This window comes from Streptococcus varani, assembly GCF_001375655.1.
Classification (GTDB): domain Bacteria; phylum Bacillota; class Bacilli; order Lactobacillales; family Streptococcaceae; genus Streptococcus; species Streptococcus varani.
This window is the reverse complement of sequence record NZ_CTEN01000004.1, coordinates 346,029-435,358: the sequence shown is the minus strand read 5'-3', so window position 1 is coordinate 435,358 and position 89,330 is coordinate 346,029. Positions and strand designations below refer to the sequence as shown.

Annotated in this window: 88 protein-coding genes and 8 pseudogenes (1 of these 96 only partly in view); 79 read left to right on the top strand and 17 right to left on the bottom strand. The window is 40.4% G+C overall.

The window, feature by feature from the left end; all coding sequences use genetic code 11:
- Positions 1-188 precede the first annotated feature (188 nt).
- The 26 genes from BN1356_RS10825 (at position 189) to BN1356_RS10705 (ending at position 19,970) form a co-directional block, all read left to right on the top strand.
- Positions 189-605, top strand: a complete 417-nt coding sequence (locus BN1356_RS10825; RefSeq protein WP_093651391.1) for a DUF1492 domain-containing protein — start codon at positions 189-191, stop codon at positions 603-605.
- A gap of 131 nt (positions 606-736) precedes the next feature.
- Positions 737-1,075 carry an HNH endonuclease gene (locus tag BN1356_RS10820; RefSeq protein WP_093651390.1) on the top strand — a complete coding sequence of 113 codons (339 nt, stop codon included), beginning with the start codon at positions 737-739 and terminating at the stop codon, positions 1,073-1,075.
- A 143-nt stretch (positions 1,076-1,218) separates the two neighbouring features.
- On the top strand, positions 1,219-1,581 hold the full coding sequence (locus BN1356_RS10815; protein WP_093651389.1) for a hypothetical protein: 363 nt from the start codon (positions 1,219-1,221) through the stop codon (positions 1,579-1,581).
- Positions 1,578-3,017: a hypothetical protein gene (locus BN1356_RS10810; protein ID WP_093651388.1), complete on the top strand. Its 1,440-nt coding sequence runs from the start codon at positions 1,578-1,580 to the stop codon at positions 3,015-3,017. The genes BN1356_RS10815 and BN1356_RS10810 overlap by 4 nt, the downstream gene beginning before the upstream one ends.
- Position 3,018: 1 nt before the next feature.
- A complete protein-coding gene (locus BN1356_RS10805; protein WP_093651387.1) occupies positions 3,019-4,254 on the top strand; it encodes a polymorphic toxin type 50 domain-containing protein in 1,236 nt (411 codons plus the stop codon).
- Positions 4,244-4,432: a hypothetical protein gene (locus BN1356_RS10800; RefSeq protein ID WP_093651386.1), complete on the top strand. Its 189-nt coding sequence runs from the start codon at positions 4,244-4,246 to the stop codon at positions 4,430-4,432. The genes BN1356_RS10805 and BN1356_RS10800 overlap by 11 nt, the downstream gene beginning before the upstream one ends.
- Complete coding sequence (locus tag BN1356_RS10795; protein ID WP_093651385.1) at positions 4,432-4,776, top strand: YjcQ family protein; 345 nt, start codon at positions 4,432-4,434, stop codon at positions 4,774-4,776. Before BN1356_RS10800 ends, BN1356_RS10795 begins: the two co-directional genes overlap by 1 nt.
- A 186-nt stretch (positions 4,777-4,962) precedes the next feature.
- A complete protein-coding gene (locus BN1356_RS10790; protein ID WP_093651384.1) occupies positions 4,963-6,378 on the top strand; it encodes a DEAD/DEAH box helicase family protein in 1,416 nt (471 codons plus the stop codon).
- A 78-nt stretch (positions 6,379-6,456) separates the two neighbouring features.
- The gene (locus tag BN1356_RS10785; RefSeq protein ID WP_093651383.1) at positions 6,457-6,921 is read left to right on the top strand and encodes a capsid assembly scaffolding protein Gp46 family protein; all 465 of its coding nucleotides are present in this window, start codon (positions 6,457-6,459) and stop codon (positions 6,919-6,921) included.
- A 5-nt stretch (positions 6,922-6,926) separates the two neighbouring features.
- Complete coding sequence (locus BN1356_RS10780) at positions 6,927-7,826, top strand: phage major capsid protein (RefSeq protein WP_093651382.1); 900 nt, start codon at positions 6,927-6,929, stop codon at positions 7,824-7,826.
- A gap of 1 nt (position 7,827) precedes the next feature.
- The gene (locus BN1356_RS12995) at positions 7,828-7,956 is read left to right on the top strand and encodes a hypothetical protein (protein ID WP_281175843.1); all 129 of its coding nucleotides are present in this window, start codon (positions 7,828-7,830) and stop codon (positions 7,954-7,956) included.
- 20 nt (positions 7,957-7,976) lie between these two features.
- Positions 7,977-8,396: a phage Gp19/Gp15/Gp42 family protein gene (locus BN1356_RS10775; protein WP_093651381.1), complete on the top strand. Its 420-nt coding sequence runs from the start codon at positions 7,977-7,979 to the stop codon at positions 8,394-8,396.
- A complete protein-coding gene (locus BN1356_RS10770) occupies positions 8,359-8,697 on the top strand; it encodes a hypothetical protein (protein ID WP_093651380.1) in 339 nt (112 codons plus the stop codon). Before BN1356_RS10775 ends, BN1356_RS10770 begins: the two co-directional genes overlap by 38 nt.
- Positions 8,690-8,926 (top strand): hypothetical protein, encoded by a 237-nt coding sequence (locus BN1356_RS10765; protein ID WP_093651379.1) that lies wholly within the window; start codon positions 8,690-8,692, stop codon positions 8,924-8,926. Before BN1356_RS10770 ends, BN1356_RS10765 begins: the two co-directional genes overlap by 8 nt.
- Positions 8,927-9,262: a hypothetical protein gene (locus tag BN1356_RS10760; protein WP_093651378.1), complete on the top strand. Its 336-nt coding sequence runs from the start codon at positions 8,927-8,929 to the stop codon at positions 9,260-9,262.
- Positions 9,263-9,273: 11 nt separating this feature from the next.
- Positions 9,274-9,852, top strand: coding sequence for a phage tail tube protein (locus BN1356_RS10755; RefSeq protein ID WP_093651377.1), 579 nt, complete (start codon positions 9,274-9,276; stop codon positions 9,850-9,852).
- A complete protein-coding gene (locus tag BN1356_RS10750; protein WP_093651376.1) occupies positions 9,852-10,115 on the top strand; it encodes a hypothetical protein in 264 nt (87 codons plus the stop codon). The genes BN1356_RS10755 and BN1356_RS10750 overlap by 1 nt, the downstream gene beginning before the upstream one ends.
- A gap of 14 nt (positions 10,116-10,129) precedes the next feature.
- A complete protein-coding gene (locus BN1356_RS10745; RefSeq protein WP_093651375.1) occupies positions 10,130-10,501 on the top strand; it encodes a DUF5361 domain-containing protein in 372 nt (123 codons plus the stop codon).
- The gene (locus BN1356_RS10740; protein ID WP_093651374.1) at positions 10,501-12,861 is read left to right on the top strand and encodes a phage tail protein; all 2,361 of its coding nucleotides are present in this window, start codon (positions 10,501-10,503) and stop codon (positions 12,859-12,861) included. Before BN1356_RS10745 ends, BN1356_RS10740 begins: the two co-directional genes overlap by 1 nt.
- Positions 12,858-13,553, top strand: coding sequence for a hypothetical protein (locus BN1356_RS10735; RefSeq protein WP_093651373.1), 696 nt, complete (start codon positions 12,858-12,860; stop codon positions 13,551-13,553). Before BN1356_RS10740 ends, BN1356_RS10735 begins: the two co-directional genes overlap by 4 nt.
- Positions 13,550-17,185 (top strand): phage tail spike protein, encoded by a 3,636-nt coding sequence (locus tag BN1356_RS13135; protein ID WP_093651372.1) that lies wholly within the window; start codon positions 13,550-13,552, stop codon positions 17,183-17,185. Before BN1356_RS10735 ends, BN1356_RS13135 begins: the two co-directional genes overlap by 4 nt.
- Positions 17,186-17,194: 9 nt before the next feature.
- Positions 17,195-17,620 (top strand): DUF1617 family protein, encoded by a 426-nt coding sequence (locus BN1356_RS10725; RefSeq protein ID WP_093651371.1) that lies wholly within the window; start codon positions 17,195-17,197, stop codon positions 17,618-17,620.
- Positions 17,617-17,862 (top strand): hypothetical protein, encoded by a 246-nt coding sequence (locus BN1356_RS10720; protein WP_093651370.1) that lies wholly within the window; start codon positions 17,617-17,619, stop codon positions 17,860-17,862. The genes BN1356_RS10725 and BN1356_RS10720 overlap by 4 nt, the downstream gene beginning before the upstream one ends.
- A gap of 8 nt (positions 17,863-17,870) precedes the next feature.
- The gene (locus tag BN1356_RS10715; protein WP_093651369.1) at positions 17,871-18,173 is read left to right on the top strand and encodes a hypothetical protein; all 303 of its coding nucleotides are present in this window, start codon (positions 17,871-17,873) and stop codon (positions 18,171-18,173) included.
- A 3-nt stretch (positions 18,174-18,176) separates the two neighbouring features.
- Complete coding sequence (locus BN1356_RS10710) at positions 18,177-18,428, top strand: phage holin (RefSeq protein WP_093651368.1); 252 nt, start codon at positions 18,177-18,179, stop codon at positions 18,426-18,428.
- 129 nt (positions 18,429-18,557) lie between these two features.
- Complete coding sequence (locus BN1356_RS10705) at positions 18,558-19,970, top strand: peptidoglycan amidohydrolase family protein (protein ID WP_093651367.1); 1,413 nt, start codon at positions 18,558-18,560, stop codon at positions 19,968-19,970.
- A gap of 70 nt (positions 19,971-20,040) precedes the next feature.
- Here the strand turns inward: BN1356_RS10705 and BN1356_RS10700 are convergent, their stop codons facing one another.
- On the bottom strand, positions 20,041-20,232 hold the full coding sequence (locus tag BN1356_RS10700) for a helix-turn-helix domain-containing protein (RefSeq protein WP_093651366.1): 192 nt from the start codon (positions 20,230-20,232) through the stop codon (positions 20,041-20,043).
- Positions 20,233-21,052: 820 nt separating this feature from the next.
- Here BN1356_RS10700 and BN1356_RS10690 point away from each other — a divergent pair.
- From BN1356_RS10690 to yhbY, 3 genes are all read left to right on the top strand, one after another.
- Positions 21,053-21,580, top strand: a complete 528-nt coding sequence (locus BN1356_RS10690) for a YqeG family HAD IIIA-type phosphatase (RefSeq protein WP_093651365.1) — start codon at positions 21,053-21,055, stop codon at positions 21,578-21,580.
- Positions 21,580-22,686 carry a ribosome biogenesis GTPase YqeH gene (yqeH, locus tag BN1356_RS10685; protein WP_093651364.1) on the top strand — a complete coding sequence of 369 codons (1,107 nt, stop codon included), beginning with the start codon at positions 21,580-21,582 and terminating at the stop codon, positions 22,684-22,686. Before BN1356_RS10690 ends, yqeH begins: the two co-directional genes overlap by 1 nt.
- A gap of 435 nt (positions 22,687-23,121) precedes the next feature.
- On the top strand, positions 23,122-23,430 hold the full coding sequence (gene yhbY, locus BN1356_RS10680; protein WP_093651363.1) for a ribosome assembly RNA-binding protein YhbY: 309 nt from the start codon (positions 23,122-23,124) through the stop codon (positions 23,428-23,430).
- Between the two features lie 35 nt (positions 23,431-23,465).
- Here yhbY and BN1356_RS10675 read toward each other — a convergent pair whose 3' ends face one another.
- From BN1356_RS10675 to BN1356_RS10665, 3 genes are read right to left on the bottom strand one after another with little or no spacing between them, the layout of a single operon-like run.
- Positions 23,466-24,878: a DUF4153 domain-containing protein gene (locus BN1356_RS10675; RefSeq protein ID WP_093651362.1), complete on the bottom strand. Its 1,413-nt coding sequence runs from the start codon at positions 24,876-24,878 to the stop codon at positions 23,466-23,468.
- 1 nt (position 24,879) lies between these two features.
- Positions 24,880-25,098 (bottom strand): helix-turn-helix domain-containing protein, encoded by a 219-nt coding sequence (locus tag BN1356_RS10670; RefSeq protein WP_093651361.1) that lies wholly within the window; start codon positions 25,096-25,098, stop codon positions 24,880-24,882.
- A gap of 10 nt (positions 25,099-25,108) precedes the next feature.
- Entirely contained in the window at positions 25,109-25,585 is a 477-nt protein-coding gene (locus BN1356_RS10665) for a DUF2975 domain-containing protein (protein WP_093651360.1), read from the bottom strand.
- Positions 25,586-25,834: 249 nt separating this feature from the next.
- On the opposite strand from BN1356_RS10665, the pseudogene BN1356_RS10660 reads away from it, so the two are divergent.
- The 14 genes and pseudogenes from BN1356_RS10660 to BN1356_RS10595 all read left to right on the top strand — a co-directional run bounded on the left by BN1356_RS10660 (position 25,835) and on the right by BN1356_RS10595 (position 39,665).
- Positions 25,835-26,959: pseudogene (locus BN1356_RS10660) on the top strand (ISAs1 family transposase).
- A 168-nt stretch (positions 26,960-27,127) separates the two neighbouring features.
- Positions 27,128-27,760: a nicotinate-nucleotide adenylyltransferase gene (locus BN1356_RS10655; protein WP_093651359.1), complete on the top strand. Its 633-nt coding sequence runs from the start codon at positions 27,128-27,130 to the stop codon at positions 27,758-27,760.
- Entirely contained in the window at positions 27,757-28,347 is a 591-nt protein-coding gene (yqeK, locus tag BN1356_RS10650; RefSeq protein WP_093651358.1) for a bis(5'-nucleosyl)-tetraphosphatase (symmetrical) YqeK, read from the top strand. The genes BN1356_RS10655 and yqeK overlap by 4 nt, the downstream gene beginning before the upstream one ends.
- Positions 28,348-28,408: 61 nt before the next feature.
- Positions 28,409-28,762 (top strand): ribosome silencing factor, encoded by a 354-nt coding sequence (gene rsfS, locus BN1356_RS10645; RefSeq protein ID WP_093651357.1) that lies wholly within the window; start codon positions 28,409-28,411, stop codon positions 28,760-28,762.
- Positions 28,763-28,805: 43 nt separating this feature from the next.
- Entirely contained in the window at positions 28,806-29,546 is a 741-nt protein-coding gene (locus tag BN1356_RS10640; RefSeq protein ID WP_176694268.1) for a class I SAM-dependent DNA methyltransferase, read from the top strand.
- Between the two features lie 31 nt (positions 29,547-29,577).
- A complete protein-coding gene (locus BN1356_RS10635; protein WP_093651356.1) occupies positions 29,578-29,817 on the top strand; it encodes a hypothetical protein in 240 nt (79 codons plus the stop codon).
- 168 nt (positions 29,818-29,985) lie between these two features.
- Positions 29,986-32,736: a DNA methyltransferase gene (locus BN1356_RS10630; protein ID WP_093651355.1), complete on the top strand. Its 2,751-nt coding sequence runs from the start codon at positions 29,986-29,988 to the stop codon at positions 32,734-32,736.
- Complete coding sequence (locus tag BN1356_RS10625) at positions 32,733-33,458, top strand: hypothetical protein (protein WP_093651354.1); 726 nt, start codon at positions 32,733-32,735, stop codon at positions 33,456-33,458. The genes BN1356_RS10630 and BN1356_RS10625 overlap by 4 nt, the downstream gene beginning before the upstream one ends.
- Positions 33,451-35,370 carry a DEAD/DEAH box helicase gene (locus tag BN1356_RS10620; RefSeq protein ID WP_093651353.1) on the top strand — a complete coding sequence of 640 codons (1,920 nt, stop codon included), beginning with the start codon at positions 33,451-33,453 and terminating at the stop codon, positions 35,368-35,370. Before BN1356_RS10625 ends, BN1356_RS10620 begins: the two co-directional genes overlap by 8 nt.
- Positions 35,367-35,657 (top strand): hypothetical protein, encoded by a 291-nt coding sequence (locus tag BN1356_RS10615; RefSeq protein WP_093651352.1) that lies wholly within the window; start codon positions 35,367-35,369, stop codon positions 35,655-35,657. The genes BN1356_RS10620 and BN1356_RS10615 overlap by 4 nt, the downstream gene beginning before the upstream one ends.
- A complete protein-coding gene (locus tag BN1356_RS10610; RefSeq protein WP_093651351.1) occupies positions 35,650-36,513 on the top strand; it encodes a GIY-YIG nuclease family protein in 864 nt (287 codons plus the stop codon). The genes BN1356_RS10615 and BN1356_RS10610 overlap by 8 nt, the downstream gene beginning before the upstream one ends.
- Before the next feature lie 324 nt (positions 36,514-36,837).
- Entirely contained in the window at positions 36,838-37,929 is a 1,092-nt protein-coding gene (locus tag BN1356_RS10605; RefSeq protein ID WP_093651409.1) for a nucleotidyltransferase, read from the top strand.
- 342 nt (positions 37,930-38,271) lie between these two features.
- Positions 38,272-38,826 (top strand): hypothetical protein, encoded by a 555-nt coding sequence (locus BN1356_RS10600; RefSeq protein ID WP_093651350.1) that lies wholly within the window; start codon positions 38,272-38,274, stop codon positions 38,824-38,826.
- 122 nt (positions 38,827-38,948) lie between these two features.
- Complete coding sequence (locus BN1356_RS10595) at positions 38,949-39,665, top strand: MerR family transcriptional regulator (RefSeq protein WP_093651349.1); 717 nt, start codon at positions 38,949-38,951, stop codon at positions 39,663-39,665.
- 168 nt (positions 39,666-39,833) lie between these two features.
- Here BN1356_RS10595 and trpB read toward each other — a convergent pair.
- The 4 genes and pseudogenes from trpB to BN1356_RS10575 form a co-directional block, all read right to left on the bottom strand.
- A pseudogene (gene trpB, locus BN1356_RS10590) lies at positions 39,834-41,009 on the bottom strand (tryptophan synthase subunit beta); the annotation flags it as partial.
- A gap of 79 nt (positions 41,010-41,088) precedes the next feature.
- Positions 41,089-41,475, bottom strand: a pseudogene (locus tag BN1356_RS10585) (transposase); the annotation flags it as partial.
- A 65-nt stretch (positions 41,476-41,540) separates the two neighbouring features.
- A pseudogene (locus BN1356_RS10580) lies at positions 41,541-41,876 on the bottom strand (transposase); the annotation flags it as partial.
- 19 nt (positions 41,877-41,895) lie between these two features.
- Complete coding sequence (locus BN1356_RS10575; protein WP_093649747.1) at positions 41,896-42,657, bottom strand: IS110 family RNA-guided transposase; 762 nt, start codon at positions 42,655-42,657, stop codon at positions 41,896-41,898.
- 981 nt (positions 42,658-43,638) lie between these two features.
- Between BN1356_RS10575 and BN1356_RS10570 the strand changes: the two genes are divergently transcribed.
- Both BN1356_RS10570 and BN1356_RS10565 read left to right on the top strand, forming a co-directional pair.
- A complete protein-coding gene (locus BN1356_RS10570; RefSeq protein ID WP_093651346.1) occupies positions 43,639-45,729 on the top strand; it encodes an AAA family ATPase in 2,091 nt (696 codons plus the stop codon).
- Between the two features lie 100 nt (positions 45,730-45,829).
- Complete coding sequence (locus BN1356_RS10565; protein WP_093651345.1) at positions 45,830-46,240, top strand: peptide deformylase; 411 nt, start codon at positions 45,830-45,832, stop codon at positions 46,238-46,240.
- A gap of 352 nt (positions 46,241-46,592) precedes the next feature.
- On the opposite strand, the gene BN1356_RS10560 is transcribed toward BN1356_RS10565, so the two are convergent.
- A complete protein-coding gene (locus tag BN1356_RS10560; RefSeq protein ID WP_093651344.1) occupies positions 46,593-48,140 on the bottom strand; it encodes an LPXTG cell wall anchor domain-containing protein in 1,548 nt (515 codons plus the stop codon).
- A 139-nt stretch (positions 48,141-48,279) separates the two neighbouring features.
- Positions 48,280-48,933, bottom strand: coding sequence for a CPBP family intramembrane glutamic endopeptidase (locus BN1356_RS10555; protein ID WP_093651343.1), 654 nt, complete (start codon positions 48,931-48,933; stop codon positions 48,280-48,282).
- Positions 48,934-49,377: 444 nt separating this feature from the next.
- On the opposite strand from BN1356_RS10555, the pseudogene BN1356_RS10550 reads away from it, so the two are divergent.
- From BN1356_RS10550 to BN1356_RS10425, 26 genes and pseudogenes are all read left to right on the top strand, one after another.
- Positions 49,378-50,297, top strand: a pseudogene (locus tag BN1356_RS10550) (reverse transcriptase domain-containing protein); the annotation flags it as partial.
- Positions 50,298-50,454: 157 nt separating this feature from the next.
- Positions 50,455-51,374: pseudogene (locus tag BN1356_RS10545) on the top strand (reverse transcriptase domain-containing protein); the annotation flags it as partial.
- A 208-nt stretch (positions 51,375-51,582) separates the two neighbouring features.
- Entirely contained in the window at positions 51,583-52,299 is a 717-nt protein-coding gene (locus tag BN1356_RS10540) for a YebC/PmpR family DNA-binding transcriptional regulator (protein WP_093651342.1), read from the top strand.
- A gap of 293 nt (positions 52,300-52,592) precedes the next feature.
- Entirely contained in the window at positions 52,593-53,075 is a 483-nt protein-coding gene (locus BN1356_RS10535) for a GNAT family N-acetyltransferase (protein ID WP_093651341.1), read from the top strand.
- 315 nt (positions 53,076-53,390) lie between these two features.
- Complete coding sequence (locus tag BN1356_RS10530; protein ID WP_093651340.1) at positions 53,391-54,950, top strand: ABC transporter substrate-binding protein; 1,560 nt, start codon at positions 53,391-53,393, stop codon at positions 54,948-54,950.
- 117 nt (positions 54,951-55,067) lie between these two features.
- Positions 55,068-56,027, top strand: a complete 960-nt coding sequence (locus tag BN1356_RS10525) for an ABC transporter permease (protein ID WP_093651339.1) — start codon at positions 55,068-55,070, stop codon at positions 56,025-56,027.
- Positions 56,027-56,857, top strand: a complete 831-nt coding sequence (locus BN1356_RS10520) for an ABC transporter permease (protein WP_093651338.1) — start codon at positions 56,027-56,029, stop codon at positions 56,855-56,857. The genes BN1356_RS10525 and BN1356_RS10520 overlap by 1 nt, the downstream gene beginning before the upstream one ends.
- Positions 56,857-57,711: an ABC transporter ATP-binding protein gene (locus tag BN1356_RS10515; RefSeq protein ID WP_093651337.1), complete on the top strand. Its 855-nt coding sequence runs from the start codon at positions 56,857-56,859 to the stop codon at positions 57,709-57,711. The genes BN1356_RS10520 and BN1356_RS10515 overlap by 1 nt, the downstream gene beginning before the upstream one ends.
- A 3-nt stretch (positions 57,712-57,714) precedes the next feature.
- A complete protein-coding gene (locus tag BN1356_RS10510; RefSeq protein WP_093651336.1) occupies positions 57,715-58,593 on the top strand; it encodes an ATP-binding cassette domain-containing protein in 879 nt (292 codons plus the stop codon).
- Between the two features lie 282 nt (positions 58,594-58,875).
- On the top strand, positions 58,876-59,565 hold the full coding sequence (locus BN1356_RS10505; RefSeq protein ID WP_093651335.1) for a gamma-glutamyl-gamma-aminobutyrate hydrolase family protein: 690 nt from the start codon (positions 58,876-58,878) through the stop codon (positions 59,563-59,565).
- Positions 59,566-59,763: 198 nt separating this feature from the next.
- Positions 59,764-60,639: a MetQ/NlpA family ABC transporter substrate-binding protein gene (locus BN1356_RS10500; RefSeq protein WP_093651334.1), complete on the top strand. Its 876-nt coding sequence runs from the start codon at positions 59,764-59,766 to the stop codon at positions 60,637-60,639.
- An 84-nt stretch (positions 60,640-60,723) separates the two neighbouring features.
- Positions 60,724-62,082: a M20/M25/M40 family metallo-hydrolase gene (locus BN1356_RS10495; protein ID WP_093651333.1), complete on the top strand. Its 1,359-nt coding sequence runs from the start codon at positions 60,724-60,726 to the stop codon at positions 62,080-62,082.
- Positions 62,075-63,139: a methionine ABC transporter ATP-binding protein gene (locus BN1356_RS10490; protein WP_093651332.1), complete on the top strand. Its 1,065-nt coding sequence runs from the start codon at positions 62,075-62,077 to the stop codon at positions 63,137-63,139. The genes BN1356_RS10495 and BN1356_RS10490 overlap by 8 nt, the downstream gene beginning before the upstream one ends.
- Positions 63,140-63,832 (top strand): methionine ABC transporter permease, encoded by a 693-nt coding sequence (locus tag BN1356_RS10485; protein WP_093651331.1) that lies wholly within the window; start codon positions 63,140-63,142, stop codon positions 63,830-63,832. It abuts the gene before it with no gap.
- A gap of 106 nt (positions 63,833-63,938) precedes the next feature.
- A complete protein-coding gene (locus BN1356_RS10480; RefSeq protein WP_093651330.1) occupies positions 63,939-64,775 on the top strand; it encodes an aldo/keto reductase in 837 nt (278 codons plus the stop codon).
- A gap of 368 nt (positions 64,776-65,143) precedes the next feature.
- On the top strand, positions 65,144-65,533 hold the full coding sequence (locus BN1356_RS10475) for a DUF1398 domain-containing protein (protein WP_093651329.1): 390 nt from the start codon (positions 65,144-65,146) through the stop codon (positions 65,531-65,533).
- Positions 65,534-65,570: 37 nt separating this feature from the next.
- On the top strand, positions 65,571-66,491 hold the full coding sequence (gene glyQ / locus BN1356_RS10470) for a glycine--tRNA ligase subunit alpha (RefSeq protein ID WP_093651328.1): 921 nt from the start codon (positions 65,571-65,573) through the stop codon (positions 66,489-66,491).
- A gap of 39 nt (positions 66,492-66,530) precedes the next feature.
- Positions 66,531-66,842 (top strand): hypothetical protein, encoded by a 312-nt coding sequence (locus tag BN1356_RS10465; protein WP_141651840.1) that lies wholly within the window; start codon positions 66,531-66,533, stop codon positions 66,840-66,842.
- A gap of 3 nt (positions 66,843-66,845) precedes the next feature.
- Positions 66,846-68,885 (top strand): glycine--tRNA ligase subunit beta, encoded by a 2,040-nt coding sequence (gene glyS / locus BN1356_RS10460; RefSeq protein ID WP_093651326.1) that lies wholly within the window; start codon positions 66,846-66,848, stop codon positions 68,883-68,885.
- Positions 68,886-69,068: 183 nt separating this feature from the next.
- Entirely contained in the window at positions 69,069-69,326 is a 258-nt protein-coding gene (locus BN1356_RS10455; RefSeq protein WP_093651408.1) for a DUF896 family protein, read from the top strand.
- Positions 69,327-69,532: 206 nt separating this feature from the next.
- On the top strand, positions 69,533-71,458 hold the full coding sequence (locus BN1356_RS10450) for a BglG family transcription antiterminator (RefSeq protein WP_093651325.1): 1,926 nt from the start codon (positions 69,533-69,535) through the stop codon (positions 71,456-71,458).
- Positions 71,436-71,921 (top strand): PTS sugar transporter subunit IIA, encoded by a 486-nt coding sequence (locus tag BN1356_RS10445; RefSeq protein ID WP_245620338.1) that lies wholly within the window; start codon positions 71,436-71,438, stop codon positions 71,919-71,921. The genes BN1356_RS10450 and BN1356_RS10445 overlap by 23 nt, the downstream gene beginning before the upstream one ends.
- An 11-nt stretch (positions 71,922-71,932) precedes the next feature.
- On the top strand, positions 71,933-72,247 hold the full coding sequence (locus tag BN1356_RS10440; RefSeq protein WP_093651323.1) for a PTS fructose transporter subunit IIB: 315 nt from the start codon (positions 71,933-71,935) through the stop codon (positions 72,245-72,247).
- A 38-nt stretch (positions 72,248-72,285) separates the two neighbouring features.
- Positions 72,286-73,335, top strand: a complete 1,050-nt coding sequence (locus BN1356_RS10435; RefSeq protein ID WP_093651322.1) for a PTS fructose transporter subunit IIC — start codon at positions 72,286-72,288, stop codon at positions 73,333-73,335.
- Positions 73,336-73,465: 130 nt separating this feature from the next.
- Positions 73,466-74,229: pseudogene (locus BN1356_RS10430) on the top strand (IS30 family transposase).
- Between the two features lie 41 nt (positions 74,230-74,270).
- Complete coding sequence (locus BN1356_RS10425; RefSeq protein ID WP_093651321.1) at positions 74,271-75,545, top strand: class II D-tagatose-bisphosphate aldolase non-catalytic subunit; 1,275 nt, start codon at positions 74,271-74,273, stop codon at positions 75,543-75,545.
- A 525-nt stretch (positions 75,546-76,070) separates the two neighbouring features.
- Here the strand turns inward: BN1356_RS10425 and BN1356_RS10420 are convergent.
- Together BN1356_RS10420 and BN1356_RS10415 are read right to left on the bottom strand one after the other, a co-directional pair.
- Positions 76,071-76,307: pseudogene (locus tag BN1356_RS10420) on the bottom strand (transposase); the annotation flags it as partial.
- A gap of 264 nt (positions 76,308-76,571) precedes the next feature.
- The gene (locus tag BN1356_RS10415; RefSeq protein ID WP_093651320.1) at positions 76,572-77,219 is read right to left on the bottom strand and encodes a metal-dependent transcriptional regulator; all 648 of its coding nucleotides are present in this window, start codon (positions 77,217-77,219) and stop codon (positions 76,572-76,574) included.
- A 129-nt stretch (positions 77,220-77,348) separates the two neighbouring features.
- Here BN1356_RS10415 and BN1356_RS10410 point away from each other — a divergent pair, with 129 nt between their 5' ends.
- From BN1356_RS10410 to BN1356_RS10400, 3 genes are read left to right on the top strand one after another with little or no spacing between them, the layout of a single operon-like run.
- Positions 77,349-78,275, top strand: coding sequence for a metal ABC transporter substrate-binding protein (locus BN1356_RS10410; RefSeq protein WP_093651319.1), 927 nt, complete (start codon positions 77,349-77,351; stop codon positions 78,273-78,275).
- A gap of 19 nt (positions 78,276-78,294) precedes the next feature.
- Complete coding sequence (locus BN1356_RS10405) at positions 78,295-79,023, top strand: metal ABC transporter ATP-binding protein (RefSeq protein ID WP_093651318.1); 729 nt, start codon at positions 78,295-78,297, stop codon at positions 79,021-79,023.
- A 2-nt stretch (positions 79,024-79,025) separates the two neighbouring features.
- Positions 79,026-79,868: a metal ABC transporter permease gene (locus tag BN1356_RS10400; protein WP_093651317.1), complete on the top strand. Its 843-nt coding sequence runs from the start codon at positions 79,026-79,028 to the stop codon at positions 79,866-79,868.
- A 19-nt stretch (positions 79,869-79,887) separates the two neighbouring features.
- Here the strand turns inward: BN1356_RS10400 and BN1356_RS10395 are convergent, their stop codons facing one another.
- The 5 genes from BN1356_RS10395 to BN1356_RS10375 form a co-directional block, all read right to left on the bottom strand.
- Positions 79,888-80,559 (bottom strand): potassium channel family protein, encoded by a 672-nt coding sequence (locus BN1356_RS10395; RefSeq protein ID WP_093651316.1) that lies wholly within the window; start codon positions 80,557-80,559, stop codon positions 79,888-79,890.
- 64 nt (positions 80,560-80,623) lie between these two features.
- Entirely contained in the window at positions 80,624-81,973 is a 1,350-nt protein-coding gene (locus tag BN1356_RS10390; protein WP_093651315.1) for a TrkH family potassium uptake protein, read from the bottom strand.
- Positions 81,974-82,227: 254 nt separating this feature from the next.
- Positions 82,228-82,725, bottom strand: a complete 498-nt coding sequence (locus tag BN1356_RS10385) for a DUF3278 domain-containing protein (RefSeq protein ID WP_093651314.1) — start codon at positions 82,723-82,725, stop codon at positions 82,228-82,230.
- Entirely contained in the window at positions 82,718-83,254 is a 537-nt protein-coding gene (locus BN1356_RS10380) for a DUF3278 domain-containing protein (protein ID WP_093651313.1), read from the bottom strand. Before BN1356_RS10380 ends, BN1356_RS10385 begins: the two co-directional genes overlap by 8 nt.
- Entirely contained in the window at positions 83,244-83,456 is a 213-nt protein-coding gene (locus tag BN1356_RS10375) for a helix-turn-helix transcriptional regulator (protein WP_093651312.1), read from the bottom strand. The genes BN1356_RS10380 and BN1356_RS10375 overlap by 11 nt, the downstream gene beginning before the upstream one ends.
- 154 nt (positions 83,457-83,610) lie before the next feature.
- On the opposite strand from BN1356_RS10375, the gene rsmH reads away from it, so the two are divergent.
- From rsmH to BN1356_RS10350, 5 genes are all read left to right on the top strand, one after another.
- Positions 83,611-84,564 carry a 16S rRNA (cytosine(1402)-N(4))-methyltransferase RsmH gene (gene rsmH, locus BN1356_RS10370; RefSeq protein ID WP_093651311.1) on the top strand — a complete coding sequence of 318 codons (954 nt, stop codon included), beginning with the start codon at positions 83,611-83,613 and terminating at the stop codon, positions 84,562-84,564.
- Between the two features lie 39 nt (positions 84,565-84,603).
- Entirely contained in the window at positions 84,604-84,927 is a 324-nt protein-coding gene (gene ftsL / locus BN1356_RS10365) for a cell division protein FtsL (protein ID WP_093651310.1), read from the top strand.
- Position 84,928: 1 nt separating this feature from the next.
- Positions 84,929-87,187, top strand: a complete 2,259-nt coding sequence (gene pbp2x / locus BN1356_RS10360) for a penicillin-binding protein PBP2X (RefSeq protein WP_093651309.1) — start codon at positions 84,929-84,931, stop codon at positions 87,185-87,187.
- Between the two features lies 1 nt (position 87,188).
- Complete coding sequence (gene mraY, locus BN1356_RS10355; RefSeq protein WP_093651308.1) at positions 87,189-88,187, top strand: phospho-N-acetylmuramoyl-pentapeptide-transferase; 999 nt, start codon at positions 87,189-87,191, stop codon at positions 88,185-88,187.
- Positions 88,188-88,296: 109 nt separating this feature from the next.
- Positions 88,297-89,330, top strand: the 5' portion of a protein-coding gene (locus BN1356_RS10350) for a DEAD/DEAH box helicase (protein WP_093651307.1). 310 nt of this gene lie beyond the right edge of the window; only the first 1,034 of its 1,344 coding nucleotides appear in the window; it begins with the start codon at positions 88,297-88,299; its stop codon lies off the right edge, out of view.

The window sequence follows — 89,330 nt, the reverse complement described above, 5'->3', positions numbered from 1 at the left end:
ACAACACGTTTACTTCTAAAGATACCTGGACCATTCTTCTCTTATGAGGAAAAGACAATCAGAGTGTCTATGGCATTTGATGAAGTAGTAAGTATTCTGAACCGCTACTAAACAAAAAAGCCAAGGCACTCTCTGCCTCAGCTAATAGTTATATCGCAATTACTATTATACCACAAAGGAGACAGAGAGTGAACAAGGCTAAAAAGCTCTTGAATGAGTTACAAAATCTTGATATGGACATTCAAAGCCGTATAGATGAAATCAATGAGCTTGAGGCAGGTTTGCTCTCAAGCCCCAAATGGAAGACTGACAAGGTCCAGGGCGGTCAAGCTAGACAAGTTGATGATGTCTATACTCAGTTGATTGTCATGAAAGAAGCGATAGAGCAAGATACCAATGAAGTTATTAACAGGAAACTTGAACTTGGTAGATTGATTAACAAGCTGAAAAATCCGAGAAGCAGGTCTGTTCTTAGAATGACATACATTACCAAGATGTACGTTGATGAAATTTGTGATAAGCTAGTTATCAGCAAAAGCTCTTATTACAACATGCGTAAGGCAGCTATTGAGGAGCTAAGTTTGGTTTTAGAGCATTTGGAATAATTTGGAACGCTCTAAAAAACGTTGTGTAATCTTGGTGTGCACTGTAATCATATTCTGCTAGAATGGTAGTATCAAGAAATAAGGGTAAGGCACCTATCAAGTGTCTTGCCTTTTTATGTACGAGGTATTAGATGGCAGAGCTAAGAGCAGATAAATCAGGACCACATCGTGTAGCATTTGAAAAGAATAAGCGCAGATTATTAAAGACCGACCAACTGTGCGGTATCTGTGGCAAGCCAGTTGATAAGTCGTTGAAGTATCCGCATCCACTAAGCGCAGCAATAGATCATATAGTTCCTATTTCAAAAGGTGGACATCCATCATCGATGGACAATCTTCAGCTGACACATTGGCAATGCAACCGTCAGAAGTCTGACAAGCTTTACTCAGGTCCCAAGCAAGAACCGAAGACGATTGGCAATAGAAATCTTCCACAAACTCGAGACTGGTCATCTTACGCATTTAAATAACAATGTTGACTATTTATATTAAAAAGAGTTAAACGAGCTGAGAAGAGCTAACAGGGGGCATATAGCCCCACCCATCTCACTGGCCGAGCTTCACGCCGTCACTGTACATTTTTCCACACGTTAGCATTTAGAAATGAGTAACAATGAATAAACTATGTATAATTTGTAAAAAATCATTTAAAGCAGTATCTAATAGATCTGTCTATTGTAGCGATAAATGCCGAAAAGACAGTAAAAGAGAGAAGCAACGTGTCTTGATGAAGCAAAAGCGTAAAGAGGAGCGTGAGGAAAAAGTGAAAGTTCCAAATGCTAACAAAAAACCTCAAAATAGGCCAAAGAAAATCAAAAATTTAGTGCAGCACTACAAAAAGATGAAAAAGGATATTTTGGCTAATGAAAAAGAATTTGGTTTTGTCGGCAGATATATCATAGAAGGTGTAGAAGTGCACGAAGAAAACTTTGAACAGCTAGTAACGGAAAAAATAAAGGAGCGTAAAGAAGAATGAATTATATGGGAATCGGCTATCTGAGTAGGAAACTCAGTATGTACAAGCTAGGTGTCGAGAAGCGCTATAGATATTACTCGATGGACGATAAAGACAACGTTAGAAGTATCGTTACTCCAGACTCAGTTAAACAGATGTACCGGTCGGTACTAGAATGGACCGCTAAAGGTGTTGACTCGTTAGCTGACAGGATTATCTTTAGAGAGTTTGCGGATGATGATTTCAATGCAACCGAAATTTTTCAAGCTAATAATCCTGATATATTTTTTGATACGGCAATTCAATCAGCGTTAATCGCATCGTGTTGCTTTATCTATATCATGCCAGGTACTGATGACAGCCTACCTAAAATGCAAGTCATCGAAGCGAGCAAAGCTACTGGTATATTAGACCCAACAACTTTTTTATTAACCGAGGGTTATGCGGTTTTGGAAACAGACCAAAATAACAATCCTACTTTAGAGGCTTACTTTACCAGAGATGCCATTTGGTATTATCCCAAAAGTGGTGAACCGTATTTTATTGATAATCCAACAGGGCAACCTCTTTTAGTACCTATCATACATAGACCAGATGCAGTTAGACCATTTGGTCGTAGTCGCATAACTAAAGCTGGCATGTATCATCAGAAAGCTGCTAAAAGAACATTGGAACGTGCGGAAGTCACAGCTGAGTTCTACAGCTTTCCTCAAAAGTATGTTTTGGGATTAGACCCGGAAGCTGATTCGCTGGAAACGTGGAAAGCAACAGTTTCTACTATGCTAGCTATTGCCAAAGACGAGGACAATGATAGACCAACTGTAGGCCAATTCACAACAGCGAGTATGGCTCCATTCATGGATCATTTGAAAATGTACGCCTCACTATTTGCTGGCGGTTCAGGCTTAACATTAGATGACCTTGGATTTCCAAGTGATAATCCATCATCAGTAGAAGCAATCAAAGCAGCTCATGAAAATTTACGTTCAGCAGGTCGAAAAGCGCAACGGTCATTTGCATCAGGTCTTCTGAACGTGGCATATGTTGCAGTCTGTCTTCGTGATGGATTTCCATATAGCCGAAATCTATTTATGAATACTAAAATTAAGTGGGAACCATTATTCGAAGCTGATGCTGCTATGATGTCTCTTGTTGGAGACGGAGCTATCAAACTAAATCAAGCAATTCCTGGCTTTATCGATAAAGAAGTTGTCTACGATTGGACTGGCATTAAAGGTGGGGGAAGTGACGCTCAAACTGTTGTTGAAACTAATCAGGAAAATGATAAGCAAGCCAATAGAATCATCTCAACATATGAAGTTACTTCTTTGCTTGAAAAATATCAAAAAGGAGTTGTTTCAAAAGAAAATGGAGTAAAGTTACTTGTTTCAATGGGTTATAGCAGAACAGAAGCATCACAGATGCTTGAAACCACAGAAATTAAAGTAGAGGAATGATATGAATGATGACATCTTACCAAGCTTACTAAAAGAGGTCGAGGATAAGTTTGAGGCTAGCTATGGTAAAAGCGATATTATTAACTCTGCATTTTCTGAACTGAAAAATAAAAAAGCAACATATGCTACTGCAAATGAATTCGCAATTGAGGTCGGAAACATCTTAGCAGAAGCCCTTGGTTCATCTGTGACGGGCGATAAATTGCCAGACGGTAAAATGTATTACAATATCGGTCAACGTTTGCTGAATGATGTGCTAGGTAGGAATCACGAGCTTGTTAGCAACTATGCTGGACAGGTGCAATTGGAATTAAACAAACAAGCAAATGTTGGACTAAAAGTTCAGATACCGGATATCAATCAAGATAGGATTGATGGATTTGTCAATAGGCTATCATCTGAAGAAGATTTTGACAAGGTTGCCTGGCTTTTGAAAGAACCGATTGTTAATTTTACTCAGTCAATCGTTGATGATAGCATTAGAGTCAATGCTGATTTTCACGCTAAGGCTGGAATGACACCAACCATTGAGCGTATATCAACGGGTAAGTGTTGTGATTGGTGCAATCGCCTCGCTGGTAAGTATATTTACCACGAAGAGCCACCAAATTTTTATCGTAGGCACCAGCACTGTCAATGTATTATTGACTATCACCCTAAAAATGGCAAGCGTCAGAATTCATGGTCTAAAAAATGGTCAAAAGAAACTACTGATGTGTTGGAAAAGCGCAAACAGATGAATATTGACATCAGGGATAACAATCGCAAGTCTGACATCAAAGAATATAAGGAAATAGTATCTGTTTTGGGTACAAAGGCTCCTGTTTCACTAGCTAAATTCCAAGACTTGAAGTATAATGATGGTGAAAGATATGATCAGTTAAAGGATAAAACTCATATTCAGAAGATGTTCGATTCAGGAAAATGGCTAGACAGGATTAATCCTGAAAAGCAGGCCCGTCATATTCAATCGACTACTGGGGATGGTAAAAGTTATTTCTTTGATGAAGTTGAGCCGGAGGGACTCTATAATAAATATAAACAGACTTCTAAATTTAGACGTAACAGGGGGAAAAATGAGGGAAATTACGAACTTATTGACTTGTCTAGTGATGATAAGTTAGGAAGGGATGTTTATACAGGTAAATATATCAACGGTTTTACTATTCATTACAGTAAAACTGGCGCGCATTTAATCCCAACATATCACAGGAAGGAGAATGGTGATGGAACTTAAAAAGTATCATATGGAAGATGTTGCACTGGTAGATGTTGACAACGATACATTCGTGGGAACCGCCTATTTTTGTGATAAAGATGACTATGAAACAGAGGAAGATAGCTTAGAAATGTTTATTGATGGCGAAATTACTGTTTTTTATCAGTCAGAAATCCAGTCTATCGAGGCGATTTGATGGCTAAAGATGATTATCATGTGATTGTGTATCAGATTTTAGCCTACCTCTATAACTGTTTGAAGAAGGGACTTGATGTTGATACTAAGCATTTGCAACCTCAAGGGAAATTATTTAATATCAATTCGATTTACTGGAGGTTTATCTTATTTAACCTGATGAATGATGGCTATATCGACGGTATTACGCTGACGAAGGTTTGGGGTGAGAAATACCCTCAGGTTGATGACTTGGAGAATATCGGCATTACGCCAGCAGGAATCCAATTTTTGACAGATAATAGTTTTATGGAAAAAGCCAAGGAACTATTGAAAGATACCAAGTCGATTATTCCATTCATCTAAGCATTCGAGAAATCGAGTGCTTTTCTTATGCTTAAAAAGAACGGAGTGCAGTCCAAAATCTTGACAGCAGGAAAGACTACTTGAAATTACTCAAAAATACTTAAAACCGTGTCGAATCCGAGGCGGTTTTCTTTATGCCCTATCGTATGGCTATAAACTAGGTGATGACGATTGAAAGGAAACAGTATGGTTACTAAGATTAAAACAAAACTTGGCAATCAGCGACCTACTCAATCGGTAAATTTACATTATTCTATTTCTTTAGCTCAAGAAGCGATTGATTATTACCAAAAAACTGGACTCAAGTGCTATCCATGGCAGATCTATTTAATCATGCCAATCATGGCTGTAGATGATGACCGTGTTTGGGTGCATCAAAAGTATGGCTATGCTATCCCTCGTCGGAATGGTAAAACCGAAATAATCTATATGCTAGAATTATGGGCCTTACACAACGGACTTAAAATCTTGCATACTGCTCATAGAGTTAGTACCTCGCATTCGTCATTTGAAAAACTAAAAAAATATCTTGAAATGTCTGGTTATGTTGATGGCGAAGATTTTACATCGAACAGAACCAAAGGTCAAGAAAGGATTGAGTTTAAATCAAGTGGAGCAGTTATCCAATGGAGAACAAGAACATCATCTGGTGGTCTTGGAGAGGGATTTGACCTACTTGTCATCGACGAAGCGCAGGAATATACCGCAGAGCAAGAATCAGCTCTTAAATATACGGTAACTGACAGTGATAACCCTATGACAATAATGTGTGGAACTCCTCCGACAATGGTATCAACTGGTACTGTATTCGAGGCATACCGCAAAAACGTCTTGGCTGGAAAAATTAAGTATTCTGGTTGGGCAGAGTGGTCTGTTAATGAAATGTTACCGGTCCATGATGTGGCAGCTTGGTATCTAACTAATCCATCGATGGGATTTCACTTAAACGAGCGGAAAATCGAAGCTGAGCTTGGTGAAGATGAAATTGACCATAACATTCAGCGTCTCGGTTATTGGCCAACATTCAACCAGAAATCAGTTATCTCGGAAAAAGAATGGCTTAAGCTCAAAATTGAGCAAATGCCAGAATTTGCGAGTAAACTTTTTGTTGGAATTAAGTTTGGTCAAGATGGTAACAATGTTTCTATGTCTATTTCGGCAAGAACCACGGAAAAAAAGATATTTACTGAGGCCATTGACTGCATATCAGTCAGAAACGGCACACAGTGGATTATTAATTTTTTGAAGTCAGCCGATATAGCAAAAGTAGTGGTCGATGGCGCAAGCGGTCAAGAATTGCTTGCGCAGGAAATGAGGGAGAATAAGCTAAAAGCTCCAATCTTGCCGAAAGTGTCTGAAATCATCACTGCTAACATGATGTGGGAACAAGGGATTATGCAAGAGACAATTTGTCATAGTGACCAACCCTCACTAACCGCAGTTGTAACTAACTGTGATAAGCGACAGATTGGCTCTAACGGTGGATTTGGTTATAAATCACTTTATGATGACAGAGATATTAGTTTAATGGATAGTGCCTTGCTTGCGCACTGGATTTGTTCAACGACAAAACCGAAGAGAAAGCAAAGAATCAGTTATTAAAATTGCATCTCAAAATTGAGGTGTTTTTTTGATGAAAAATTACCGAACTGCCGGGAAAGCAGGAGAAAGGACGTTAATATGTCAGATTTTAAAGCAATCACTACACAAGAGGAATTGGAATCAATTGTTAAAGCTCGTGTTGCTCGAGAGCGTGAGAAATTTAGCGATTATGACCAATTAAAAACTAAAGTAGCTGATTTTGAAGCAAAAGAAGCAAATTATCAATCAACTATTGAATCACTTAAAACCGAGAAAACGGAATTAAGCGGTCAGATTGATACTTTAAATGGCGAACTTAAGCAAACAAAGGTGCAGTCATTACGTCAACGCATGGCCACAGAATATGGCCTGCCACTTGATTTAGCAGACCGGTTACAAGGTGAAGATGAGGACTCTTTGAAAGCAGATGCAGAGAGCTTATCAGCAGTTATTAAACCACCACAACCTACGCCACCTGCTAAATCAAATGAACCAACTATTTCTGACTCAAAAGAAGTAGCACTAAAAGAAGTTGTTAGAAATTTAACCAATAAAGGAGATTAATACATATGGCTAACACATTAAAACAAGGAACATTATTCCCAGCAACACTTATCCCTGAACTTATTTCTAAAGTAAAAGGTCACTCTGTACTTGCTAAATTATCTGATCAAACCCCAATTCCGTTTAACGGAACAGAGCAATTTATCTTTAACCTAGACGGAAACGCTCAAATTGTTGGTGAAGGCGAACAAAAACAAGCTGGAGGTGCTACTTTAACTTCTAAAGTCATTAAACCTCTTAAATTTGTGTATCAAGCTCGCATTACCAATGAGTTTATGTATGCCTCTGATGAAAAGAAAATCAACTATCTTCAAACATTCGCCGATGGATTTGCCAAAAAAATTGCAGAAGCTTTTGATATCGCTGCCATTCACGGCCTCGAACCAAAAGCATTAACAGATGCATCATTTCGTGGGACTAACTCATTTGACGGAGTGATTGACGGCAATATAGTTACTTACGAGGAAGCAACGATTGATAATAACATTGAAGCCGCTGTTCAGGCTATCCGTGCGAAAGGTGGAGATGTAACAGGCCTCGCTCTCTCGCCAACCGCAGGAGGTGCTTTAGGTAAGCTTAAAGATGCGAATCGATCACACATTTTTCCGGAATTTCGTTTTGGACAAAATCCGGATTCATTTTATGGTATGAAATCAGATATCAATAAGACGTTACTGACTTCTGGTGGAACTGCGGAAAAAGACCATGTGATTGTCGGTGATTTTCAAAACATGTTTAAATGGGGTTACGCCGAAAACATTCCTATGGAAGTAATTGAGTATGGCGATCCAGATGGTGCAGGGAGAGATCTTAAAGCTTATAACGAAGTTTGTCTTCGTGCGGAAGCTTTTATTGGCTGGGGAATTTTGGACAAGGATGCGTTTGCTCGCGTCAAGGAGGCTTGATATGTCAATCTATAAGGATTCTAAAACAGGTGCTATCTTAGTAACAGATAGCGAGCTTGGTGGAGACTGGGAAGTTGTTGAGCCTGAAAAAAAGAAAAAAACGATAAAGAAGAAAGATGAGGTTGAGTAGCCTCTGGAAAGAGGGTTGTAATGGACAATTTTGCAACCACAGTCGATATTATTCTTCTTTGGAGGAAATTATCGACTGATGAACTAAAACGTGCAGAGGCACTCTTAGGAGTTGTCTCTGATACGTTACGTGTTGAAGCTAGCAAAGTTGGCAAGGATTTAGATGCTATGATAGTGTCTAATCCTGCGTTTGCTACTGTGGCTAAATCTGTGACAGTTGATATTGTCGCTAGAACATTGATGACCTCGACTCAAGGGGAGCCAATGACACAAGAGAGTCAATCAGCGCTTGGCTATACATGGTCAGGCTCTTATTTGGTCCCTGGCGGTGGATTATTTATCAAAGACAACGAGCTGAAACGACTCGGACTTAAAAAACAACGATATGGAGGGATTGAATTGTATGGGGAAGTTAAAGGGAATAACAATTACTTTGATTGATAAGGTAGTTGAAGGGAAAGACCCTTTTGGGAATCCTATCAAAGTAGATTTTGATATTGAAGTTGAAAACGTCCTTGTAGCTCCCGCAACAAGTGATGACATAACGAATCAGCTAAGCCTAACTGGCAAAAAAGCTGTTTACACCTTAGGCATACCTAAAGGCGATACTCATGACTGGAGAGATAAAGAAGTTCGCTTCTTTGGCCAAAAATTTAAAACATTTGGTTTACCACTTGAAGGGATTGAAGAGCTTATTCCGCTCGAATGGAATAAGAAAGTGATGGTAGAGCGATATGAGTAATTTTAAATTTGAGTTAAATGAGTCAGCTGTTGCTGAATTGATGAAATCATCTGAAATGCAAGAAGTCTTGACTGGTGAAGCAAGTAAAATCAAAGATAGGTGCGGAGATGGATACGAACAGGACATCTACGTCGGTAAGAATCGGGCCAATGCTATGGTTAGCGCCAAAACTCATAAAGCTAAAAAAGACAACTTAGAAAATAATACTCTGTTAAAGGCGGTGAGATGATTGATTGAAGTAATTATCAAAAAACATCTAGACGAGCACTTGGATGTCCCGTCTTTTTTTGAGCATCAGGCAAAGGAGCCTGAACGGTTCGTTATTTTAGAAAAGACTAGTGGAACTAAACGGAATCATTTATTAAGCGCCACTTTTGCTTTTCAAAGTTATGCTGAATCGTTGTACGAGGCTGCTTTGCTAAATGAAAAAGTAAAGCAGGTAGTCGAGCAACTGGATGGATTGCCACAAGTTTCAGGTGTACATCTTAATGCAGACTATAACTTTACAGATATAGCTACTAAGCGCTATCGCTATCAGGCTGTATTTGATATTAATTATTATTAAAGGAGATAGTCATGGGAAAAAATGACAATAAACATGTAACCTCTGCAAAACCTAAAGCCGGTGGAGCGATTTACTCGGCACCACTTGGTACAACTTTGCCAACAGATGCCGCCACTGGACTTGATGCCAAGTTTAAAAATTTAGGTTACGTATCTGAAGATGGCGTTACAAATGAAGATACGCGGTCATCAAAAAATATTAAAGCTTGGGGTGGGGATATTGTTGGGGCTGTTCAGACGGAAAAGGAAGATAAGTTTACTTATAAGCTGATTGAATCACTAAATGTAGAGGTTCTCAAAGAAGTTTATGGGGCTAAAAACGTAACGGGAGATCTTGACACTGGTATCCATATTAAATCTAACTCAATCGAGTTAGAAGCGCATGCTATCGTGATTGACATGATTATGGGCGGTGGAATTCTAAAACGTATTGTGCTGCCAAATGCAAAGGTAAATGAAGTATCTGAAATTAAGTATGTAGATGGTGAGGTTGTCGGTTATGAAACTAAGTTAAAATGTTTTCCGGACGAAAACGGAGATACTCATCATGAGTATCTCGTGAAACCAAAAGTTACAAGAGAGGAAGATTAATGGAAATTTTAAAAGGAAAAACAAAATCAGGATTTGAATACGAAATCCCTAAAAAACGTTTGCAGAATTTTGAGCTTGTTGAAGCTATCGCTGAAGAAGAGACGGATCCAACGGCTGTTGTTAAAGTTGTTCATTTGCTGCTAGATGATAAAGTTGCTGCTTTAAAAGAACACGTCCGAGACAAGGATGGCATTGTTGCCGTTGAAGCTATTGGAAACGAACTTAAAGATATTTTCGAAAGCCAAAAAGATTTAAAAAACTAGCATTCCTCGCTCAGATGATAGCAAAAGATGATGATGCGTTAACTTGTGATTTAACTGAAACCTATGGCATATATGATTACAGACAGCTACCTGCTTATCAGGTTGCTGTTTTCGCTGTCGGTTTGAGGTCTAATTCTCGGATAAAATTGTCTTTATCTGGAGAAAGAGAGTCAATAGATACGATTTTGCTAGCTGGTATTTACGATAATACTAATTTGCTATTTTGGTCAAAAACCAAGGATGGTCAAGATGGAGCAAACAAACCAAAATCAATAGTTGAAGCTATATCTGGATCTAAATCACAAAAATCTAATGATGTCATCTCGTTTGTATCTGGCGAGGATTTTGAAAATGCACGCAAACAATTACTAGGGGGTGATAGCTAATGGCAAGTACTGAAATTGGTAAAGCGTATGTGCAGATTGTGCCATCTGCCCGTGGAATAAGACACTCAATCTCAAAGCAACTCGATCCCGAAGCAAGGTCGGCTGGTTTGAGCGCAGGCTCGCTCATTGGTGGTAATCTCGTTAAAATGATTAGCGGTGTGGTTGCAGCGGCTGGAATCGGAAAGATGATTTCATCATCCTTGTCAGCTGGTGCCGACCTGCAACAATCCTTTGGCGGAATTGATACCCTCTACAAAGGTGCGGAACAGTCTGTAAAGGAATTTGCCAAAGAAGCCTATAAAGCTGGGATATCTGCAAATACTTATGCTGAACAAGCGGTGTCTATGGGGGCCTCACTAAAACAATCCCTTGGAGGTGATGCTGTTGCGGCTGCCAAGGCTGCTAACATGGCAATCATGGATATGGCCGACAACTCGGCTAAGATGGGTACTGATATCACATCAATCCAAATGGCTTACCAGGGATTTGCTAAGCAAAACTATACAATGCTTGATAACCTAAAACTTGGGTACGGCGGCACAAAAGAAGAGATGAAGCGTCTTTTATCAGACGCTGAAAAGTTACCTGCCGCTATGGGTAAGAAGTTTGATTTGAGTAATTATGCTGATGTTGTTGAGGCTATCCATTTGGTACAGGATAATATGGGTATAGCTGGGGTAGCTGCTGAAGAAGCAAGAACTACCTATTCTGGTTCCTTAGCTGCCATGAAGTCCTCGTTTACAAATGTACTAGCAGGTTTATCACTAGGAGATGATATAAGACCAGCTTTACAGGGATTAGCCCAGACAACTTCTAACTTTTTGTTTGGCAACTTTATTCCAATGGTGGCAAATATCTTCAAAGGATTGCCATCAGCGATTGCTACTTTTATTGGAGCAGCAGCTCCTATTATTACCAGTCAATTCCAAGAACTGATGAGTAGCCTCGGTATTAGCATTGATTTAAGCCCTATTGTTGCTAAATTTGCGCGGATTGGCCAAAATTTACAACCTATTTTTGATGGTTTAAAAACAGGTTTTGGACAGTTGCCATCATTTTTTACTAGTATTGGTAGTGCAGTTGCACCAGTAATAGATACTATTATCAGCGGATTAGCTAGATTAGATTTCAGTGGTTTTGAGTCTCTTATCTCAGCAATCTTACCAGCATTACAAGCTGGTTTTTCTAATTTCGCATCAATAGTCGGACCAGCAATTTCGGGAGTTGTCGACTCGTTTGTGGGTATGTGGAATGCGGCGCAGCCATTAATCTCAATACTAAGTGACGCCTTGATGCCAGTATTTCAAATTTTAGGTTCTTTCTTGGGCGGAGTTGTAAAAGGCGCTCTCACGGGCGTTAGCTTTGCATTTGATGCGATTAAAACAGCTATAGAATGGTTGACTCCTATTATTGATTTATTAGTGCAAGGACTTAATTTTATCCAACCCGTTCTCAGTGTCATTGCAGAGTGGATAGGTGTCGCCATCGGAATGTTCGGCAATCTAGGAACAGCTGGACAGGGTTTGAGCGCTTTTATCAAGAGTGCTTGGACTAACATTCAGACTGCAATTTCAACTGCTGGAACAATCATATCTACGGTTATTGACTACATAAAATTAGCATTCAGTGGTGCCGGTTCTGCAGTCGGCGTCCTAAAAAACATTTTCTCATTAGCCTGGATGGCAATAGGGGATGCTATTAATGTAGCTAAAAGTGTCATAAGTTCTGTTATTAACGCTATAAAATCAGCTTTCAGTAGCTTTAGCAGTCTGGTCTCTAGTGTTGGTTCAGCAGTAAACGGAGTCATTGGTTCAATTTCAAGTACAATTAGAGGATTGGCTAACATTGATATTTCAGGCGCTGGAGCAGCAATTATGGACGGTTTCTTAAATGGTTTGAAATCAGCTTGGGGAGCTGTAACAGATTTTGTTGGTGGTATCGCCAGTTGGATTGCAGAACATAAGGGTCCTATCTCATACGATAGGATTTTGCTAAAACCTGCTGGTAAAGCAATTATGTCTGGATTTAACACTAGCCTAATGTCCGGTTTCAAAGAAGTTAAATCGAACGTATCTAGTATGGCTGATGATCTTGCAGGTACTATGACAGGTAAAGGTTTATCTCTTGGAATTGACGTTGCACCTAATGTTACAGCTAATGATTTATTATCAAGCAACGGTAGTGCAAAAGCTGCCACTAGTTCAACCACAAATGAGTTATCACAATTCTTTATTAAGGTACTTGCATTATTACAAGATATTCTTGATAAAGATACAGATGTCTATCTTGACAAAGAAAAAGTAAGTGCTATTTTATACGAGGAATTCGCCAAAGTTATGGCTAGAGAGGAGACAGTGTGATACCTAAAGTTATTATTGATGGCTTCGATACCTCGATAATTCCTAATTGTGTTTTGACTGATTTTGATGAGGGGGATATTTTATCCCTACGATTCTCAGAAAATGAAGTTTATCGGATGAATGGAATAAACAGGGTATTAGAATCATATAATGAGTCGAAATTTACTCTAGTGTGGCATTTAATTAGTTTTGATGATGCAGTGAACCTAGCTAATCGTTTAGACGGTCTTGGGAAAACTATTGAATTCTGGCATATTCCGAATTCTTTTTATTATTACGATTGCCTATCAGTCAAAATCAATGCAGTAACCATTAATTCGTGGAAGGTGATACTCAAATTTGCTTTACATCCATTCAGATATGCCAAAGGTATTTCCGATATAACAATTGTAGGTAACGGTAGCATTAACAACAAAGGGAATGTTTTTAGCGAACCTAAAATTGTCGTTGAGGGCACTGGTAAGTCTACACTTACCATCGGAAAACAAGTCATGGAATTAAATTTATCTGGCAAAGCTGTAATCGAATGTAAGCATGGACATCAATGTATTTACGATGCCGGTGGACGTGTCAAAAACTCAATCAGAACAAGAGGAAGTTTTTTTGAGATACAACCCGGTACGCAAGGTATTGCTTTAGGCAGGGGTATTACTAAAGTAATCATTAGTCCGAAGTGGAGGTACAAGATTTGATCTCAATCAAAGATAATAATATACCTCTTGTGGCAGCCTTCGATGACGAGATCAGCCAAGAAGCAAACAGTGATTACAAATTAAGTTTTAAATACCCTGCTAAGCACGAGTATCGCTCTTTGATAAAAAAGGGATTAATTTTGGAAGCTGATGACCTACACGGAACTCAACTTTTTAGAATTTTTGAAATCACTAAACGTCATGGTTATATTAATGTTTATGCTAATCAAGTTGCCGACGACTTAAACGGTTATGCGATTAACTCTATCAGTGTTGACAGGGCGCTAGGCATGACTGTAATGAGCGAGCTTTCGAGTAGTATTAAACGAGAACATCCATTTAGCTTTTTTAGTGATATAGATGAGCGACATACCTTTAATCAATCAGATGTGTCTGCCATGGAAGCACTCAGCAACGGTAAACACTCAATAATGGGCCAGTGGGGCGGCGAGCTTGTACGTGATAAGTATCAGGTTAACCTGTTAAAAAAATCAGGCAAAGACACCGAAACTTTATTTATGTACAAGAAAAACCTCAAATCTTATGAAGAAACAGACACCATAAAAGGGCTTGTCTCTATCTTGCATTTGGTTGCTGAAGTTGAAGAAGATACCCCTAGCCATGATGAATCGCCGAACAGGAAGACAATTAGGGTAACTGTCGAGAGTAGGATAAAAGATATTCACCCTGTGATTATTGAAAAAAACCTCAAAGTGAGTGATCAAGACGTTAAAACAGAAGAGGACTTGCTAGAATACGGCAAGAAATATTTTGAAAAAACTCTTTGTGATATACCCGGTAATAGCTTGAAAATTGATGTTACTGGTAATTACGAGGGGAGTGTCAAATTATTTGATACAGCTATCGTCTTCCATGAAGATTATGAGCGGGATTTGCGAATGCAAATTACAGGATATAAATTTGGTCCGATAGCTAATAAGCTAAAAACAATCAGTTTTGGAGAAGTTAAAACCAATTTAGTAAAACAAATCAGCAATCAAATTGATAGTAAAGTGGCCGAAGCAGCTACTCGACATGATGCAGCCTTTGAAACTAAGCTACAAAAGCAAATGGATAATGCTAATCGTATTTTTGAAGCAAAAGAAAGAAAAATCCAGCAAGAAATTGAAGATGGCATTGAAGTAGCTAAAGCCAAAGTAGAAGTCGTCAAATCAGAACTGACCAGTCGCTTGGATAATCAGCTATTACCAGTCGCCAGTGAAGCTAAAGGGCTAGCTTTGAAAGCACAGGCTGCTTTAGTTCAATCACAGGCAGAACTTCAAGGACTTACAAGAGAACTAACCGATCATAGGCGATCAGTTTTAGCCCAAATCGCTCAAGCTAAAGCACAAGCTCTTAGCCAAGGTCAAAAACAAGCTGCCTTAATCACAAAAGTTGAAAATGATGTGTCAGGTCTAACCATAACCCTTCAAAATCTCAAGGTAGGTGGACGTAATCTTATAGCTGGAACTGATGAGACAACAATTCATCAGTCCAGTAACGAATTCTTACGAACCCCATATGACCTAGCACCTATTTTTGATAAGCAAGGACTTATGGAGTATACCTTGAGTTTTGATTTCAAAAGTCCTAAAGCAGGCAGCGTACATGTCTATATGCAAAACGGTTCAGGAGCTAAATATGCTTTTAAAAAACATCACACTATTGATGCGACGACAGACTGGCAACGGTATCATCTGACAGTGGACCCAAAGCTTGTGCGAGAAGATTTAGCTGAAAGTTATCTTGCTTTCTATGGAACTTACGGTACTGGAGTTATTCCTCATGTCCGAAAGGTCAAGCTTGAAACAGGGACTATCCCTACGGATTACTCTCGAGCAGAGGATGATTATAGAACTGACCTAGCCACTTTTAAGCAGACTGTTCATCAAGAGCTAGCTACTTTTAACCGGCTAACAGAGACTGTCAAGGGTAGGATTGATCAGGTTGAAAGCCAGAGTGAACAAACTGCTGCGGGCTTTAAAACCTCACTGAAAGCCCTTGAGACATACACTGCTTTAGAACCAACTAGAGCCAGTCGTTATTTTGAAGCCAGCAAAACGGAAACGGCAAGGCAGCTCACAGCCCTAAGGACAGAAGTTAGTGGATCTTATGTGGCTAAGTCGACCTATGAGGAGAATGCAAGGGGCGTCACAAGACGCTTTGAAAGTCTCTCGTCGGGTGGTCAGAATTATGCCTTAGCGACGGAAAAAGATGTCTATGTGACGGTCTCGTCCGATGGTCTTTTTGACCTTTATGACTTTGGTGCCACTTTGGCCGTGAAAGGTGTTTCGGTTGGCGATACAGTGGCCCTTGCCTTTAATTATTTCACCACTAATAAAACAGCCTTTGGCTCTTATGAGATTGAACTACACGGTCACAGTGGTAAGATTCAAAGGCTTGGCGAGGTAGAGCGAACGGTCTTAGACCGTGGGACTCATCAGGTCAGCTTTGTCGCAACCTATGCAAATTACTTAGGCACATCTCTTAAGATACGCTTTACAGGTAGTCAGCTAACCTTTCGTGTGACTAAGCTGCGACTGACAAAAGGCTCTATCGCAGCCGATTGGAGTCCAGCTCCAGATGATATAAAGGCCTACTCGGACCAAAAGCTGACACAATTTCGTTCGCAGTTTGAACAGACTTCTAATGAGATAAAAGCAAATGTAGAAAGTCTAAGTAACCAGACGCTCAAAAAAGCCGATGTGAGCATCACTTCTGATGGTATTGTCCTCAAGGCTGGTAAGAGCACTGGTGATATGGCAAGAGCTATTGGCTCCTCCTTTGCAGTAACCCCTGATGCTATAAGGATCTTTAGTAATCTGATAAAGGTTAGCGGGAACATGTTGGTTGATGGCTCTATCACAAGTCGAAAGTTAGTGACTGGTGCTGTAGAGACTGGTCATATTAAGGCGGGGGCTATTACAGGATTCCTCTTATCCGCAGAAGCTGTGAGCGCTAAGCACGTTAAGGTTGATCAAGCCCTCTTTACTAAGCTCTTTGCCAATGAAGCTTATGTGAGACAGCTCTTTGCCAAAACAGCCTTTATCACACAGGTTCAAGCTGTGGACATCTCAGCGAATCGGGTTAAAGGCGGTCTGTTAGCCGCTATTAATGGGGCTACAAAATTCAATCTCAATACAGGAGCCTTGGATTTCTACACGGACAGCCCAGCACTTCGTAGGGTCTTATCAGGCTATCCAACACAATTTATCCGGTTTACAACAGGTACTTCCAATGGTAAGAAGACCGGGGTCACCATTATCGGTTCTAATCGTAATGGAACGGAATCCTCTAATGATGGTGGCTTTGTAGGTGTTCGTTGTTGGAATGGTAATAACATAGACCAGATTGATATCGTTGGTGATGTCGTACGTTTAGCTTCATCTGCCTTTGACAACTCTGATGGTTGGTCTGTAAAGACTTTACCGGGGAAACTAGAGATCGATGCTCATCGCTCTAGTGATCGCCCTAGTTCAAAACTGAACATTGGCGACGTTAACTTGTTCCGAACTGCCACGAACTACACTAGCTTAAAGGACATTCTTCAACAGTTCAATATTAATTTCAAACATTTAGCCAACATCACCGGTCGTGGTGATGTTATTTCGACTTGGGAGACTATCAAATAGGAGAATACCATGGAATTACACTTACAAAATAAAGATTTAAAAGCGCTTATCAATGTCCTTGAGACTATCACGGTAAGGAACATGCCAGCCAACCGAGGTAGAGCCAAGTTGCTTATGCATGCGACTAAAAAGTTCGAGGAGTATGGGCAAGATGAGCTTGATATTATTAAGAAGTTCGCAGAGACAGACGCAGATGGGGAACTCCTTGTCAATGCATCAGGACACTTTGTTCCCAAAACCGATGCGGATATGACACTTGTTAACACTTTAGTAACAGAGTTATCCGCAGAACCAGTTGTGTTTAGTGCTGGGGAGTATGAGAAGCGCTATGAGGATTTCTTGACTTATTTATCCAGCTGCGAAGATAACTTTGACGCAGAAGCTGTGATGGTGATTGATACCATCCTAGACCAATTTGAAGGAGCCAGTAAATGACATTAGTAGTTAAAAAAACGACACGCTTAGTTGGGGAATTAACCGTTGATGGCACTGTTGTAAAGACCATCACTGTTGAGTTAGATGACAAAGCTATGCCTACCGTAACGGAATGGACCAATGATGAAGCGCTCTATGCGGCTCACCGCAAAGAGATGCGCAAACAGAAAAAAGAATTTGATGATAAGCGTTTTGCCCTTGAGGATGCCATCCTAGCAGAGCTAGAAGAAAGCGAAGATTGAGGTAGACTATGACGGTTGAACAAGCTGAAAGAATAGCTCAATCTCAATTTGTGTGGGCTATTCTCTTTATCTTGCTTTTTATGATTGTGGTTGGATACCTAGTGCGAACGTCTGATAAGCGTGAGAAAAAGCTAATGGATTTCCAGGATCAATCAAAAGCAGAATCCAACAAACGTGAAGAGTGGCTAAAGGGACACTTAGATAAAAATACAGAACAGTTACAGGACATTTCTCAGACCATTGGTGTGGTCCAAAAGGAGATGTCTTATATGAGCGACCGCATTGGTCGTCTAGAAAAACAGGAGACTTAAAACATGATTAATTGGACAGTAAGAGTTAAAAACAAAGCTTTTTGGACTGCGATTATCCCGGCAGTTTTATTAGTGACGCAAGCGGTAGCGAATGTGTTTGGTTACACGCTTGATTTAGGGGATTTAGGCAATAAGTTACTTGTGGTTGTCAATAGTGTCTTTGCAGTGCTCGTTATTACAGGCATTGTCACAGATCCAACGACTAACGGTGTATCAGATAGTGAACAAGCATTGAATTACACTGAACCTAAATAAGTCTAGCAATATGAAGAACATAGGAAAGGTATTTCTTGTGATGGTACTGGTAGTTTTGTCAGTACCTTTTCTTTTTCTTTTATTTTTTTTAGACCCATTTTTTGAACTATTTTACAAGGAGGAAGACAAATGACAATCAATACTGAGCAAGCTATTGCATGGATGTCAGCACAAGCTGGAAAAGTGACCTATTCAATGAACTACCGTGATGGCCCTACCAGCTATGACTGTTCCAGCTCAGTCTATTATGCTCTCAGGTCAGCTGGCGCTAGTTCGGCTGGGTGGGCGGTCAATACTGAGTATATGCACGACTGGTTGATTCAAAACGGCTATGAGCTTATTGCTGAGAACGTGGACTGGGAAGCAAAACGAAACGATATTGCTATTTGGGGAGAAAGAGGATACTCAAGTGGAGCTGGGGGTCATGTTGTAATGTTCATAGATGCAGACAATATTATTCACTGTAACTGGGCACGCAACGGCATTACAATTGATAACTACAATGCCACGGCTGCTGCAAGTGGCTGGATGTATTGCTACGTTTACCGATTGGCTAATCAATCCTCTACCTCAACAGCTGGAAAAAGCCTTGATACCTTGGTTAAAGAAACCTTGGCAGGTGTTTACGGTAACGGAGATACCCGCAAGGCAGCTCTTGGCAATCAATATGAGGCTGTCATGGCAGTCATCAATGGCAAGGCTACGGCTAATCAAAAGACTGTTGACCAACTGGCTCAGGAGGTAATTGCTGGCAAACATGGCAACGGTGAAGCTCGTAAGAAGTCACTTGGTAGTCAATATGAGGCTGTCCAAAAACGTGTCACTGAATTGCTTCAAAAACAGTCCTCTGAGCCGTCTAAGAGTTCAGAGGTAAAACAGTCCACGGAAACCAAAACAAGCCAAACTGAGCCAGCTGAGAAAGCCACAGTAAGCAAAGAAGAGGGTGACCTCTCTTTCAATGGGGCTATCTTAAAAAAAGCGGTTCTGGATAAGATTCTGGCCAACTGTAAAAAGCATGACATCCTTCCAAGCTATGCTTTGACCATTTTACACTATGAAGGTCTTTGGGGCACTTCAGCAGTTGGGAAGGCTGATACTAACTGGGGCGGCATGACCTGGACAGGTCAAGGCAACCGTCCAAGCGGTGTCACTGTCACACAAGGTTCCGCACGTCCTTCAAATGAGGGCGGTCACTATATGCACTATGCCACAGTTGACGACTTTCTGACAGATTGGTTCTATCTGCTAAGAGCTGGTGGCTCTTACAAAGTATCGGGAGCTAAGACCTTCAGTGAGGCTGTCAAGGGCATGTTCAAAGTCGGTGGTGCTGTCTATGATTATGCTACAAGCGGTTTTGATAGCTATATTGTCGGAGCTTCAAGCCGTTTGAAAGCCATTGAGGCTGAAAATGGCTCACTAGCTAAGTTTGATGTTGCTACCGTCGATAATGTCGGTAGCACAGATAAGATTGAGGTCAATATTGAGGGGATTGAAATTTCAATCAATGGCGTAACCTATGAACTGACTAAAAAGCCAGTTTAGTTTAGAAATACGATAAGACAAAATAAGCCCTCAGCAATCGCTGGGGGCTTTTTTTCTGTTATAATGGACTTTAGTTTTTTAGACTATTATAGTATTCAGTTATTTTGATAACCTTATCAAAAGACATGCCACCAATATCAGTCCGCCCCTTGACATAGTTTGCCAAAGTTTGCTCTGAGATTCCTGTGACCTGTGCTATTTGATAACGTGAGTGGCTTTGGATGAAATTCATCATTTCTGCCTCAGACAATACTTCAATCATAGATACTCCTTATTTGAAAACCAACCAGAGTATCAATGCAATAAGCAATGACCACACCAAGAAGGCTTTCCAGTCAAAATCATGTTTGTTTACTTTGTATTTTACTTTCATAGCATTTTTTGATAATATTTAAGTACACCCCCGAAGGGGTGGATAGTGATTTCTCACTATCCAATTTCGAAGTGCCATTCAAGTGTTAGGATGATAAGGTTAAGTTTGACGACCACCTTATTGTTCTTTATCTTGATTGGCTTTTTTAAGTACCTAAACATTTTTTACTCCTTTCTGTTAGTTTCCTTGTCTAAGGTAACCTCCCCTTACCTTATGTCTATATTATACTATTATTTTTAATAGTAGTCGAGCGATTTGATAAAGTTTTTTTGATTTTTTTGAAAAAAAGAGACCTTGTCCAGAAGGTCGGTGAATTGGAGGGGACAGCCCTCACAAACGTTGATTTAATAAGGTTTCAAATTACCTTTTTCTAAATCTCCTGAAAGCACCTGTTTCAAAGCGAAGCGGGTGTTTTCTTTTGTGCCAACTATTTACTTTATCTAAATAATTGAAGAAGATGAAATGTGGATGTAGCACAGAAACTAAAGTATGACCGGACTTAAGCAAGTTGAATCCAATGCAATGAACCATCTGTTTTTCAACGAAGATAAGCTATTTCTGAAACTAATTTATCCCCAGCAAAGATAGGCTTGACTCTTAGACCTAGCCTTTTATGGAAAAGTGAAACAGGATAGCCTAGCAGCAATAGAAATAGTATTTTACGGGTATTTGTGTTAGAATAAACTGATTATTGAATTGGGAGAGATTTGTGGCGGTTGAACAATATATGCCGGATTTTGCGGTGGAAAGAGCTTATGATGTGACCCTTGCTTCTTTGCAAAAAGAAAAAATCAAGGCGGTTTTTGTAGATTTGGACAATACCCTCATTGCCTGGAACAATCCAGACGGGACACCAGAAATGCGCCAATGGTTGCATGATTTACAGGATGCGGGCATTCGAGTAGTTGTGGTGTCCAATAATAAGTATGATCGTGTCAAAAGAGCTGTTGAAAAATTTGGCATTGATTTTGAATCACGTTCTATGAAGCCATTTACTTTAGGAATTGATCGGGCACTGAAACGTTTTAATATCAAAAAAAATGAAGTCATTATGATTGGTGATCAGCTCATGACTGACATCCGTGCGGCTCACCGTGCGGGTATTCGTTCTGTTCTGGTCAAACCCATGATTCAGTCTGACTCTTGGGAAACTCAATTTAATCGTTGGCGGGAACGTCGTATGATGAAAAAAATAGTGGCCAAATATGGACCTATTGACTATAAAAAGGAAATCTAATGGAAGAATTATTTTGTATCGGCTGTGGTGCGGCTATCCAAACTACAGATAAAGAAGAGGTCGGGTATACACCTCAATCAGCCTTAGATAAGGGGTTGGAGACTGGTCAGGTTTATTGCCAGCGTTGTTTCAGGCTACGTCATTACAATGAAATTTCAGATGTCAACATTTCAGATGATGATTTCATCAAACTCTTGCATGAAGTGGGGGAAAGTGATGCCTTAGTTGTCAATGTAATTGATATTTTTGATTTCAATGGCTCTGTCATCCCAGGGCTCTCTCGTTTTGTTTCTGGGAATGACGTCCTCATGGTAGGCAATAAAAAGGATATTTTGCCAAAATCTGTTAAAGATAGCAAGGTCACCCAGTGGCTTACTGAGCGAGCACATGAAGTGGGACTACGACCTGTCGATGTGGTTTTGACGTCTGCTCAAAACAAACAGGCCATCAAGGACTTGATCGATAAGATTGAAAGCTATCGCAAGGGTAGAAATGTTTATGTAGTAGGTGTCACCAACGTAGGGAAATCCACTCTTATCAATGCCATTATCCAGGAAATTACAGGTGATAAGGATGTCATCACAACCTCCCGTTTCCCTGGCACAACTCTGGATAAGATTGAGATTCCGTTGGATGATGGCTCTTATATGTTTGATACACCGGGGATTATTCATCGCCATCAGATGGCGCATTATCTGACGGCTAAAAACCTCAAGTATATCAGTCCTAAGAAAGAAATCAAGCCTAAAACTTACCAGCTCAACCCAGAACAAACCCTTTTCTTGGCTGGATTGGGACGCTTCGACTTCATGGAAGGAGAGCGTCAAGGCTTCACAGCTTTCTTTGAAAATACCTTGGATCTGCACCGAACAAAATTAGCTGGAGCAGATGACTTTTACCAAAAACATGCCGGAAGTCTCTTGGTACCACCATCCAGCAAGGAAATGGCTGATTTTCCAGAGTTAGTCCGACATGAATTTATGATCAAGGAAAAGACAGACGTAGTCTTCTCGGGCCTCGGTTGGATTCGCGTCAATGAAAAAGCTAAAATTGCTGCATGGGCACCCAAGGGGGTGGATGTGGTGCTTCGCAAAGCCATCATTTAAGGCTAATTTCTAGCTATTCGTTGTCAGCTCGACTAGATGAACTTCGGTTGTACACTGACGTCCGTCAGTTCTTATTTACAAGCTTCGAAGGTTCCCCAAACCTTCGAAGCTATCCGCGTCTTCGTTTCCTAGACTAGCTAAAAATTATCGCTTAAATAACTTTTAACGTTGGATTTTTCAGTTTTATCATCATCGGGTCGCCTTGCCTACCACTAGGTATGTCTGCGGCTCGCTGCCTCGTAATAGAAGCAAACTAAAATCCTTGTCAATTAAAACGAACAATCTAAATTTCAAAGAAAGGAAGTTCAGATCAGTTAAAATGCTGATTTGAACAGGGGCTCAGAGTAGTGTGAAAAAACAGGCTTCCTAGAAAATCAGGATTTTCTGTCAGTCTCTTTTTTCACTTTATCCTTGACGCCCTTTGTACAATAAACTATGCTAACATCAAAACAACGTGCTTTTTTGAATAGCCAGGCTCATTCACTCAAGCCAATCATTCAAATTGGAAAAAACGGTCTCAATGACCAAATCAAAACATCTGTTCGCCAGGCCTTGGATGCGCGTGAGCTCATCAAGGTCACTCTCTTGCAAAATACAGATGAAGACATCCATGAAGTTGCTGAAATCTTGGAAGAAGAAATCGGTGTGGATACGGTCCAAAAAATCGGTCGTATCCTCATTCTCTACAAAGTTTCTGCCAAAAAAGAAAACCGTAAATTATCTGTCAAAGTCAAAGCAATATAGAAACAAATAAAAAATAGTCTTTTGAGGACTATTTTTTATTTACTGATGAGAAGAGGATAGAGGTAAGAAAGGATTGTAAAGCTTATCAGGGCGTAAAAGACACCGATGCGGATGGCTTGAATGGGTTTGTAGAGACGGATTAGAGTCAGCAAGCACCAGACCAGCAGTACGAGAATAAACCAAGCTGATAGCAAGCGCAGCGGCGTTGGTCCGTAAAGAAAAATATAAATGCCAAAGAGTTTCCAAGCAGCAAGGAGAGCGAGGAGACTAGCAAAGATGAAGAGGAGAGTCGTTACTAAGCGCGTTCCTTTTTGGTTCCACGGTGCTTCTTTAGAAAGCAAGTAGAAAGCTCCTAGGACAGCAAAGTTGAGAAGGGATACCTGAACCAGCTGCCAAAATCCTGAAACCGCAACATTGGAAGCATCTTGTGCTGAAATACGACTAACAGCTGTTCCACTAGAGACAAGAGTGTTCAGTTCAGACAAACCTGTCAGGAAAAAAAGAGTATAGATAATACAGAGGCTACCGATGATGATATAGACTGTGTAACTTGGGAAGACTCGAAATGGCTGGATTTTCTTTTGGAAAAGCTGGTAAGTGAAAGAGTGAGATTTTTTTGCTAAGAGGCTCCCAATCACCAGTCCATATAGATAAAGGCTAATCGGGATAGCGAGTATGGAATAAATATAGATTTGTTCCAAGTTGATAGTGCTATAAAAATAAGTAGAAAGGTTTTGTAGAAAGACTCCGAAACTAGAAGTTAAAGAGGCAAATTTTTCTGAAACTTGCCTCAATTGTGACCAAACAAAGAGGACCAAAAGACCAGCTGTCGCTAGAGAAATGGAAATAAAAAGGAGATGTTTAGTCTTTCTTGAGTTAGTTAAATTTTGCTTCTCCTGATTTTTTGAAGAATCTTTTTGAAATAAAACTTGAAGTCCTGAAAGAAAGTGTCTAAAAGGAAGAATGAAGAAGGCGCTGATGCCATCAAACCAAATTAAGATACCTAGTCTACCTTGGCTAAGCCAACCCGTACGAGATAGGATATAAAAACCAAAGGAAAGATGTAGGACTAGAAATTGGAAAAATTCTAACTGAAGATGGAAACCCCAGATACTTAATGCCAAAGATTGAGATAAAGTCAGACCCAGAAAGATACGTGATTCTAATCGATTGCCACCAGTTTTTTCCAATTCTTTAAAAGGTGACTGTAGTTTTTGAGCTAAAAATTCTGGAAGCGCTAAGAGACTGAGAGCTACCGGGAAAAAATAGACTGTTTGTCCATCAAAAAATGCAAGGACATAAAAATAAGCAGTAATGAAAAAGAGGATAGTGGAGAGTTTAAAGCAGTGCAATTGAGAGCTTTTTAAGTTACTAAAGACACTTGAATTTTCAGGTAGAAAATCAAGTGACAGGGGAGATTCTTGGTTATCTTGTGATGTCATTTCCATATTATTCTTTCTCACTTTCATCTGGAATGTATTCTAGGATATCTCCTGGTTGGCAACCCAATTCACGACAAAGAGCGTTGAGGGTCGAAAAACGGATAGCTTTAGCCTTATTATTTTTTAGGATAGAAAGATTGGCAGGTGTTAAATCAATTAATTCTGCTAGACGGCCGGCACTGATGCGTTTTTGGGCCATGACAAGGTCTAAATTTATTTGAATCATATACCCCTCCTTAAATGGTGTAGTCGACTTGCTCTTGCAATTCAATAGCTTTGCCAAAAGCATTGCGAATGACACGGATAATCAAGGTCAAGAGACTGCAAGAAACAGCAATCAGCAGCATGGGAAGGTAGGCCGTTAAACCAAGAAAAAGAGAAATCAAAGCGACAAGTCCCACTTCCCAGCCCAGATAGCGGAGGTATTGCACGTTTTGAGCGATGAAGACCTGACCTTCTCCGATACGAGTGAGAAGCTGGTAGAGATGGATGATGCATGCTAGTGCCAGACAGCCAAGTAGATAACCGCTTCCTAGCAAAATCCCAAAGCGAAGAGTTCCTTCAAAGAATGGAGAAGGGAATTCAACGACTTGTGTAACAATCCAAGAACCAATACCCATAAGAGCCATGGAAGTTAGAAATAGGATAATCAGGCTAATCTTTGTTAATTTAATGCTTATATCTTCTCTTGTTGTGTTTTGATTCTTTGTCATAAGGATCTCCATTAATTTTTAAAATTCTTAAGAGTAAGATAACATATTATTTATTGATAATCAATAAAAAACTATCAAAAATCGATAAAAATTTATCGAAAAATAATAGAAACTTATTTTCCTCGCTCGTTTTTTTAACAAATCGAACTTCTTCACGCCAAACGCATGAAGAAAATTTCGTTTTCAGAAATCGAAAAACATAATGACAAAATCAATCAAAGTAGTACACTAGATATAGAGGTGACTAGTATGATTGATTTTATTGTTTCTATTGATGCGCATAGTGATGAATTAGATGGACGTCAGTGCTGGAAAATTCGTTACCCCTTATCCACTATCCTATTTCTAGTCTTCGTCTGCCAACTGGCTGGTATTGAAAGCTGGAAGGAGATGGAAGATTTTATTGAAATGAATGAGGGACTTTTAGGAGACTATGTGGATTTAAGTGTTGGCTGTCCATCTCATGACACCCTAGAGCGAGTTATGAGTATGGTTAATCCACAATTTTTGAGCGACCTAAAAGTTGAGTTTGAACAATCTGCCGATTGTTTATCCGTAGAGTGATTAATAGCTATTGATGGTAAAACCATGCGAGGAAACGGCAATAAGCACCAACAGCCTAATCACATCGTAACGGCTTATGATGGCTCTCATCAGATTAGTATAGGGCAGGTTTGCGTTGATGAAAAGAGTAATGAAATCACAGCGATTCCCCGCCTTCTAAGGATGATTGATATTCGAAAAGGGATTGTCACGATTGATGCTATGGGGACTCAGACAGAAATTGTAGATGAGATTATCAAAGGTAAGGGGAACTACTGCCTTGCGGTCAAAGGGAATCAGGGGACTTTATTTGAGGACATCTCCCTCTATTTTAGTGATGTCCAATTGCTTGAAAGACTGATGAAGAAGAGGCAACACTACCAAACGGTGGAGAAAGCTCGGAGTCAAATTGAAATTCGAGAATACTGGGTCTCTTACGATGTCAAATGGTTGTCAGACAGGCATCCTCATTGGCAGAAACTGAGTGGTATTGGTATGACTAAGAATACTATTGACAGGGATGGTGTGCTGACAGAGGAAGTTCGTTACTTTATTATCAGTTTTAAAAAGGATGTTGAAACATTTGCCTCTTGTGTAAGAGGACATTGGTCAGTAGAAAGCATGCACTGGTTACTAGATGTTGTTTACCGAGAAGACCACAACCAGACCTTAGACAAGCGAGCAGCCTTCAATCTAAACGCCATTCGAAAATTGTGTCTTTATTTCTTGAAGGTTATTCAATTTCCTAAGAAGGACCTGAGTTATCGTAGAAAACAACGCTATATTTCTGTCCATTTGAATGATTATTTACCACAGTTATTTGGAAAGTAGGGACCAATTAATGATCAAACGAACTTTCTACCTTTTAAAAATCGTTTCTAGGCACAAAAAGGCTAAGGGAAACTTTTCATGCGTACGGCGTGGAACTTCTTTGGGAAGTCTTTCTCTTTCCCTCTATTTATGCTATAATGAAGTTTGACATTATACGAGGAGAAGCCTATGGCCATTGAACTCTTAACCCCCTTTACCAAGGTGGAATTAGAACCCTTAGCAGAAAAAACGGATCGCAAGCAGGTTGGGATTTTAGGTGGAAATTTCAATCCTGTTCACAATGCCCATCTGATTGTGGCGGATCAGGTTCGCCAACAGCTTAATTTGGATGAAGTCTTACTGATGCCCGAATTCCTACCGCCACATGTGGATAAGAAGGAAACCATCGATGAATTTCACCGCCTCAATATGCTCAAGATGGCCATCGCAGGCATTGATGGACTAGGCATTGAGACCATCGAGTTGGAACGCCGTGGCATCAGTTATACCTATGATACTATGAAGCTTTTGATTGAGAAAAATCCAGATACGGATTACTTCTTCATCATCGGGGCCGACATGGTCGATTACCTGCCAAAGTGGTACAAGATTGATGAGTTGGTGCAGATGGTCCAGTTTGTCGGCGTGCAACGACCACGCTACAAGGCAGGAACTTCTTACCCTATCATCTGGGTGGATGTCCCTCTCATGGATATCTCCTCCAGCATGGTTCGCGACTTCATCAAACAAGGTCGCACGCCAAACTTCCTCCTCCCCCACGAGGTCCTAGACTACATCGAGGAAAAAGGACTCTACCTATGAACTACCGCGACTACCTAGACTTTTCTCGTGAAGAACTCTTGGAAAAAGTGGCGTCTTCCATGTCTGAAAAACGATTCCGCCACGTCTTGCGAGTGGAGCGAGCCGCACTGGAACTAGCTGAGCGCTATGACTGCGACGCCACCAAGGCTAGCCTAGCTGCTCTCCTGCACGATGTTGCCAAAGAAGTAGAGGATGCAGTCTTTCTAAGACTCATTGACCAAGAAAAGCTAGACCCAGATCTAAAAAAATGGGGCAACAACATCTGGCATGGGGTGGTTGGTGCCTACCTGATTTCGTCAGAGTTCGGACTCCAGGACCAAGAAATTTTGCAGGCCATTCAACGCCACACCGTAGGAAGTGCAGACATGACCGTGTTGGATGAAGTTCTCTACGTGGCTGATTATATCGAGCCTGGTCGAGATTTTCCCGGTGTTGACAAAGCAAGAAGTATAGCCAAAGAATCGCTAGACAAGGCAGTAGCCTTTGAAACTGCCCAAACCGTAGCTCACTTGGCCAAGAAAGCTATTCCCATCTACCCACAGACCATTGAAACTTATAATGCTTATGTGGGGTATTTGAAAAACTAGAGATAGCTTGTTAGAAACCAATCCCAAGTGGAAACATTAGAAAGAAGATGAAGAGGATAAAATGAAAGAACTTGAATTAGTAGAATTAGCCGTAAAGGCTGCTGATGATAAACGTGCGGAGGATATTGTCGTCCTTGATTTGGCTGGTCTGACTAGCCTGACAGACTACTTTGTTATTTTGAATGCAGGAAATGTCCGTCAGTTGGATGCCATCGCTGATAGCATCCGTGAAAAAGTAGCAGAAAGCGGACAAAGAGTGGCTCATTTGGAAGGTGATGCCAATAGTGGCTGGATCTTGATTGACTTAGGTGGTGTCATCGTCCACGCCTTTTCTGAAGAAGAACGCCACCATTACAACCTAGAAAAACTCTGGCACGAAGCGCCGCTTGTGGATGTTTCTGCTTACCTAGCCTAAACAGACAGTCGTGAGACTGTTTTCTTTATGAGAGACAGAAAAAATGATTAAAAACTATGAGAAATTTGCATCGGTTTATGATGCCATCATGGATGACTTGCTCTATGATAAGTGGACGGATTTTTCCCTTCACCATTTGCCCAAAAAGAAAGATGCCAAACTCTTGGAGCTGGCCTGTGGTACGGGTATTCAGTCTATCCGATTTAAGCAGGCTGGCTTTGATGTGACAGGCCTTGATTTGAGTCAAGATATGCTGGATATAGCAACCAAACGGGCCAAGTCAGCCAATCTGTCTATTCCCTTTGTTCAAGGAAATATGCTGGATTTGTCATCAATCGGGACTTTTGATTATGTGACCTGTTATTCCGATTCTATCTGTTACATGCAGGATGAGGTCGAAGTAGGAGATGTTTTCAAACAGGTCTATGACCACCTCAATGAGGGCGGCGTTTTCATCTTTGATGCCCACTCGACTTATCAGATTGATGAAGTTTTTCCGGGCTACTCGCACCATGAAAATGCGGAAGATTTCGCCATGGTTTGGGACTCTTTTGAGGACGAAGCGCCTCACTCCATTGTCCACGAACTAACCTTTTTTATTCAAGATGAAGATGGACGCTTCACTCGATATGATGAAGTTCACGAAGAACGCACTTACGAAATCCTGACCTACGATATTTTGTTGGAACAAGCCGGCTTCAAAAACTTCAAAGTCTATTCCGATTTTGAAGATAAAGAGCCAGGGGAAGAAAGCAAACGATGGTTCTTTGTGTGTGAGAAGTAAGAGCCTAACTAGACTTCACCAGGAGGGTAAAATGTCAATTTTAGGAAAACCGAAATACACTTTTGAAGATTGCTTGGAATTCAAAAACCAGTACATGCCAGAAGCCAAAAGAGGCCAGGTCCAGATTGTTGATGCATGGGGGACTTTTGGACAGACAAACCAGCCCTCTTACGACATTTACGTCCCAGAAGAAAACTGCCTATACAAACATATAGTAGAAGAAGCATGCAGACTTGTTGAAGGTAATGACAAGCATAGAAAAATAAGATAAAATAGAAGAAAAATGAAATGGAGTTAATATAATGAATTCTTCCTTCCTTCCTTCCTTCCTTATTAGCTGACATTTGTCAAGTCTTTTTTGCTATAAATTTAGAAATTCCTGGTAATTTTTTGCCAGGTTTTTTGCGTATTTTCAGCTTTGAATTCGGAGGTGAAAATCATGGCTAAGTTAGATATTGTTTCTATTGAAGATAAGACTAGACAATTAGTGGAAAAATTAGAACAATCTAGTTTTTTCTATGAGTTTCTATCCCTCTATGATTTTCCAAAATCGACTTTGACTAGACTTCGTAAGGACAGTGGTCAAGAAATAAAAAACAAGGTCTTATTTGAAGTTGTTTTAAAAGGTCAATCTACAGTTGCGAAAGTAGTTGATTTAGAAATGACTTTGGCAAATAAGAAGTCAAAACCTCGGTTTATTATTGTTACAGATTTTGATCATTTTTCAGCTAAAGATTTGCAGACAACTGATACTTTACATATTTCACTTTCTGAACTGCCAGTTTATGTTGACTTTTTCTTACCATGGAACGGCATAGAGAAGGTTGACTATGCTAAGGAAAATCCAGCTGATATCAAGGCTGCTGAGCGTTTTACGCGACTCTATGATGAACTACGCCAGATTAATCAGTTCGAAGACCAAACGACTCAAGAAAAAGAATTCAATCTCTTTTTAATTCGGATACTTTTCCTTCTTTTCGCAGAAGATACTGAAATTATGCCAAAAGGGATTTTGACAAATACCATTAAAACACGTTCTGCCGTTGATGGTTCAGACTTGAATACTCTCTTTAATCGTATTTTTGCTAGCTTGGATATTGCAAATCGTGCCAGCCAAGAGAGATGGCTACAAGACTTTCCTTATGTCAATGGGAAACTCTTCACTCAAGCACATACAGCACTAGTTTTTGACCAAAAGACAAGAAAACTGATTATTGAAGCTGGTGAGTTGCTGAATTGGGACGAAATCAATCCAGATATTTTGGGATCTATGATCCAAACAGTAGCCAACAAAGAACAACGCTCTTCGTCTGGGATGCACTATACCAGTGTAGAAAACATTATGAAGTTGATCAAGCCTATCTTTTTAGATGGTCTTGAATCGGAATATCAAGATCTCATTAATAAAATCAATGAGAATGAGGATAAAGAAATCACGGACCGTACCCGGCGTGACAATAGGGCAAGCTACCTACAACAATTGGAAGACTTGCATAATCGCTTGGCAAAAATCAAATTTTTTGACCCAGCATGTGGGTCAGGTAATTTTCTAATTATTACCTATAAAGAGATTCGTCGTCTAGAAATTAAAATGCTCAAAAGTATGCGTGAGTTAAGACAAGACGGAACAATCGATTTCTTTGAAAGGTCTAAAATTAGTCTTAATCATTTCTATGGAATCGAGTTGGATGATTTTGCTCATGAGGTAGCTAGACTATCACTTTGGATTGCTGAATATCAGATGAATCTGGAAGCTCAAAAAGAAATCAATCTCCAATCAGCCTTTCTGCCTTTGCGAGATGCGGGAAATATTATTCAAGGAAACGCCTTGCACCTTGACTGGAATCAAGTATTACCACATAGCAAGGAAGATGAGATATACCTGATAGGAAATCCTCCTTATATTGGTGCCAAACTACAAAATACTGAGCAGAAAGAAGATTTGAAATTAACTATCGGTGAGAAACTCAAGTATAAGAAAATGGACTATATTGCCGGTTGGTTCTACAAGGGAGTTAATTTCATAAACACTGCTAATAGTAAATTAGCTTTTGTAACCACTAATTCAATTTTCCAAGGGGAACAAGTTGCTTTTGTTTGGCAACCTCTGCTAGGTAAAATGACAATTGATTTTGCTTACACATCATTTAAGTGGGGAAATTCTGCTGCAAACAATGCGGGTGTTACCGTAGCCATCGTAGGACTTTCAAATCCAAACAATTCTAAATCAGAGAAATATATTTTTGATGAAAATCTTCATCGGTCAGTTGTGAACCATATCAATCCCTATCTGGCAAGTGAGGAGGATATTATTGTAGAGAGTGTTAATACTCCATTGAATAATCTTCCGAAAATGGTTTTTGGCAGTATGCCTCGTGATGGTGGGTATTTGATTATTCCAACACTTGAAGAGAGAAATAAAATCATTGAAAATAATCCAGAGCTTGAAAAATCCATAAAGAAATACATTGGTAGTGAGGAGTTTATTAAGGACAAACCACGCTATGTCTTTTGGCTAGGAGAAGAGGAGTACCGTCAGGTTAGAGAGTATCCAGAAATCAAAAAGCGGATAGAAGCAGTTAAAGCAAATCGACTTTCCAGTCCGGCATCTTCGACGCAAGAAGCTGCAAAGACACCTTATGCCTTTGTCCAAAAAGGTGAGTGGGTAGACGCCTACTCTACTTTCAAATCTTCTGGTCAGGAAGAATTTTTACAACTCTTAGTACCGGCAGTTTCTTCTGAAAGTCGAGAATATGTTCCTATGGGATTTGTAGGAGAGGATACAATTGTATCTAATCGATGCTACGTTGTTTATAACTCTCCGATTTGGTTGCTTGGTTTACTTCAATCAAAACTGCACATGGTTTGGTTGGCGGCAATAGGGGGGAAATTGGAAACACGTTACTCATATTCTTCAGGCGTTGTTTACAACACATTCCCAGTTCCAGACCTTTCTACCAAGCGAAAAAATAGGATTGAAGAGGCAGTTTTTGACATCTTGGATTTGCGAGAAGAGTTGGGTGGTACTCTAGCAGAGCTTTATCATCGTGATACCATGCCAGATAGTCTAAGAGAAGCTCACAGAAAATTAGATGAGTTGGTGGAACGTGCTTACAAGGAAACGCCATTTACATCTGATGAGGAACGACTGAGTCACCTCTTGAAACGCTATAAGGAGATGACAAGATGAAGAGTTTAGATAACGCAACTTTATCATTTATTTCTGGCAAGGTAGCAGAGGTATTTTCTGGTTCGGATATTTCAAGTCTTGCGGGTGAATATTGTGTTATTTCAGGGATTTCAGGTGGTTATCGACCACAAGGAAGGTATGAATCTAAGCAAAATTTTGTTCAACGTATTTTTGCTAACTTAGAGGATTCCTATCAAGTGGGGCTTATTCAGTATTTTGTAAATCAATCTCCGAGTCTTCAATCTGACATGACAGTTCAGCAATTATTAGCAAGACTATCACAAGAGTTTGATATTCTACCAAAAACATTGCAAGAGCAGGAACGTACCAAAGAGATAGAGGTTTTACTTGGTTCCTATCCAGGGTCTCTGGATTTATGGAATAGAGTGATGGCTTGCAGACAAAGCCACCAATACAGAGAATGTCTAGATAATGCTAGATTATGTCTGGAATTATTGCTCAAGAATATTCTTTCAAATAATAAATCCATCGAAAATCAGAAGACAGAATTTTGTACTTGGCTAGGGACAAAGTCCGTACCAAATGAAGTCGTTAATATGATTTGGAAAAGTATTGATGACTATGCTAGAATTCAAAATCAACATGCTAAACATGCTTTGTCAGAGAAACTTTTACCTATTGAAGTTGACTTTATTCTTGATGAAACCTATACCATCATCAAATACTTGACGAATAAATCAAAGGAGCTACCACATGAGTAAAATTTTTGAAATTTCCTATGGGCAAAAGCAAACTTCTGTTAATACGAATGAACTGGGGATGAGGGATATGCAAGCTAGAGTATATGCTACAAGAAAAGCTCAGCATCTCTTGGTTAAGGCTCCGCCTGCTTCTGGAAAGTCTAGAGCTCTCATGTTTGTAGCCTTGGATAAGCTGAAGAATCAAGGGCTGAAGAAAGCTATTATTGCCGTTCCAGAAAAATCAATTGGGAAGTCATTTCGCTCAACAAATTTATCAGAGTTTGGCTACTATTGGAATTGGACTGTTAAGGATGAGAATAACTTGACGACTTCTGGCACTGCAAAAAGTAAAGTTCAGACCTTTATTGATTTTATGAAATCGGAAGATCCGACTGATGATGTCCTCATTGCCACTCATGCTACCCTGCGTTTTGCCTCAGAGCAGTTGGATGCCAGCGACTTTGATGATTGTCTTCTTGCCATTGATGAGTTTCATCATGTATCGCAAGATGATAATTCTGTACTTGGTGCCGCTTTGCGAGATGTTTTAAAACATTCTACTGCCCATGTCTTTGCGATGACAGGTTCTTATTTCCGTGGAGATTCTGTACCAATCTTAGATACTGCTGATGAACAGCTCTTCGAACGTGTAACCTATACCTATTATGAACAACTGGAGGGCTATCGCTATCTTAAATCCTTTGCAATGAAGTACAAATTTTATCAAGGAAATTATACAGAAGCTTTAGAGCATGTGTTGCCAGAATTTATAGATAAGAAAACCATTATTCATATCCCAAATGTTAATTCAGGTGAATCAACAAAAGATAAATATGGTGAAGTAGATAAAATCTTAGATGCCATGGGAACCTATCTTGAAAAAGATGAACATGGTATTATCTACCTCAAAACAGCGACTGGGCGCATCCTAAAAATTGCTGATTTAGTAACAGAGGATGGACGAGATAGTGTTGCAACTTATCTATCCAAGATGGATAAGGTTGAAGATTTAGACATGATTATTGCTCTTGGTATGGCAAAGGAAGGGTTTGACTGGCCTTTTGCAGAATATTCCTTGACGATTGGCTATCGTTCCAGTTTGACAGAAATTGTTCAGATTATCGGGCGAGTTACGAGGGATAGTTTTAATAAAACTGAGGCAGTTTTTACAAACTTAATTGCAGAGCCTGATGCTGAAAGTGATGAAGTTCAATTTTCCGTTAATAATATCATGAAAGCTATCACAGCTAGTCTTCTTATGGAGAACGTTCTCTCACCATCATTTAAGTTTAAAAGTAAAGACAGGGATGACCAAAAGGCTAACGGTGCAGATATTTTTATCAAGGGGCTCAAAAAACCTTCCACGGAACGTACCAAACAAATCATTGAGCAAGATATGATAGAACTTAAAGCCTCTATTCTCCAGGATGAAGTCGTACAATCGGCTATTTCTGCAGGAGCAGATAGCAAAGTGATCAATAAACAATTGATTCCTCGTGTTATCACTACTATCTATCCAGATTTAAGTCAGGAAGAAGTTGAGGAAGTTCGTCAACACACCCTGGCTGATTTTAATCTGTCAAATGCAAAACGAGATCCAGAGAATAATCAATTACTAAAAATGGCAGATAAGTTTGTAAACATTGATGATCTTTCCATTGATCTAATTGATAAAGTCAATCCCTTCCAAGCAGCTTATGAAGTCATTTCTCGAGATGTTGACACTAGAACCTTGCAATTGATTGCTCGAGTTTTTGATGCAAGAAAGTTTGAATTTACAAATGATGAACTGCGAATGCTCTATCCTAAAATAAAAGAATTCCAAGCAGAACATGGTAGAGCTCCCAAGAAAGATGCCAAAGATTTGGAGGAACAACGTCTTTATTACGCATTAGCAAGGCTAGATGAATTGAGACGGGAGAGAAATAAATGATTGAAAACTTTGCTACCTTAGAAGATATTTTTGCAGACAGCCTATTTGATGGTTTAGTGGAGAGCATTCGCCCCAAAGAGGTTAAGAAATTAGATCCAGATATCGAAAGATTTCAAGAAATCATCGAATGGATTGAACAAAATGGTGAAGAACCAAGACAATCACGTGTTATGAAAGAACGAAAACTTTATTCTCGGCTGAAGGGACTCCGAGCAAATTCTGAAACTTGGGATAAGTATAGAGCCTATGACAAATTTAACTTGTTAGGAGGGGTCAGTCATGAATGATGAGTTAGAAGATATTTTATCTGATGATAGTTTGTTTGAGGACTTTTCTTTAGATGATAGCCTATTTAACACTAGCAGATACCAGAGAACGGTTAGTGTAAAGACAAAATCTCATCAAAGAAAGTCTATGGGAAGTCACTTTGATAGATATAGGAATCTTTTTATCCAAGTAAGGGATGACATTACCAATGGAAATCGTCAGATTCGTAAAATATCAGATGTAGAAATCAGTCAAAATAGCCCTATCAAACAAGATAACTTCTACATTGACAACGGAGTTTTACTTTATGTGGATAGAATTTACAATCCTGAAACAGGTCAAGAAGTTTCTGAAAGTACAGACCGTAAGTATAAAGTTCACACAGTCTATGAAAATGGCACGGAAAATCATATCTGGCTCTTAAGTCTGGTATCTTCACTCTATGATAAAAAACGAAATGGTCGCTTAGTGACGGAACGGATTGAAAATATAGATATTATGGGAGAAAAACGGATAACGACAGGCTATATTTATGTTCTTAAATATGCTGGGACGGATGAGCGATTTTTGAAAATGGATAATCTCTACAAGATTGGATACGCGAAAAATATAAAGCAACGGCTGTCGAATACAGTGAACGAGTCAACCTATCTTTACGCACCAGTTCGCTTGATTACTAGCTTTGAAATCCAAAATTTAGAGGCCAGAAAGGTTGAACTATACCTTCACCATGCTTTAGAAAATCATCGCGTAATGCTTTCCCTCACATCACCAAGTGGACGAGAAATCACGATCAATGAATGGTTCGCTGTCCGTATGGATGAAGTGACAGAATTAGTGCAGAAGTTGGTGTTTGATTTGCAAGCTGGTATGTAGTGATGATTTATCTCCCAGTGACCCCAAAAGAGTGATAAATCAGAATGAGATTACAGTAAAAACCGTAATTTGGAGCCAGTAAAGGTTTAGAATTGCGGTCTTATTGTATATTTTTATAGGGAAACCATCAAATAATACTCTTTGAAAAACAACATTAAATTTTGTTAAACTTCTTGCTTATCACCAGATATGGCTGTGTCGCTTTGCCGCATCTATTTTTGATTTTCTTTGAGTATAAATAAACAATGCTACCAAGTTGTTTTTCCCCTGCTCTCAAGCATGGTATAATAGTATAGAATAGAAGAAAATATGTGGGAGCTTAACATGACAATCACGGGCATCATTGCTGAATTTAATCCCTTTCACAATGGGCACAAGTATCTGCTGGACCAGATTGAGGGCCTGAAAATTGTGGCTATATCTGGCAATTTTGTCCAGCGGGGGGAACCTGCCATTATTGATAAATGGACACGGGCTCAGATGGCTCTGGAAAGCGGAGCTGATTTAGTAGTCGAGTTACCTTTTTTAGTGGCGGTCCAGTCGGCCGATTATTTTGCCCAAGGAGCAGTAGATATCCTGGCCAAACTCGGGATTGAAGAGCTATCCTTTGGCACAGAAGAAGTGCTGGATTACCAGCGTTTAGCAGACATTTATGGAGAAAAATCTCTTCAAATGACGGCCTATTTGGCGGAATTGCCAGAGGACTTGACCTATCCCCAGAAGACCCAAGCTATGTGGGAGAAATTTACTGGGATCCAGTTCTCGGGTGCTACGCCTAACCATATTCTGGGATTGGCCTACGCAAAGGCCTGCTCTGGAAAAAAGATCAAACTCAAGTCCATCAAACGTCAGGGTGCTGGTTATCATTCGGATTGTAAGTCAGAGAATGTCGCTTCGGCAACGGCAATTCGAACTCATATCACAGATACCAATTTTGTGGAAAAATCTATGCCACAGGCTGGATTACTGATGTCTTCTCCGCAAGTTTCCTGGGATGATTATTTTGGATTGCTAAAGTACCAAATCCTAACCAATCAAAATTTGACAAGCATCTTTCAGGTCAATGATGAAATCGCAAGCCGTCTCAAAGAAGCAATCAAATCTGCCCAGTCAGTCGATGAGTTAGTGGAAAAAGTAGCCACCAAACGCTACACCAAGGCGCGTGTTCGCCGCATATTGACTTACATTTTAGTACAGGCAGTGGAAAAACCATTACCAGAAAGTATACATGTTCTTGGATTTAGTAAAAAGGGGCAAGAATATCTCAGAACTATTAAAAAATCAGTGGATATTGTCAGCCGCATTGGAGCTGAACCATGGGATAGCTTGACCCAACAAGCAGACACGGTTTATCAACTTGGAAATAGCCAGATGAAAGAACAGACATGGGGCAAGATCCCTGTAAGGCTGGATTAGTATTTGTAGATTTTTGACATCCCTTTCAATATTTTCTACAATAGATATAGAAAAAGAAGTTGAGCGCCAACTCAACTCCCCCCTAGGGAAACGTCTTTAGTTTTTGGGTTTCCCCCACAAACGGTCTCCCAGACTGTTTGAGCCTTCGGAACTCCGACGTGAGGAGGTCGAAACGATATTTTTCGACTGATAAGCTAGTGCAGTGAGTAGCTAAGTGTCATAGCAGTTGGCGTCATGACCTACCTCATTGCTATAAGTCACAAAAATAATAGAGAAATAGAATTTTTATTCGCAAACATTAAAAATATGGTAAAATAAGGCCATAGATAGGAGGACATGGTTATGATGAGTAACTTTCACTATCGTTACCGCAAGAGTGCTTTTTTGTGGCGCTTCATTTTTGGCTTGGTTTATGTTGGTTTTATTCTTTTTTGGATGCGAATGGCTTGGTCAATGATGGGCAATTTTTCTCACATAGGCAATGAAACATCTACTGGTATTTTCACTCCAATGAGGGGGATGTTTACCATCATTCCATTGATACTGCTTGCTGTGGGACTCTATATTGCTTTTACTTCCCTTTTTAAGGTTTTGTCAACCAGTGCAGTTATTGCTGGTGATGATCAGGGGTTGACAATCAAAGGTACTTGGTTTAAGAAATATCATTTTGCTTGGTCAGATTTGGAATATGTCAGATATGAACAACAGACGCGTTTCTATCAAAATACCAACAATATGGCAACTGGTTCCTACTTACAGGAGTATCTCATGGTCAAACCAAAAGTTGGTCGGACTGTCTCTGTCAATATTTCTCAGCTAGACGGTTCGGTAGATGATATTCTTTCAGATATCCGCCGAATAGCTCCAATTCTTGAAATTAAAGGATTTTCACAATAGAACCTCACAAGAGGTTTTTTCTTTTTTAAAACAAACCCCTTGACTCTAACGTAACGTTATAGTGTATACTAAATTTGAGATGAAGTCATACTAGTGAACAGTCATCTCAAGAGAGGAAAATCATGCGCACTATAAAAGAAATGAGTCGATTGTCAGGGCTGAGTGTTCGAACACTTCATTATTATGATGAGATTGGCTTGCTCAAGCCGACGCTAGTAGGGGAAAATGGCTACCGCTTCTATGATGATGAAGTTTTACCCAGATTACAAGAGATATTGCTTTTTCGTGAGCTGGAATTTCCACTCAAGGACATTCAAAAAATACTAGAGGCTTCGCATTATAAGCGCTATGCTGCGTTAGGAGATCAAATCAAACTCTTAGAAATCAAGAAAGCGCGCTTGGAAGAGGTGATTATCCATGCCAAGTCTTTAAAAGAAGGAGGAAAAACGATGTCACATTTTACTGCTTATGACGAATCGGAAGTGAAGACATTCCAGAAGGAAGTTAAGGAACGCTGGGGAAACACGGCTGCTTATCAATCTTATGAACAGAAGTCATCAGATGTGGATGCTGAACTTGTCTCCCAAGAAATGCATCAACTTATGACAGATTTTGGTCTATTGAAAGATTTACCAGTGGACGACCAAGTTGTGCAGGTTCAGGTCAAAAAATTACAAGATTACATCACAGATCATTTCTATCCATGTACGAATGAGATTTTAGCTGGTCTTGGTCAAATGTACGTGGAAGATGAACGATTCAAGAAGAATATTGATAGTTCGGGCGGTCAAGGAACTGCAAGCTTTATTAGCTCTGCTATTTCTCATTATTGCAAATAAGAAAAGAGTCTGGGACAAAAAATTTCATTTAAGAAATTCTGGATCTACAAATTCTATAAATTAGCATAATAAACTAAAAAGCTAACAAGACTAGTTTTCTGTAACCCAGAATCCCATCTTGTTCGCTTTTTCTATATGAGGTTCGTCTTTTGTTCCAATCTCTTTACTTTATTCTGTAATCTTTTCTCCCAAATAGTCTGCGATGGTAGCGACGTCTTTATCCCCACGGCCAGACAGGTTGATGATAATGATTTGTTTCTTGTCCATGCCTGGAGCCTGCTTGATAGCCTGGGCAATGGCGTGGGAGCTTTCAATGGCTGGGATGATACCTTCCTTTTTAGATAGGAGAAGGAGGGCTTGGACAGCCTCATCGTCGGTGGCTGCCACATAGGTTACTCGGCCAGAGTCTTTGAGAAAGGCATGCTCTGGACCAACACCTGGGTAGTCCAGCCCGGCTGAAATAGAGTAAACGGGTGATACGCTACCATCTTCTTCAAATAGAGAAATGGTTTTCATGCCGTCAATAATGCCAACGGTCCCCTTGGTCATGGTAGCAGCATGTTTGTTTGTATTGATCCCGTGGCCAGCAGCTTCAACGCCAATTAGTTGAACTTCCTTATCGTTAACATATTGCGAGAAGGCTCCGATAGCATTAGAACCGCCGCCGACACAGGCGATAACGGTATCTGGCAGTAGGCCTTCTTTTTTAAGGATTTGCCTGCGAGACTCCACACTGATGATTTTTTGGAACTCATGAACAATGGTTGGATAAGGATGTGGACCGACAGCCGAACCCAGTACATAGAAAGCATCTAAATCACTCATCCATGCAGCAAAGGCAGCGTCAACAGCTTCCTTAAGAGTAGCTGTTCCTTCCGTTACAGAGTGAACACGGGCCCCCATCATTTCCATGCGGAAGACATTGAGGTGTTGGCGTTTGACATCTTCAGCGCCCATGTAAACATCACATTCCATGCCAAATTTGGCAGCGGCAGCAGCAGTCGCTACACCGTGTTGACCCGCTCCAGTTTCTGCGATGACACGGGTTTTACCCATACGTTTGGCTAAAAGGATTTGTCCCAAGACATTGTTAAGTTTATGAGAATCCAGGTGATTGAGGTCCTCGCGTTTGAGATAAATTTTCGCTCCACCAAGATGCTTGGTTAAGCTCTCAGCGTAGTAGAGTGGGGTTTCTCGTCCAGAATAGTCATGAAGGTAAAAATTCAATTCCTTCAAAAAATCAGGATCATTGCGATACTGTTCAAATGTTGATTCCAATTCATCCAGCAAAGCTTGAATATCTTCTGGTACAAAACTTCCACCAAATTGGCCGAAATAACCTTTTTATTTGAAAAAAACAGTAAAAAGCGCAAAAAATCACTTCCTATGCTATACTGTAATTGAAATTTTTTAAGTTTTGGTGTTAGAACTGTTGCCTCAGTCCTAACGCCTTTTCTTTTTGATAAGGTTGATGGGTTAAGAGTAGTTTGTATATGGTTCTAAGGATTTTATGTGCACAGGCAATAACAGCTTTCATCTTGCTTCCTCTTTGGGAAATTCTATTGTATAAGGATGAAAATGCTGGGTCTTTGGAGTGTGCCGCAATGAGTCCAGACATGGTCAAGGCCTGTTTGATATAGCGATTTCCTTGTGTGATATGCGAGGATTTTTTAATCCCAGCACTTTCATAGGAACCAGGACAAAGTCCCGCCCAAGAAGCTAAGTGTCCATCTGTTTCAAAACTATCTACGTTTGGTCCAATTTCAGCTAAAACAGTGGCTGCACAGGCTTCACTCACACCAGGAATGGTTTGGAGTAATCGATTTTCTTCAGGGAAACTCCTTTGCGATGTAAGTCTGTATTTCGCTGGTCAATTTATCCATAAGTTCTTGATACATCCGATATTCTTCCAAACTCTGATTCAATAACAGCTTTCATCTTGCTTCCTCTTTGGGAAATTCTATTGTATAAGGATGAAAATGCTGGGTCTTTGGAGTGTGCCGCAATGAGTCCAGACATGGTCAAGGCCTGTTTGATATAGCGATTTCCTTGTGTGATATGCGAGGATTTTTTAATCCCAGCACTTTCATAGGAACCAGGACAAAGTCCCGCCCAAGAAGCTAAGTGTCCATCTGTTTCAAAACTATCTACGTTTGGTCCAATTTCAGCTAAAACAGTGGCTGCACAGGCTTCACTCACACCAGGAATGGTTTGGAGTAATCGATTTTCTTCAGGGAAACTCCTTTGCGATGTAAGTCTGTATTTCGCTGGTCAATTTATCCATAAGTTCTTGATACATCCGATATTCTTCCAAACTCTGATTCAATAGAAAACGATCTTCCAGTGATAACTTCCCATTCATGGCCTCAACTAGTTCCTCAGGACTCGCTTTAACATGCTTGTGAAGGCAAGCTGATACACTATCACAGTCAATGACTTCCCCGTTAATAAAGAGTGTTAGAAGGGATTGGCCTGTCTTGGAGAAGATATCAGAAAGATAGCTGGTTAGTTTAATGTTGGCACGCTGTAAGAGATTATGAATTTCGTTTTTGACTTGTGTTTGACGCTGTTTATAAGAACGTAGCCGACGAGTGAGTAAACGCAATTGCATGACCTCGGGACTGGGAATATAAGATAGCGAAATGAGACCACACCGACCCAGTTGAGCGATCCACTCTGCATCTTTCACATCCGTTTTTCGACCAGGAACATTTTTGATGTGTTGTGGATTAGCTAGAACAAGGACTAAATCGGAATCAGAGAAAATATTAAAAAGAGGGAGCCAATATTGGCCAGTAGACTCAAAGAAGACATGGGTCACACGGTTTTCCTCTAGCCAGGCTAGAGCATTTTGAAGGGCGACTGTCGTTGTCCCGAATTTCTTCTGAATTTTCTTAGGTTTGTTGGTATCTAGTGGACCATCTAGGATACAACAAACAATGGATTTTTGGTGGACATCAATACCGCAGCAGGTTTCAATCATGACTTCCATACGAAAAGCCTCCTATTCTAATCTTGAACAATGGAATAAGAGGCTTCTTGTAATTTTATTTTCACGCTCCAGGCGTATTCGAGTTATCTCATGACTCTTATTCATCCAGTTTTCTGTACAGGCTAGGCAAAGCCCTATTAAAGACCACGGATTTGTATTGTTCATCTCTATTATATGTCGAAAATCTTTTTCTGTCATGAGTTAGCAGGTGAAAACTGCTTAGAGTTTTCTGTAGACATACGATTTCTCCATTTTCTATTTTTTATGTATTGTATTTCGTGTAAGAGTTCAAATTTTCATCAGTCGCCATCGTTTGGTATTTGTTTTTTTCATGATTAATCCTTTTCGCCATAAGAAAAACCCTCGCAAAGATATCTTTGCGAGGGCGTCTAAATGCATTAGCGCGGTACCACCTCAATTAACGGGGAAAATAGAATAGACCCGTCATCTCATTCTCCTCAAACAAGGAGTTGCACGGTAAGGGGTGCACACCTGAAGCTTATAACTTCGCTTCACTCTGTCTCATCAGTCCAATTTCGCAAGTTCATGCTACTCGTTCGCAATCACCACGAGCTCCCTGAAAACAATTCCTTGTTACTTTTCTGATTGAATATAGTATATAGTGGAGCGTTTTCTTTGTCAAGAGAAAGAATCGATTTTTCAGAAAATTTTGTAAATAGTTCGGTTTTTCCTTAAAAATATTATTTTAAAAAGTCAAAAAAGGTCAAACTTTCCTCTTGACCTTTCCTGACCAAAGGTGTATAATACAGACATGAGGATTTGGAAATCCTTGTAATGGTCAGACTAAGGAGGATGACAACATGTTTTATTTTTTTGAATCATTGGTCAAAGATGGTTAGATTCCGCGGTCGGAACCAGAACCTATCTTGAAAGTCCAGTAGATTTTATTTTTTAGGTAAAAGGTCAGTTTTGGTTAAAATGAAATCACAGCCAAAAGGCCATCAAGAAAAGAGGTATATTATGAACAACAACTTTAACAACATGGATGATATTTTCAACCAACTCATGGGCAATATGGGTGGTTTCAACACAGAGCGTCGCCGATACAGCATCAATGGCCGAGAGGTGACGCCGGAAGAATTTGCTTACTACCGTCAGACAGGTCAGCTTCCTGCTGGACCTGAAGCACAAACTCAGGCTCCTCAAGGTCAAGCTGGTCCAGCCAAACAAGATGGCATCTTGGCTAAGCTTGGTACTAACCTAACGGACCAAGCTCGTCAGGGTAAGTTGGATCCGGTTATCGGACGCAACAAGGAAATCCAAGAAACAGCTGAAATCTTGGCTCGCCGTACCAAGAACAATCCGGTCCTGGTTGGGGATGCTGGGGTTGGTAAAACGGCCGTGGTAGAAGGTTTGGCTCAGGCTATCGTCAACGGTGATGTGCCAGCTGCTATCAAGAACAAGGAATTGATTTCCATCGACATCTCTGGCTTGGAAGCAGGTACTCAGTACCGCGGAGCCTTTGAAGAAAATGTCCAAAACTTGATTCAGGAAGTCCAAGATGCAGGGAATGTTATCCTCTTCTTCGACGAAATTCATCAGATTTTGGGGGCAGGCTCAACAGGTGGGGATTCCGGATCAAAAGGCTTGGCCGATATTCTCAAACCGGCACTTTCTCGTGGAGACTTGACTCTTATCGGGGCAACAACTCAGGATGAATACCGCAACACCATCATGAAAAATGCAGCCTTGGCTCGCCGTTTCAACGAGGTCAAGGTCAATGCTCCGTCGCCTGAGGATACTTTGGCCATTCTCAAGGGCATCAAGCCCCTCTATGAGGCTCACCACAATATCGTCTTGCCGGATGATATTCTCAAGGCTGCGGTGGATTACTCTGTTCAGTACATTCCGCAAAGAAGTCTTCCTGATAAGGCTATTGACTTGGTGGATATGACAGCTGCCCACTTGGCGGCTCAACATCCTGTGACCGATATCAAAGCTTTGGAGTTTGAAATGGCACAAGCTCGTCAGCTGCAACAAGCAGCGGCAGAGAAAGAGGACTATGAAACAGCCCTCAATGAAAAGGTCCGCATTGACAAGTTGCAAGAAATGATTGACAACCATACAGAAGGTCAAAAAGCAGTTGCCCATGTCAATGATGTAGCTGAAGCGGTGGAACGCATGACCGGTATCCCTGTTTCGCAAATGGGAGCATCCGATATTGAACGCCTCAAAGGCATGAAGGAGCGTTTAGAAGCCAATGTCATCGGTCAAGATGATGCGGTAGAAGCCGTATCCAAAGCTATCCGCCGCAATCGTGCTGGTTTTGATGAAGGTAACCGCCCAATCGGTAGCTTCCTCTTCGTTGGTCCAACCGGGGTTGGTAAGACTGAGTTGGCTAAGCAATTGGCTGTCGATATGTTCGGCAACAAAGATGCCATCATCCGCTTGGACATGTCTGAGTATAGCGACCGGACTGCCGTTTCTAAGTTGATTGGGACAACAGCTGGTTATGTGGGCTACGATGACAACTCCAATACTTTGACAGAGCGTGTTCGCCGCAATCCTTACTCTATCGTTCTCTTGGACGAAATTGAAAAGGCTGATCCGCAAGTTATCACACTTCTCCTTCAAGTCTTGGATGACGGTCACTTGACAGATGGTCAGGGTAACACCGTCAACTTCAAGAATACGGTCATCATCGCAACGTCTAACACAGGCTTTGGCCATGGTAGCCATGAAGAAGAGGAAGAAATGGACATCATGGATCGCATTGCACCATACTTCCGCCCAGAATTCCTCAACCGTTTCAACGCGGTTATCGAGTTCAAGCATTTGACCAAGGAAAATCTCTTGGAAATCGTGGACCTCATGTTGGCTCAGGTTAACAAGACTTTGGCTAAGAAGGACATTCATCTAGAAGTAACTCCGGCAGCTAAAGATTTGCTCATGGAGACAGGTTACGACAAGGCTATGGGAGCTCGTCCTCTCCGCCGTGTCATCGAGGGCCAAATCCGTGATAAAGTGACTGATTTCTACTTGGAAAATATTGATGTCAAGAACTTAAAAGCGGATGTAGTAGATGGGGACATCGTCATCTCTCAAGCTTAATCAAAAAGAGACTGTGAACAAGAAATTCGCAGTCTTTTTTCTGTTTACAAGCCATGGCTTCTATGATAGACTGGGCAAGAAAGTCTTTAGGAGAGAAAATATGATCAAGCCCATTATGAAAGAAGTCCTCTTTCTGCAAGGAAAATCGCAAGAAGCCACCAAGGCTGATGTATCTATCGGCCAAGATTTACAGGATACTTTGCTGGCTCATAGGGATGCCTGTGTCGGTATGGCAGCCAATATGATTGGAATCAAAAAACGCATCATTATTGTTAATATGGGATTTGCCAATCTAGTTCTCTACAATCCTGTCCTCATCAGCAAATCTGGTCCCTATGCAACAGAAGAATCTTGCCTGTCCTTGCTGGGGAGCCGACCAACCACCCGCTATGAGGAAATCGTGGTGACTTTCCGCAATCAAAACTGGCAGGAGCAGACCATGACCTTTACCGGCTTCACGGCTCAGATTGTCCAACACGAACTGGATCATTTGGAAGGAATTGTCATTTAATAGTTTGAAAAAAAATAATACCATGATTTCTTGCCTTACCTTTGTTGATTTCAGTTCTATCCAAGTCTTCCCTGCTAGTCTGTATCGATTTTCTCTGACCAGAAGACAAAGAGATTGAAAAAGGAATTCTGCAGAAATATTAAAAAATGATTGATAAGAAAAAGGCTTAGGAGCTCCCTTTCGGATGACGAAACTCCTAGGCCTTTATTTGATGATAGTTTTTTGAAGGATCATACTCGTTGAAAATCAGAATGATAGTTTGTTGAAATTCTTTAACTACTTCTAGGTATATCTGCGTAGCTTTGCCTCATCTATTTTTGATTTTTCTTGAGCGAACGTTCATTCAGTTGAATTAGTTATTTTCAGACTTTTTAGAGAAGAAAATGAGGCTTGAGATTACTAATAGAAGAAAGCCGATTAGGCTTGCAAGCAATCCTTTGTGTTCCCCTGTTTGTGGAAGAACTTTTTTATTTTCTTGACCTGGATGGTTGGCTACTTGAGTGGATGGTTTGGTTTCTTTTTGAGAATCAGCAGACTCGTGTTCCCCTTTTTTAGTCATTTCTGAACTAGTCGTTTCAGTGCTAACACTAGTTGGAAGCTCTTCATTATTAGAAGGGGTTTCAGTTTCTTCTGGCTGTTTAGGAGCAGTTTTGATCTGTTCAGAAGAAAGTGCAACACTAAGGCTGTTTCCTGGTGTAATGGTATCCATCTTAATGCCATTTACAAAAATAGTATAAAATGTTCCTTCCATTAAGTTGTCACTGAAAACAACTTTGCCTTTCTCGTCAGAGTTCATTTCTGCAACTTTCTGACCAAGTGTGTTAAATAAAGTAACAGTTTGCCCACTGATTCCTTCAGCTTCCTCGTTTACGACATAAATAGTAGCTGGAATTTTTGTAAAGATAGGAAGTTTGCTTCCGGTTCCTGAGACATAAAAGGCTGTAGCCTTGCTTTGTCCATCTTTATCTGTCCGCATGGTGTAACCTTGAGCTTTTCCATCGATAGAAACACTAATGTTTCTTGCTAAAGGTAGTTCTGCAAAGACAACCTGACCATTGCTGTCGCTTTGTCCTGTTTTTAAGACTTCTTCCTTACCATCTGTAATATCAGATAAGCTTACATTTTTGCCTTCTATAACTTTCCCATCTTCTCCCAAGATAGTAACAGTAAAGGAGAAATGACCAGGAATAGTTGCTTTACTTGGAGTAATTGGTGTAGCAGGAGCTGGTGTGCTAGCGGAAAGGTCGATAGCTACTCTTACATTGATACCTGGTATGGTTTCACCCATCTTTTTATCATCAATATAAAAGACGTAGAAAGTCCCATCTAAAAGATTTTTTGTAAAACGAGCCATTCCAGCTTCATCACTCAAAACCCTATCAATGATATTTCCTGCACGATCTTTGAGGACAACTTCTTTATTTGCGACGGGTTCTGCATCTTGATTGGAAACAGCAACCACTAATGGTTTCGTCGAATAGCTAGGTGTTCCAGTTCCGATACCGTCTGCTGTAAAACTTGCTGCTAATGTTGAGTTAGCTTGACTAGTTCGGAAGGTATATCCTTTTTCCTTTCCGTCAACTGAGACACTAATATTTCGATTTAAAGGTAAGTTTGTAAAGAGAGCTTTCCCTTGTTCATTGGATGAGAGCGTCTTAATCTCTTTTGGTGTTCCATCAGTGATATCGGTTAGGACTACTGATTTTCCGGCTAAAGTAGCTCCTTTGCTATCAATAATGGTTGCAGTGAAACTGAAGTTTTCTGCAGATAGGATAGATACAGGATTTGTATCAAGGCTTTCAGCTTCAACAGAAATGGCTGCTTGGCTGTTTAGTAATGCCATGCTTGATACTGTTACAAGCATGACCATGCTCTTTGACAAAGTAAATCTTTTTTTCATGATTCCTCCAAATCGTTAACCAGTTAAGTAAACGGAAATTTTTTAAGACCGGACCGGTCAGATAAAATCATACCACCAAATAATTAACCAGTCAAGTATTTTTTGAGAAAATCATTCTTTTTTACTCTTTCTTTTGTTTTTATAACATGATTGCGGCTATATTATGGAGTATATGGATGGCCATGACTAGCTCCAAACGCTTGGTTTTGTAATAAACCAGCGAGAAAATAAGACCCATTCCTCCATAAATGCCCCAACTGATAAGGTTGGTTGGCATGTGCATGGCACCGAAAATAAAACTACTAACCGCAACTCCGATTAGGGCATGTTTTTCAAAAAGAAAACCGATGATACCAGCCCGGAAGATCCATTCTTCCATAATAGGGCCGCAGATGGCAATGAGAATAAAGAAAATTGGAAAGCTAAATCCACCAAAGATCTCATTGAGGGCAGCATCATTGGCGGTGGAATGAATCTGCATTTGCTGCAAAAGATAGAGCCCTAGGCGGGCGTAAGAGGTAGTCACTGCTGCAAGTATTAAGGATAAGGCAGTATCTTTGAGAGACCACTTGGTCCACTTTGGCAAGGGGATTTGAATAATTTTGGCAAAAAACCAAACTAGATAGACCGATAGAAGGGCACTGAGAGTGACGAGTAGTTGAAGCCAGAGATTAGGCTGGTAGGCTTGTCCTTGCATTTGACTTGGGATCATGGTAAAGGCAATAACCAGACTAGACATTTGTGACGTCATAAAAAGCAGAAGGAGCCAGAGGCTTTTGCCAAAAGTTTTCATAGATCAATTTCTTTCATTGGAATATAGCCTGATTATAAGGATTTTTCAAGCGGAAAGCAAGGGTCAGCCAATCTTTCACGCCAAACGCATGAAGAAATTTATGTTTTCAGATAGCGTATTTTCATAAGGAAGCAGTTATAAATTATAAAATTTATGCTATAGTCAAGCTGAAAACGAGGATTTGACTATGTCGAAATGAAAAACGTTGAAATTTTTTTGAAAAAATGGGTGTAACTTGAAAATGGTTACACCCATTTTCTTCAGTACGACGGGCATGTCGTACATCTGAGGTGCAAGTCCTCCGTGGGCACCCTCTACCGGTGAACCCAATAGCGACTCCCAAGCCTGACTATCGCGAGGTAGCGGGGAGAGGAAGGGATAGCGAAATCGTGGCTCTACGAACAGAAACGTGATATTAAGGCGTATATAGCGGATGAGGGGGCTGAAAAAGCCATCATCAAGTTACTAGAATACCTTAATGATGGCTATGAGTGGATTGTGGACATTGACCTTGAGAAATTCTTCGACACAGTTCCCCAAGATAGATTGATGTCTCTTGTCCATAACATTATCCAAGATGGAGATACAGAGTCTCTGATTCGTAGGTATCTTCATTCGGGTGTAGTTATCAATGGACAGCGCCATAAAACGCTGGTGGGAACACCACAAGGTGGGAATCTATCTCCCCTCCTGTCCAATATCACGCTCAATGAGCTGGACAAGGAATTGGAAAATCGAGGGCTTCGTTTCGTCCGGTACGCAGATGACTGTGTCATCACAGTTGGGAGCGAAGCATCTGCCAAACGTATCATGTATTAAGTTAGCCGATTCATTAAGAAGCGACTGGGATTGAAAGTCAATATGACCAAGACTAAGATTACCAGACCGAGTCAACTGAAGTACCTTGGATTCGGATTCTGGAAATCAGCTGAAGGGTGGAAAAGTCGTCCACATCAAGAGAGTATCCAGAGTTTCAAGAGGAAACTTAGGAAGCTCACAACACGCAAATGGAGCACTGACTTGGGTAGCCGTATTGAGAAACTCAACTGGCTTATTCGCGGATGGATAAACTACTTCGCATTGACTAACATGAAGTCAGTCATGGGAGAAATTGATAAACGATTGAGGACACGAATTAGAGTTATTATTTGGAAACAATGGAAGAAGAAGTCAAGGCGACTTTGGGGACTACTTAAACTAGGGACTCCCAAATGGATAGCTGATAAGGTATCTGGCTGGGGTGACCACTATCAATTAGTGGCACAAAAGTCAATTCAGCTATATCAAAACCAGTCCTCGCTAAACGTGGACTGGTTTCATGCCTAGATTATTATCTTGAACGACATGCGTTAAAAGTTAGTTGAACCGCCGTGTGCCGAACGGCACGCACGGTGGTGTGAGAGGGGCTAGGAATTAGTCTCTACTCGATTGCGTACGGCGTGGCCAATCTTTCTTTTCGTCTTCTCAAAAAAAGCAGATTATGGTATAATGTTACAGTTATCAGGAAATAGAGCTTATTTCCAAAAAGCCATCATCAAGTTACTAGAATACCTTAATGATGGCTATGAGTGGATTGTGGACATTGACCTTGAGAAATTCTTCGACACAGTTCCCCAAGATAGATTGATGTCTCTTGTCCATAACATTATCCAAGATGGAGATACAGAGTCTCTGATTCGTAGGTATCTTCATTCGGGTGTAGTTATCAATGGACAGCGCCATAAAACGCTGGTGGGAACACCACAAGGTGGGAATCTATCTCCCCTCCTGTCCAATATCACGCTCAATGAGCTGGACAAGGAATTGGAAAATCGAGGGCTTCGTTTCGTCCGGTACGCAGATGACTGTGTCATCACAGTTGGGAGCGAAGTATCTGCCAAACGTATCATGTATTCAGTTAGCCGATTCATTGAGAAGCGACTGGGATTGAAAGTCAATATGACCAAGACTAAGATTACCAGACCGAGTCAACTGAAGTACCTTGGATTCGGATTCTGGAAATCAGCTGAAGGTTGGAAAAGTCGTCCACATCAAGAGAGTATCCAGAGTTTCAAGAGGAAACTTAGGAAGCTCACAACACGCAAATGGAGCACTGACTTGGGTAGCCGTATTGAGAAACTCAACTGGCTTATTCGCGGATGGATAAACTACTTCGCATTGACTAACATGAAGTCAGTCATGGGAGAAATTGATAAACGATTGAGGACACGAATTAGAGTTATTATTTGGAAACAATGGAAGAAGAAGTCAAGGCGACTTTGGGGACTACTTAAACTAGGGACTCCCAAATGGATAGCTGATAAGGTATCTGGCTGGGGTGACCACTATCAATTAGTGGCACAAAAGTCAATTCAGCTATATCAAAACCAGTCCTCGCTAAACGTGGACTGGTTTCATGCCTAGATTATTATCTTGAACGACATGCGTTAAAAGTTAGTTGAACCGCCGTGTGCCGAACGGCACGCACGGTGGTGTGAGAGGGGCTAGGAATTAGTCTCTACTCGATTGCGTACGGCGTGGCCAATCTTTCTTTTCGTCTTCTCAAAAAAAGCAGATTATGGTATAATGTTACAGTTATCAGGAAATAGAGCTTATTTCCAAAAAGAAAAAAGTGAGATGCTCTGTCATCTTAGAATAAGGAGAATTCCCATGGGACGTAAATGGGCCAATATTGTTGCGAAAAAGACTGCTAAAGACGGTGCTAACTCAAAAGTGTTTGCCAAGTTTGGTGTTGAAATCTATGTTGCTGCTAAAAAAGGGGATCCAGACCCAGAAACCAACTCTTCACTGAAATTCGTTATCGATCGTGCCAAGCAAGCACAGGTTCCAAAACATATCATTGATAAGGCCATTGATAAGGCTAAGGGAAATACGGATGAGACTTTCGTAGAAGGTCGTTACGAAGGTTTCGGGCCAAATGGCTCTATGATTATCGTGGATACCCTTACTTCAAATGTCAACCGTACTGCAGCCAATGTTCGTACTGCTTTTGGTAAAAATGGCGGAAATATGGGAGCAAGTGGCTCTGTTTCTTTCATGTTTGATAAAAAGGGCGTTGCTGTTTTTGCTGGCGATGATGCCGATAGCATCTTTGAGCAACTCTTGGAAGCAGATGTTGAAGTGGAAGATGTAGAAGCAGAAGATGGTACTATCACTGTTTATACTGCACCAACGGATCTCCACAAAGCTATTCTAGCCTTGAAAGAAGCAGGCATTGCAGAATTCCAAGTCACAGAATTAGAAATGATTCCTCAATCAGAAGTTGTTTTGACAGGTGATGAATTGGTCACCTTTGAAAAACTTTACGATGCCCTCGAAGATGATGAAGATATTCAAAAAATCTACACTAACGTAGAAGGCTTCTAAGAATGACGACCAGCCGAAAGGTTGGTTTTTGTGTTTCTAGTGGAAAGTAGACATATATAGAAATGTTTTCATGGTCATTTAAATGAATATTGATACATCGTCATTTTCTTCTTGCCGTACTTTAGTAGAGCCTATGTATTAATATCTATTCTAAACGTTAATTCATTCGACGTTATTATGGGAAGAAAACTAGAAATAAATGGAGAAAAACGACGCAGCCCTACCTAGTAGGAAGCTGTAATAGAGTATCTTTATTTTTTAAAGAATATTAGTATTTATCGGAGAGGAAGATTATGAGAGTAGGTAAAATAAAACCAAGTGACAATGCTACTGTTGCCAACATGATTCGTTCGGTTTTGGAAAGTTATGGCTTGGATAAGCCTGGTACAGCATATTTTGACCCTCAATTGGATGAGTTGAGTTCCTACTATGCTGGTTTAGCTAGATCAGCCTATTATGTCTTAGAAGATGGTGGTCAAATTCTTGGAGTCGGTGGTTTTGGACCCGTTACAGAGGAGATATGTGAATTGCAAAAGCTCTATCTCCATGCTTCTTATCGTGGACAAGGCTTATCACGTCGAATCCTTGAGCGAATTTTTCAAGATGCCAAGAGTGCTGGCTATCAAAAGATTTACTTAGAAACTACTAAAGAACTAGAGGAGGCCGTCAAGGTTTATGAGCATTTTGGCTTTCATTCTTTGCCCCAACCCTTAGACAATCAAGCAGGACATACTGCCATGGATATATGGATGATAAAGGATTTATCAGAAGTTTAAGGTTGTTGATTTTGTGTTTATCAAGAGTCATAAGAGACTCTTTCTGAAAGTTCGTTTTTCTGGAATCTATGATTTCAATTTCGAACATCCGATATACCAAATAAATAAGCGAACAGGTTCGATTTCTAAAGCATAGAAAAGGAAAGGTGTTCGCTTTTGATTTTTGAAGCGAGCTTTTTCTGAATGACATTAGCAATGTTTTCAGATTTTCTTTCCTTTCCATAAAAATTTTTTAAGTCTATTTAAAATTTTTATATTGGGCAAGCGAATCAATTCTTGTTATCATTAGGGAGAATATTTTAGAAGGAGTTTGATATGAAAAAGAAACTTTTTAGTGGTCTTTTGGCAGCAGTTGCTGTTTTAACCCTAGCAGCTTGTGGAACTAAGGAAGCCACAAATACTTCCAAGGCCGATCCTGAAACCTTTACATACGCTATCGATGGGGACCCAAGTTCAACCAACCCAATCAACACCAGTGACCGTTGGGGCTTGACCCTGACCAATATCCTCTACTCGCCACTTATCCGCGTGGAGCCAGATGGAACTTATGTCAACGAACTAGCAGAAAGCTACGAAATCGCTGAAGATGGCCTGAGCATCACTGTCAAACTGCGTCAGGATGTCAAATGGTCTGATGGTGAGGACTTCAATGCTGACGATGTTCTCTTTACTTACGCTCAAAAGGTCAAAAAGGAAAATGGAAATGCAGCCAGCCTCCATATTAATGACAAACCCGTGCAACTTGAAAAAGAAGACGACTACACAGTGAAATTTATCCTGCCAGCAGTTAGTGCACCAGCTCTGGATAATATCGTAACAGAAACCTACATCATACCGGAACACATCTATAAGGATGAGCCTGATTTCTCTGTTAGTCAATTGGAAAATACACCTGTTGGAACAGGACCATATAAGTTTGTAGAGTACAAACATGGTCAGTACATCAAGTTGGAAGCCAATGAAAACTACTACAAGGGTGAACCTGAAATTGATCATTTGGTTCTTCGCATCATAACAAGTGCAGATACCCGTAAGGTTGCTTTGCAGACAGGTGAAGTGGATGCCTCCTTTGTTCTCCCATCTGAGATTGCAGACTTAGATAGTAAGACTATCACAACTCATGCCTATACCGAAAATCGTGTCGGCTACCTTGGTCTCAACACTACGACATCAGAATTGTCCGATGTCCGTGTCCGTCAGGCCCTTCTCTTTGCTCTCAATAAAGATGAGATGAACCAGGCAGCCTACCTGGATAAAGAATATTATGAGACACCTGTTTCATTCTTACCAGTAGCGAATCCATTTGCGACTGAAAAAGTTGAAAAATATGAGCAAAATGTTGAGAAAGCCAAGTCTCTCCTAGCAGAAGCTGGTGTTAGCAACCTTAGATTGAACTTAGGCTTCAATTCATCCGATCCAGCGCAAACCTTACAAGCTACCTTGATTCAGGAACAACTGGCTCAAGTAGGTGTGACCGTTGAGTTAGCTGGTGGAGATTCAACAGCCCTCTTTACAGAGCTTCGTAAAGAAGGTTCAGTAGCCTACAACCTCTTCTTAGGTGGCTATATTATGGGAAATGACCCTGACCAATATGCTCGTCTCTTCAAAGGCGGCGGTGCCTCTAACTACTTCAAGCTCAATGATGCTACCATTAATGGTCTATTTGACAAAGGAGCAGTAGAGCTAGATAAGGCTAAGCGTGATGTCATCTATGATGATTTACAAGCGGAATTGGCAAACTTAGCGGCGATTTATCCAATCGTGGACAACAAAAAAATCTTGGCTGTTAACAACCGTATTGAGGGTGTAGAAGAGGCTGGATTGGTCCCAATCTATACCTTTGAAGATCCATCACAATTAAAGATTAGGCCTTAAGACAAAAATCAGTCTATGAGACAGTGATTTTCTTGTTCCAACGGCCTAAATGTTATAGAGATAAGAGTCTGGAATACATTATTGTCCCAGACTCTTATCCGCGTTTTTAGGAGTCCTATGCTTACATACATTCTCAAACGAATGGCTCAGGCTATTCCTCTCTTACTAGTGATTTCCTTTCTTGTTTTCTCGCTGATATATGTGGCGCCTTTTGATGTCATTGATTCATTGACCACGCCCAATATGACTGCCGAACAAGTTGAGATTTTAAGACAACAAAATGGATTGGATCAACCCTTTTTGATCCAGTACTTTATCTGGTTAAAGAATATTCTATCAGGCAATCTTGGTAATTCCCTCTCATCCCACCATGGGATTGCAGGCGATTTAGCAGAAAAAATTCCCAATACCCTATCCTTGGTTCTTCCAGCTTATGTGACGGCCCTCCTTTTAGCGGTTGCCCTTGGCCTTCTTTCAGCTGCTAATCGCGGTAAATGGTTGGACCGAGCTATTGATGGTTTTGCTTCTCTAGGGATTGCGGTGCCGTCATTCTGGTTTGCTATGATTTTGATTTATTTCTTCGGTTACCGCCTAGAACTCTTTCCTTTTATAGGGATGCACACACTGGGTAAAGAAGGTGATTTTGGGGACTATCTCTCTCATCTGGTACTTCCCTATCTGACGCTAGTGATGGTCTTTATGCCAGATTTACTACGCTACATTCGGGCTTCGGCTATCGTGGAGGTAGACAAGGATTATGTGACAGTTCAAGAGGCTTTTCAGGCCAGTAAGAAAGAGATTTTTGGCAAACATATCGTCCGCAATGTGCTCATTCCTATCGTCACTCAAATCGGCTTGGCACTGCCTATGTTGGTAACCGGAGCCTTGATTACAGAAACGATTTTTTCCTGGCCAGGAGTTGGTCCCTATTTAACGACGGCAACGAGGTCTTTGGATTATCCTGTTATCATGGCAGTTATGCTCTTTTCAGCAACTCTGGTTATTTTAGGAAATCTCTTGTCAGATATTCTCTATTCCATCGTCGATCCACGCATTACAAGAGGAGGTGACAGCTAATGTTTTTCAAACAATTTAAAACTCAGATCTTGTCGTCGCCGCTTTATCTGTTTTCTGTGTTCTTTTTGCTCTTCTTGGTTCTCTTGTCCATCAGTCTGCCTCTTTTTCCCCTGAATCCTACTAGTACAAATATCACTCAGATGAATCAAGCACCTAGCCTGGACTATTTATTTGGAACGGACAATATGGGACGGGATTATTTGGCGCGTGTTCTCTACGGAGGGCGAATCTCTCTTTTGGTCGGTGTTTTGGCTATGCTGGCCTCCGTTTTAATTGGTACTTTGGTGGGCATTACAGCTGGTTATTTTGGTGGCTGGGTGGATAGTGTTTTGATGAGGACAGTGGATGTTCTCTCCTCTATCCCTTGGCTAGTGTTGGTTATCGTTCTCTCTGTCTTCCTAAAACCAGGCTTAACGACCATTATCATTGTTATTGGTGGCTTCTCTTGGATGCGAATTTCTAGATTGATTCGAGGAGAAACGCTCTCTGCTAAGACCCATGATTATGTCAATTATGCCCGCTTTATCGGAGTTCAGCCTTTGACCATTATCAGACGGCATATTCTGCCCTCTATTCTACCTACCTTGATTGTGGCAGCTTCCAGCAGTATTTCCTCGGCCATTATGACAGAATCTGCTCTCTCTTTCTTGGGCATAGGGATCCAACAGCCTCAGGCTTCCTGGGGCAGTCTCTTGCAAAATGCCCAATCTACCCTACAGTCTGCCCCTTACATGGCTATTCTACCGGGACTCTTTATTCTCTTGACCATTTATTCTTTCAATAATGTCGGAGATTTAATCCGGGATAGTTTACAGAAAGAGGTGATTTGATGAGCCATTCCATCCATTTAGAAAATCTGACGATTTCCTATCCTAAGGGAAAAGAAATCCAAACCTTGGTGTCCAATGTTTCCATCTCGGTTGCCAAAGGAAAAATCCTTGGCATCGTTGGTGAATCAGGGAGTGGGAAAAGTCTGACCGTCAAGTCACTCATGGGCATTCAGCCCAAAAATCTGGAGGCTAGCTATGATCGTTTAGATTTTGAAGGGCATCCAGTTAGCGATTTTGCTCATTTGCCTATGGCTATGATTTTCCAAGATCCCATGACCTCTCTAAACCCTTTGCGAAAGATTGGTTATCATTTGGAAGAAATTATTGAACGCTTTAGTCCAGAACTTTCTAAAAATCAAGGCAAGGAAAAAATGCTGGATATTCTTACTAAGGTTGGTATAGCCAATCCAGCTCAGCGTTTGAACCAATATCCTTTCGAATTTTCAGGGGGGATGCGGCAGCGGATTTTGATTGCTATGGCTTTATTGGCAGAGCCACGTGTTTTGATTGCGGATGAGCCAACAACTGCCTTGGATGTGACCATTCAGGCTCAAATTTTGGCCCTGATTAAAGAATTGCAAGAAAGTTTAGACTTGACGGTTATTATCGTTAGCCATGACTTTGGTGTTATCGCAGGTCTCTGTGATCAAGTCAAGGTCATGAGGTCTGGTCAAGTGGTAGAAGAAGGAAACGTAGAGGAAATCTTTGAAAATCCACAACATCCCTATACTCAGCAACTACTCCAAGCGGCCCGTCTGGATGTGGAAGAGACTCCACAAATGAAGGCAACTCATTATCCGAATGGTTCTTTTATAGCCATTTCAGAAACGCACTTTGTCAGAGGGGAGGATTAGCCCATGTCCAAACAGGCACTTATTTCTGTGAAAGATCTTCAGAAAGTATACAGCAAGAAAACTATTTTTGGCAAAGAACACCGGCATCTAGCAGTAGATGGTGTCAATCTCACTCTCTATAAGGGGGAAACTCTAGGTCTGGTCGGTGAATCTGGCAGTGGGAAATCGACCTTGGCTAAACTGATTTTAGGTCTAGAAAAACCCAGTCAGGGTCAAATCGATTATGAGGGTTTATCTCAAACAGAACTAGATAATCAGGCCTTGCAAATCATTTATCAGGATCCTTTCTCTGCTCTCAATCCCTATCTTTCTGCCCTAGAATTAGTCAAAGAACCGCTGTACAAGTTGTCTAAAGTGGAAGCAGAGAAGATGGCCTTAGCCCTTCTAGAGCGTGTTGGAATTACAGGTGAAGCGGTCCACAAGCGGCCCAAGTCATTTTCTGGTGGACAACGTCAGCGAATCGGTATTGCCCGAGCGATTGTTTCCCGTCCTCAGTTTGTAGTGTGTGATGAGCCGACCTCGGCTTTGGATGTATCCATCCAGGCGCAAATCTTAAAACTCTTGTCAGAATTGCAGGATGAGTTTGACCTGTCTTATCTCTTTATTTCTCATGATTTAACGGTAGTTAGGCACTTCGCCCATCGTATCGCTGTCCTCTACAAGGGAGCTCTGGTTGAGTTGGCACCTGCAGATCAACTTTTTGCCAGTCCAAAGCATCCCTATACCCAGTACTTGCTTTCAGCTAATTTACCTCTTTCACCAGCTCAAGCTAGGAAACAACTAGAGGAAATTTCTACGAAAATCACAGATTTTAAATTATCCGAAGATGACCAATGGGTAGAGGTTGATACTCAACATTTTGTTAGACAAACCAAGCAATAGTCCCTGTGGCTATTGTTTTTTCTTCTTTAAAAATCTTTATGGACACTTAAATTTTATATATTAGACAGGAAAAAACGGGCGTGTTATGATAATATAGTCGAATGAATTAAGTTTTGGACTAGGAACTGAGACGCAGGCTGCTCCAACAGTCTGGGAATAGACTGTTGGAGGTTGGAAATAGAAGGAACTAAGTTCCTCTCAACTAGAGTACGGCAAACTGATAGTGACAACGTATCAAGCTAATTCAAATGACTATAAAAATGAATGAGAGGAGATACAGAGATGGCAAAGGTAATTGTCGGAATTACAGGAAACGAAAAAGAAATGCCAGCCATGTCTGGTATCCAGTATGTAGCTGTAGCTAAGGATCTTTCTGAAGGAGTCAAGCAGGCTGGTGGTCTTCCTATCGTTATCCCCATCGGTCAGCCAGAAATGGCCAAGGATTATGTATATGTGGTGGATAAACTGATTCTCTCTGGTGGACAAAATGTGGACCCTCGCTTTTATGGTCAGGAAAAAGAAATTGAGAGTGATGATTATTCCTTGGCTCGTGATGAATTCGAGTTGGCCCTGATTAAAGAAGCTCTTCGTCAAAAGAAACCAATTTTTGCAGTATGTCGTGGTATGCAATTGGTCAATGTCGCTTTGGGTGGCAGTTTGCACCAATCGATTCAAGATCACTGGCAAGAAGATGTTCTAGGGACCTCTCATCAGATTGACATAAAACCCAACAGTCGCGTTAGTCAACTCTTTCAAGTTGGGACCCAGATCAACTCTTTCCATCGCCAGTCCATTAAGGAATTGGCAGCAGATTTGGTAGCAACGGCTCATGACCCTCGCGATGGTACCATTGAAGCTTATGAAAGTAAAGGACAGCATGCTATTCTCGGCATTCAATGGCACCCAGAATTTCTAGCAAAAAATTGTTCTAGTAACCAACGACTCTTTGATTACTTAGTTAAAACTCTATAATACTAGCCAGTAATGGCTGGTTTTCTTTTGATCAAAAAGAGTTATAGCTAAAAACTATAACTGATACAAAAAGGTCATAAAAATTTTTTAAGTAGCACTTAAAAAATCTCTACTAGTCAATTCATAACTCCTATGTTAAGATAAGAACAGTTAAATATGAGCGAGTGAAAAACGAACTCAAGAAATGGAGATTAACTTATGAACTTTAAAAAACTATTTGGATTTGCAACTGTAGCAGCATTATCTGTGGTGACTTTAGCAGCTTGTGCCCCATCATCTGGTTCAAAAACAGATGAAAATACCCTTAAGGTCGGAATCATGACACGTACAGATGCGACGGAGCCACTTTGGGAAAAGGTTAGTGACTTGGCAGAAAAAGATGGTTTGAAATTAGATTTTGTTGAATTTACAGACTACTCACAGCCAAATAAAGCCCTTGCCAATGGTGAAATCGATGTCAACGCTTTCCAACATTACAATTTCCTTAATAACTGGAATTCAGAAAATAAGGGAGATTTGGTGGCAGCAGCAGATACCCTCATTAGCCCACTTCGTATCTTCTCAGGTTTGGATGGCGAAAAGGTGAAATACAAAACTATTTCAGAATTACCAGATGGTGCAGTAATCTCTGTGCCAAATGATCCAACCAACGAAAGCCGTGCCCTCTACCTTCTTCAAACTGCTGGTTTGATCAAGTTGAATGTATCGGGAGAAGAGTTAGCGACAATCGTCAATATTTCTGAGAATCCAAAGAAATTGGATATTAAGGAATTGGATGCTAGCCAAACAGCTGCAACCCGCACATCAGTAGATGCAGCCATCATTAACAACAACTATGCTGTAGATGCAGGTGTTGACTATGCGACTGTTCTCTTTAAAGAAGAAATCACACCAGAATCAAAACAATGGGTTAACGTGATTGCAGCTCAAAAAGACTGGGAAAAATCAGATAAAGCGGATGCAATCAAGACCTTGATTAAAGCTTACCAAACAGAAGAAGTAGCTAAAATTCTTAGCGATTCCTCAAACGGTATTGACGTACCAGCTTGGGAAGCTGCTCCGTCAACAAATTAATCTTAGATAATCGTCTTTGACAGAATAAGAAACAAATATGGGCGTGTGCAAGCAAGCCGTATTTGTGTTTTAAGGGAGAAAGAGATGCAGGAAGCACGACAAAGATTAGAAAGCGATCCATTGGTTCAGCATTATATTCAGGTCTTGAAAAAACTAATTGCCTATAAGAGTATTTTTGCTCAAGAGACGGGTTTAACTGAAACAGCTCATTACCTGAAAGGAATTTTTCAGGCAGCCGGAGCCCAGGTTATTCTAGATACAAGTTACAGAGCTCCCTTCCTTGTTGCAAAATTCATGAGTAAGAAGGCGGATGCTAAGAGCTTGATTTTCTACAACCACTACGATGTGCAACCGGCTGATGAAGATCAAATCTGGACAACTGAGCCTTTTGACTTGGATATTCGAGATGGATTTATGTATGGTAGAGGCGTCGATGATGATAAGGGTCATATTACTGCCCGTCTAACAGCTATCCAAAAGTACCTAGAACATCAAGCTGAATTGCCCGTCAATATCCTCTTCATCATTGAAGGAGCAGAAGAATCAGCTTCGGTTGATTTGGAGAAGTACCTTGCAAAATACCAAGATAAGTTGCGTGGGGCGGATCTTTTGGTATGGGAACAAGGAATTTTTAATAAAGATGGGCAGATGGAAATCTCCGGTGGTACCAAAGGGATCCTCACCTTTGACGCCTTTGTTAAAAGTGCAGATGTTGATATTCATTCAAAATTTGGCGGTATTATCGATAGTAGTTCCTGGTATCTGATCAATGCTCTCTCTAGTCTACGCGATCAATCTGGTAAGATATTGGTAGAGGGCATCTACGAAGATATTTTTCCAGCAAGTGAACACGAGATGGACTTGGTACGCAAATATGCTCAAGTAGAGCAAGATGATTTAGAAAAAATCTATGATTTGCAACTGCCCCTCTTGACCAAGCGGCAAGACGAACTGTTGAGAACTCTTTTTTTCGAACCCTCTCTTTCTATTCAAGGAATCAAGACGGGGTATCAAGGTCAAGGAGTCAAAACGATCTTGCCAGCAGAAGCTTCCGCTAAATTAGAAGTGAGGCTTGTGCCAGGTATGCATCCGCAAAAAGTCTTTCAACAGATCCAAGCCCAACTGATTAGAAATGGTTTTGAAAAGGTTGATTTGGTTTATACCTTGGGAGAGGAAGGCTATCGCAGTGATATGACTGCACCGGGTATTCTCAAGGTCATTGACATTGCGGAGAATTTTTCAGATAATGGAGTAGCGGTCTTGCCAACAACAGCCGGAACTGGTCCTATGCATCAGGTCTTCCATGCCTTGCAAGTACCTATTGCAGCCTTTGGGATTGGTCATCCAAACAGTCGTGATCATGGTGGGGATGAAAACGTGAAAGTGACAGATTATTTGACCCATATAGAAATGATAGAGGAGTTAATCAGAAGTTATGAGTGAAACCATTATTCAACTAGAAAATATTGATATTACCTTTCACCAGAAAAAACGAGTTATTGAAGCTGTTAAAGATGTTTCAGTGACCATCAAGAAAGGGGATATCTATGGAATCGTAGGTTATTCGGGTGCCGGTAAGTCGACGTTGGTCCGTGTTATTAACCTCCTTCAGATTCCGACTGCGGGTAAAATCACCATCGGTGATCAAGTAACCTATGCAGATGGTCGGGTGCAACTAAATCCTGCTGCCCTTCGTCAGAAACGCCAGAAAATCGGGATGATTTTCCAGCACTTCAACCTTATGGCTCAAAAAACCGCTCGTCAAAATGTAGCTTTTGCTCTCAGACATTCTGATTTGAGCAAAGCAGAGCGTCGGACCAAGGTGGAAGAATTGTTGGAGTTGGTTGGTTTGGCTGATCGTGCGGACAACTATCCTGCGCAGCTCTCTGGGGGGCAAAAACAGCGTGTAGCCATTGCCCGTGCTCTTGCAAATGATCCAGAAATCCTTATTTCAGATGAATCAACTTCGGCTTTGGATCCAAAGACAACCAAGCAAATCTTAGCCCTCTTACAGGACCTCAATCGTAAGTTGGGACTAACGGTGGTCATGATTACCCATGAAATGCAGATTGTCAAGGATATCTGTAACCGAGTGGCGGTCATGCAAAATGGTGAGTTGATTGAAGAGGGTTCTGTCTTGGAAATTTTCTCTCACCCTAAACAAGCCTTGACACAAGAATTTATCAAAACTGCAACAGGAATTGACGAGGCGATGGTCAAGATTGAAAAACAAGATATCGTAGAAGATATGGCGGCAAATTCAATCCTGGCTCAACTCAAATATGCTGGTCATACAACGGATGAGCCGATTTTGAACGATATCTATAAGCGATTTGAAGTCACAGCCAACATTTTATATGGCAATATTGAGATTTTAGATGATACCCCTGTTGGTGAATTAGTGGTTGTCTTATCAGGCCAGCCAGAAGCTCTGGAGTCAGCTCAACAAGCAATCATTGAAGCTGGTGTCGAATTAACAGTATTGAAAAGAGGTGCCTAGATGAGTAATTGGCTTCAAACAAATTTACCCAATGTTTATAAGATTGGTCTGACGGGACCAAATGGTTGGTTAGCAGCGACCTATACAACTCTTTATATGACTATTTGGGCTTTCTTAATTGGTGGCTTTATTGGTCTCTTAACTGGCCTTTTCCTAGTCTTAACAGCTCCCGGTGGTGTCTTGGAAAACAGAGTTGTGTTCCATATTTTAGATAAGATTACCTCTGTTTTCCGGGCTGTACCCTTTATTATCTTACTCTTTATTTTAGCTCCAGTAACCTTCCTCTTGATCAAAACGAACCTTGGTCCGACGGCAGCTATTGTCCCACTTTCGGTTGCAACCTTCGCCTTCTTTACTCGTCAGGTTCAGGTCGTTTTATCCGAGTTAGATCGTGGTGTGATTGAAGCAGCACAAGCTTCTGGGGCAACCAGTTTTGACTTGATTAAGGTCTACCTCAGTGAAGGTTTGCCAGACCTTATCCGCGTTTCTACGGTGACCCTTATTTCTCTTGTGGGAGAAACAGCCATGGCCGGTGCTATCGGTGGTGGCGGTATTGGGAATGTAGCCATCTCCTACGGATACAATCGCTTCAACCATGATGTGACTTGGACAGCAACGTTACTCATTCTTCTAATGATTTTTAGTATTCAATTATTGGGTGATCTTCTCACACGTAAGGTTAGCCATCGCTAAATCTTTGAAGCAAGCCAGTAAAACCAAGCGATTGAGCTTGGTTTTTGTTATACTAAAATAGAAGGAAAAAGTGTTTTCTTGCCTGATATAGAAAAGAGGAATATCTATGAGAACCTATCAAATGAATAACGGCCTAACCATTCCTGCTGTGGGTTTTGGTACCTACCTTTCTAAAGACGGAGATGAGGTTTACAATGCAGTGCGCAAAGCTTTAGATGCTGGCTATCGCCATATTGATACAGCTGCCTTTTATGAAAACGAGGAAACGATTGGACGCGCCATCAAAGATTCTGGTGTCCCTCGTGAGGAACTCTTCATTACCACTAAACTCTGGAATGATGCTCATGGCTATGAGGAAGCAAAAGCAGCTTTTAAGGCATCCATGGACCGTCTCCAGTTAGACTACCTGGACCTTTACTTGATTCACTGGCCAAATCCAGTTAGTGTTCGCGATCGTTGGCAGTCCGCTAATGCTCAAACATGGATAGCTATGGAAGAATTGGTTGAAGCAGGCCAAATTCGAACAATCGGATTGAGTAATTTTATGGTCCATCATCTGGAAGAATTGCTCAAAACGGCAAAGATTGTCCCGGCTATTAATCAACTTCGTTTGGCACCAGGGGTGTATCAGGCAGAGATTGTTAATTATTGTAAGGAAAAGGGAATTATTCTCCAAGCTTGGAGTCCACTGGGGCGCGGTGAACTCTTTTCCCATCCAACTATGTTGATGATGGCCAAAAAATACGGAAAAACAGTTGCTCAAATTGCTTTAGCCTGGTCTTGGTCCCAGGGCTTCTTACCTTTGCCAAAATCAGTTACTCCAAGTCGCATCGTTGAAAATTTGGATTTTCAAGATATAGAACTCTCTAATGACGACATAGCGACAATTACAGCTATCGAAGTAGTGACAGGAGCAAAAAATCCTGATGAAATCGATTTTTAAAATGAATACTTTTTGCTTCTTGTTCTTCCCGTAAAGTGGAATAAAAAGCTGTATAGGGCTTATATTCAATGAAAGTTAGTAAATTGAATTTCTATCACCTCAAATCTTGCTTTGGTAGAAAAACTGGACAGAGTAGGGAGATTCTGCTATAATACATTTCAAGAAAGAAAGTCTTATCGAGCAATTCTCAAGCGAGCCTGTGGTAGTGAAAGTCAGGTGAAGGAAAGATAAAGATTGGCACTTTCGGAATGAATCTGAAATAAAATGAAGTAATAAATTAGGGTGGAACCGCGTCTCAACGCCCCTATGCCAGTGGTATAGGAGTGTTGAGAGTGGGGCCATTTTTCGTTATCTAGAAAAGAGATGAGATGTTTACTTTAGAAAATATTATAGATGCCCATGCTCAGTTTACTGGGCCAGATTTTCCAAAATTGATTGTCCGATTTAAGGAGATAGGCATGGTGAAAAATCACGTGGATATCTTAGCTGGACAAGTGATCTATAGAGACAAAACAGACTCTGTTATTGTCAATCAAGGCTATCAGGTCAAGGGTACCTTAGCCGATTTGGTTGAGCTTAAGCAAGCTAAAAATGATTTACAAACTCATCAGGCTGGTCAGACAGATTTTCCAACTTTCTGTGAAGATATGGCAAAATCTGGAATTGTTGGCTGGGTGATTGACTTAGAGGAGATGACTTGCTCATATTTGAACAAGGATGAGCAGGCGGTCCTAGTGGAGAATATCCCCACAGTTTAATAAAATAATTACTAATAATAAAAAATAGGAGTCATTTATGTCCAATAAAAAATTAACATTTCAAGAAATTATCTTGACCTTACAACAATACTGGAATGACCAAGGTTGTATGCTCATGCAGGCCTATGACAACGAAAAGGGTGCGGGAACCATGTCACCCTATACCTTCCTTCGGGCCATCGGTCCTGAGCCATGGAATGCGGCTTATGTAGAACCATCGCGTCGTCCAGCTGATGGTCGTTACGGTGAAAATCCAAACCGTCTGTATCAACACCACCAGTTTCAAGTGGTTATGAAACCATCTCCAAGCAATATTCAAGAACTCTATCTTGAATCACTTGAAAAATTGGGTATCAACCCATTGGAACACGACATCCGTTTCGTTGAAGATAACTGGGAAAATCCATCAACTGGATCAGCTGGTCTTGGTTGGGAAGTGTGGCTGGATGGGATGGAAATCACTCAGTTCACTTACTTTCAACAGGTTGGTGGCTTGGCAACAGGTCCTGTAACAGCTGAGGTAACCTATGGTTTGGAACGGTTAGCATCTTATATCCAAGAAGTAGATTCTGTCTATGATATTGAGTGGGCCCCAGGTGTCAAGTACGGAGAAATCTTCCTACAACCTGAATACGAGCACTCAAAATACTCATTTGAAATTTCAGATCAAGTCATGCTTTTGGAAAACTTTGAGAAATTTGAAAAAGAAGCAGCGCGTGCCTTGGAAGAAGGCTTGGTTCACCCAGCCTATGACTATGTTCTTAAATGTTCCCATACCTTCAACTTGCTGGACGCTCGTGGAGCGGTTTCTGTAACAGAGCGCGCAGGTTATATTGCCCGCATCCGTAACCTAGCCCGTGTCGTAGCTAAAACCTTCGTCGCAGAACGCAAAAAACTCGGTTACCCATTGCTGGATGAGGCGACACGAGCAAAACTTTTGCTAGGGGATGGGGAATAGATGGCGATAACATGTGTCCTAAATGAATCTATTTATTATATGAAAATTCAATTATCTATGGAATACATTCAAGAGATGGATAATGACTGCCTGAAGGAAATAGTACGAGCTTGGATAAATGAAACTTTATCCATGAATCTAGATATTGGGTGGGAAGCTAATCCAGGTGATGAAAGCAAAGAATTATTATGTTCTTTGAAAGAGAGCACAGATCTAGACAAAATTAATAGAGTTATACAGAATACAGTAGTGTTTCAGCCAATTCAAATTTCGGGGAAAAGAAGCGACGGCAAACATATTGTACGCCATTATAATGTTAATAGTATTGAACTAATTAATCGAGGAAAATAAAACATGACAAAAAATTTATTAGTAGAACTTGGTCTGGAAGAGCTACCAGCTTATGTAGTCACTCCAAGTGAACAACAATTGGGCGAGAAAATGGTTAGTTTTCTAACTGACAATCGCCTCTCGTTTGACAGTATCCAAACCTTCTCAACCCCTCGTCGTTTGGCGGTTCGAGTGACAGGTTTGGCAGATGCGCAGACAGATTTGACAGAGGATTTCAAAGGCCCAGCGAAGAAAATCGCCTTGGATGCAGAGGGGAATTTCTCAAAAGCAGCTCAAGGTTTCGTTCGTGGCAAAGGTTTGACAGTTGAAGATATCGAATTCCGCGAAATCAAAGGCGAAGAGTATGTTTATGTGACCAAACACGAAGCAGGTAAAGCTGCTGAAGAAGTTTTGGTCGGCCTCCCTCAGGTTCTTTCTAGCATGACTTTCCCAGTCAGCATGTATTGGGCAGGAAACAGCTTTGAGTATATCCGTCCTGTACACACCTTGACAGTCCTTTTGGATAACCAAGCTCTTGAATTGAATTTCTTGGATATCACCTCAGGTCGCATCAGTCGCGGTCACCGTTTCCTTGGTCAAGAAACGCAGATTGCATCCGCTGATTCTTACGAGGAAGACCTTCGTAAGGTATTTGTATTGGCAGATGCTAAAGAGCGTGAAAATCTCATTGTAGAGCAAATCAAGGCTATCGAAGCAGAGAAAAATGTTTCGGTCGAAATCGATTCTGACCTCCTAAACGAAGTACTCAACTTGGTGGAGTATCCGACTGCTTTCATGGGTTCCTTTGATGCCAAATACTTGGCGGTTCCAGAAGAAGTATTGGTCACTTCTATGAAAGCCCACCAACGTTACTTCGTGGTCCGTGACCAGGATGGCAAACTCTTACCAAACTTCATCTCTGTCCGTAATGGTAACGCAGAACATATTGAAAATGTTATCAAAGGGAATGAGAAAGTCTTGGTTGCTCGTCTGGAAGATGGAGAATTCTTCTGGCGTGAAGACCAGAAACTAAAGATTGAAGACTTGGTTGCCAAGCTTTCAAATGTCACTTTCCATGAAAAAATTGGTTCTTTGGCAGAACATATGAACCGCACGCAAGTAATTGCGGCTTCGCTAGCAGCGCAAGTTGACCTATCAGCCGAAGAAGTAGCGGCTCTTGATCGTGCAGCTCAAATCTATAAGTTTGACCTCTTGACTGGTATGGTAGGTGAATTTGACGAATTGCAAGGGATCATGGGGGAAAAATATGCCCTGCTTGCAGGCGAACAAAAAGCCGTAGCCGCAGCGATTCGTGAGCATTACTTGCCAAATGCTGCTGAAGGTGCTCTTCCTGAAACCAAGGTTGGTGCTCTTCTAGCTCTCTCTGATAAGTTGGACACCCTTCTTTCCTTCTTCTCAGTCGGCTTAATTCCGTCAGGTTCAAATGATCCTTATGCCCTTCGCCGTGCCACTCAGGGGATTGTCCGTATCTTGGATGCCTTTGGTTGGGCTATTCCGATGGATGAGTTGGTAGATAGTCTCTATGCTCTGAACTTTGACAGTTTGACCTATGACAACAAGGCAGATGTCCTGAACTTCATACGTGCTCGTGTGGAAAAAATGATGGGCAATCAGATTCCAAAAGACATCCGTGATGCTGTTCTAGCCGGTTCAACCTTTGTTGTGCCAGAAATGTTAGCAGCAGCCCAAGCCTTGGTAGAAGCTAGCAAAGAAGACAACTACAAGTCAGCGGTTGAGTCCTTGTCACGCGTCTTTAACCTAGCTGAAAAAGCTGAAGCAACTGTCGTTGTGGATGCTACTCTCTTTGAAAACGAGCAAGAAAAAGCCTTGGCATCTGCTATTGAAGCCTTGAGTTTGACAGCTGATGTGACAGCGAATATCGCAGCTCTCTTTGCCCTTAGTTCGGTGATCAATGACTTCTTTGATAATACCATGGTTATGGCAGAAGATGCCGCGGTTAAACATAACCGCCTAGCTCTCTTGGCTGGTTTGGTGGTAAAAGCTAAAGCAGTCGCAGTCTTCAATCAATTGAACACCAAATAAATTTTTCAATTGGGAAAAATAATGACTTTGTGTTGAGTTAAGAGAAGTTTTTCAGTCAGGTGCTATCTATTTCGGAATTTTTGAAATTGCGATTCCAAAAATTAGTCATGGTCGCCTTAAGAAGTGCTGATATCCGTACCACCTAGAAAAGTATCTAAAAAAGTAAAAATGAAAGGAACTGGCATGCACCCTAATAAAATTGCTCGGATTAATGAGTTGGCCAAAAAGAAAAAAACAGTTGGATTGACTGGACCTGAAAAAGTTGAACAGGCCGAACTTCGTAAAGAGTATATCGAAGGCTATAAACGTTCCCTCCGACATCATATCGCTGGAATCAAACTCGTTGATGAAGAAGGCAACGATGTCACACCAGAAAAAATTCGCCAAGTTCAAAGGGAACAAGGGCTTCATGGTAGAAGTCTGGACGATCCAGAATCTTAATAAAATATCTTGTTCAAATATGAACACATGAAATCAGACTTTTTCCTAAAAGATGACCTCATGTGTTTTTTTATTTAATCCTAAAAATAGTTTTGCAACATCTTTATGAGAGAAAATAGAACTTGTTGCAAGAAGATGTTATTTTCAGGATTAATTTTTAAAGATAAAATGAAAGCGTAATCATAAATGCGCTAGAAAGGAGAAGGATGTTATTAAATAAACGTCAGAAGGATATTCTTCAAATACTTGAGAATGCCAAGAATTTTGTAACAGTCGAATCTATCGCACTTTCTTGCGGACTTTCCAGACGTACTATCTACACGGAATTAAATGTGATTGCAGACTATCTACAAAGTCTTGGTAATAGTTTGGAAAAGAAGAGGGGAGTTGGAGTTCAACTTGTAAAGTCAGGTCAAAATACCTTTGGGAGAACTAAAAAAGATCTGGATTTGGATAGAAATGTTGTTCTAGAGCGCCGTTTGAAAATTATGAGTTACTTACTTTTTGAAGAAAAAGCTTTAACCTACCAATCTTTGTCAGACCAATTTTTAGTTAGTAAGACTTCTATTGCCAAAGATTTTGAGTTCATAACCTCTGTTTTAACCGAGGATAGGGAGATAAACTTAGTTGGAGAACGTTATGGAACTCGTTTAGCAGGGTCAGAAGTTGGATTTCAAAAAGCTATGTTGCGTTTTAATCGCTTTATCATGGACCATGTTGAAATTTACTCAAAAGAAATGATGCCCCATCATCTAGATATACTTTCTCGTTATTATGGAGATGAAATTGTCAAGACTTGTCAGAATATCTTTTACACGTATATCAGAGAAAATATTTCTGTAATTACTGACCATTATGTCCAAAATCTTCTCAGTAGTCTAATTGTTCTAGTCTATCGTTGTGCCAAGGGATACCATCATAAGCAGAGACCGAAAAGTTCCGAAAAGTTCTTTGAGGAAAGTTCTATTAAGATTCTTGAGAAAGTGAATCTACGCCTAGGGATTTTATTTTCCACAGCAGATAACTTGTATTTTTCAAGACAACTTGTATTAAACCGATTTGAGAAAGGGGAGAATCAGGCTTCCTTTGATGATTTTACTAAAAAATTATTGGTCGGTATGTCGCAAAGTCTAAAGGTATCCTTTCTTCAAGACAGCAAGTTAAAGCAACAATTAGCAGAGCATATTCCAGCCATGCTCTATCGATTACAGGCCAATGTCATAGTTGAAAATCCTTTCACAGATCAGATCAAAAGGGAATTTGCTTTGATTTTTAATCTGCTTTCCCTGCTTATTGTAGAGATTGAGAAGAACTATCAGGTTATTTTTAATGAGAATGAAATTGCTTTTTTGACCATTTATTTTCAATCCGCAATTGAGAGGGCAAAAATTAATAAACGTATTCTAGTCGTTTGCCAGATGGGTGTTGCCACATCAGAACTGCTTGTTAACCGTATCAAACAAGCTCTACCTTCTCTTGATACCCTAGAGCTATCATCAGTTGCTGAGCTAGAATATATGGATATTGATAAGTTTGACTTCATTATTTCGACAGTTCACTTAAATATTCCAAACAAGGATATTGTGCTGGTTTCTCCGTTTTTAACGGAAAAAGACATGGAAAATATCAAGATAGCTGGTTATAAACCTAGCATTATTTCAAATACCAAGACAGCGACAAAATGTCATCATCTCTACAATTTTTTGACAGAAGAGGAAATGATACTTAATGCAGCGTTTCCTGACAAGAAAAGCTTTTTCAAGGAGTTTGGTCGAGAATTAGTTGAGAGGGGAATTGTTAAACCGGCTTTTATCGATGATTTATTTCATCGTGAAAATCTAGGGGCAACTGATTTGCCCGTGGGAGTTGCTATTCCTCACGGAAATCCGCAAAATAGTCTGAAGTCAAAAATATTTTTGATAAAAAATAGTAAAAAAATCAAATGGGGTGATTATTTTGTAGATTTGATTTTTGTCATTTGCATTAGTACGGAAGATAGGCTTCGTAGCAAAGGGCTATTGTCAGATATTTACAATATTATTGATTGTCCTCAGTATTTACAGCTAATTCGGAAAGAGAAATCCGCATCAAATGTTTTAAATAAACTTTATGGAGGAAATGCCAATGGGTGAACACCAAATATCAATAGACGTCATCTCAAAAAATCTCATCTTTCTAGACAAAGATTTCAATAGTCGAAATCAGGTTTTAGAACATATTGCTCTAGAAGCTTTGAAGAATGAGTATATCACTAATAAAGAAGATTTTTTACAGGCAATTTTAGCGAGAGAGGAAGAAATTTCAACTGCCATTGGCTATTTGATTGCTATCCCTCACGGAAAAACAGATGCTGCAAAAAGGCCTTTTATAGCTTTTATGCGCTTAAATAAGGAAATTGCTTGGGAGGCGAACCAAGACGAACCAGTCAAATTAATCTTCTTGATTGGCGTTCCCGAATCAGAGTATGTAAAACTCCATTTGAAGTTTATTTCTCAACTTAGTAAAAAATTACTGGACGAAGATTTTAGGAATAAATTATTGAAGCAAGCGGATACTGAAAATGTCTATCAACAATTAACATCTATTGAAATATAAGGAGGAATCTTATGAAAATTGTTGCTGTAACAGCCTGTCCGACAGGTGTCGCTCATACATATATGGCGCAGGAGGCTATCGAAAAAGAATGCCGCAAGCGTGGTTATGAAGTCAAGGTTGAAACTCAGGGAAGCATGGGAATCGAAAATGAACTAGAGCAGCAAGAAGTAGATGCTGCTGACCTGGTTATACTTGCTGTTGCCATTGGTATTGATGGTGAGGAACGCTTCGAAGAAAAAGAGGATAATGGAAAAGTTCTCCATGTAGATCCTAGTCAGGTCATCAAACATCCTGCTGAAATTATTGACGCGGCAGAAAAACTATAACCGTCTACTATATTCAATTTTTATTGAAAGGGAAAAATATGAAACAGGAAAACAAAGTTTTTAAGGACTTGCAAAAAGCTTTCAACACAGGTGTATCATACATGCTACCTTCGGTTGTTGTTGGTGGGGTATTTATCGCTCTGGCTCTTTCAACCGGTAACGCGGGTGATGGTGGTATGGAGGTAACTAGCCAATTCATGCAGAATTTACTTGATCTTGGGATTGCTGGTTTTTCTATGATGATTCCGATTTTATCGGGTTATATCGCTTATTCTATTGCGGGGAAGCCAGGTATTGCACCAGCCATGATTCTTGGTTATGTTGCCAATAATCCAATCGGTGAAGGTCAAGTTAAAACGGGATTCTTAGGAGCCATGCTTTTGGGTGTTGTTGCAGGTTACTTTGTAAAATGGTGTAAGACTTGGAAGGTCAATAATACAATACGAACTATTATGCCGATCCTGATTGTACCAGTACTGACTACTTTTGTCTTAGGGATGTTTTATATCTATATCATTTCTGCCCCGATTGGTGCAGCTATGGATTGGTTGGTAGCGACACTTGGTGAATTACAGGGTGGCAGTGCAATTGTCCTCGGTCTGATAATCGGTGCTATGACAGCAATTGATATGGGAGGACCTATTAATAAAACAGCCACAGCCTTCACTCTGGCTTTGATGGCAGAAGGCGTTTATGCTCCAAATGGTGCCCACCGTATTGCAGTTGCCATTCCACCATTGGCTATGGCTATCTCAACCTTGATTGATCGGAAGAAATACAATCAAGAAGATCGTGACTTGGGGATGTCAGCTCTTTTTATGGGCCTCATTGGAATTACGGAAGGAGCTATTCCATTTGCTGTAAAAGATATGAAGCGTGTTTTACCAGCCATTATCGTCGGAAGTGCTGTTGGTGGTGCCCTTGGGATGATGAATAATGTTGAAGCTCTCGTACCACATGGCGGTCTTATCATCTTGCCTGTTGTAAATGGGAAACTTTGGTATGTTATTGCCATGTTTATCGGGACGTTTGTATCCGTAGCCATGCTCCACTTTACAAAACCCAATCTTGATGAATCAGAATTATAAGGAGAAGGAAGAAAATTATGAGTAAATTACCAATTAAAAAAACCCCGCGTTGTAAAATGAAGTGCAACAAAAAAGACATGTTCGTCTGATATACTAGAATTCCCCAACTCAGTATAGAAAGCAGATGAACATGTCCAACACTCATTCTACCAAAAAATCAACCTATTCTCATCTCTCAGCCTCGGAACGTGGCGAAATGGCTGCTTATCTTAAAATGGGAAAGAAACCGGCTGAAATCGCTCGTCTTCTAGGTCGTCACCGGTCGACAATCAGTCGAGAAATCAAACGTGGTTCGGTGGATCAGGTACAGGATAAGAATGGGAAACGTACCTATTTCAGTGCCTATTTCGCTGATAGCGGACAGCGTGTCTATGAATCCAATCGTCAAAAGTGCTCTTATCTCAAGTTGAATGACTGCTCCGCTAAATTCATTGAGCAATTAGGATATGCCTTGAAAGCTAAAATTCGTCTTCATAGCGTAGATAGTTTCGTTCAGACTTATAAAGCAAATCATCCTGAGGAGGTTGTTCCCTCTACCAAAACCATTTATCGCTATATCAAAGAGGGGCTGTTAGTTATAAAACCAATCGATTTACCTAAGATGGTCAGTATCCTATTGCATCCATTACAGCTGATAATGGTTCTGAATTTAGTTTACTCTCAGACTTGGAAGCTGTTGATGTTTACTTTGCACATCCATATTCTTCACATGAGAGAGGTACAAATGAGAACTTCAATGGTCTCCTCAGAGAATATATCCCTAAAGGAAACTCTTTTAATTCACTAACCTCTGAAGAACTTGACAACTATATCACAGCCATCAATGAGCGCCCGAGACGACTTCTTCAATACCAATCTTCAAAATTCCTATTTGGGATAGCCCAAATAGCTTAACCTCTGGATCTCTAGTTATCAATCAACTTGTTGCACTTGACTTGACAACATGCGCAATTAAAAAAACTGTTCAAGGACTATTAAAACTTCAGGAAACTGGTGAAAGTGCTACAATCCTTGGGATTGGACCAATGTCAAAAAATTGTGTCCAAGCTACTTTGGAACTTTCCAAAGAAGATGACTATCCAGTTATGTTCATAGCTAGCCGGAATCAGGTTGACCTAGACGAGCTAGGAGGGGGCTATGTCAATGGTTGGAATCAGTTTAGCTTTGCTGAGGCTGTAGAAGAAGTAGCAAAAAAAATTGGCTATGACAATCTATATTATCTTTGCCGAGATCATGGGGGGCCTTGGCAACGTGATAAGGAACGCAACGATCATTTGCCAACTGAAGAAGCTATGAAACTGGGACAACTATCCTATATCGGTGATATTGAAGCTGGCTTCGATCTGCTCATGATTGATCCTACGAAAGATCCATTTGAAGTTGGAAAAGTCATTCCACTAGATGTAGTCCTAGAAAGAACTGTTGAACTGATTGATTTCTGTGAAAGAGAACGTAAGGCCCGAAATTTGCCAGAAATTGGCTATGAAGTGGGCACAGAAGAAACCAACGGTGGACTCACTTCTACCGAAACCTATGAGAATTTCATTCTTGGACTTCAAGAAGAACTTGGAAGACGAAACCTACCAATGCCAACCTTTATTGTTGGTCAAACAGGGACCTTGACCCGAAAAACAGAACAAGTTGGTCATTTCAATTTTAAAAACGCCTTTGAATTATCCCAAATGGCTAAGCGATATGGTGTTGGTCTCAAAGAACACAATGGTGATTATCTGGACGATGTTACCTTACTAGAACATATTCCATCTCGTATCACAGCAACAAACGTGGCACCTCAATACGGTACAGAAGAAACTCGTGCATATCTGAATCTTGCTAAGGTCGAGGCAAAATTGGTTGAGTACGGTCTTGTTGCGGAAGCCTCTAAAGTAGCTGAAACTCTTCTAATCAAAGCTATCGAAAGCGAACGTTGGAGAAAATGGATGGTTGGAGAACAAAAAGATTTGACAGTTGAGCAAATTTTGTCTGGCGATAAGAAACTTCAAGAAGAAATATTAGATATCGCTGGTCACTATACCTTCAACGATGATACTGTCAAAACTGAAATCGAAAAGCTTTATGCTAATCTATCAGCACATGATATTGATGGGCAACGTTATGTTATTGACCATATTAAGCGCCCTATTCGTGATTATGCAGAATGCTACAATCTCAAAGGTGTAACAAGCCGGATTAAACAAGTGCTTGGATAAAAAAATGTAGGCTCCATTATTTTAATGAATCAGAGATCTAATTTGATTCCAGTGAATTTTTTACGATTAACTCACTCTTTCCAAATTTTTTGAAGAAGACTTCCTATTTCTGAGATATGGAAGATACCAGTTCCTATCAATTCAAGGAAGCACTCAATTGGCCCAATAAGTAAAAACAAAGAAATAGTTTATATCTGGACGATCCAGAATCTTAATATAGTCTTTTGAATTAACTTCAATACGTTGTCACTATCGGCTTGCCGTACTCCAGTTGAGAGAAACTTAGTTTCTTTTATTTCGGACCTCCAACAGTCTGTCCTCAGACTGTAAGGTGAGAGGCTGGGCAAAAAGTAGCTTCAAATAAAACCACACAGAGATTTCAGTCTTGAAAACAATCAAGATGAAAAAATCACTGTGTGGTTTTTGAGTATTTGAATTTTTAGGGTCGAGATTCTTAGCCAATTTTGTGAGATTCATGCTCATGAATAGGAAGCCGATCTCCGTTTGGACGGCTTGATTGCCTCTGACATGAACCATTTTGCGACCAGAAAAGACCTGACGAGCGTAGGCGAAGAGCGTCATCTTCATGAGCATAGCCGGATGGAAGGCAGGACGGCCAGTGTGTGATTTATCTTCCAATAAAACATGATTAGGGATACTGTCCACAAAAAGACTGATCAATCTAACCTCGTGATTCATAGGAATATTGTAGGCAAGATTTAGTTCCAAACTCAACTGATTTGTGTTATACTCTTTATACATAGTCATGGCTTTCTAGTTGTTTTGTGGTTATTATAATTATAAACCATGGCATATAAAAACGGGCATCTCCAACTGCGGAAATGCTCGTTTTTTATATTCTGAAGCTGGTTTTTGCCCAGCCTCTTTTATTTCCAAGCTCAAACAGTCTATTCCCAGACTATTTGAGTTGCCTGCACCGCAGTTCCTAGTCCAAAAGCTCATTCATTTGACTATAAAAAAAAGGAAATTTCTCATTTCAATCGAGAAATTTCCTTTTTCTTATGGTTAAACAGGGCTGACATAAATTTGTTTGGCAATGCTTGTTGGGATAGCCAAACGGTTGCCGGGGTAGACCAATGTATGAGTTCCTGCAAATGAATCAATCTGGCTAATTTCAACCGTCATTCCAATAGCCAAACCATTTTTTTCTAAATAGTTCAATAAATCAAAGTCATCGTGAACACGGTTGATCATATAGAAACCAATTTCTTCAATATGGGCCAAAGATTGGTGATACAATTCCACCAGTAATTCACCTCTCTTGGGAATAGTTCCACCGTGAGGGCAAAAAGAAGGGAATCCCAGAGATTCTTCTAGACGATTGATAAAAAATGTTGAAACAGTATGTTCCAAAATTTCAGCTTCTTCATGAACTTCCTCAATGTTGTATTGTAGTTTTTGCATGAGAAAGATTTCGATTAAACGATGTTTGCGATAAAGTTCGGATACGAGCGATAAGCCTTCTCTAGTGACTTGATAACCCAAATCCTTGTCTTTTATAATTAAATTTTCTGCTATTAATTTCTTAATCATTTCGGAAGCTGAGGGAGCGGATACGCCCATCCGTTCAGCAATACGCTTATTGCTGATCTTATCTTCAGTTTCTCCGATTTCATAAATCATCTTGAGATAATCTTCTTTATTTGGTGTCATGTTCAACCTCCGTATACTTTATTATATCAAAAAATAGAAAAGCTTGACATCATTCTATACTATGTTATACTAATTATAAAGTTAGGTTCCCCTAATTTTATAATTAATTAAAACTAAGGAGTTGATTCTATGAAAAAAACACTACAGCTAATCGGACTTTTTTGCCTTGTTGGCCTTCTTGGAGCTTGTTCAAGTAGTAAAACTGAGGATAAAGAAAAATTGAGCGTTGTCGTCACAAACTCAATTTTGGCGGATATGACCAAAAATATTGCCAGAGATAAAATCAATCTACATAGCATCGTACCCATCGGTCAAGATCCCCATGAATATGAACCATTACCGGAAGATGTGGAAAAAACGAGCAAAGCAGATCTCATTTTCTATAATGGGATTAATCTGGAAAATGGCGGAAACGCCTGGTTTACGAAATTAGTAAAGAATGCTAAGAAAGAAGAAAATAAAGATTACTTTGCAGCTAGTAATGGTGTTGAGGTGATTTATTTAGAAGGGGAAAGTGAAAAAGGAAAGGAAGATCCTCATGCTTGGCTTAATCTTGAAAACGGAATGATTTATGCCCAAAATATTGCTAAAGAATTAATGGCAAAGGATCCAAAAAATGAAGCCTTTTACCAAAAAAATCTAGATGAATATATCAAAAAATTATCTGCTTTGGATATGGAAGCAAAATCAAAATTTGACGCTATTCCAAGTCATAAAAAGCTTATCGTAACCAGTGAGGGCTGTTTCAAATATTTCTCAAAAGCCTATGATATTCCATCAGCCTATATTTGGGAAATCAACACGGAAGAAGAAGGGACTCCTCAACAAACAACTTCCTTGGTGGAGAAGCTCAAGGCTGGACCAAGACCGTCAGCTCTTTTTGTAGAGTCCAGTGTGGACGATCGGCCTATGAAAACGATCTCACGAGAGACAGGAATCAACATTTACTCTCAGCTCTTTACCGACTCAATTTCTAGAGAAGGAGAAGAAGGTGATAGTTACTATGCAATGATGAAATGGAATTTGGATAAGATAGCGGAAGGTTTGGGACAATAGAAACTGACTGGGAGGAATTATGATTACAACAAAAGATTTATCTGTCAGATATGAAGCGGAACAGTTTGCACTAGAAAAGGTTTCAGTGACAATTGATCATGGAAACATAGTCGGGATTATTGGGCCAAATGGAGCAGGGAAGTCGTCATTCATGAAGGCTATCCTTGGCTTGATTTCTTACGACGGACAGGTTTTATTAGATAAGGAAAAAGGGGATAAATCTCAAACTTCGATTGCTTATGTTGAACAAAAAAGTCACATTGATTACAATTTTCCAATCACTGTAAGAGAATGTGTTTCTTTGGGACTCTATAAGAAAGTGGGTCTCTTTCGTAGGTTGACAAAAGATGATTGGAGTAAAGTTGATGCTGTTTTAGATCAAGTTGGTTTACTGACTTTTAAAGATCGGTCAATCAAGACCTTGTCGGGAGGACAGTTTCAACGGATGTTAGTGGCCAGATGTCTGGTTCAAGATGCCCAGACAATCTTTCTGGACGAACCATTCATTGGAATTGATTTGGTTAGCGAAAACATCATAATGGATATTCTAAAAAGTTTGCGCAATCAAGGGAGAACTATTTTAGTCGTTCACCATGATTTGAGTAAGGTTGAAGGCTATTTCGACATGTTATTACTATTAAATAAAAAAATGATTGCCTATGGCAATGTTGATGATGTCTTCCATGCAAAATTCCTAAAGCAAGCTTATGGGGATAGAATTTTTATAGAGAAAGGAGATGATGACTAGTGATGAAATTTATTGACGGACTGATGCAGTACCATTTCTTACAAAATGCCCTAATTACGGCAGTTGTCATTGGTATTGTTTCCGGTGCAGTAGGCTGTTTTATCATCTTACGGTCTATGTCTCTCATGGGGGACGCAATTTCTCATGCTGTTTTACCAGGGGTTGCACTTTCCTTTATTTTAGGAATTAACTTTTTTGTTGGAGCTATCGTTTTTGGTTTACTGGCTTCCTTCATTATTACCTTTATTAAGGAAAACAGCGTGGTTAAAGGAGATACTGCTATTGGCATTACTTTTTCTAGTTTTTTAGCTTTAGGGATTATCCTCATAGGTTTAGCAAATAGTTCGACAGATCTTTTCCACATTCTTTTTGGGAATATTTTAGCTGTTCAAGATAGTGATAAATGGATTACTATCGGGGTATCAACTCTTGTGTTTGCCTTGATTATCCTTTTCTTTAAAGAGCTCTTGCTGACCTCATTTGATCCGGTTCTAGCTAAGTCTATGGGTATGGATGTTAGTTTTTATCACTACCTACTAATGGGGATTTTGACCTTGGTTTCTGTAACAGCTATGCAAAGTGTGGGAACCATTTTGATTGTAGCCATGTTAATCACTCCGGCAGCAACGGCCTATCTCTTTGCTTCTAGTTTAAAGAATATGATTTGCTTGGCTTCGGGGCTGGGTGCCTTCACATCAGTATTGGGACTTTTTTTAGGCTATACCTTTAACATCGCTGCGGGGTCTAGCATTGTACTGACCTCGACAATCATCTTTTTTATCTCCTTTTTCTTATCTTCCAAACAAATCATTCCCCAAAAACATTTCCGCAAAAAAACGCTTTGATCTCAAGGATCGAAGCGTTTTAGATTTTATTTGTGTATTCTTCAAAATGATCAACGGTTTGGTTGTCTGTTACTGCGACAATCAATTCATCCTCATTGAAAATATAGTCTGGTGTCAGCTGGACTTCCAAGACATTATTGTATTTGCTGCGGTAGCCAATGATGTTCATCATATAATTTTGACGCAATTTTAATTCACCAAGACTTTTACCAATCCATTTTACAGGGGGATTAAATTCGATGATAGAAACATATTCATCTAATTCAATGACGTGAGTTGTATCATCATGCAGCAGATGTTTTGCCAAAGAGATACCGGTCTCCCTTTCAGGGGAGATAACCCGGTCAGCTCCAATTTTGAGCAAAACCTCACGAGTTGTTTTACTTTTGGCCTTAGCAACTACTTTAGGGATGCCCAAAGATTTGCAGTGAAGAACAGCTAAGACACTGGCTTCCAGATTGCTACCCGTTGCTACTACAACTGTATCACAGGTATCTATGCCAGCGGCTCGTAAGAGGTCCTTGTCTGAAATATCACCGACGACACCTCTGGTTAGAATAGATTCTAGCTGATTGATTTGGCTGTCGTGGTCATCCACTGCGATGATATTACAATCATATTTGCAAAGTGTTTTTGCTATACTAGTTCCGAAAACACCCAGACCTAGAATTCCAATAGTATGTTTTTGCATAATGAAAAGATTCTCCTTGAAGAAAAAGGGAAAGAATTCCCAGAGGATTACCTGCTTTTTTTGACTAAACAATCAAAGAGGATTTAGCGTATTGGAGGTTGGCAGTTTTACTAGCCCTTTTAGAGGATAAACTCATGAGAATGGACATGGGACCAATTCTGCCAAAGAACATAAGAGCCATGATAATGAATTGGCCAGCTTGTGTCAGGCTTGGCGTTAGATTAGCTGTCACACCAACGGTTGCAAGAGCGGACATCACCTCAAAAATAAGGAAGAGAAGTGGTTTGTCAGAGTCGGTAACAGAGATACTAAAGAGGCCTAAAAGGAAGGTGGACAAAAAGACAATAAAGACAGCAATGGCTTTACGGATGGTCAAGGTATCGATGGTTCTGTGTTTGAAATTGGTGTAAGGAAGTCCCAGGACTTCACTGCGAGCGTAGACCAAGAGGACCAAAAAAGCAGTGATTTTAATACCACCAGCTGTACCACCAGGGGCACCCCCAAGCATCATTTGAAAGGCATAGAGTAAGAGACTGATGGGTCTAGCTTGAGTATAATCGATAGTCGCAAAACCAGCTGTTCTCATAGTCACCGTTTGGAAAAAACTGGCAAGAACTTTATGACCAAGAGAGAAAGTTCCAATTGTGTTCGGATTGTTGTACTCTGTCATCAGGGTCAAAAGAGTTCCTAAAGCCAAGATAGTTGCGGTTAATCCTAGAACGACTTTAGTATGGAAACTGAATTTACGAACATGATTTTTCTTTTTAACCTGTGTCTGTAAATCAAACCAGACTGAGAAACCAAGTCCGCCCATGATAATCAGACTGGCGATGATAAGATTAATATAAGGATTTTTAACAAAATAAACTAAACTACTAGCGCCCATATTGTCAAAACCTGCGTTACAAAAAGCTGAAATAGCTAAGAAGATAGAGGTAAAGACCCCTTTTGCCCAACCAAATTTTGGAACAAAATAGATAGCCAAGAGCAGTGCCCCCATGCCTTCGATAGCAAAGGTAAAGCGAAAGACAGAGAGAATAAAACCGTGAAAGTCTTTGGTATCATCGCGACTAAAACTTTCTTGCAAGGTCGTAAGGTTGATAAAACTCAATTTGCGTTTGGCCTGAAGGGCGATCATTCCGATAAAGCTAAGAAGGCTGAGCCCACCGATTTGCATGAGAATCATACAAATAATCTGACCGAAAGCAGTGAAGCTACTTGCAACCGGTTGGGTAAAGAGGCCTGTCACACAAACCATAGAAACAGCCGTAAAGAGGTTATCCCAGTAGCTTGCTTGGGAGTTGGCTAGCTGTGAAATAGGAAGACTCAATAAAATCGATCCTGTAAGAATAACAGCAGCAAAACTGACGATGATTCGCTCGGTAGGGGTTAATGAAATCCTAAAAAAAGACATAAGCCTCTCTTTTCTCTAATGAAATATGAAGATATTGTAACACATTTTAGCAAAAAAGAAAGGGAAAGTTAACCCTCCCTAGTGATTGATATGTGTATCTGGGCAAAATACCTTATTTATGGGCTTCTTTTTCTGGTGTTTGATAGCTAGATAAAATGACCTGGCTATTAAGGGAAAAGCGGAGCAAATCAGAAGGATAAGGCAGATAAAGAGAAGATGGCACCCTCCTGTCCAGCCTCCAACATGAATGTGTTTTATTGGCGAGCTTTATTCACAACCTGTATACAAACTCCGAACATTAAGCCATTGAATACCCCAAAAAGAATGGTCTTAATGGCAAATAATCCAGCTGGATAAGATAGTTGAAGGAGCAATGGACCAAAGAGCCACATGCTTATTCCAAATAAAAGACCAGATTTCAGTCCAACATGTTGCAATTGTTTTTTCTCTTTCTCATCTAATTCCTCCACATCAATTGCTTGAACCACATCAAAACCTTGGTTGGCGGCGACGATGAAATAAAGAAGCAATCCGATAAAGGTGAGGGCCAAAGGATAAATTGTTGCTACAATCTCAGGGTGTTTTTGGCCAAGAATATAAGCCACTAAGTTTCCAAAAATTAAAATAGTTGTCAACCATACGTAACAGATGTTTCCTACGCGGTCAATCTGTTGGCGACGGTATTCATCCAAGGGACCGGTAATACCGTAAAATCGTTTCAAGAGTTTATCTGTAAAAGATTCTTTATTCATGAGATTCGTTCTCTTTCTGTTTTAATCCATAGTAGATTAGGACAATATAGACAATCAAGATAAAACCAGCTCCAATAAGAAGACCGATATAAGTGCGTGGATTAGTGAGGGCTGTCATCAAGGTCACTTCGTCTAGGACAGTCTGGCTAAAGAGAGACCAGATAAACATAAAGATGGACCAGATGAGGACAAATTTGAAAGGGGAGTGACGGACTTTTGTGACCTGTTCGGTAGATAATTCTTCCAAGTCGAAGTCGTAAACGCCAGCTTTTCTCAACTGATGGTGCAAAATAGAGTAGAGGATGAAACTGTATAAAAAGATAGATAGAGGAGCGACCCAAGCAGTAGTTTCCGGATAACGATAGCCAAAGATGAGGCTAACTGCAACGATTAGTCCATTACCGAGGAAGAAGGGAGGGAAAAACATCATGGCTATCTTACCAATGATGGCTTGTTTGTATTCGTCAAATGGCCCGGTCACGCCATAAAAGGTTTTGAGATAGTGTTGGTAACATTTTTTAAGCTTCATAGTGATTCTCCTTTTTTTTATTCCAAAATAGGCTATTCAAATCTGTATTGAGAGCAAGAGCTAGATTGATACACAGATCCAACGAAGGATTGTATTTATCATTTTCTATCATATTGATGGTTTGTCTGGAAACGCCGATTTCCTTGGCTAGAGCTAGTTGAGACTTTCCAGACTGCTGTCGAAATTCTTTTACTTGGTTCATTTGCAAATCTTCCTGGAGGGTGTCGTATATATTTTACATCTTTAATATAAAATAAAACTAGAAATATGTCAATTATATATGACATATTTCTAGAAAATATTTTCCCTGATCGATTTTAAGCTTGATTTTGGACAATATGGTATAATAAGAAGATATGACAAATGAATTTAATCATACAACGGTTCTCTTGCATGAGACAGTTGATTTATTAGATGTAAAACCAAACGGAATTTATGTAGATGCTACCTTGGGTGGTGCGGGGCATTCCTCTTATTTACTTTCTAAGTTGAGCGAGGAAGGCCATTTATATTGTTTTGACCAGGATCAAAAGGCCATTGATAATGCCCAGATTCGTCTCAAGGACTATATTGAAAGAGGAATGGTCACCTTCATAAAAGATAATTTCCGTCATCTTAAGTCCAACTTAGAAGCGCTGGGCGTTGACAAGATTGACGGTATCCTCTATGATTTGGGCGTGTCCAGTCCTCAATTAGATGAGCGGGAACGTGGTTTTTCTTATAAGCAAGATGCGGCCCTGGATATGCGGATGAACCAAGAGGCTAGTCTAACGGCTTATGATGTGGTCAATACTTACGATTTTCATGATTTGGTGCGGATTTTCTTCAAATATGGGGAAGATAAGTTTTCGAAACAAATTGCTCGAAAGATCGAGCAGGTCCGTCAAATCAAACCTATTGAAACCACAACAGAACTAGCAGAAATTATCAAGTCAGCAAAACCTGCTAAGGAACTCAAGAAAAAAGGCCATCCGGCCAAGCAGATTTTCCAAGCGATTCGAATTGAAGTGAATGATGAACTAGGTGCTGCGGATGAATCAATTGAGCAAGCCATTGATTTGTTGGCCATAGGCGGTCGCATCTCTGTCATTACTTTTCATTCATTGGAAGATCGACTGACCAAGCAAGTCTTCAAGGAAGCTAGCACCGTTTATGTACCAAAGGGTTTGCCCTTTATTCCTGATGATATGAAAGCACCTTTGGAGTTAGTCAATCGCAAACCTATCTTACCAAGTCAGGAAGAATTATTAGCCAACAATCGAGCACATTCTGCCAAGTTGCGCGTTGCTAAAAAAGTCCACCAATCCTAATTAGAGGGGGAATGTTCCCTAAATATAGAAAGTTAAGACATGCTAGAAGATAAACAGAGAGATTTGACCATGCGGGTCATTGAAGATAAAATTAAGACCTTTACACGAGTGGAAAAGGCTTTTTATGGTAGTATTGTTATCTCAGGTTTGATTTTGGCCATAGGGATTGTTTTTATGCAGACCAAGCTCTTGCAAGTACAATCAGATATGGCTGCAACAAATCAGGAAATTAGTGTCAAGTTACTAGAAATTGAAGATGCCAAACAAGCGGTCAATGATTTGGCTCGAAAGGCTCGTCTTCTTGAAATTGCTGAAAAAGAGGGTTTGACCTTTAACAATAACAATATTGGAGTAGCAGAATAACATGCCCGGAAAAAAGAAACAATTTTTAAGATATGTCTTGAAAAATCGTGCCATACCGAGCCAGAATCGTAGAAGAGTAGGGCAGAGCCTGATTTTGCTTAGTGTCTTTATCTTCTTTATTTTTCTTATCAACTTTGCCATCATTATTGGAACAGATAGAAAATTTGGTGTTAATTTATCGGAGGCCGCAAAGCGAGTCTATCAACAAGAGGTGACAGTTCAGGCCAAACGTGGAACGATTTATGATCGAACAGGCTATCCTATCGCTCAAGACTCGACTACATACACCGTTTACGCTATTATTGATAAGGAATATCTATCCGCGCAAAAAGAGATTCTCTATGTTGAGGAGAGTCAATTTGACAAGGTAGCAGATATCTTCCATGAGTTTTTAGGCATGGAAAAAGACTATGTTCTCAATCAACTTAGAATGCCAAATGTCAACCAAACCTATTTTGGTGTACGTGGTAAAAACATTACCTATGGAACGATGTCAGCTATTTCAGAAGCTGCTAAAGCCGCCAATATTAAAGGGATTTCCTTTTCAACTAGCCCGGGGCGCCTCTATACAAACGGTATTTTTGCTAGTCATTTTATCGGTCTAGCTCAGCTAAAGGATAATGACGATGGTAGTCAAAGTCTGCATGGGAATACGGGAGTGGAAGCAGCTCTAAACTCGATTTTATCGGGTCAAGATGGAAAAATTATTTACGAAAAAGATAGTTATGGGCGGATTATTCCAGGAACAGAGACTATTCAAACGGAACCGGTTGATGGCAAGGATGTTTATACCACCCTGTCGGCCGATTTGCAGCGTTCTTTGGAAAATAATATGGAAGTCTTTTATTCTCAGAAAACAAAGGGTGTTTACGCTAATGCTACCCTTATTTCTGCCAAAACTGGAGAAATTCTAGCAACAACACAAAGGCCAACTTTTGATCCAGATACCAAAGAGGGTATCAACAAGGAAATGGATTGGCAGGCCACTCTTTATCAAGGTCACTTTGAGCCAGGTTCAACCATGAAAGTTATGACACTGGCAGCTGCCATTGATAACAAGACTTTCAATCCCAATGAGTATTACACCAATAATACCTATCAATTAGCAGATGCTAAAATTAACGACTGGACAGTCAATGCTGGTCGAGACCCTGAAACCTTGACTTTTGCGAATGGTTTTGCCCTATCCAGTAACGTCGGTATGACCATGTTGGAGCAACGAATGGGCGATGCCAAATGGCTTAGTTATCTCAGTAAGTTCCGCTTCGGCTATCCAACGCGTTTTGGAATGAATAGTGAGACGGGTGGGATTTTCCCTGCTGATAATATTGTGACCATTGCCATGTCTTCCTTCGGCCAAGGTATTTCGGTAACCAATACCCAGATGTTGCGATCTTTCACAGCTATTGGAAATCACGGAGTTATGTTGCAACCCAAATTTATCTCTGGAATTTACGATGCCAATACAGAATCAGCTCGTGTCTCTCAACCGGAAATTATGGGGAAACCTGTTTCTGCGGACGCAGCTGACCAGACCTTAAACTATATGGTAACAGTTGGAACGGATCCTCGATATGGAACTCTCTATTCAAAAGATAGTGGACCAGTTATTCAAGTAGATGGCTACAATGTGGCAGTCAAATCTGGGACAGCTGAAATTGCTAAAGCACCTGAAGATGGGGGTGGCTATATGGAGGGTGCCAACGACACCATCAACTCAGTAGTAGCCATGATTCCTGCTGAAGATCCTGAATTTATCATGTATGTAACCGTTCAACAACCTCAAGAATGGAGTTTTCTTGCCTGGCAAGATATTGTCAATCCTGTATTAAAAGAAGCGATGGTTCTTAAGGATAGTTTAAATCTGACGGGCGTATCTCCAGTCTTGGCAAATGTGACCGCTGAGACAGAATACAAACTTCCGAATATTATGGATGAAAATCCAGGTCTGATAGCAGATGAACTGCGACGCAACTTGGTCCAGCCTGTTATACTTGGAAATGGTTCAAAAATTAAAAAAGTTTCTAGAGAAATAGGTTCTAATGTACGGGCAAATCAGCAAATCTTACTATTGACGGATAGTTTTGAAGAAGTTCCGGATATGTATGGTTGGACCAAATCCAACCTTGAAAAATTTGCGGATTGGACCAATATAGAGATTGAAATGGATGGTGATGGGAACAAGGTTGTTGACCAAAGCATTGCCATGGGAACTAGTCTGAAAGAGACAAAAAAAATTACAATTACACTAGGAGAATAAGATGCAATCTGCTATTCTAGCAGGAGCTGTTTCCTTTATCGGAACAGTTCTGTTGATTCCAGTTTTTATTAAATTCTATCAGGCCAAGCGAATTGAAGGCCAACAAATGCATGAAGATGTCAAACAACATCAGTTTAAGGCTGGGACTCCGACAATGGGGGGGACAGTTTTTCTACTTGTTTCGATAGTGGTCAGCTTCATTTCGGCCCTTCTTTTGGACCAATTGTCTGCTGGTATATTGGGGATTCTCTTTATTTTAGCCCTCTACGGAGCGGTTGGATTTTTAGATGATTTCTTGAAAATTTTTCGAAAGATTAATGAAGGTCTCAATCCCAGACAAAAAATGCTTTTACAAATTGTAGGCGGACTAGTTTTTTACTTTGTCCATGCCGAGTCAACGGGTAATGGTAATCTAAATGTTTTCGGCTTCGAGGTTCATCTCGGATTTGCGTATATTTTCTTTGTTCTCTTTTGGTTGGTTGGTTTTTCCAATGCAGTCAATCTGACAGATGGCATTGATGGGTTGGCATCTATTTCAGTGGCAATCAGCTTAGTAGCCTATTCAATCATCGCTGCTGTGCAGAATCAGTTTGATATTCTTCTGGTTTGCGTGACCATGATTGGTGGCCTTCTTGGTTTCTTTGTCTACAATCGAAAACCTGCCAAGATTTTTATGGGAGATGTGGGTTCTCTTGCTCTTGGTGGCATGTTAGCTACTATCTCGATTGCTCTTCATCAGGAATGGACTCTCCTCTTCATTGGATTAGTTTATGTATTGGAGACGACATCTGTTCTGTTACAGGTTTCTTATTTCCGCTATACCAAGAAAAAATTGGGAGAGGGTCGTCGTATTTTTCGTATGACTCCTTTCCATCATCATTTGGAATTGGGTGGCTTGTCTGGTAATGGCAAAAACTGGAGCGAATGGCGCGTGGATGCTTTTCTCTGGGGACTTGGTTTGATCATGTCCTGCCTAGTCTTGGCTTCTCTCTACCTATAAAATAGGGCAGCAAGAAATTGCTGTCTTTTTAGATGAGAAATGAAGTGCAGGAGGAGCATTGTTTATCATTTTTTGTTATAATGGAATGTACTAGAAAAAAGAGGAAACTATGAAATTTACAGAATTTACCCTAAAAGAATTTATTCAGAAAGCCTTGGCAGATATTAACTTTGTAAGGGCTACAGAGGTTCAGGAAAAATTGATTCCCATTGTTCTTTCAGGTCGCGATCTGGTAGGTGAATCAAAGACTGGTTCGGGCAAGACTCATACCTTCTTGATACCAATTTTTCAGAAGTTGAATGAAAGTTCAGATCAGGTTCAGGCGGTCATTACCGCACCATCTCGTGAATTAGCAACACAAATTTATCAAGCAGCTCGTCAAATAGCAGAGCATTCGGAAGTAGAGATTCGCCTTGCCAACTATGTAGGTGGGACCGATAAAGCTCGCCAAATCGATAAACTTCAGTCTAAGCAACCTCACATTGTGATTGGGACACCAGGACGTATTTATGATTTGGTTAAATCAGGAGACTTGGCCATTCATAAAGCTGGCATTTTTGTAATTGATGAGGCGGACATGACCTTGGACATGGGATTCTTAGAAACAGTGGATCGCATTGCCTCAAGCTTACCAAAAAATCTTCAATTTATGGTTTTCTCTGCAACCATTCCGCAAAAGTTACAGCCATTTTTGAAGAAATACCTGACTAACCCTATCATCGAGCAAATCAAGACACAGACCGTTATTTCAGATACCATTGAAAATTGGTTGATTTCGACCAAAGGTCGCGATAAAAATGCACAAATTTTAGAGATGACCAAGCTCATGCAACCTTACTTGGCCATGATTTTTGTCAATACTAAAACGCGTGCAGATGAGTTGCATTCTTACTTGACTGCAAACGGTTTGCGAGTTGCCAAGATTCATGGGGATATTCCACCGCGGGAACGCAAACGCATCATGAATCAGGTTAAAAACTTGGACTTCGAATACATTGTGGCAACGGATTTGGCTGCGCGTGGCATTGATATTGAAGGTGTTAGCCATGTCATCAATGATGCTATTCCACAGGATCTTTCCTTCTTTGTTCACCGTGTTGGTCGAACAGGACGTAATGGTTTGGGTGGGACAGCTATCACTCT

Bases quoted from the DNA above. Each gene is read 5' to 3' on its own strand.
- BN1356_RS10820 (WP_093651390.1), top strand. From the start codon at position 737: ATGGCAGAGCTAAGAGCAGATAAATCAGGACCACATCGTGTAGCATTT.
- BN1356_RS10815 (WP_093651389.1), top strand. From the start codon at position 1,219: ATGAATAAACTATGTATAATTTGTAAAAAATCATTTAAAGCAGTATCT.
- BN1356_RS10810 (WP_093651388.1), top strand. From the start codon at position 1,578: ATGAATTATATGGGAATCGGCTATCTGAGTAGGAAACTCAGTATGTAC.
- BN1356_RS10805 (WP_093651387.1), top strand. From the start codon at position 3,019: ATGAATGATGACATCTTACCAAGCTTACTAAAAGAGGTCGAGGATAAG.
- BN1356_RS10800 (WP_093651386.1), top strand. From the start codon at position 4,244: ATGGAACTTAAAAAGTATCATATGGAAGATGTTGCACTGGTAGATGTT.
- BN1356_RS10795 (WP_093651385.1), top strand. From the start codon at position 4,432: ATGGCTAAAGATGATTATCATGTGATTGTGTATCAGATTTTAGCCTAC.
- BN1356_RS10790 (WP_093651384.1), top strand. From the start codon at position 4,963: ATGGTTACTAAGATTAAAACAAAACTTGGCAATCAGCGACCTACTCAA.
- BN1356_RS10785 (WP_093651383.1), top strand. From the start codon at position 6,457: ATGTCAGATTTTAAAGCAATCACTACACAAGAGGAATTGGAATCAATT.
- BN1356_RS10780 (WP_093651382.1), top strand. From the start codon at position 6,927: ATGGCTAACACATTAAAACAAGGAACATTATTCCCAGCAACACTTATC.
- BN1356_RS12995 (WP_281175843.1), top strand. From the start codon at position 7,828: ATGTCAATCTATAAGGATTCTAAAACAGGTGCTATCTTAGTAACAGAT.
- BN1356_RS10775 (WP_093651381.1), top strand. From the start codon at position 7,977: ATGGACAATTTTGCAACCACAGTCGATATTATTCTTCTTTGGAGGAAA.
- BN1356_RS10770 (WP_093651380.1), top strand. From the start codon at position 8,359: ATGGGGAAGTTAAAGGGAATAACAATTACTTTGATTGATAAGGTAGTT.
- BN1356_RS10765 (WP_093651379.1), top strand. From the start codon at position 8,690: ATGAGTAATTTTAAATTTGAGTTAAATGAGTCAGCTGTTGCTGAATTG.
- BN1356_RS10755 (WP_093651377.1), top strand. From the start codon at position 9,274: ATGGGAAAAAATGACAATAAACATGTAACCTCTGCAAAACCTAAAGCC.
- BN1356_RS10750 (WP_093651376.1), top strand. From the start codon at position 9,852: ATGGAAATTTTAAAAGGAAAAACAAAATCAGGATTTGAATACGAAATC.
- BN1356_RS10745 (WP_093651375.1), top strand. From the start codon at position 10,130: ATGATAGCAAAAGATGATGATGCGTTAACTTGTGATTTAACTGAAACC.
- BN1356_RS10740 (WP_093651374.1), top strand. From the start codon at position 10,501: ATGGCAAGTACTGAAATTGGTAAAGCGTATGTGCAGATTGTGCCATCT.
- BN1356_RS10725 (WP_093651371.1), top strand. From the start codon at position 17,195: ATGGAATTACACTTACAAAATAAAGATTTAAAAGCGCTTATCAATGTC.
- BN1356_RS10720 (WP_093651370.1), top strand. From the start codon at position 17,617: ATGACATTAGTAGTTAAAAAAACGACACGCTTAGTTGGGGAATTAACC.
- BN1356_RS10715 (WP_093651369.1), top strand. From the start codon at position 17,871: ATGACGGTTGAACAAGCTGAAAGAATAGCTCAATCTCAATTTGTGTGG.
- BN1356_RS10710 (WP_093651368.1), top strand. From the start codon at position 18,177: ATGATTAATTGGACAGTAAGAGTTAAAAACAAAGCTTTTTGGACTGCG.
- BN1356_RS10705 (WP_093651367.1), top strand. From the start codon at position 18,558: ATGACAATCAATACTGAGCAAGCTATTGCATGGATGTCAGCACAAGCT.
- BN1356_RS10700 (WP_093651366.1), bottom strand. From the start codon at position 20,232: ATGATTGAAGTATTGTCTGAGGCAGAAATGATGAATTTCATCCAAAGC.
- yqeH (WP_093651364.1), top strand. From the start codon at position 21,580: ATGGAAGAATTATTTTGTATCGGCTGTGGTGCGGCTATCCAAACTACA.
- yhbY (WP_093651363.1), top strand. From the start codon at position 23,122: ATGCTAACATCAAAACAACGTGCTTTTTTGAATAGCCAGGCTCATTCA.
- BN1356_RS10675 (WP_093651362.1), bottom strand. From the start codon at position 24,878: ATGGAAATGACATCACAAGATAACCAAGAATCTCCCCTGTCACTTGAT.
- BN1356_RS10670 (WP_093651361.1), bottom strand. From the start codon at position 25,098: ATGATTCAAATAAATTTAGACCTTGTCATGGCCCAAAAACGCATCAGT.
- BN1356_RS10665 (WP_093651360.1), bottom strand. From the start codon at position 25,585: ATGACAAAGAATCAAAACACAACAAGAGAAGATATAAGCATTAAATTA.
- BN1356_RS10655 (WP_093651359.1), top strand. From the start codon at position 27,128: ATGGCCATTGAACTCTTAACCCCCTTTACCAAGGTGGAATTAGAACCC.
- yqeK (WP_093651358.1), top strand. From the start codon at position 27,757: ATGAACTACCGCGACTACCTAGACTTTTCTCGTGAAGAACTCTTGGAA.
- rsfS (WP_093651357.1), top strand. From the start codon at position 28,409: ATGAAAGAACTTGAATTAGTAGAATTAGCCGTAAAGGCTGCTGATGAT.
- BN1356_RS10640 (WP_176694268.1), top strand. From the start codon at position 28,806: ATGATTAAAAACTATGAGAAATTTGCATCGGTTTATGATGCCATCATG.
- BN1356_RS10635 (WP_093651356.1), top strand. From the start codon at position 29,578: ATGTCAATTTTAGGAAAACCGAAATACACTTTTGAAGATTGCTTGGAA.
- BN1356_RS10630 (WP_093651355.1), top strand. From the start codon at position 29,986: ATGGCTAAGTTAGATATTGTTTCTATTGAAGATAAGACTAGACAATTA.
- BN1356_RS10625 (WP_093651354.1), top strand. From the start codon at position 32,733: ATGAAGAGTTTAGATAACGCAACTTTATCATTTATTTCTGGCAAGGTA.
- BN1356_RS10620 (WP_093651353.1), top strand. From the start codon at position 33,451: ATGAGTAAAATTTTTGAAATTTCCTATGGGCAAAAGCAAACTTCTGTT.
- BN1356_RS10615 (WP_093651352.1), top strand. From the start codon at position 35,367: ATGATTGAAAACTTTGCTACCTTAGAAGATATTTTTGCAGACAGCCTA.
- BN1356_RS10610 (WP_093651351.1), top strand. From the start codon at position 35,650: ATGAATGATGAGTTAGAAGATATTTTATCTGATGATAGTTTGTTTGAG.
- BN1356_RS10605 (WP_093651409.1), top strand. From the start codon at position 36,838: ATGACAATCACGGGCATCATTGCTGAATTTAATCCCTTTCACAATGGG.
- BN1356_RS10600 (WP_093651350.1), top strand. From the start codon at position 38,272: ATGATGAGTAACTTTCACTATCGTTACCGCAAGAGTGCTTTTTTGTGG.
- BN1356_RS10595 (WP_093651349.1), top strand. From the start codon at position 38,949: ATGCGCACTATAAAAGAAATGAGTCGATTGTCAGGGCTGAGTGTTCGA.
- BN1356_RS10575 (WP_093649747.1), bottom strand. From the start codon at position 42,657: ATGGAAGTCATGATTGAAACCTGCTGCGGTATTGATGTCCACCAAAAA.
- BN1356_RS10570 (WP_093651346.1), top strand. From the start codon at position 43,639: ATGAACAACAACTTTAACAACATGGATGATATTTTCAACCAACTCATG.
- BN1356_RS10565 (WP_093651345.1), top strand. From the start codon at position 45,830: ATGATCAAGCCCATTATGAAAGAAGTCCTCTTTCTGCAAGGAAAATCG.
- BN1356_RS10560 (WP_093651344.1), bottom strand. From the start codon at position 48,140: ATGAAAAAAAGATTTACTTTGTCAAAGAGCATGGTCATGCTTGTAACA.
- BN1356_RS10555 (WP_093651343.1), bottom strand. From the start codon at position 48,933: ATGAAAACTTTTGGCAAAAGCCTCTGGCTCCTTCTGCTTTTTATGACG.
- BN1356_RS10540 (WP_093651342.1), top strand. From the start codon at position 51,583: ATGGGACGTAAATGGGCCAATATTGTTGCGAAAAAGACTGCTAAAGAC.
- BN1356_RS10535 (WP_093651341.1), top strand. From the start codon at position 52,593: ATGAGAGTAGGTAAAATAAAACCAAGTGACAATGCTACTGTTGCCAAC.
- BN1356_RS10530 (WP_093651340.1), top strand. From the start codon at position 53,391: ATGAAAAAGAAACTTTTTAGTGGTCTTTTGGCAGCAGTTGCTGTTTTA.
- BN1356_RS10525 (WP_093651339.1), top strand. From the start codon at position 55,068: ATGCTTACATACATTCTCAAACGAATGGCTCAGGCTATTCCTCTCTTA.
- BN1356_RS10520 (WP_093651338.1), top strand. From the start codon at position 56,027: ATGTTTTTCAAACAATTTAAAACTCAGATCTTGTCGTCGCCGCTTTAT.
- BN1356_RS10515 (WP_093651337.1), top strand. From the start codon at position 56,857: ATGAGCCATTCCATCCATTTAGAAAATCTGACGATTTCCTATCCTAAG.
- BN1356_RS10510 (WP_093651336.1), top strand. From the start codon at position 57,715: ATGTCCAAACAGGCACTTATTTCTGTGAAAGATCTTCAGAAAGTATAC.
- BN1356_RS10505 (WP_093651335.1), top strand. From the start codon at position 58,876: ATGGCAAAGGTAATTGTCGGAATTACAGGAAACGAAAAAGAAATGCCA.
- BN1356_RS10500 (WP_093651334.1), top strand. From the start codon at position 59,764: ATGAACTTTAAAAAACTATTTGGATTTGCAACTGTAGCAGCATTATCT.
- BN1356_RS10495 (WP_093651333.1), top strand. From the start codon at position 60,724: ATGCAGGAAGCACGACAAAGATTAGAAAGCGATCCATTGGTTCAGCAT.
- BN1356_RS10490 (WP_093651332.1), top strand. From the start codon at position 62,075: ATGAGTGAAACCATTATTCAACTAGAAAATATTGATATTACCTTTCAC.
- BN1356_RS10485 (WP_093651331.1), top strand. From the start codon at position 63,140: ATGAGTAATTGGCTTCAAACAAATTTACCCAATGTTTATAAGATTGGT.
- BN1356_RS10480 (WP_093651330.1), top strand. From the start codon at position 63,939: ATGAGAACCTATCAAATGAATAACGGCCTAACCATTCCTGCTGTGGGT.
- BN1356_RS10475 (WP_093651329.1), top strand. From the start codon at position 65,144: ATGTTTACTTTAGAAAATATTATAGATGCCCATGCTCAGTTTACTGGG.
- glyQ (WP_093651328.1), top strand. From the start codon at position 65,571: ATGTCCAATAAAAAATTAACATTTCAAGAAATTATCTTGACCTTACAA.
- BN1356_RS10465 (WP_141651840.1), top strand. From the start codon at position 66,531: ATGAAAATTCAATTATCTATGGAATACATTCAAGAGATGGATAATGAC.
- glyS (WP_093651326.1), top strand. From the start codon at position 66,846: ATGACAAAAAATTTATTAGTAGAACTTGGTCTGGAAGAGCTACCAGCT.
- BN1356_RS10455 (WP_093651408.1), top strand. From the start codon at position 69,069: ATGCACCCTAATAAAATTGCTCGGATTAATGAGTTGGCCAAAAAGAAA.
- BN1356_RS10450 (WP_093651325.1), top strand. From the start codon at position 69,533: ATGTTATTAAATAAACGTCAGAAGGATATTCTTCAAATACTTGAGAAT.
- BN1356_RS10445 (WP_245620338.1), top strand. From the start codon at position 71,436: ATGGAGGAAATGCCAATGGGTGAACACCAAATATCAATAGACGTCATC.
- BN1356_RS10440 (WP_093651323.1), top strand. From the start codon at position 71,933: ATGAAAATTGTTGCTGTAACAGCCTGTCCGACAGGTGTCGCTCATACA.
- BN1356_RS10435 (WP_093651322.1), top strand. From the start codon at position 72,286: ATGAAACAGGAAAACAAAGTTTTTAAGGACTTGCAAAAAGCTTTCAAC.
- BN1356_RS10415 (WP_093651320.1), bottom strand. From the start codon at position 77,219: ATGACACCAAATAAAGAAGATTATCTCAAGATGATTTATGAAATCGGA.
- BN1356_RS10410 (WP_093651319.1), top strand. From the start codon at position 77,349: ATGAAAAAAACACTACAGCTAATCGGACTTTTTTGCCTTGTTGGCCTT.
- BN1356_RS10405 (WP_093651318.1), top strand. From the start codon at position 78,295: ATGATTACAACAAAAGATTTATCTGTCAGATATGAAGCGGAACAGTTT.
- BN1356_RS10400 (WP_093651317.1), top strand. From the start codon at position 79,026: ATGAAATTTATTGACGGACTGATGCAGTACCATTTCTTACAAAATGCC.
- BN1356_RS10395 (WP_093651316.1), bottom strand. From the start codon at position 80,559: ATGCAAAAACATACTATTGGAATTCTAGGTCTGGGTGTTTTCGGAACT.
- BN1356_RS10390 (WP_093651315.1), bottom strand. From the start codon at position 81,973: ATGTCTTTTTTTAGGATTTCATTAACCCCTACCGAGCGAATCATCGTC.
- BN1356_RS10385 (WP_093651314.1), bottom strand. From the start codon at position 82,725: ATGAATAAAGAATCTTTTACAGATAAACTCTTGAAACGATTTTACGGT.
- BN1356_RS10380 (WP_093651313.1), bottom strand. From the start codon at position 83,254: ATGAAGCTTAAAAAATGTTACCAACACTATCTCAAAACCTTTTATGGC.
- BN1356_RS10375 (WP_093651312.1), bottom strand. From the start codon at position 83,456: ATGAACCAAGTAAAAGAATTTCGACAGCAGTCTGGAAAGTCTCAACTA.
- rsmH (WP_093651311.1), top strand. From the start codon at position 83,611: ATGACAAATGAATTTAATCATACAACGGTTCTCTTGCATGAGACAGTT.
- ftsL (WP_093651310.1), top strand. From the start codon at position 84,604: ATGCTAGAAGATAAACAGAGAGATTTGACCATGCGGGTCATTGAAGAT.
- pbp2x (WP_093651309.1), top strand. From the start codon at position 84,929: ATGCCCGGAAAAAAGAAACAATTTTTAAGATATGTCTTGAAAAATCGT.
- mraY (WP_093651308.1), top strand. From the start codon at position 87,189: ATGCAATCTGCTATTCTAGCAGGAGCTGTTTCCTTTATCGGAACAGTT.